Annotated in this window: 98 protein-coding genes, 1 tRNA gene and 1 other annotated feature (2 of these 100 cut by a window edge); of the genes, 57 read left to right on the top strand and 42 right to left on the bottom strand. The window is 44.1% G+C overall.

Annotated features, from left to right (window positions below; all coding sequences use genetic code 11):
- The 4 genes from ACE1CD_RS10255 to rfaE1 all read left to right on the top strand — a co-directional run.
- Positions 1 to 1,656: the 3' portion of a cation:proton antiporter gene (locus ACE1CD_RS10255; RefSeq protein ID WP_374796584.1), read on the top strand. It extends 231 nt beyond the left edge of the window; 1,656 of the gene's 1,887 nt are visible here — the last part of the coding sequence; the start codon falls outside the window, past its left edge; the stop codon is at positions 1,654 to 1,656.
- Positions 1,657 to 1,844: 188 nt separating this feature from the next.
- On the top strand, positions 1,845 to 2,561 hold the full coding sequence (locus tag ACE1CD_RS10250; protein WP_374796586.1) for a precorrin-2 C(20)-methyltransferase: 717 nt from the start codon (positions 1,845 to 1,847) through the stop codon (positions 2,559 to 2,561).
- 60 nt (positions 2,562 to 2,621) lie between these two features.
- A complete protein-coding gene (locus ACE1CD_RS10245) occupies positions 2,622 to 3,983 on the top strand; it encodes a hypothetical protein (RefSeq protein WP_374823701.1) in 1,362 nt (453 codons plus the stop codon).
- Between the two features lie 261 nt (positions 3,984 to 4,244).
- The gene (gene rfaE1, locus ACE1CD_RS10240) at positions 4,245 to 5,279 is read left to right on the top strand and encodes a D-glycero-beta-D-manno-heptose-7-phosphate kinase (RefSeq protein ID WP_374823698.1); all 1,035 of its coding nucleotides are present in this window, start codon (positions 4,245 to 4,247) and stop codon (positions 5,277 to 5,279) included.
- Positions 5,280 to 5,447: 168 nt separating this feature from the next.
- On the opposite strand, the gene ACE1CD_RS10235 is transcribed toward rfaE1, so the two are convergent.
- Positions 5,448 to 7,229, bottom strand: coding sequence for a CapA family protein (locus ACE1CD_RS10235; RefSeq protein WP_374823695.1), 1,782 nt, complete (start codon positions 7,227 to 7,229; stop codon positions 5,448 to 5,450).
- An 82-nt stretch (positions 7,230 to 7,311) separates the two neighbouring features.
- Here ACE1CD_RS10235 and rfbB point away from each other — a divergent pair, with 82 nt between their 5' ends.
- The 4 genes from rfbB (at position 7,312) to ACE1CD_RS10215 (ending at position 12,709) form a co-directional block, all read left to right on the top strand.
- Complete coding sequence (gene rfbB / locus ACE1CD_RS10230) at positions 7,312 to 8,430, top strand: dTDP-glucose 4,6-dehydratase (protein ID WP_374823692.1); 1,119 nt, start codon at positions 7,312 to 7,314, stop codon at positions 8,428 to 8,430.
- Between the two features lie 70 nt (positions 8,431 to 8,500).
- Entirely contained in the window at positions 8,501 to 8,950 is a 450-nt protein-coding gene (locus ACE1CD_RS10225) for a Panacea domain-containing protein (RefSeq protein ID WP_374823690.1), read from the top strand.
- Complete coding sequence (locus tag ACE1CD_RS10220) at positions 8,934 to 11,498, top strand: hypothetical protein (RefSeq protein WP_374823687.1); 2,565 nt, start codon at positions 8,934 to 8,936, stop codon at positions 11,496 to 11,498. The genes ACE1CD_RS10225 and ACE1CD_RS10220 overlap by 17 nt, the downstream gene beginning before the upstream one ends.
- 269 nt (positions 11,499 to 11,767) lie before the next feature.
- A complete protein-coding gene (locus ACE1CD_RS10215) occupies positions 11,768 to 12,709 on the top strand; it encodes a pentapeptide repeat-containing protein (protein WP_374823684.1) in 942 nt (313 codons plus the stop codon).
- A gap of 34 nt (positions 12,710 to 12,743) precedes the next feature.
- Here ACE1CD_RS10215 and ACE1CD_RS10210 read toward each other — a convergent pair whose 3' ends face one another.
- The 3 genes from ACE1CD_RS10210 to rpaB form a co-directional block, all read right to left on the bottom strand.
- Entirely contained in the window at positions 12,744 to 13,283 is a 540-nt protein-coding gene (locus tag ACE1CD_RS10210) for a DUF456 domain-containing protein (RefSeq protein WP_374823681.1), read from the bottom strand.
- A 6-nt stretch (positions 13,284 to 13,289) separates the two neighbouring features.
- Positions 13,290 to 13,958, bottom strand: a complete 669-nt coding sequence (locus ACE1CD_RS10205) for a cofactor assembly of complex C subunit B (RefSeq protein WP_374823679.1) — start codon at positions 13,956 to 13,958, stop codon at positions 13,290 to 13,292.
- Between the two features lie 94 nt (positions 13,959 to 14,052).
- Positions 14,053 to 14,787: a response regulator transcription factor RpaB gene (gene rpaB / locus ACE1CD_RS10200; RefSeq protein WP_374797059.1), complete on the bottom strand. Its 735-nt coding sequence runs from the start codon at positions 14,785 to 14,787 to the stop codon at positions 14,053 to 14,055.
- 175 nt (positions 14,788 to 14,962) lie between these two features.
- On the opposite strand from rpaB, the gene radA reads away from it, so the two are divergent.
- A complete protein-coding gene (radA, locus tag ACE1CD_RS10195; protein WP_374823677.1) occupies positions 14,963 to 16,567 on the top strand; it encodes a DNA repair protein RadA in 1,605 nt (534 codons plus the stop codon).
- 262 nt (positions 16,568 to 16,829) lie between these two features.
- Here radA and ACE1CD_RS10190 read toward each other — a convergent pair whose 3' ends face one another.
- Positions 16,830 to 18,311, bottom strand: a complete 1,482-nt coding sequence (locus ACE1CD_RS10190) for a cyclic nucleotide-binding domain-containing protein (protein ID WP_374823674.1) — start codon at positions 18,309 to 18,311, stop codon at positions 16,830 to 16,832.
- 81 nt (positions 18,312 to 18,392) lie between these two features.
- Entirely contained in the window at positions 18,393 to 19,139 is a 747-nt protein-coding gene (locus tag ACE1CD_RS10185; protein ID WP_374823671.1) for a creatininase family protein, read from the bottom strand.
- 216 nt (positions 19,140 to 19,355) lie between these two features.
- On the opposite strand from ACE1CD_RS10185, the gene ACE1CD_RS10180 reads away from it, so the two are divergent.
- Positions 19,356 to 20,108 carry a winged helix-turn-helix domain-containing protein gene (locus tag ACE1CD_RS10180; protein ID WP_374796614.1) on the top strand — a complete coding sequence of 251 codons (753 nt, stop codon included), beginning with the start codon at positions 19,356 to 19,358 and terminating at the stop codon, positions 20,106 to 20,108.
- 68 nt (positions 20,109 to 20,176) lie between these two features.
- Here ACE1CD_RS10180 and ACE1CD_RS10175 read toward each other — a convergent pair whose 3' ends face one another.
- The gene (locus tag ACE1CD_RS10175) at positions 20,177 to 21,367 is read right to left on the bottom strand and encodes an RNA-guided endonuclease InsQ/TnpB family protein (RefSeq protein WP_374796616.1); all 1,191 of its coding nucleotides are present in this window, start codon (positions 21,365 to 21,367) and stop codon (positions 20,177 to 20,179) included.
- A gap of 144 nt (positions 21,368 to 21,511) precedes the next feature.
- On the opposite strand from ACE1CD_RS10175, the gene ACE1CD_RS10170 reads away from it, so the two are divergent.
- The 13 genes from ACE1CD_RS10170 (at position 21,512) to rplL (ending at position 33,530) form a co-directional block, all read left to right on the top strand.
- Entirely contained in the window at positions 21,512 to 22,945 is a 1,434-nt protein-coding gene (locus ACE1CD_RS10170; protein ID WP_374796618.1) for a sensor histidine kinase, read from the top strand.
- A gap of 130 nt (positions 22,946 to 23,075) precedes the next feature.
- Positions 23,076 to 23,762 (top strand): phosphate signaling complex protein PhoU, encoded by a 687-nt coding sequence (gene phoU / locus ACE1CD_RS10165; RefSeq protein ID WP_374796620.1) that lies wholly within the window; start codon positions 23,076 to 23,078, stop codon positions 23,760 to 23,762.
- A 228-nt stretch (positions 23,763 to 23,990) separates the two neighbouring features.
- Positions 23,991 to 26,138 carry a PhoX family phosphatase gene (locus ACE1CD_RS10160; protein WP_374796622.1) on the top strand — a complete coding sequence of 716 codons (2,148 nt, stop codon included), beginning with the start codon at positions 23,991 to 23,993 and terminating at the stop codon, positions 26,136 to 26,138.
- Positions 26,139 to 26,212: 74 nt separating this feature from the next.
- Positions 26,213 to 26,788, top strand: coding sequence for a Crp/Fnr family transcriptional regulator (locus ACE1CD_RS10155; protein ID WP_374796624.1), 576 nt, complete (start codon positions 26,213 to 26,215; stop codon positions 26,786 to 26,788).
- 206 nt (positions 26,789 to 26,994) lie between these two features.
- Positions 26,995 to 28,734, top strand: a complete 1,740-nt coding sequence (locus ACE1CD_RS10150) for an iron uptake porin (protein WP_374796626.1) — start codon at positions 26,995 to 26,997, stop codon at positions 28,732 to 28,734.
- 238 nt (positions 28,735 to 28,972) lie between these two features.
- Positions 28,973 to 29,338, top strand: a complete 366-nt coding sequence (rplS, locus tag ACE1CD_RS10145) for a 50S ribosomal protein L19 (RefSeq protein WP_374796628.1) — start codon at positions 28,973 to 28,975, stop codon at positions 29,336 to 29,338.
- Between the two features lie 78 nt (positions 29,339 to 29,416).
- A tRNA-Trp gene (locus ACE1CD_RS10140) sits at positions 29,417 to 29,489 on the top strand.
- A gap of 411 nt (positions 29,490 to 29,900) precedes the next feature.
- Positions 29,901 to 30,125, top strand: a complete 225-nt coding sequence (gene secE / locus ACE1CD_RS10135; RefSeq protein WP_374796630.1) for a preprotein translocase subunit SecE — start codon at positions 29,901 to 29,903, stop codon at positions 30,123 to 30,125.
- A complete protein-coding gene (gene nusG / locus ACE1CD_RS10130) occupies positions 30,122 to 30,772 on the top strand; it encodes a transcription termination/antitermination protein NusG (RefSeq protein ID WP_374796632.1) in 651 nt (216 codons plus the stop codon). Before secE ends, nusG begins: the two co-directional genes overlap by 4 nt.
- A 7-nt stretch (positions 30,773 to 30,779) precedes the next feature.
- The gene (gene rplK, locus ACE1CD_RS10125; protein ID WP_374796634.1) at positions 30,780 to 31,205 is read left to right on the top strand and encodes a 50S ribosomal protein L11; all 426 of its coding nucleotides are present in this window, start codon (positions 30,780 to 30,782) and stop codon (positions 31,203 to 31,205) included.
- Between the two features lie 131 nt (positions 31,206 to 31,336).
- Positions 31,337 to 32,050 (top strand): 50S ribosomal protein L1, encoded by a 714-nt coding sequence (rplA, locus tag ACE1CD_RS10120; RefSeq protein WP_374796636.1) that lies wholly within the window; start codon positions 31,337 to 31,339, stop codon positions 32,048 to 32,050.
- A gap of 82 nt (positions 32,051 to 32,132) precedes the next feature.
- Positions 32,133 to 32,303: a sequence feature (ribosomal protein L10 leader region), on the top strand.
- Between the two features lie 158 nt (positions 32,304 to 32,461).
- Positions 32,462 to 33,019: a 50S ribosomal protein L10 gene (rplJ, locus tag ACE1CD_RS10115; protein ID WP_374796638.1), complete on the top strand. Its 558-nt coding sequence runs from the start codon at positions 32,462 to 32,464 to the stop codon at positions 33,017 to 33,019.
- A gap of 121 nt (positions 33,020 to 33,140) precedes the next feature.
- Positions 33,141 to 33,530 (top strand): 50S ribosomal protein L7/L12, encoded by a 390-nt coding sequence (gene rplL, locus ACE1CD_RS10110; protein WP_374796640.1) that lies wholly within the window; start codon positions 33,141 to 33,143, stop codon positions 33,528 to 33,530.
- A gap of 379 nt (positions 33,531 to 33,909) precedes the next feature.
- Here rplL and ACE1CD_RS10105 read toward each other — a convergent pair whose 3' ends face one another.
- The 5 genes from ACE1CD_RS10105 to ACE1CD_RS10085 all read right to left on the bottom strand — a co-directional run bounded on the left by ACE1CD_RS10105 (position 33,910) and on the right by ACE1CD_RS10085 (position 38,243).
- A complete protein-coding gene (locus tag ACE1CD_RS10105) occupies positions 33,910 to 35,568 on the bottom strand; it encodes a protein kinase (protein WP_374823668.1) in 1,659 nt (552 codons plus the stop codon).
- A 146-nt stretch (positions 35,569 to 35,714) separates the two neighbouring features.
- On the bottom strand, positions 35,715 to 36,260 hold the full coding sequence (locus ACE1CD_RS10100; protein WP_374823665.1) for a GIY-YIG nuclease family protein: 546 nt from the start codon (positions 36,258 to 36,260) through the stop codon (positions 35,715 to 35,717).
- Positions 36,261 to 36,280: 20 nt separating this feature from the next.
- Complete coding sequence (locus tag ACE1CD_RS10095) at positions 36,281 to 36,604, bottom strand: hypothetical protein (protein ID WP_374823663.1); 324 nt, start codon at positions 36,602 to 36,604, stop codon at positions 36,281 to 36,283.
- A gap of 227 nt (positions 36,605 to 36,831) precedes the next feature.
- Positions 36,832 to 37,689, bottom strand: coding sequence for a Uma2 family endonuclease (locus ACE1CD_RS10090; protein ID WP_374823660.1), 858 nt, complete (start codon positions 37,687 to 37,689; stop codon positions 36,832 to 36,834).
- Positions 37,690 to 37,703: 14 nt separating this feature from the next.
- Positions 37,704 to 38,243, bottom strand: a complete 540-nt coding sequence (locus ACE1CD_RS10085; protein ID WP_374823657.1) for a hypothetical protein — start codon at positions 38,241 to 38,243, stop codon at positions 37,704 to 37,706.
- Positions 38,244 to 38,414: 171 nt separating this feature from the next.
- Between ACE1CD_RS10085 and ACE1CD_RS10080 the strand changes: the two genes are divergently transcribed.
- Positions 38,415 to 39,044, top strand: coding sequence for a Uma2 family endonuclease (locus ACE1CD_RS10080; protein ID WP_374823654.1), 630 nt, complete (start codon positions 38,415 to 38,417; stop codon positions 39,042 to 39,044).
- A 368-nt stretch (positions 39,045 to 39,412) separates the two neighbouring features.
- Here ACE1CD_RS10080 and ACE1CD_RS10075 read toward each other — a convergent pair whose 3' ends face one another.
- Positions 39,413 to 41,788: a caspase family protein gene (locus ACE1CD_RS10075; RefSeq protein ID WP_374823651.1), complete on the bottom strand. Its 2,376-nt coding sequence runs from the start codon at positions 41,786 to 41,788 to the stop codon at positions 39,413 to 39,415.
- Positions 41,789 to 41,863: 75 nt separating this feature from the next.
- On the opposite strand from ACE1CD_RS10075, the gene ACE1CD_RS10070 reads away from it, so the two are divergent.
- The 18 genes from ACE1CD_RS10070 (at position 41,864) to ACE1CD_RS09985 (ending at position 59,251) form a co-directional block, all read left to right on the top strand.
- Positions 41,864 to 42,232 (top strand): CU044_2847 family protein, encoded by a 369-nt coding sequence (locus ACE1CD_RS10070; RefSeq protein WP_374796655.1) that lies wholly within the window; start codon positions 41,864 to 41,866, stop codon positions 42,230 to 42,232.
- Between the two features lie 361 nt (positions 42,233 to 42,593).
- The gene (locus tag ACE1CD_RS10065; protein WP_374796657.1) at positions 42,594 to 43,433 is read left to right on the top strand and encodes an ABC transporter permease; all 840 of its coding nucleotides are present in this window, start codon (positions 42,594 to 42,596) and stop codon (positions 43,431 to 43,433) included.
- Between the two features lie 104 nt (positions 43,434 to 43,537).
- Complete coding sequence (locus tag ACE1CD_RS10060) at positions 43,538 to 44,881, top strand: B12-binding domain-containing radical SAM protein (RefSeq protein ID WP_374796659.1); 1,344 nt, start codon at positions 43,538 to 43,540, stop codon at positions 44,879 to 44,881.
- 33 nt (positions 44,882 to 44,914) lie between these two features.
- Positions 44,915 to 45,775, top strand: a complete 861-nt coding sequence (locus tag ACE1CD_RS10055) for a glycosyltransferase family 2 protein (RefSeq protein WP_374796661.1) — start codon at positions 44,915 to 44,917, stop codon at positions 45,773 to 45,775.
- A gap of 137 nt (positions 45,776 to 45,912) precedes the next feature.
- Positions 45,913 to 47,202 carry an ABC transporter ATP-binding protein gene (locus ACE1CD_RS10050; RefSeq protein WP_374823648.1) on the top strand — a complete coding sequence of 430 codons (1,290 nt, stop codon included), beginning with the start codon at positions 45,913 to 45,915 and terminating at the stop codon, positions 47,200 to 47,202.
- A gap of 187 nt (positions 47,203 to 47,389) precedes the next feature.
- Complete coding sequence (locus ACE1CD_RS10045) at positions 47,390 to 48,118, top strand: hypothetical protein (RefSeq protein ID WP_374823645.1); 729 nt, start codon at positions 47,390 to 47,392, stop codon at positions 48,116 to 48,118.
- A 21-nt stretch (positions 48,119 to 48,139) separates the two neighbouring features.
- Entirely contained in the window at positions 48,140 to 49,645 is a 1,506-nt protein-coding gene (locus ACE1CD_RS10040; protein WP_374796667.1) for a hypothetical protein, read from the top strand.
- A 26-nt stretch (positions 49,646 to 49,671) separates the two neighbouring features.
- Positions 49,672 to 49,929 carry a hypothetical protein gene (locus ACE1CD_RS10035; protein WP_374796669.1) on the top strand — a complete coding sequence of 86 codons (258 nt, stop codon included), beginning with the start codon at positions 49,672 to 49,674 and terminating at the stop codon, positions 49,927 to 49,929.
- A gap of 25 nt (positions 49,930 to 49,954) precedes the next feature.
- On the top strand, positions 49,955 to 50,218 hold the full coding sequence (locus ACE1CD_RS10030; protein ID WP_374796671.1) for a dTDP-4-dehydrorhamnose 3,5-epimerase family protein: 264 nt from the start codon (positions 49,955 to 49,957) through the stop codon (positions 50,216 to 50,218).
- A complete protein-coding gene (locus tag ACE1CD_RS10025; RefSeq protein ID WP_374796673.1) occupies positions 50,208 to 51,125 on the top strand; it encodes an NAD-dependent epimerase/dehydratase family protein in 918 nt (305 codons plus the stop codon). The genes ACE1CD_RS10030 and ACE1CD_RS10025 overlap by 11 nt, the downstream gene beginning before the upstream one ends.
- A gap of 22 nt (positions 51,126 to 51,147) precedes the next feature.
- Entirely contained in the window at positions 51,148 to 52,095 is a 948-nt protein-coding gene (locus ACE1CD_RS10020; protein ID WP_374796676.1) for a glycosyltransferase family 2 protein, read from the top strand.
- Positions 52,086 to 52,892, top strand: a complete 807-nt coding sequence (locus tag ACE1CD_RS10015) for an FkbM family methyltransferase (protein WP_374796678.1) — start codon at positions 52,086 to 52,088, stop codon at positions 52,890 to 52,892. The genes ACE1CD_RS10020 and ACE1CD_RS10015 overlap by 10 nt, the downstream gene beginning before the upstream one ends.
- Before the next feature lie 10 nt (positions 52,893 to 52,902).
- Positions 52,903 to 53,829: an FkbM family methyltransferase gene (locus tag ACE1CD_RS10010; RefSeq protein ID WP_374796680.1), complete on the top strand. Its 927-nt coding sequence runs from the start codon at positions 52,903 to 52,905 to the stop codon at positions 53,827 to 53,829.
- 11 nt (positions 53,830 to 53,840) lie between these two features.
- A complete protein-coding gene (locus ACE1CD_RS10005; RefSeq protein ID WP_374823642.1) occupies positions 53,841 to 55,061 on the top strand; it encodes a glycosyltransferase family 4 protein in 1,221 nt (406 codons plus the stop codon).
- 41 nt (positions 55,062 to 55,102) lie between these two features.
- The gene (locus ACE1CD_RS10000) at positions 55,103 to 56,128 is read left to right on the top strand and encodes a glycosyltransferase family 2 protein (protein WP_374796684.1); all 1,026 of its coding nucleotides are present in this window, start codon (positions 55,103 to 55,105) and stop codon (positions 56,126 to 56,128) included.
- Positions 56,129 to 56,345: 217 nt separating this feature from the next.
- Complete coding sequence (locus ACE1CD_RS09995) at positions 56,346 to 57,212, top strand: hypothetical protein (protein WP_374796686.1); 867 nt, start codon at positions 56,346 to 56,348, stop codon at positions 57,210 to 57,212.
- A 10-nt stretch (positions 57,213 to 57,222) separates the two neighbouring features.
- Positions 57,223 to 58,386 carry a glycosyltransferase family 4 protein gene (locus ACE1CD_RS09990; protein WP_374796688.1) on the top strand — a complete coding sequence of 388 codons (1,164 nt, stop codon included), beginning with the start codon at positions 57,223 to 57,225 and terminating at the stop codon, positions 58,384 to 58,386.
- A gap of 22 nt (positions 58,387 to 58,408) precedes the next feature.
- Positions 58,409 to 59,251, top strand: coding sequence for an FkbM family methyltransferase (locus ACE1CD_RS09985; protein ID WP_374796690.1), 843 nt, complete (start codon positions 58,409 to 58,411; stop codon positions 59,249 to 59,251).
- Between the two features lie 29 nt (positions 59,252 to 59,280).
- Here the strand turns inward: ACE1CD_RS09985 and ACE1CD_RS09980 are convergent, their stop codons facing one another.
- The 26 genes from ACE1CD_RS09980 to ACE1CD_RS09855 all read right to left on the bottom strand — a co-directional run bounded on the left by ACE1CD_RS09980 (position 59,281) and on the right by ACE1CD_RS09855 (position 93,443).
- Complete coding sequence (locus ACE1CD_RS09980; RefSeq protein ID WP_374796692.1) at positions 59,281 to 59,946, bottom strand: HEAT repeat domain-containing protein; 666 nt, start codon at positions 59,944 to 59,946, stop codon at positions 59,281 to 59,283.
- Positions 59,947 to 59,994: 48 nt separating this feature from the next.
- Positions 59,995 to 60,777: a HEAT repeat domain-containing protein gene (locus ACE1CD_RS09975; protein WP_374796694.1), complete on the bottom strand. Its 783-nt coding sequence runs from the start codon at positions 60,775 to 60,777 to the stop codon at positions 59,995 to 59,997.
- 137 nt (positions 60,778 to 60,914) lie between these two features.
- Positions 60,915 to 61,757 (bottom strand): phycobilisome rod-core linker polypeptide, encoded by an 843-nt coding sequence (locus ACE1CD_RS09970; protein WP_374796696.1) that lies wholly within the window; start codon positions 61,755 to 61,757, stop codon positions 60,915 to 60,917.
- Positions 61,758 to 61,986: 229 nt separating this feature from the next.
- A complete protein-coding gene (locus ACE1CD_RS09965) occupies positions 61,987 to 62,475 on the bottom strand; it encodes a phycocyanin subunit alpha (RefSeq protein ID WP_190461273.1) in 489 nt (162 codons plus the stop codon).
- Positions 62,476 to 62,535: 60 nt separating this feature from the next.
- On the bottom strand, positions 62,536 to 63,054 hold the full coding sequence (locus ACE1CD_RS09960; protein ID WP_374796698.1) for a phycocyanin subunit beta: 519 nt from the start codon (positions 63,052 to 63,054) through the stop codon (positions 62,536 to 62,538).
- 272 nt (positions 63,055 to 63,326) lie between these two features.
- A complete protein-coding gene (locus tag ACE1CD_RS09955) occupies positions 63,327 to 65,699 on the bottom strand; it encodes a response regulator (protein ID WP_374823639.1) in 2,373 nt (790 codons plus the stop codon).
- A complete protein-coding gene (locus ACE1CD_RS09950; RefSeq protein ID WP_374796702.1) occupies positions 65,692 to 66,093 on the bottom strand; it encodes a response regulator in 402 nt (133 codons plus the stop codon). The genes ACE1CD_RS09955 and ACE1CD_RS09950 overlap by 8 nt, the downstream gene beginning before the upstream one ends.
- A gap of 20 nt (positions 66,094 to 66,113) precedes the next feature.
- Positions 66,114 to 68,291, bottom strand: a complete 2,178-nt coding sequence (locus ACE1CD_RS09945; protein WP_374823637.1) for a CBS domain-containing protein — start codon at positions 68,289 to 68,291, stop codon at positions 66,114 to 66,116.
- A 49-nt stretch (positions 68,292 to 68,340) separates the two neighbouring features.
- A complete protein-coding gene (locus tag ACE1CD_RS09940; protein WP_374796706.1) occupies positions 68,341 to 69,588 on the bottom strand; it encodes an RNA-guided endonuclease InsQ/TnpB family protein in 1,248 nt (415 codons plus the stop codon).
- Between the two features lie 182 nt (positions 69,589 to 69,770).
- Positions 69,771 to 71,237 (bottom strand): PP2C family protein-serine/threonine phosphatase, encoded by a 1,467-nt coding sequence (locus ACE1CD_RS09935; protein ID WP_374823634.1) that lies wholly within the window; start codon positions 71,235 to 71,237, stop codon positions 69,771 to 69,773.
- A gap of 4 nt (positions 71,238 to 71,241) precedes the next feature.
- Entirely contained in the window at positions 71,242 to 73,071 is a 1,830-nt protein-coding gene (locus tag ACE1CD_RS09930) for a SpoIIE family protein phosphatase (RefSeq protein WP_374823631.1), read from the bottom strand.
- 108 nt (positions 73,072 to 73,179) lie between these two features.
- Positions 73,180 to 73,614: an ATP-binding protein gene (locus tag ACE1CD_RS09925; protein ID WP_374823628.1), complete on the bottom strand. Its 435-nt coding sequence runs from the start codon at positions 73,612 to 73,614 to the stop codon at positions 73,180 to 73,182.
- A gap of 154 nt (positions 73,615 to 73,768) precedes the next feature.
- Positions 73,769 to 74,119 (bottom strand): anti-sigma factor antagonist, encoded by a 351-nt coding sequence (locus ACE1CD_RS09920; protein ID WP_374823625.1) that lies wholly within the window; start codon positions 74,117 to 74,119, stop codon positions 73,769 to 73,771.
- A gap of 120 nt (positions 74,120 to 74,239) precedes the next feature.
- A complete protein-coding gene (gene glgX / locus ACE1CD_RS09915; protein ID WP_374823622.1) occupies positions 74,240 to 76,357 on the bottom strand; it encodes a glycogen debranching protein GlgX in 2,118 nt (705 codons plus the stop codon).
- Positions 76,358 to 76,360: 3 nt separating this feature from the next.
- Positions 76,361 to 76,699 (bottom strand): STAS domain-containing protein, encoded by a 339-nt coding sequence (locus ACE1CD_RS09910; RefSeq protein ID WP_374823619.1) that lies wholly within the window; start codon positions 76,697 to 76,699, stop codon positions 76,361 to 76,363.
- A 167-nt stretch (positions 76,700 to 76,866) separates the two neighbouring features.
- Entirely contained in the window at positions 76,867 to 78,690 is a 1,824-nt protein-coding gene (locus tag ACE1CD_RS09905) for an AGE family epimerase/isomerase (RefSeq protein ID WP_374823616.1), read from the bottom strand.
- Positions 78,691 to 78,751: 61 nt separating this feature from the next.
- The gene (locus tag ACE1CD_RS09900) at positions 78,752 to 79,381 is read right to left on the bottom strand and encodes a DJ-1/PfpI family protein (RefSeq protein WP_374823613.1); all 630 of its coding nucleotides are present in this window, start codon (positions 79,379 to 79,381) and stop codon (positions 78,752 to 78,754) included.
- 614 nt (positions 79,382 to 79,995) lie between these two features.
- Positions 79,996 to 82,110, bottom strand: coding sequence for an iron uptake porin (locus ACE1CD_RS09895; RefSeq protein WP_374823610.1), 2,115 nt, complete (start codon positions 82,108 to 82,110; stop codon positions 79,996 to 79,998).
- A gap of 152 nt (positions 82,111 to 82,262) precedes the next feature.
- Entirely contained in the window at positions 82,263 to 82,706 is a 444-nt protein-coding gene (locus ACE1CD_RS09890; protein ID WP_199315079.1) for a nuclear transport factor 2 family protein, read from the bottom strand.
- A 108-nt stretch (positions 82,707 to 82,814) separates the two neighbouring features.
- Positions 82,815 to 85,274 carry a nuclear transport factor 2 family protein gene (locus ACE1CD_RS09885; protein WP_374796727.1) on the bottom strand — a complete coding sequence of 820 codons (2,460 nt, stop codon included), beginning with the start codon at positions 85,272 to 85,274 and terminating at the stop codon, positions 82,815 to 82,817.
- Position 85,275: 1 nt separating this feature from the next.
- Positions 85,276 to 86,793 carry an EthD domain-containing protein gene (locus tag ACE1CD_RS09880; protein ID WP_374823607.1) on the bottom strand — a complete coding sequence of 506 codons (1,518 nt, stop codon included), beginning with the start codon at positions 86,791 to 86,793 and terminating at the stop codon, positions 85,276 to 85,278.
- A 38-nt stretch (positions 86,794 to 86,831) separates the two neighbouring features.
- On the bottom strand, positions 86,832 to 87,563 hold the full coding sequence (locus ACE1CD_RS09875) for a carboxymuconolactone decarboxylase family protein (protein WP_374823604.1): 732 nt from the start codon (positions 87,561 to 87,563) through the stop codon (positions 86,832 to 86,834).
- Between the two features lie 263 nt (positions 87,564 to 87,826).
- The gene (locus ACE1CD_RS09870) at positions 87,827 to 88,489 is read right to left on the bottom strand and encodes a nitroreductase family protein (protein ID WP_374823601.1); all 663 of its coding nucleotides are present in this window, start codon (positions 88,487 to 88,489) and stop codon (positions 87,827 to 87,829) included.
- A gap of 1,569 nt (positions 88,490 to 90,058) precedes the next feature.
- Positions 90,059 to 91,972 (bottom strand): ABC-F family ATP-binding cassette domain-containing protein, encoded by a 1,914-nt coding sequence (locus ACE1CD_RS09865; protein ID WP_374823598.1) that lies wholly within the window; start codon positions 91,970 to 91,972, stop codon positions 90,059 to 90,061.
- A gap of 4 nt (positions 91,973 to 91,976) precedes the next feature.
- On the bottom strand, positions 91,977 to 92,372 hold the full coding sequence (locus ACE1CD_RS09860) for a glyoxalase superfamily protein (protein ID WP_374823595.1): 396 nt from the start codon (positions 92,370 to 92,372) through the stop codon (positions 91,977 to 91,979).
- Between the two features lie 15 nt (positions 92,373 to 92,387).
- The gene (locus ACE1CD_RS09855; protein ID WP_374823592.1) at positions 92,388 to 93,443 is read right to left on the bottom strand and encodes a saccharopine dehydrogenase family protein; all 1,056 of its coding nucleotides are present in this window, start codon (positions 93,441 to 93,443) and stop codon (positions 92,388 to 92,390) included.
- Positions 93,444 to 93,559: 116 nt separating this feature from the next.
- Between ACE1CD_RS09855 and ACE1CD_RS09850 the strand changes: the two genes are divergently transcribed.
- The 4 genes from ACE1CD_RS09850 (at position 93,560) to ACE1CD_RS09835 (ending at position 96,614) form a co-directional block, all read left to right on the top strand.
- Positions 93,560 to 95,374 (top strand): ABC transporter ATP-binding protein, encoded by a 1,815-nt coding sequence (locus ACE1CD_RS09850; RefSeq protein ID WP_374823589.1) that lies wholly within the window; start codon positions 93,560 to 93,562, stop codon positions 95,372 to 95,374.
- Positions 95,375 to 95,399: 25 nt separating this feature from the next.
- Positions 95,400 to 95,834: a hypothetical protein gene (locus ACE1CD_RS09845; RefSeq protein WP_374796743.1), complete on the top strand. Its 435-nt coding sequence runs from the start codon at positions 95,400 to 95,402 to the stop codon at positions 95,832 to 95,834.
- A 74-nt stretch (positions 95,835 to 95,908) separates the two neighbouring features.
- Positions 95,909 to 96,067, top strand: a complete 159-nt coding sequence (locus ACE1CD_RS09840) for a hypothetical protein (protein ID WP_374796745.1) — start codon at positions 95,909 to 95,911, stop codon at positions 96,065 to 96,067.
- 13 nt (positions 96,068 to 96,080) lie between these two features.
- Positions 96,081 to 96,614 carry an NlpC/P60 family protein gene (locus ACE1CD_RS09835; RefSeq protein WP_374823586.1) on the top strand — a complete coding sequence of 178 codons (534 nt, stop codon included), beginning with the start codon at positions 96,081 to 96,083 and terminating at the stop codon, positions 96,612 to 96,614.
- A 26-nt stretch (positions 96,615 to 96,640) separates the two neighbouring features.
- On the opposite strand, the gene ACE1CD_RS09830 is transcribed toward ACE1CD_RS09835, so the two are convergent.
- The 3 genes from ACE1CD_RS09830 to ubiG all read right to left on the bottom strand — a co-directional run bounded on the left by ACE1CD_RS09830 (position 96,641) and on the right by ubiG (position 99,225).
- On the bottom strand, positions 96,641 to 97,366 hold the full coding sequence (locus tag ACE1CD_RS09830; protein WP_374796749.1) for a PleD family two-component system response regulator: 726 nt from the start codon (positions 97,364 to 97,366) through the stop codon (positions 96,641 to 96,643).
- Between the two features lie 179 nt (positions 97,367 to 97,545).
- Positions 97,546 to 98,430 carry an alpha/beta fold hydrolase gene (locus tag ACE1CD_RS09825; protein WP_374823583.1) on the bottom strand — a complete coding sequence of 295 codons (885 nt, stop codon included), beginning with the start codon at positions 98,428 to 98,430 and terminating at the stop codon, positions 97,546 to 97,548.
- Between the two features lie 57 nt (positions 98,431 to 98,487).
- Positions 98,488 to 99,225: a bifunctional 2-polyprenyl-6-hydroxyphenol methylase/3-demethylubiquinol 3-O-methyltransferase UbiG gene (gene ubiG, locus ACE1CD_RS09820; RefSeq protein ID WP_374796753.1), complete on the bottom strand. Its 738-nt coding sequence runs from the start codon at positions 99,223 to 99,225 to the stop codon at positions 98,488 to 98,490.
- A gap of 179 nt (positions 99,226 to 99,404) precedes the next feature.
- Here ubiG and ACE1CD_RS09815 point away from each other — a divergent pair, with 179 nt between their 5' ends.
- The 11 genes from ACE1CD_RS09815 to ACE1CD_RS09765 all read left to right on the top strand — a co-directional run.
- Positions 99,405 to 102,893 (top strand): filamentous hemagglutinin N-terminal domain-containing protein, encoded by a 3,489-nt coding sequence (locus ACE1CD_RS09815; protein WP_374823580.1) that lies wholly within the window; start codon positions 99,405 to 99,407, stop codon positions 102,891 to 102,893.
- 104 nt (positions 102,894 to 102,997) lie between these two features.
- Positions 102,998 to 105,622 carry a CHAT domain-containing protein gene (locus ACE1CD_RS09810; RefSeq protein ID WP_374823577.1) on the top strand — a complete coding sequence of 875 codons (2,625 nt, stop codon included), beginning with the start codon at positions 102,998 to 103,000 and terminating at the stop codon, positions 105,620 to 105,622.
- A gap of 271 nt (positions 105,623 to 105,893) precedes the next feature.
- A complete protein-coding gene (locus ACE1CD_RS09805) occupies positions 105,894 to 106,679 on the top strand; it encodes a DUF928 domain-containing protein (protein WP_374823574.1) in 786 nt (261 codons plus the stop codon).
- Between the two features lie 67 nt (positions 106,680 to 106,746).
- Positions 106,747 to 108,990 (top strand): CHASE2 domain-containing protein, encoded by a 2,244-nt coding sequence (locus ACE1CD_RS09800; protein WP_374796761.1) that lies wholly within the window; start codon positions 106,747 to 106,749, stop codon positions 108,988 to 108,990.
- Positions 108,974 to 110,152 (top strand): glycosyltransferase family 4 protein, encoded by a 1,179-nt coding sequence (locus tag ACE1CD_RS09795; RefSeq protein WP_374823571.1) that lies wholly within the window; start codon positions 108,974 to 108,976, stop codon positions 110,150 to 110,152. Before ACE1CD_RS09800 ends, ACE1CD_RS09795 begins: the two co-directional genes overlap by 17 nt.
- Positions 110,153 to 110,159: 7 nt before the next feature.
- Positions 110,160 to 110,969 (top strand): methyltransferase domain-containing protein, encoded by an 810-nt coding sequence (locus ACE1CD_RS09790; protein WP_374796765.1) that lies wholly within the window; start codon positions 110,160 to 110,162, stop codon positions 110,967 to 110,969.
- 28 nt (positions 110,970 to 110,997) lie between these two features.
- Positions 110,998 to 111,846, top strand: coding sequence for a glycosyltransferase family 2 protein (locus ACE1CD_RS09785; protein ID WP_374823569.1), 849 nt, complete (start codon positions 110,998 to 111,000; stop codon positions 111,844 to 111,846).
- 51 nt (positions 111,847 to 111,897) lie between these two features.
- Positions 111,898 to 112,635: an FkbM family methyltransferase gene (locus ACE1CD_RS09780; protein WP_374796769.1), complete on the top strand. Its 738-nt coding sequence runs from the start codon at positions 111,898 to 111,900 to the stop codon at positions 112,633 to 112,635.
- Positions 112,636 to 112,704: 69 nt separating this feature from the next.
- Entirely contained in the window at positions 112,705 to 113,760 is a 1,056-nt protein-coding gene (locus ACE1CD_RS09775) for a glycosyltransferase family 9 protein (RefSeq protein WP_374796771.1), read from the top strand.
- A 201-nt stretch (positions 113,761 to 113,961) separates the two neighbouring features.
- On the top strand, positions 113,962 to 115,026 hold the full coding sequence (locus ACE1CD_RS09770; protein ID WP_374823566.1) for an NAD-dependent epimerase/dehydratase family protein: 1,065 nt from the start codon (positions 113,962 to 113,964) through the stop codon (positions 115,024 to 115,026).
- A gap of 91 nt (positions 115,027 to 115,117) precedes the next feature.
- Positions 115,118 to 115,343 carry the start of a glycosyltransferase gene (locus ACE1CD_RS09765; protein ID WP_374823563.1) on the top strand. Its footprint extends 1,076 nt past the window's final position, so the window shows 226 of its 1,302 coding nt (coding positions 1–226); it begins with the start codon at positions 115,118 to 115,120; its stop codon lies off the right edge, out of view.

Genomic DNA, 115,343 nt, shown 5'->3' with positions numbered 1-115,343 from the left:
AATTTGGAACTGCGAGATTTGGGTAAGGTTTCCGGTAGCCTGCGAAATTTAGTCACCTTGGGGACTCTGATTACCCTAATAGGAGGCGGGATGGCGGCACACTGGTTGGGTGAGTTCCCTTGGCCGATCGCATTTCTTTATGCTTCTCTGGTAGTAGTAACCGGCCCCACCGTCGTCAGTCCCCTCCTCAAACACGTCAAAGTCGATCGACAAGTTGCTGCTCTGCTGGAAGGAGAAGGAGTTCTCATCGATCCTGTGGGCGCAATTCTGGCAGTGGTCGTGCTGGACACGATTTTAAACGCACACGCCAATCCTTCGATCGCCATCAGCGGCTTATTTCTGCGTCTGGGTATTGGGGGTGCTATTGGTGCTGCTGGTGGCTGGCTACTAGGTTTTATTCTCAAACGCGGCAATTTTTTATCAGAAGATTTGAAAAATTTGGTAGTTTTAGCCGGTTTGTGGAGCTTATTTGGATTAGCGCAATCGATTCGCAGCGAATCGGGGCTGATGGCAACCGTAGTCGCAGGAATTGTCCTCAACGCTTCTTCTGTTCCTGAAGAAAGGTTGTTGCGACGGTTTAAAGGTCAGCTGACAATCCTCAGCGTCTCGGTTTTGTTTATCCTTCTTTCAGCAGATCTTTCACTCGATAGCGTGCTTGCCCTTGGCTGGGGCAGCTTATATACTGTCTTGGTACTGATGTTTGTGGTGCGTCCCCTGAGCATCAGCTTGTGTACCTTGAATAGCGACTTGAATTGGCGACAAAAACTATTTGTCAGCTGGATTGCTCCGAGAGGAATTGTCTCGGCTTCTGTTGCTTCTCTGTTTTCCATTCTGTTAACCCAACGGGGAATAAATGGTGGAGATTCTATCAAAGCTCTTGTCTTCCTCACTATTATGATGACTGTATTTCTGCAAGGGCTGACGGCTAGTTGGGTAGCGAGAGCGCTGCAAATCACCTCACAGGAAGCAACGGGGGTTGTCATCATCGGTTGTAATTCTTTAAGTCGATTGATTGCCCATTTATTTCAAGATCGGGGTGAGTCAGTTGTACTGATCGATACCGATCCGGAAGCTTGCCGAATCGCCGAAGAGCAAGGTCTGCGCGTTTTTTTAAGCAGCGGTCTCGATACCCGCGTTTTGGAAGAGGCAGGGCTGACATCAGTGGGAACTTTTCTAGCTATGACCAGCAATGGAGAGGTAAATTTAGTCTTAGCTCAACGAGCGGCAGAAGAGTTCGCACCCCCCAGAGTTTTGGCAGTATTTCCTCGCGATCCTCAAGCCAGTACGGCTAACAATAAAGCGAAAGTACAGCAAGCTTTTGTCTCGCATTTACAAATTAAGACTTGGAATGAGTACCTGAGTGAAGGTAAAGTAAGGCTGGGCAAAACTGCTCTCAAAGAAGATGGATTTGCGTTTCAGCAGGCACATCTTCAGGTGCTGATTAGTTCTGGAGATTTGATGCCATTGTTAATGGAAAGAGACGATCGCTTTTTGGTAGTTCCGGCAACAGAAGAATGGCAGACGGGCGATCGCATTATTTATCTGTTGCACGACCCCAGACCCAACTTACTCAAACGTTTATCCGGCGCGAGTCCTTCTTCTCGCCTCAGTCTGGAAAAGTTACCTGAAGTTGAAGAAGTGCCAATTAGGGGTTAGGGACTAGGGAAAGTCAAAAGTCAAAAGTCAAAAGTCAAAAGTCAAAAGTCAAAAGTCAAAAGTCAAAAAGAAAAGGGAAAATATTAATTCTTTCGCTCCCCTGCTCCCCCACTCTCCCACTCCCTCACTCCCCCCCTCCCCCACTCCCCCGCTCCCCCGCTCCCCCACTCTCCCACTCCATTTTTATTGTGCAATTAGGAACTCTATACGGAATTAGCGTTGCCACGGGCGATCCAGAATTGATTACCCTCAAGGCACTGCGATTGCTCAAACAGGTACCCGTAGTCGCCTTCCCCTTGGGGGTAGGAGGCAAACCGGGTATGGCTGAGCAGATTGTAGCTCAATGGCTGACGAGCGATCGCGTACAGTTGGCGTTGACTTTTCCCTACGTTCAGGATGAAGCTGTTCTCACTTCAGCATGGCAGCTAGCGGCAGAACAAGTCTGGCAATATCTTGAGAAAGGTATGGATGTGGCTTTTGCCTGCGAAGGTGATGTCAGTTTTTACAGCACTTTTACGTATTTAGCTCAAACTCTCCAACAGCTACATCCGGAAGCGATAGTGGAAACTGTACCGGGAGTTTGCTCGCCGATGGCAGCGGCGGCAATGTTAGGATTGCCTTTGACAGTTCGCGACCAACGGCTGGTTGTATTACCTGCCCTTTATCGGGTAGAAGAACTAGAAGCAGTTTTAGAGTGGGCGGATGTGGTGGTTTTGCTGAAAGTAAGTTCGGTTTACGAACAAGTTTGGCAGGTGTTGCAGAGGCGTCAGCTACTCAGCAGCAGCTACGTTGTCGAACGGGCGACATTACCTGATATGAAAATATACAGAGATTTGCGCGATCGCCCTCATCTCAAATTACCCTACTTTTCTTTGCTGATTGTTCAAGTCACTCGCTGGGATTAAAATTGCAGATTGTTTGTCAAAATTCAATTCTTCAATTAAAGTCTAAAATCAAAAATTCCCATGTCGTACTCCTCAAGAGTTCCAACATCTTCGGAAAAAACATTTAATTTGCCGACTCTGTTGGCAACCCTAATTTCTCTGGGAGCGCACGGATTGCTTTGGGTCGTCGGACCGGCATTATCCTCCTCCAATTTGGCACAATCCGATCCGCGAACAATTGTCGGATTTGTGCAGTTGACTCCAGATGAAATGAGTCGTCTACCGGAATATTCTTTGCCACAACCGAAGTTGCCATCTTTGCCAGCAGCGCCGCCGAAAAATCTGTTGCCGCCGTTGCCTCCTTTGCAATCTTATACTCCTTTGCCGCCGCCTCCGAGTGTACCGATTTACGAACCTCCTACTATTCCGCCGTCGCCACCGTCGGTGACTTCTTCCGAGCGACCATCTCATAAGCGCAGCACTTCTAATCGCGAAGATGCAAAGCTAAATGAGCGATCGTCTGTTTCCGAGCCTGATATTAAAATAGAGTCGCGTCAAACTCCACAAGGAACGATCGCACCAGACCCAACTCCTACTCCGGAAAGTGCTACCATCCCCAGACGCTCTACTACTGCAAGACGCACGGCGACTCCCTCACCGACGAGAACGCCAGAATCAAGTATTACTCCACAACCGAGTCTCAGTCCCAAAGCTGCCATCACTCCCGAAGTAACTCTCACTCCACAGCCGAGTATCAGTCCAGAAACTGCCACTACTCCGCAAGCAACTCCCACTCCACAACCGACTAATACTCCGGAAGGTCAAAATATTACCAAAAATACGGAGACTGGTGTGCGACCTAATGACACTTTACCCGCTACGGTTTCCCCTTCTGTATTACCCTCTCCTTCGTCTCCTCCTGCGATCGAAACATTGCCTAAAAAAGGTGCCGAATCAGTTGCTCCAAACCTACAAGCTCGTTTACCTAATTTCTATCCCAAGTCTGCTCCCACGCCGCCAAGTCAAGAGTATCTCGATTCGGTGACTAAGGCTCGCTATAACTACAATCCTGCTGGTACAACAGAGAATGAGGGCCGGGAAAAGTATCAGAAGTGGTGGGCGGAGAAAGTTAGCCGATATACAAACAAAATTAATGGTGCTAGATCGCCAAAATCTCTCTCCATAAAGTCTCCTTATGAAGAGAAAGTACCTGATGTAGCCGAAGGTTGGGTACTGGTTTTGTTTGGCCCTGATGGGAAAATTGTGGGTCAGCCGGATTTGATTCGCAGTACTGGATACCCCGAAATGAATCAGAAAGCTTTAGAGGAAGTGAAAAAGATTTCGATCGAGCGAACTGGCAAATATGAAATTTACCAGTATGTCATCAGTGTTGAGCAAAACGATTTACCTTCTGGAGGTCAGGAAACAGGGCGTCGGGACTAGGGGTTAGAAAAAGTCAAAAGTCAAAAGTCAAAAGTCAAAAGTCAAAAGTCAAAAGTCAAAAGTCAAAAGTCAAAAAAGGGACTAGGGGTTAGGGCGTCGGGCGTCGGGAAGAGGGAGAGAAAAGAGGGAAGAAAATTTCAGATTTTAGATTTCAAATTTCAAATATTGATAAATCTGAAATCTGAAACAAAGAAATTTGAAATCTCCCACACCCCCACACCCCCACACCCCCACTCCCCTGTTCTTCCTCTCAACATAGATATGACGCCAAATTCTTCTTTTCTAGAACAGTTGCGCTCGTCTTCTGAGCGATTGATGTATTTATTGGATTGTTTCGCTCGCTCGCGGGTGCTGGTGGTGGGAGACTTGACTCTCGACGAGTTTCTCACCGGTCAGGTGGAGCGGATTTCTCGCGAAGCGCCTGTGTTGATTATTCGTCACGAAAATACTCAACAGGTGCCTGGGGGTGGAGCCAATGCAGTCTATAATCTGGCCAAACTGGGGGCTAAGGTGAAGGTTGCCGGACTGGTAGGTAAGGATGACCAGGGACAAGCGTTGCGACGCATCTTTGAGACGGCTGGGATAGATACGACGGGAATTGGGATCGATCCGGTGCGCCCAACGGTGACTAAAACTCGCATTTCCGCACACGCTCGCCAGTCGGTAACGCAGCAAATTGTGCGGGTCGATCGCAAATCTGACGATCTGCCGGATGTCGATTTGCAACTGCAACTGGCCGATTATATCCGCTCTGTGTTGGATACGGTCGATGCAGTGGTTTGTTCGGATTACGGGGATGGGGTTTTTACTGAGCCGGTCATTGAAGCGGCGCTCTCTCACTCGCGGACGATCGTCGATGCACAAACAAGTTTAAAAAGATACCAATATGCAACCGTATTTACACCGAATTTGCCAGAGGCGGAACAGGCGGTGGGGTATGCGATCGCTTCTCCCCACGCACTGTCTGAAGCTGGACGCGATCTCCTAAATATGACAGGCGCAGAGCTAATTTTGATTACTCGTGGCGAACAGGGAATGAGCTTGTTCGATCGCTCTGGCAACGAGCAGCACATTCCGGCATTCAATCGCACGGAGGTGTTTGATGTTACAGGCGCTGGCGATACGGTAGTGGCAGCCCTAACTTTAGCTTTGAATGCGGGCGCTTCGTTTTGGGAAGCAGCAGTTTTAGGCAATTTGGCGGCTAGCATTGTCGTGCGCCAATTCGGTACGGCGACAACAACACCGGATGAGATGAAAGCCGCTTTGCAAGCGCTACTGGATGAATCGACTAAGTGAGTGGGAGAGTGGGGGAGTGGGGGAGTGGGGGAGTGGGAGATTTCAAATTTCAGATTTCAGATTTATCAATATTTGAAATTTGAAATCTAAAATCTGAAATTTTCTTCCCTCTTCCTTCTCCCTCTTATTTTTGACTTTTGACTTTTGACTTTTGACTTTTAAGAGCCCCTAATCCCGACGCCCTAGCTTAGAAATTTTGCCGTTACTATCAATTTTCAGGGGTGTGTTGGGAAAATCCATTTTGGTGAGATTGCGGATTAACTGTACGCTGCGAAACTGCTTATCGGGGTAAGGAATGCCTCTGCGATCGAGCTGAACTGGAATAATTCTGCCTGAAACAAAATCACCTTCCGGGTTAACTTGTACCTCTAAAATTAGAGATTGTCCTAACGCTCCCCAGGTAGATAAAGATTTGTATCCGACAAAATTACCGAGAGAATAGGCAATCAATTTTCCCTTATATAATTCCATCGCTCTGGTTACGTGAGGGCCATGTCCTAGCACCAAATCTGCGCCATTATCGATCATCGTGCGAGAAAAAAGAACCACATTACCTCGATTCTCCCCGTAGAAGTTCTCCTGGCTGTTCTTGACGTGCATAGCGCCCGTACCTTCCGCACCAGCATGAAACGATATCACCACAACATCGGCATTTTTCTTTGCTTCTAACACCAGTGCTTTTGCTGAGGCAATATCGTTGACAGAGTTGTGTACTGGCATATGGCTAAAACCGATAAAACCAATGCGAATGTTTTTTACATTCATATAAGCAATTTGATTTTTCTTGCCTACAGGTGTCATACCTGCATTTTGGAGGTTTTTCATCGTGTCGGCAAAGCCAACGGTCGAGAAATCTAGAGAATGATTGTTGGCGACACTTAAAACATCAAAACCAGTTTCTTTCAAAATATTGGCATAGTTTGGTGGTGTGCGAAAAGCATGAACCATTGCACGGCTGGTATCTTTGCTGGTTTTAGGATAATTAGTCAGTGTACTTTCAAAATTGCCAAATAAAATATCCGCTCCTTGGAGGTAGGGTTTGACATTTTGAAATAGCTGTTTGACATTACTGGGCAACCGATTGTTGGGAAAGTTGCTTCCAGGAACAATATCGCCAACAGCTTTAATGGTGATAGTTGTTGCCGCATTTACCGAGGGAGGCTCTGAAGTGGGAATGGCTGGTAAATTCTGAATGGGGGCGGCAACAGGATTAGGTTGGACAGAAGGTTTTGGCTGGGTTTTTATGGGAAGCGATGGAAGTTTTGGAGATGTGTTGACAGCTGCTTTGTTTGCTGCTATTGAGGTAACGGGAGATGCGATCGGCGGCGGCGGAACGAGACCTATTTTTTGGGTGGTGTTGGAAAGGGGTTGAGGTTTTGCAGAAGTTTCAAGTGCTTGTTCCGGTGCAGATGTTGTTGGCTGGGGGGTCGTGGGAGCTTGGGAGTCCATTTTGGCTCTGACGACAAAACCCACTGCTGCAACTAGAACCCAACAGATACTACCCAACAAAAGCAAAGGAATCTTTTTTCTATATTTTGTTTTTATCTTTACCGGTTTATGCTTTGGGTGCGGGTCGGCAGTGGGGGGTAGAGGTACAGTGGGAGAAGTAGTTGAGGTGGAATCTGGTTGCTGTAACTCTAGCAACTCTGTCCAAGTAGGCCATTTTTGGTCGGTGCGTCGCCCATAGATCCGCACAGAATCAATATACTTGGGGTTGAGGCGGGCAATGCCGTCGTATACGAAACGGACGCAGGAGGCTTGATTGGGTACTCGATCGGCTACCAACACGATATGCAGGCAAGTTCCTTTGGTTTTTGCGATCGCTGTCACGCCTTTTTTGGATACAACTTGGTTGATTAAGGTGGCGATCGCATCGGGGTCGCCCTGTTTCGCTAAGGATAAAACGCTTTGTTGAGTCACCTGAGTCACCTGTTTCACCTGAGTCACCATAAGTCTCCTCACACCAACTGATAGACTTCCTTATAATACGGCTGACAAAAGTTTAAACCGGAGCAGGTAAAAATTTCAGAAAATGACAAACTCTAGTCAACAAAATAATGTTCGAGTACCCCGACGATTGCTGGTAACCGGTGGTGCTGGGTTTATCGGCTCGAATTTCGTGCATTACTGGTGCGAAAATTATCCCGACGATCGGGTGGTAGTTCTCGACGCACTTACTTATGCAGGAAATCGTCACACTTTGGCAGCTTTGGAAAAACGACCAAATTTCCGGTTTGTGGAGGGGAATATATGCGATCGCGCCCTCGCAGATCGATTATTACAAGCAGAAAAGATCGATACTGTTGCCCATTTTGCGGCTGAATCTCATGTCGATCGATCTATTTTAGGCCCTGGTGCTTTTGTTCAAACCAATGTAGTCGGCACTTTCACCCTGCTGGAAGCTTTTCGACAACATTGTAATACCTTATCTTTCATCCCCCCTGTAGACGAGGGGGACAGAGGGGGAGTTTTTCTCCACGTTTCTACAGATGAAGTTTACGGTAGCCTTGGCCCTAACGATCCGGCCTTTACAGAAACGACACCTTATGCTCCCAACAGCCCTTATTCGGCATCCAAAGCAGGTAGCGACCATTTAGTTCGCGCCTATCACCACACCTACGGTTTGCCGACAATTATCACTAATTGCTCTAACAATTACGGCCCCTATCAGTTTCCCGAAAAGCTAATTCCGCTGATGTGTATTAATGCTTTAATCGGCAAAAACCTACCTGTTTATGGAGATGGACAAAATGTGCGCGATTGGCTTTTTGTCATAGACCATTGTCGTGCTTTAGATGTTGTTATTCATCGCGGTAAACCGGGTGAAACTTACAATATCGGTGGAAATAACGAAGTTAAAAATATCGATTTAGTGAAAACTTTATGTCAGTTAATGGATGAATTGGCTCCCGATTTGCCTGTGCGTCCTTGCAGTAATTTGATTAGCTTTGTGAAGGATAGACCGGGACACGATCGCAGATATGCGATTAATTCTACTAAGCTGAAAACTCAGTTGGGTTGGACTCCTTCTGTCACGGTTGAAGAGGGATTGCGAAAAACTGTTGCATGGTATTTAACTCATCGCGATTGGTGGGAACCATTGCTTTCAGAAGAATATCAGGCTTATTATCGACAGGTTTATGTTTCTTAGCAGAATATCCTCAGTTAGGAAGAGGCGAGCGATGCTAAAATTGAAAAGTAATAACGGCTGAAAAAACCCTATGCTGAGTTGTTATGATGTAGCTAAATACTTTCTGGCGCAGGTAGATGAAGATGCTGGCGATCTAATATCTAACCTCAAACTTCAGAAATTAGTCTATTATGCTCAGGGATTTCATTTAGCTCTTTACGATGAACCGCTCTTTCCTGAACCTATAGAAGCTTGGACGCATGGCCCAGTTGTCCCTGCTCTGTATTACTACTACAAAGAGTATGGAGTCGGTGCAATTCCCTACCCAAAAGATGTTGATTTTTCCATTTATGATGAACGAACAAAGAGCTTACTTGATGAAGTTTACTCTGTCTTTGGCCAATTTTCTGCCTGGAAGTTGCGTAAAATGACACAAGAAGAAGAACCCTGGAGATTGGCGGCTCAAACGAGCAGCCAAATTTCTCATCAGTCCATGAAAGAATATTTCAAGACGCAGCTTAATTGTGAAGAAGCGGTTTAATGCTAATAAGCGCAAAGAAAAAGGGGAAAGGTTTTCTGTTAGAGAAACGAGTGATGTACCGCCAGAACAAAGCAATTGTTTAGTTTTTGCGATTGAATTCAAGAGTGTGAGGAGTATGAACGCAGAAGTCACAGTGAAGAGAGAAACTTATGCAGGGTTATTTGCGATCGCACTCGCAACTTTGATGTTTGAAATCCTGCTCACGCGCATTTTCAGCGTGACAATGTGGTATCATTTTGCTTTTATGGCTACCTCGGTAGCGATGTTCGGAATGACGTTAGGCGCAGTTTTGGTATATTTGTTGCCCAACTTTTTCACCCAAGAACGAGCAAAGTTTCATTTAGCTAGCACTTCTTTACTTTTTGCTATCTCGATTGTTATTAGCTTTTTGGCACATATAAACATTCCGTTCGTTCCCAGCTTAGCGATTCAGGGAATAGCTTCTATTACTTTAACATATTTAGTTATATCTATACCGTTCTTATTCAGTGGAATTTGTATATGTTTGGCTTTGACAAAATTTCCTCATCAAGTTAGTAAACTTTACGCTTACGACCTCGCTGGCGCATCGCTTGGCTGCATCCTCCTCGTATACATTATCGGCATTACTGATGGGCCAACAGCAGTAATTATAGTTGCTTTTCTTGCTAGTATCGGTGCTATTTTATTTGCATCTGATGCGGCATCAAAAAAACTCATCCAAATTGCTCTGATATCTACAGTTTTACTCGGTTCGTTTGCCGTAATTAATACTATTTTTGTAAATCAGCAATCTCCTTTACTGCGGCTAATGTGGGTGAAAGGAAAATTTGAATCAGCGCCAATTTACGAAAAGTGGAATTCTTTTTCTAGAATTACTGTCAGCGAAGATAGAGACCCGGAACATCCCTTTGGTTGGGGGTTTAGTCCGGTTGTTCCTTTTAAGGATAAAATCGAAGAGCGCGTATTAAAAATAGATGCTAGCGCTGCTACAGTTATCACCAAATTTGATGGAAATTTTGGTAAATTGGCATATCTGAAATACGATATTACTAATTTAGCTCATTATCTTCGTAAAGATGCCAAAGTTTTGGCGATCGGCAGTGGCGGCGGTAGGGATATACTTTCGGCTTTATTGTTTGGACAGAAGTCGGTTTTGGGAGTGGAAATTAATCACGATATCATCAATGCGATAACTAAAAAGTTTGGTGATTTTACCGGACATTTAGATAAAAATCCTAAAGTTACTTTTGTAGCTGATGAAGCACGCAGCTATATTGCTCGATCGCCAGATAAATTCGATCTAATTCAGGTTTCCTTAATTGACACTTGGGCTGCAACTGCATCGGGTGCATTTGTACTATCAGAAAATTCACTTTACACGATAGAAGGTTGGAAAGTTTTCTTAGAACATCTCACCGATAAGGGCATTTTAACTCTATCTCGTTGGTATGTCGGAAATAATCCGGGTGAGATGTATAGGTTGACTGCTTTAGCAACTGCTTCGCTGAAGAAATTGGGGATTGAAAATACACGCGATCGCATCATCATTGTCAGACGAATGTTTGGCGGAAACGAGAATGAGGCGACTGGTGTGGGCACAATGCTGGTAAGCAAACAACCATTTTCCAAACAAGATTTGGATACCCTGCAAAAAGTTGCTAAGCAAATGCAATTTGAAATCGCACTCAGTCCGCAATTTGCTATAGATAATAACTTTAAAACAATTGCCGATGGCAAAAAACTCGATGAATTTGTAGCTAAATTTCCTCTCAATATTTCACCCCCAACGGATGACAGCCCGTTTTTCTTTAATATGCTGCGCCTGCGAGATGCTTTTAATCCAAAAGTTTGGTATGAGGAAGCTTGGAGTTCTAACCTGAAAGCAGTTGTAATTTTGGGCGCTTTACTGATAATTGTGGTATTGCTGACATTTCTCTGCATTATTGTGCCGCTGCTTCTTAGCACAAAAAAGGCAATTTTAAAAGATGCTTTGCCGCTTTCTCTATTTTTTGCTGGCATAGGTTTGGGCTTTATGTTAGTAGAAATTTCCCAAATGCAGCGATTGATTGTGTTTTTGGGACATCCGACTTACGGACTATCTGTGGTGTTGTTTTCCTTATTGCTTTCCAGCGGTTTGGGAAGTTATTCCACCCAAAAAGTAAGCACTAAAGGTATGGTAAGTGCGGCAACTTTACGGCTATTTTTGCTGCTATTTATTCTGTACGTATTTGGAAAATTTACTCCTCATGCGATCGCACTATTCGAGGATGCGATAACAACCGTTCGCATTCTGGTAGCAACAGGCATACTTTTGCCTTTGGGTTTCTTTATGGGAATGGCATTTCCCCTGGGAATGCAAATAGCATCTAAAAAGTCTACTGAGTTAACACCTTGGTTGTGGGGAATTAACGGGGCTACTTCAGTTTGCGCCTCTGTATTGGCAGTTGCGATCGCCATTAACTCTAGCATATCTGCATCGTTTTGGACTGGTTTTGCTTGTTACGTAATGGCTGTTATTGCTTTTGTTTGGGCAAGTCGAGATAAGGGTGTAATTGAAAAATTTTGAGTCCGGGTTTCTTAAGGATACTCTTGACAAATGTCAAAATATTTGCTCATATCTAGTTCAGCTAGTTATATTGTGTCCGGTTGCATCCGTAGTTTAAAGCCGATCCGAAGGATTATTGGGAGATCGGCGGTTAATTTTTTACCGCAGATGAAGGCAGATGAACGCAGATAAACGCAGATAAGAAGTCAGATAAGAGGTATTTTTTTGGGAACCGATGCAAGCGGTATGATATTAATCAATACCCTAGAAACTCTAAGTTCTGATTAGCGATGAAAAGATGGAAAGATTGTTTAAAAGTGCAAATTATCGGCAGTGCAATCCTGCTAAATTTTGTGCCTTCACTGTCTCCGGTAAATGCTTTTAATGCTTCGCAGGTTAGACAACTGCTGCAAACAAAAGAATGTTCGAGATGCGACCTTACTGGAGCGAATTTGAGCGGTGCTGATTTGAGTTTTGCCATTCTTACGGATGCTAATTTAACGGCAGCTAATCTGCAAAATGCTAATCTCAGTCAAGCGGATCTCAGTCGCGCTAATTTAAGTAAAGCTAATTTGAGTCGGTCGAATTTGAATCGCGCTTATTTAATGAATGCGAATTTAGATGGCACTAATTTGTTAGGTGCTTCTGTGCAGGGAACAAGAGGTTTGCCAATATTTCCCATCGCAAACATTCCAACTCTCAACTTACCACCTCTGAGGTTATCACAAAGACGATCGCCACCTCTCCCATCTTTAAGATTACGTCCTATACCACTTCCACCACCTCCCCCATCTTTAAGATTACCTCCTATACCACCTGCACCAGTTCTCCCACCTCCTCTGCGGCTTCCTACAGCAACACCAGTTCGCATAGCACCATCTCCTGTATCGAGACAACCGACAAGCGCTCAAATATCCCCAAATTGGCGGTTACCAGCTCAGGATGTGTCGCAATTACCGTCGCACGTAGCGGAAGTTAATAGATATTTCGTCAACCGTTGGAAATCACCTGCTAATTTGACGACTAGCTTGGTGTACACTTTGCTATTGAATAACGATGGATCGATAAAACAAATTATTCCGCACGGAAAAGTAGACGAAACTTATTTAGACAGAACGGAAATGCCACTTCTAGGAGAACGATTTGTGTCGCCTTTTCCGTCAGGACAAACTAATAAAATTCGACTCATTTTGATGCCAGGAGGTAGAGTATTTACCTTCCCGGAACCTTAGATTATCAATGAGTACTTTTTCGCGATCGCTTCCGTTAGTATCCTGCGATAAGCTGAGGCAAAGTTTGCCACACGAAGACGATGACAGCTGCGATCGCTAACACTCCCTGAATCAAACGGCCCACGACCGAACCCACAACAATTCCGATACCGGCTCGAAATGCTTGTCTGAGTCTCAGGCTTGTCTCCAATTCGCGCTGATAGAGAAACTCCCCAATTATCGCTCCCAGTAGGGGCCCAAACAAGATACCTATAATTGGCCCCCCAAATGGCAGCGCTGGTAAAAGACCTAAAGTGGCTAATATTAAGCCGACGATCGCACCAATCTGCGCCCAATTACTCGCGCCGGCGCGTTTGGCTCCCAAGTAGGCGGCTAAATAATCAATGCCGATGCTGAGCAAGAAAACTACTAAGGAAACTCCTAACGCCCAATAGACTCCTGTCGTAAAGCCATTCACAAGTCCCCAAATTACAACGCCAATTACAATCAAACTGGAACCTGGAATACCGGGTACGACAGCACCGATGACGCCAACAACCATCACAAGAACGAGCAGCCAATACAGAATTTGCATAGTCTTTTAAATCTCAGCTGGTGCAACATGATTACTTAAATTAGAGCTGAGGCTTACTTCTAGTTTGTCAGCAATTCCAGCAATCCAGGTTTCATCTTGTTTGGTATAACTGCGGGGCGCATTAGCTCCTAAAATTAAAGCACCCTGTTTACCTATTGGCTGGCAGATGACACCTTGAGTATTTTCTGGTAAGTAATCAAACTCAATTCTGCCGGGATAAAGCTTCAGTTCCACCAAATAAATCGGTTTTTGCTTTTCCAGCACGCGCTGTAAAATTGCTCCCGGCTTTACTTGTGAGTTTGGGCCCAAAATTCCCCGTCGCAGCAGCACTTTACCTGCATACCAAACGACGAGCGATCGCGTTGCCGTATTGGTAAGTAACAAATGTGACGCCCAAGCCAACTCAGTTTTCACCGTTTCTGGCAAAGAAGGTGCCAGTTCCAAACCCTCTTCGCCAATTAGTCGGACAGCATCGGGCGATCGCGGTTGCACTTGCTGCCATAATAACCCTGTCAGGATCAGCAGGGCGCATAAAATTACGCCCAGTACATCCGAACGAGCTTGAGAAGCGGTCAATTCTGGCGTCATCAAGCGGTTCAGCACCAGCAAAGCGCTTGCCAATACACCCACAACGATCGGCAACCGCCGCAATACCTGATTATTGTCCTTTGTCATGTGTCAGTTGTCAGTTGTTAGCTGTCAATTGTCAGTTGTCAGTTGTCAGTTGTCATAAATACTTCCCTGATGACAAATGACAAATGACCGAGAACTACTTGCCATCCTCACCGGGCTCAATTATCCGCTGAAACAGATAACCTGTACCCCGCGCCGTCAAAATCAGCTCTGGATTGCTGGGGTCATCTTCCAACTTAGCTCGCAGTCGCGAAATGTGAACATCAACGACTCGCGTATCTACATGGCGTTCGGGAGTATAACCCCAGACTTCTTGCAAAATTTCCGATCGCGAAAACGCTTCTCCAGAACGACTGACTAACAGTTCCAGCAAGCTGAATTCCATCCCGGTGAGGCGAATGCGCTCATCGCCTTTGTAGACTTGTCGCTTGTTGGTATCAATTTTGATATTCGCCACATGGATAACACCAGAGCTGGGAATACCGGAACCCCCGGTTTTGTCCACCCGCCGCAGCACAGAACGGATACGAGCTTCCAACTCCTTGGGAGAAAAGGGTTTGACAACGTAATCATCTGCTCCCAGTTCCAGACCGGTGATGCGATCGGCCACATCTCCCAAAGCTGTTAGCATTATGATTGGCACGTCGGATTCTTTTCGCAACTCTTGACAAACGCCATAGCCATCTAGCTTAGGCATCATCACATCCAGAACTACCAAGTCGGGAATGGCGTTGCGAAATGTTTCTAAGGCTTCTTCGCCGTCGGCAGCTGTAACGACATCGTAGCCAATCATTGACAGACGAGTTTCCAAAATTCTGCGAATGCTGGCTTCATCGTCCACCACCAGAATTTTTTCTTTATGGCTTTCCAAGTTTCTCAATGCTCCTTAATTTGTAGCGTTTCCGAACATTAATTTTTAGTACCATTACATTAAAATATTACCCCATCTCAGTCGGTTATTTAAGGCCGAAGCTCTGACAGCGATTGGATTTCAAGCTTTTTTAAGATTTACGAGCCTTGTTTTAGATTCTTTAACAATATATACAATGGCAAAATCACGAACTCTATACATTTGCAGCCAATGTGGGGCAGAGACTTCCCAGTGGTTCGGCAAGTGTCCGGAATGTGGCACTTACAACTGTCTGGAAGAGCAATTTTCGTCCTCCGCACCAGCCACAGGCCCGGTGAGGGTAAATTGGCAAAGTGCTGGCCGCGCCAATGCCAAATCCGCTCCAAAACCAGCTAAACCAAGAGCTTCTCTCACTTTCCCGGAGATTGTTGACGGGCAGGAGGAGCGCTGGTTCTCCGGCTACGGGGAACTCGATCGCGTGCTGGGTGGCGGTATTGTCCCAGGTTCGTTGGTGCTGATTGGCGGCGATCCGGGAATTGGCAAGTCCACGCTGCTGCTTCAGGTAGCCAATCGTCTGTCTTGTCAATATCGCATTCTCTATGTTTGCGGCGAAGAGTCGGGCCGACAGGTGAAATTGCGGGCTTCTCGGTTGGGGGTTAGCGTGAGCGACGAGGAAAATGAGGGAGCGGGAGAGGGGCAACCCCACCCCCAACCCCTCCCCGTGGGACGGGGAGGGGAGAAGGGGGGAGCCGGAGAGCAGGAGAATATTGCTGCGGAAAATATCCAGACAGAAAAATTTGATGGTGCTAATTTATACGTATTAGCAGAAACGGATCTGGAAGAGATTCTCAAGGAATTGGAATCGCTCAAGCCTCATGTGGCAGTGATTGACAGCGTTCAGACTATCTATTTACCCAATTTGACTTCCGCAGCAGGCTCAGTAACGCAGGTGCGGGAATGTACTTCGGCGCTGATGCAATTGGCGAAGCGGGAGGATATTACGCTGTTAATTGTGGGTCACGTTACGAAGGAAGGCGCGATCGCAGGGCCGAAAGTTTTGGAACATTTAGTAGATACGGTACTGTATTTTGAGGGCGATCGCTTTGCCTCTCACCGTTTGCTTCGTTCTGTGAAAAACCGCTTTGGCGCTACGCACGAAATCGGCGTGTTTGAAATGGTAGACCGAGGACTGCGAGAAGTTTCCAACCCTTCGGAATTATTTTTGGGGAATCGCGATGAAGTGGTTCCCGGAACTTCTCTTGTTGTTGCTTGTGAAGGAACGCGCCCGATTGTGGTAGAATTACAAGCTTTGGTAAGTCCTACCAGTTACGCTTCTCCCCGTCGATCGACTACTGGTGTTGACTATAACCGACTGCTGCAAATTCTCGCAGTATTGGAAAAACGGGTGGGAATTCCTCTATCTAAATTAGATGCTTATGTTGCTTCTGCGGGTGGTTTGAATGTGGGAGAACCGGCGGTAGATTTGGGGATGGCGATCGCAATTGTCGCATCCTTCCGCGATCGCATTGTCGATCCCAGTACTGTTTTAATTGGCGAAGTGGGATTGGGCGGACAAGTTCGCGCCGTTTCCCAGATGGAATTGCGCTTGAAAGAAGCGGCAAAACTGGGTTTTAAACGTGCGATCGTTCCTAAAGGCCAAAAGTTTGGCGAATTGGGGTTAGAAATTATACCCGTGGGAAAAGTGATCGATGCGATCGTGGCTGCTATGCCCCCTCAAAGCCCTGGGGATGGTGATTATGACGATGAGGATGAGGATGAAGATAAAGATATGCAGGAGTAATTTTTAACCGCAGATGCACGCAGATAAACGCAGATAAGAGTAGATTTATCTGCGTTTATTTTTTTGTTGCAAAATAAAAATTTTGTCGATCGCACGGGAAATTTTTCTTTTTTGGTATTATTATGTATTTGTGGGAAAATGTGCGCTCATATAAACCCCTTCTCAGAATATGTAGATATTGAGGACATCCTGGTGCTAAAGCTGATGGGGATGTCCGTTAAATGAAATCAAGCTGACTGTGAAACAGCTTGTTAAGCATAAACTATTGCAGATTAAACAGATTTTTCAGACGTTTCCGCATCCAATCAATCGGATTTTTATCATCTTCGTCCTCATTTACCAATCCCATTTCCCGCAGCTGCTTTTGTCGTTGCGCCAACTCTTCTTTATGTTTGCCTAACTCCTGCACAATCACATCGTACAATTCCGGCTGAGACTGCAATGTTTTTTCAAAACCCTTCTTAGTAATGGCAAACAAAATAGTATCTTCAACAGCCCGAACTGTAGCCGTGCGGGGAATCCCCAACATCAGGGCAAGTTCTCCCAAAAATTGTCCCGTAGTAAGCGTAGTGAGATGTTTGTTAATCTTGGCAACAAAAACTTCTACGGAACCGGAAAGTACAATATAAAACGCATCCCCCGGATCGCCTTCTCGAAACAAAATTTCCCCAGCAGCCAATCGTTTTCTATAGCCGACCTCAATCAATTGACGCAATTCTAAATCTGTAAAATTTTGGAAATAAGTCACTTGGCGCAGCAAATCTTTAATAGCTAATGGCCTAGCAATTTGCGTCGCTAATTGTGGCTTAGCAAATTGTGGAACATCTCCCCCATCTTCTTGTTGTTTTTCCGGAGCTCTGAATGCTACCGCTCCCATCCCATTTAATACTTCAGGATTGCGGAGCCACAAATCCCTCTGAGGAAAGGGAATATGAATACCTTGCTGGCGAAAATTATAATCAATGATAAAATTCAAAGAACTTTTAATCGTAATTCTGTCATCAATTCTACCTACCCACACCCACAGGAGAAAATCTAAACTATTATCGCCAAATCCCAGAAACAGAACTCTGGGAGGCGGCTCCCGTAAGACTGCCGGTTCCATATAAGCAGACTTTAAAAGCGTTTCTGTCACTAATACAGGGTCGCTTGCATAGGCTACCCCAATCGGGATATCAATACGACCAATAAAGTTTTCATAACTCCAGTTGAGAATCCGGTTATTAACCAGTTCGCTGTTAGGAACTACCACATCTCCACCTGGAAATGTGCGGATAATCGTAGAGCGAATCGAAATCTCTTTAATATATCCTGACATTCCATCAAATTCAATAAAATCTCCCAGCTTTAGTTTGCGTTCTACCAGTAAAGTTAGACCAGACACAAAGTTTTTCGTAATATCCTGCAAACCGAAGCCAATACCAACACCCAAACCGCCGGCAATGACTGCCAAAGAAGCGATGTTAAAACCACTGGTTTGCAGTACGACTATAAAGCCTAACGTCGCCATACCATAGCTGATAATTGTGGAGATTGCCTCTCGATTTCCCTCATCAATCCCCATTCTGGTCAGCACATATTTTTTGAGGAAATTCTTGAGAGCCCGAGTTAGGAAAATGACCGCCAGTACGCAAAGTATCAGTTTAACGATCGAACTGAGCGATACAGAAGTTTCGCCTATTTCTATAGGCGCTGTAACTATGTTATATATGTAGGTAAATAATTGCTTTAAGAATGTATCCATGATATCGCTCTCGCCATAGGTGGTTATCTACAGGTTAGCCGTAACTTTGTTAATTGCCATATAGCCGATCGCATTCACTTTTCAATCAGCACTCAAAAATTCCAGACACCCATTACTTAAATCTTTTACCGCCAAATCATAAAACTGCTTCCCATGTTCGGGAGTTGCCAAAGCAGGATTAGAACCCATGCGTCCGTCTGGGTAGTGGCGACGAAAGTCAGCCGCACCGTAAATTGGGTATCCACGTCCTACTTCCGCTGACAGAGGCGCTTGTTTAATAGCTTCCGGATAAACATACTGAGTCAAAGCTACCTCGCTGGGAGTCGCGTGATTGCCTTCCTCGTTACCGTATAACTCTTTTGCCAACTTGTAAACGCTGGCACACATATACCAATTGCTCACCTGACAGCGTACCAGGTGGGCATTAGGAAAATTTAAATCTGCCAAATAAGCATAAGTCTCGGAAAAAGCCGCCTTAAGAGTGGCAACATTTCCTCCGTGACCGTTGATAAAGAAAAATTTAGTAAACCCAGCCTTAGCCAAACTGCTGATGTAGTCGCGAATCATCAGAATCATCGTACTGGGTCGCAGAGAAATCGTACCGGGAAAAGAAGTGTGATGCAGTGCCATCCCCACATTAATTGTAGGGCCGACCATAACCTCGATCGCATTCCCCACCCCACGGGCGACAGCTTCCGCACAAATCGCATCCGTGCCGATCGACCCAGTTGGGCCGTGCTGTTCCGTCGAACCAATGGGAATAATAATACCCTGCGATCGCTCCAGATAAGCTTCCACTTCAGGCCAAGTAGATAAATGCAGCAGCATTGCCCGATCGAACTAAAGTATAAACTTCATAGTAACGAGGTTAGCCAGTCAGACGCCAGTCTGGAATCGCCATCTTACATATTGGAATATGCCGCTTTTTTTTCTATAACTTCGCATCGTTTAAGTTTAATGCGATTTCGCCACATAACCATCAACAATAGGCCCGTATCGCGTTATCTTTTTGGTGGACTTAGACACATACAAAGTTCCTAAATCATGTTTTCACTTGAGTTAACTCAGACTCCTTCTAGGGCAGAAATCGGGCAAAAAAGCCGTGTTCTCGTGGTTGAGGACGAGGATCTGATCCGAGAAATGATCGTAATGGCCCTGGAAGAGCAAGATTACGAAGTTACAACTGCTACAGACGGACAAAAAGCGATCGCCTTGTTGCAGACTATCTACACCGAACCGGCAGAGTCCCCCATAGATCTAGTCGTCCTAGATTTAATGCTGCCCCAAGTTAACGGTTTGGATATCTGCCGCTTGCTGCGGCGACAAGGCAACCCAGTACCGATTTTGATTCTTTCCGCCAAAGGAAGTGAAACAGACCGCGTGTTGGGTTTAGAAGTGGGAGCCGATGACTACCTCACCAAACCCTTCAGTATGCGGGAATTTGTCGCTCGCTGTCGAGCATTGCTGCGCCGTCAGCGCTTGAGCGGTTTAACTCAACCACCTGTTTTGCAGTTTAAGGAAATTCTCCTTTATCCCCAAGAGTGTCGCGTCATGCTGCGCGGCGAGGAAGTTAACCTCGCGCCCAAAGAATTTCGTCTCTTAGAATTATTTATGAGTTACCCCCGCCGCGTATGGTCGCGGGAGCAATTGCTCGACCACGTTTGGGGGCCGGATTTTGTGGGGGACAGCAAAACGGTAGACGTTCACATTCGCTGGCTGCGAGAAAAAATGGAAAAAGACCCCAGCCATCCAGACTATATTGTGACAATTCGCGGTTTTGGTTATCGGTTTGGCTAATGGCAACATTGGTTAATGGGTAATGGTTGACATCCTCACCGTCCTTGAAGGACGGTGATTCCTAAGACTCACGACTCAGGTTTCTGCTTCTTTCCCTTGCGGGTATTTCGCAACTGCCCTTTAGACTTATGCCCATCAGGTCTGACGTTCGCTCCACAGACTATCACCGCAAGCCCTGCGGCGAGAATATTTTGTGCGGCATTGATATCTCGGTCGTGGCGCGTTCCACAGTTGGGGCAATCCCACTCTCTGATATCAAGCGGCAATTTATCGACAACATGACCGCAGTTTCCACAGCGTCTAGAACTGGGAAACCATCGGTCAATTTTTACCAATGTTCGACCACACCAATGGCTCTTGTATTCCAACTGACGAACCAACTCAGCCCAACTTGCATCAGCAATAGCTGGGCTGAGCCTACGGTTCTTCATCATATTCTTCACAACCAAGTCTTCGACCGCAATCGTTTGGTTTTCGCGTACCAGTCGAGTCGTCAGTTTGTGCAGAAAATCGGCTCTAGAATCGGCAATTGCGGCATGAATTCGAGCCACCTGATGTCTTGCCTTCTCTCGATTGTGAGAGCCTTTAACTTTCCGAGACAATGCTTTTTGAGCCTGTCTCAACTTGGATCTCAAACGCTTGAAATGCTTGGGGTTGGCAATCTTCTCTCCATCGCTAGTAACAATCAACGAGGTGATGCCTGCGTCAATACCTACAGCTTTATCAATCTGAGGGAGCGGTTTAACTGTATGGTCATCGACCAACAAAGAAACGAACCAACGCCCTGCGGCTTCCAACTGCACTGTCACCGTAGAAGGTTCGCAGTTTTCTGGAATAGTACGACTCCAACGAATTGGCAGCGCCTCGGAACACTTTGCCAGCCACAACTGACCATCCTTCCATCTGAAGGCCGCACGAGTAAACTCAGCAGTGCCACCGCTCCGCTTCTTCTTAAATTTGGGGTACTTGGTGCGGCCTGCCCAAAAGTTAACAAAGGCTTTTTGCAGGTTCCTCAATACTTGTTGCAATGGAACAGAACTGACTTCGTTGAGAAACTGGAAATCTTTCTGCTTTTTCCACTCCGTCAGCAATGCAGATGTCTGTTTGTAGTCAATTCGCTCTTGTTTTTCGTACCAGCCTTCGGTACGGGTGTGCAAGGCTTTGTTGTAAACCAACCGAACACAACCCAACGTCCGGCGCAAGAGTTGTTCTTGTTCCTGTGTTGGGTAAAAGCGGTAGCGGTAGGCTTTTTCTGTCATGCCTTACATTCTACTAGATTCCTTGTAAAGCCTTCCTAGAAGGACGGGGTTTTCAACCCAAATTTTTCTATAACCGGTAGTGGCAAAAAAACCAATTACCAATTAGCGATTACCTTTTTCCCAATCACCTTTTAACCGATTAGCATGAGCGTAGTTGCCTTTTTTCTCGGTCTAGCGATAGGGCTTGGGTTTTGGCTCTGCTGGCAGGCTTGGCTTTACAAACAGCTGGGGCAATTGTTGCGATCGCTCCCCGCAGATACAAAGTTTAGTCCTCTGACATCCTCGCGCAACGAAGCACAAATGAATCGCAACTTGAGAGCGCAGGTCGATCGGGGGGGTATGGCACAACCTGCCTTACCCCTGATTTCCCGCCTGCGACGAGGAATTTTGTTAGCCGATCGATATCGACAAAACCTGGAAATCGAGCTGGAAACTTGGCAGGAATTTCTCCAAGTCGCACCCTGCGGTTTCTTGATCGTCGATGAAGAAAACCAGCTGCTTTGGTGCAACGAACAAGCGCGACAGCTTTTAAACTTAGACCGATGGGAACCCGGACAAGTTCGCTTGCTGCTGGAGTTAGTGCGCTCTTACGAACTCGACCAGTCGATCGAACAAACTCGTCAAAAACAGCAACCCTGTCAGCAAGAATGGGTTTTTCATCCAACTTACCCAAACGCACAGGCTGTCGGTGGAGCTAGATCCTTCACCCTGCGGGCGTCTAGTTGGCCTTTACCGGAGGGAGAAGTAGCCGTTTTTCTGGAAAACCGACAAGCTTTGGTGGAACTTTCGCAAGCGCAAGATCGGTGGGTTTCCGATTTGGCCCACGAACTGAGAACCCCACTAACTTCGATCCGTTTAGTGGCGGAAGCTTTGCAAGACCGTTTGCAACCGCCTATGAGCCGATGGGTTGAGCGTCTGCTCCCAGAAGTTAACAGACTGATCGATCTAGTACAAGACTGGTTGGAACTCAGCCAGCTGGAAGTTGACTCCAGCAACAAACTACGTCGCAAACCTTTGGAGTTGCGCTCTCTGATAATTTCCGTCTGGCATAGCTTGGAACCGCTCGTCGTCCGAAAGCAGCTCGGTCTGAGTTATTCTGGCCCAGATTCTTTGTGGTTAGAAGCCGATGAGTCTAGACTGCACCGAGTTTTTTTGAACTTACTTGACAACAGTATTAAATACAGTCCCCCTTTGGGTGAAATTCGAGTCGAAGTTAATTTACTTCCAGAGAATGATGTCGCCAAGCTTGTGGAAATAAATATCATCGATTCAGGTGCTGGATTTCCTGAGTCAGACTTACCTCATGTTTTTGAGAGATTGTATCGCGGCGATGCTTCTCGGACGCGACAAACGGCTTCTCCCCTTCCCGAAGACGAAATGCCACGTTCGTCCTCCCAAGCTTCCGGAATACTCAGCACAACCGGTAGCGGCTTAGGTTTAGCAATTGTCCGACAAATTGTGCTCGCTCATGGCGGTTCCGTACAAGCTAAAAATCACCCTCAAACCGGTGGCGCTTGGCTGAAAATTGAATTACCTTATGGACAGGCGATCGCTCCTCAAATTAATACTGAGGGCTGAATGAGTCGGTCTGGCTAAGTAGCCGAAATTTTTTGTAATTTAAAATACTTTTTTTGATCGGGACGAAGTATAAAAACGAGGAATTCAGCACTTGGAAATTAAATTCGGAGCTAGCTGGTACCGCAATCATATGGTTTTTCCACAAGTTAGGGTGAATACTTCTCGTTTCAACCCGCATCCAGAACGACACCACTTCGAGCGCAGCCTCAAGCGCTTGGAAGGTGATGTTCTGCGGATGGGAGCATTGGTAGAACAATCGTTTCGCCTGTCCCATCAATCCTTGTTCGATCGCAATCTAGCAGCAGCAGAGGAAATTCCCGCACTCGATAAACAAATCGATCGGTTTTATCGCAAAATCGAGTTGGATAGCGCTACTTTGATGACTTTGCAAGCTCCAGTTGCTAGAGATATGCGTATCCTAAGTGCTTATATGCAATTGGTGCGAGATTTAGAGCGTATAGGAGATTACGCCAAGGACTTAGCAGAAATTGCGATTAAATTGTTTCCCTACCCCCCTCATGCTTGTTTGCCAGAAATAGCCGCTATGTCCCATCAAGCGCAAGCTATGCTGGCCATGAGTTTGGTAGCTTTGGCAGATTTGGATGCAGAAGGTGGACGACAGGTGAAGCAGCAAGATGATGTTGTGGACACTGCTTACGAAACTCTTTACCAGCGCTTAGCTAGCGCACGGGATGTCAAAGGAGTTGTAGAACCAATTCTTTTGCTGGCTCTGGTGATTCGTCATCTGGAACGCATGGCCGATCATGCCACCAATATAGGTCAAAGAGTAGCTTATATTGTCACGGGACACCGGTAGTTAAAGTCAAAAGTCAAAAGTCAAAAAAATAATAGTGCTGAGAGAAAATGGCGACTGACAACTGACAACTGACCGCTGACAGTTTCCTGCTGACCGTAAGAGAAATTTATTTAACCTAAAGATTACCTAAGTCTTACCAGATCCTAAACTTACAATAGTAAGGTTGGGTACAAAGCCGTGGCTTTTTCCCAGCCTATTCTTTGCTTATCTTCCAAAACGAAAGCTTTTATGAAGCTCAAAAGACGGGAACTCTTGTTATTGTTAGGAGCGAGTGCAGGCGCGATCGCAGCGGTAACGCTCTTAACAAACAGGAAAAAATTTGCTCTTAACAACCTTATCTTCCAGCCAGTCAAAGGCCCAATGCCTCTGGAAATCGATACAATTCCATATGCCGAACAAGTGCCGAATTATAGCACTTACGAAGTGGTGGATGACCTCGTGCTACCAGAAAACTTCACCTATGACATTATTGGTGCGTGGGGAGATAAAATAGGTAACTCTCGTTTTGGCTATAATAATGACTATTTGTCTTTCATAGAAACTGGAAAAGATGAAGGTTATTTGAGCATCAATTTTGAGTACATCAGCCCTATACCTTGGGTTCAAAATTATCAGCAGGTGATGCAAAAAGCTTTGCCTTTTGCAGAGGTAAAAGCTGCTGTAAAAGCTGCTGGTAAAAATGGAATTAATGCTTTTGGTTTACCTCCGGAAGATAAGGATCTGAAAGCCAAAATCCAAGCAATTTGTCAAGAAGCTTTGATCGATCAGGGAATCGGCGTCATCTCGATTCGCAAAAATGCAGATGGTAAATGGGTGCGAACAAATTCTCAAGTCGATCGCCGCATCAGCGGTATATCTGGTTTAGAAGACGATCGCTATTTAAAGACTACCGGGCCGGCGGCATTTGTGTTTCGCAAAACCCAAGGCGAAGGGTATATCGATAAATTGGGAGATCGTATTATCGGCACATTTGGCAACTGCGCTGGCGGGACAACACCTTGGGGAACCGTCCTCAGCGGCGAAGAAAACTTCCAAATTCAAGTACCGGAACCAGTATATGCCGATGGCACTTCTTTCGACCCCAGCCAGCTACCTTTCACGATCGGCGAAGCAGAATTGTTCGGTCAAGGTAACGTACTGGGATTGGCAGGTAACAAATATGGCTGGATTGTAGAATTAGACCCAGCCAACCCAAACGACTACGGCACCAAACATAGCTGGCTGGGACGCTACAGGCACGAAGCTGTAGGCATTCGCGTTGTATCTGGCAAACCGCTGGCATTTTATTCCGGGTGCGATCGCCGTGGCGGACACTTGTATAAATTTGTCAGCAAAGGCATCGTCAGCAATCCCCAAGATAAAGCCAATTCCCGTTTGCTCGCGGATGGAATGCTCTATGCCGCCGTTTTTAACCCAGATGGCACCGGACGCTGGATTGCCCTCCAACCCAGCACCCCAATAAATCCCGTCCCGCCCAGCAACCTTGAGGGAAAATTGCTCCCCCTCCCCAAACGTCCGGAAGGAGGCATTTTTGATGCCAAAACAGACGCAGAAGTCAACAGTTTTAAACAAAAATTTAAGACTCTGGGTGACCTCTACATAGGTAACGCCCAAGAAAAACAAGGAGCCATTCTCATCGATGCACACTTTGCTGCCAATGCGGCTGGAGCAACCGCCACGGCGCGTCCCGAAGACACGGAAGTAGCAGGCGATGGCTCACTTTATATCACCTTCACTTCCGGTTCGCCTGGGGGTGAGGGTGGCCCAGACAAACGCATTTTCAAGGGGCCGAAAGGAGAAAGCCCTTGGGAATTTGGCTGGATTATGCGTCTGACGGAAGATAACAACGACCCAGCAGCAATGACCTTTCGTTGGCAGATGTTAGCGATGGGTGGCGAACCCGCAGACGGTGGGGCTGGCTTTTCCAATCCCGACAACCTGCTGATCGATCGCGATAACAACGTCTGGATGGTTACCGATATGTCCTCAGCAGCACTTAACGATGCGGGCGACCCTTTCAGACGAGGTTGCTTCGGCAACAACTCGATTTGGTATATCCCCACTTCTGGGCCAAACGCAGGTAACGCCTACCTGTTCGGTATGGGCCCGATGGATTGCGAAACCACAGGGCCTTTCTTTACTCAAGACCGACAAACTTTATTTTTATCGGTACAGCATCCTGGAGAAATTAAAGGAATTCGCCAAAATGCAGCTAGCGAAACTCGCGAGTTTGAGATGAGAACAGCTGACGGTCAGAAGTTCAAGCAAACTCGCACTGTTCCGATTGGCTCCAATTGGCCTGGAAAAAGTAAAAATGACCCACCAAAACCAGCCGTTGTAGCGATTCGACGCCTCGACGCCAAACCAATTGCTTAGTAGCTGATGACTGATGGTAATAAGCATCACCCATTAGCCGCTATCCACTACCCACTACCAAACCCCAAAATTTTATGGCGCTCTCTGCTCCCGCTCCTCTAAACCTTACCAATCTCAAGCAGCTGACATTTAGCTGTAGCGATTTACTCCCCCTACACTCCGAAAATTTATGGAAAATAGAGCGCGGCATTGTCCGGACTTTAACTTGGAGCGAAGATGGAAGACCGATAACTCTCGGATTCTGGGGAGCGGGGGATGTGGTTGGCAAACCTTTATCTAAACTAGAACCATATCAGATCGAATGTTTAACAAGTGTGGAAGTCTGTTTGGTACCCTCTAATCTTTGGTATCAAATTATGGATGCTTGCATATTGCATATTCAACAGAACGAAGAAATTCTTTGTATCATCCACAACAGACCAATTCAGGTACGCTTGCTACAATTACTATACTGGTTAGCTTGTAAGTTCGGTCGCGAAGTAGAGGCAGGAAAATTAATCGAACTGCCGTTAACCCATCAAGCGCTCTCGGAAGTTATCTGTACAACGCGAGTAACTGTAACTCGGTTACTCAACCAGTTTGAACAAGAAGGTATTCTTAGCCGACGGGGGCGCTTTTTGATTCTTGGCAAACAAAAACAGACTGTTTGACCTCAAAAGTAAAGTGAGAGATCGCCTTCTCATCGTAGCTTTTTTGAGTATATGCCAGTAAGTTTACTTACACATATCTTGTTCAGTGGAGATGCAGGTGGTTATAAAATAACCTGAGAAGGTATATGGAATACTCTGCGACCTGTTTGAGTCGATTTTGAGGCTTTATCGTACAGTCAAATTTGGTGTGAGGCAACAAAGATAAGATGTCAAAAACGCTTTGGAACGCGCTAAGACTCAGCCCCGTTCTTCTGGGTGCAACAATTCTGGTAGCTAACGGTACTCTGGCAGCAGAGGAATCTTCGACGACAATCGCTAACCAACCCTCTAGCAATGCCCAGCAAGAAGCTGGCACTATGCTAGACCAAATCGATCGCTACAATCAGCCACCGGCCATTGTCGAGCCAAGCTCGAACAACACTTCTAACGGAACTATAGACCAAATCAATCAGTACACCGAGCAAACCAACGGTCTGGAACAAGTTACTTCCGTGTCCCAATTGCGGGACGTGCAACCGACAGACTGGGCATTCCAAGCTCTGCAATCTCTGGTAGAGCGCTATGGCTGTATTGAAGGATATCCCGATCGCACTTATCGCGGCAACCGTGCTTTGACTCGCTACGAATTTGCCGCCGGTTTAAATTCTTGCTTGAATCGCATTCAAGAACTGATCGGTACCATACGTCCGGATGTAAGTGCAGAGGACTTGGAGCGGCTCAGGCGTTTGCAAGAGGAATTTAGAGCCGAACTCACCACCCTGCGGGGTCGTGTAGACACATTGGAAGCTCGCACGGCGAAATTGGAAGCGCAGCAGTTCTCTACCACTACCAAGCTGAGGGGAGAAGCTATTTTCGCTCTATCTAGTGTGTTTGGCGATAAAGCAGCCGATCGGGATGATAATGAAAATAATAATCCTGACTTGCAGGATAATGCCATTTTCGCTGACCGAGTACGTCTGAATTTCGATACCAGCTTTACTGGCAAAGACCGTTTGAGAACTCGTTTGCAAGCCCGAAATATCACTCCTTTTAGTGGCAGTGTCACGGGTACGAATATGACCCGTTTGGGGGTTGACGGCAACGATGACAATAACAATGTCACTCTATCCCAGTTAATTTATCGTTTCCCCTTGGGCTCTCGGACAACAGTCCATTTGATCGCTAACGGGGGTGAGTATAACGACTTTTTCTATAACTTCAACCCGCTGTTTGAATCTTCTGGAACTGGTTCTATATCTCGATTTGGACGCTTTAACCCGATTTATCGACAAGCTGAAGGTGGTGCGGGCGCAGCAATCGAACATAGATTCAGCAAAGCTATCAGTCTAGGTTTGGGCTATATGGCGGGTGCTGGCATTGCTAATAATCCCACCGATAGCTTTGGGCTTTTCGACGGTAACTATGCTGCAATGGCTCAGTTATCTTTCCGGCCAAGCAACACTTTTGGTTTGGGTCTGACTTACGTCCGCTCTTTCAATAACCACCCAGGTAATGTTAACCTGTCCGGAAGCACTGGTAGCTCTATAGCTGCCCAGCCGTTTGGTCGCGTTGCTACTTCCGCAGACCATTTCGGGCTAGAAGCAACTTTGCGATTGAGCCCCAAATTTGTTCTTTCTGCTTGGGGAGGTTATACAGATGCTCACCGGGAAGACGGAGTTGCCGATCAAGATGCAACTATCATCAACTATGCCGTAACTCTCGGTTTACCTGACTTTGGCAGAAAGGGTAACCTGCTGGGTTTTGTCGCGGGTCAGCCACCCAGAGTTACCGATAGCGATGCTGCTGAAGATCCCGATACTTCCTATCACTTGGAGGCTTTCTACCGTATCCGCGTCAACGACAATATCTCAATTACCCCCGGTGCTTTTGTGATTCTCAATCCAGAACATAACGACAACAACGACACCATTTATGTGGGTACAGTGCGGACGACATTTACGTTCTAAGCACTGCAAGGGAATTGGCGATATCGGAGCGAACGACAATACCTATACGAGCGGGGTGGGCATTGCCCACCCTACTTGCTTTTCTGGTATACTCTGGACTTTTATACTTATATCGATGTATGATAAAAAATTGTGAGTTTTTTAGAAATATTGTCAACGACCCCGGTTATAATCGGGGACTTCCAACCGGAAACCCTAGTTGACCAGACACACGGTTTACACATTCCCGGAGATTTTTATGAATGCACAAGAAATAATTCGATCGATAGAAGGGGAACAGCTAAAAAAAGATCTACCCGAAATCCATATAGGCGATACTGTTAAGGTTGGGGTCGTAATTCAAGAAGGCGGTAAAGAGCGGGTACAGCCTTATGAAGGTGTTGTGATTGCCAAGCGCAATACGGGTATTAACCAAACAATCACCGTGCGCCGTATCTTTCAAGGCGTTGGGGTGGAACGGGTGTTTTTAGTTCACTCTCCCAGAATTTCTAGCATCAAGGTGCTGCGGAGAAGCCAAGTTCGTCGTGCTAAATTGTACTACTTGCGCGATCGCGTCGGTAAGGCCACTCGTCTGAAGCAACGCTTTGACCGTCCCATGTCCTAGTTTTGGTAAAAATATGGGAGTCTCTTGCACAGACTCTCATAATGTTGTTATAATCAAATTCGGCACATAAATCAGCGAGCGCTCTTAGTTCAGTTGGTAGAACGCAGGTCTCCAAAACCTGATGTCGGGGGTTCAAGTCCTCCAGGGCGCGTAGGAAAAGTCAAAAGTCAAAAAAAGGGCGTCGGGCGTCCGGATTAGGGAAGAGGGAGAGGGAAGAGGGAAAATCTTAATTACCCCACTCCCCCACTCCCCCGCTCCGCTGCTCTTTCAAATGTTGTACATTATCCACTCGCAAGCTGCGGTATTTTGGACGATCGCTTTCTGTTTGACTATCAAATGAATATCAAATATAGCGCTATAATAATTTAAGAATAAACCGCCTCCAGACAAATGCCTGGGGGTGGTTTTGAGTCTGATTATCCTAAAGAGAAACAATTTTAGGGTATAATTGTTTTTTTGGGTGGTTAGCGATCGCCTTCTAGTGTGTGGCAACCAAACTTAAAGTTTGGCAAGCATTGTTGTGCAGTCAAAAGTAGAGGGAAGAAAGGGGGAATAAGGGAGCGTGGCAAAAAAAGGCGAAGCAGAGACTGAGGAAACGAAAGCAGGGTTTAGTGTCGGCAAGTTTGTGCAGGGAACCAAGGAAGAGCTGGATAAAGTAGTCTGGCCTAGCAGGCAGCAGTTAATCAGCGAATCGGCTGCGGTCATTCTGATGGTGATTCTTTCTGCACTTCTGATCTATTTAGTAGATAACTTTTTTAGTTGGGCATCAACAAAGGTGTTCGGATGAGTTCCGCAACAGACGAACAACGCGATCGAGATCGGCACTTAGCATCCCTGGACGTAGAACAATTATCTCCAGACGAGGTGCAAGAAGGCTCCCGTTGGTATGCCGTGCAGGTAGCTTCAGGCTGTGAAAAGCGCGTAAAAACAAACCTGGAGCAACGCATCCAAACTCTGGATGTGGCCGATCGCATTTTACAAGTAGAAATTCCGCAAACACCTGCCGTAAAAATTCGCAAAGACGGCAGCAGACAACATGGCGAAGAAAAAGTTTTCCCCGGCTACGTACTTGTCCAGATGATCATGGACGATGAAAGTTGGCAGGTTGTCAAAAATACGCCAAATGTGATTAATTTTGTAGGGGCTGAACAAAAACGCCGCTACGGACGTGGCCGGGGTCACGTCAAACCAGTGCCGCTGAGTCAAGCAGAAGTAGAAAGAATCTTTAAGCAAACTCGCGAGCAAGAGCCAGTCGTCAAAATCGATATGGCTGTGGGTGACAGAATCCTCGTGCTTTCAGGGCCCTTCAAAGACTTTGAAGGAGAGGTGATTGAAGTAAGTCCCGAACGTAGCAAGCTCAAGGCATTACTTTCGATCTTTGGGCGCGATACGCCAGTGGAATTGGAATTCAATCAGGTTCAAAAACAGAGCTAAAGAATAAATGGCCAAAAAAGTTGTTGCAATAATTAAGTTGGCCTTGCCAGCAGGAAAGGCCAACCCAGCCCCGCCTGTCGGCCCAGCACTGGGTCAGCATGGGGTGAATATTATGGCGTTTTGTAAGGAATACAACGCCAGAACTGCGGATCAAGCTGGAATGGTGGTTCCCGTAGAAATTTCCGTCTACGAGGATCGCAGTTTCACGTTTGTGCTGAAAACTCCTCCAGCTTCGGTTTTGATTACCAAGGCGGCTGGAGTTGAGAAAGGTTCGGATCAACCCAACCGCAAGAAAGTTGGTTCGATTACGCGGTCGCAATTGAGAGAAATTGCCCAAACTAAATTGCCTGACCTCAATGCTAATGACATTGATGCAGCGATGAAGATTGTGGAAGGAACCGCTCGCAATATGGGTGTCACAGTTACAGATTAGTTGTAGCTGAGGCAAGATAACTCTGAATTGACTTCAAAGTTCAGAATAAATCCAAAATCCAAAATCCAAAATCCAAAATTGATCGGGGGAGAAGCGATTGGCTTCGCCATCAACCCCAGGAGAGATAAAGAATGAAGAAAGAATCGCGCAGAATGCAAGAACTGCGTAAGAAAGTGGAAGAGCGGCCTTACGAGCCGTTAGAAGCGTTAAATTTGTTAAAGGAAACCGCCACGGCTAAGTTTCCCGAATCGGCAGAAGCTCACATCCGGTTGGGAATTGACCCGAAGTACGCCGATCAACAATTGCGGACAACGGTAGTGCTGCCCAAAGGAACTGGACAGACAGTACGGGTGGCAGTAATTGCTCGCGGGGAAAAAGTAACCGAAGCAAGTAATGCAGGTGCAGATGTGGTTGGCTCAGAGGAGCTGATCGACGAAATCCAAAAAGGCAGAATGGATTTTGATAAGCTGATCGCAACGCCAGATGTGATGCCGCAGGTGGCAAAGCTGGGTAAGTTGCTAGGCCCACGCGGTTTGATGCCGTCGCCCAAGGGGGGTACGGTAACTAACGATCTGGGGGCAGCGATCGCAGAGTTCAAAGCTGGTAAACTAGAATTCCGGGCAGACCGAACAGGGATTGTTCACATTCTGTTCGGCAAGGCATCTTTCTCCGCCCAAGATTTGCTGGTGAATCTGAAGGCATTGCAAGAAACAATCGATCGCAACCGTCCTTCTGGTGCTAAAGGCCGCTACTGGCGCACTATCTATGTGTCTGCTACAATGGGGCCCTCGATTGAGGTTGATATTAGCGGCCTGCGCGATTTGAAGCTGACAGAAGCAGCTTAAAAATTTTAGATTTTAGATTTTAGATTTTAGATTGAAATTAAATAAGCAATCCAAAATCTCAAATCCAAAATCCAAAATCAACTAACTGAATACGCTTGCGCCAATGACAGCAGGAGCTAATGGCTTAATTTCCTGCCGAGGTAGACACCAAAGTTCGCATTCTTACCACTTACTCGTTTGAGTTTTAGCGGTCGATCGAAAAGAATGCGATCTCGTCACCCCGGCTCGAAGGCTGGGGTTTTTGATTGTGTCAAAAACGGCGAGATGTGGGAGGGGGAGGGGGAGTTAAAAGTCAAAAGTCAAAAGTCAAAAGTCAGAAGTCAGAATTCCTCCCTCTCCCTCTTCCCAACGCCCTAGCCCCTAATCCCGACGCCCTAACCCCAGTTCCCAAAGTAAGGAGGTGAAATAAGTATGGGTAGAACGCGAGAAAACAAAGACGCAATTATTGCTGACCTCAAGGAAACCTTGAGCCAGTCTCAGCTGGTAGTCGCGATCGACTACCAAGGACTATCTGTTGCTGAGATCACCGATTTGCGGCGACGGCTGCGTCCCACCGGTACTGTTTGCAAGGTGACTAAAAACACGCTGATGGGAATTGCCGTTCAAGACGATGAGAAATGGCAGCCAATGCAGGAATTCCTCAAAGGTTCTTCTGCTTTTCTCCTCGTCAAGGAAGACATCGGCGGCGCGATTAAGGCTTATCAAGATTTCCAAAAAGCTACCAAGAAGTCGGAACTTCGCGGTGGCGTCATGGAAGGTCGGGCCTTAAATCAAGATGCTGTCAAGGCGATCGCTGACCTGCCATCCAAGGAACAGCTCATGGCTCAGATTGCTGGTGCTTTGAATTCTGTGACTGCCAAAATTGCGATCGCGATCAACGAAGTTCCTTCTTCTCTGGCTCGTGGCCTTCAAGCTGTGGCCGACAAGGACAAGGAAAACAATGGTGCCGCCGAAAGCGAAGCCGCTTAGTTTGTCAGCTATCAGTTGTCAATAGTTAGTAGTTAATTTCCAAAACCGCTAACTTTTGACCGACGGCTAATGACTAATGACCGATGACCAAATTATCTAAACAATTCTCAGGAGTTTATCAATGTCTGCTACTACCGATCAAATTCTCGAACAACTCAAAACTTTGACTCTGTTGGAAGCTGCCGAACTGGTTAAGCAAATTGAAGAAGCCTTCGGCGTTAGCGCTGCTGCTCCTACTGGTGGCATGATGATGATGGCTCCTGCTGCTGCTGCTGCTGCTGAACCAGTAGAAGAACAAACCGAATTCACCGTCACTCTGGAAGAAGTTCCTGCTGACAAGAAAATTGGCGTTCTCAAGGTTGTACGTAGCATTACCGGTTTGGGTCTGAAAGAAGCCAAAGATTTGGTGGAAGCTACTCCTAAAGCGATTAAGGAAGCCATTAAGAAGGAAGAAGCCGAAGATATCAAGAAGCAAATTGAAGAAGCGGGCGGTAAAGCTTCTATTAAGTAATCGCTGGCATTATTACCTTGCATTTGCATTTAAAGAGTCCCAAATGGGACTTTTTTTTATTGCTGATTAGTAATAATAAAAACTTATTGATATCGTGTCCGGTTGCATTGATAGTACATGGCGAAAGATTATCTGTGGGAGATCGGGGGTTAAATTTTTACCGCAGATGAAGACAGATAAACGCAGATGAACGCAGATAAGAACGCATTTTTTATGCAACCGATGCTACCGGACATGATATTAATCGTAGGGTGGGTTAGGCACGGGCGATAAGTTAACCACTTTCTATCGATAATTAAGTTCCCGTGCCGTCACCCACCATAGAAATATCTGTGACAGACACAAACATTTTTCACGCTCGACTCAAAAGACCCCATATTTAGTGTAAATCTTCATCCCAAATACCGATGTAAATGCGATCGCGATCGTTTCGTTCAATTACTCCTTTTAGATCGCCTACAGCAAACGAATATCTATTTTTTTCTCTTTTATACACTCTTTCTAGCTGTAGTTTTATCTCCCGTGATGCTGGACTGCCTAACATTTCATTGAGAGTTTTAAACATCGATTCCGAGTCTACCGAGGGATCGAATGCTACTTCGGTTTGGCGCAAAAGTTGGGTATTGCGATCGAATAAATAACCTAAGCTAACTTCACCTGGGACAAAATCTTCATAGAGTACGGCGCGGGTATTTTTCCAGACGCCTTTAGTAATTTTGCTGGGATTACCCAAAGTATTTCTGACTGTAGATTCTGGCGTACCAACAGGAAAACCGGGTACGAATCCGCGAGTCGAAATCCGCGTCGATCTATTTTGGTTAATAGATTCTTGAGTTGGTGATGGGGAAGGGGTTTTTTCTGCTACTGGATTTGGGGTTGATCCTGTGGAAGTGGGAGAGTTCTCAATCGCGGGGGAAGAGGTTTTTTCTGGTATTGGATTTGAGGTTGATGGGGTGGAAGTGGGAGAGTTCTGAGTCGGGGATGAAGTATCTTTTTTTACCACTGGTTGCGGTGCGATCGGTTGGCGAGATTTGGCGATCGCAATCCCAATAATAAACGCAGCACCAACGATTCCACCTGCAATTATCGCGGCTTTTTTCCACTCCCTGGAACGATTGGAGGGATGAGGAATTTTAACTGCTTGGGTGGATGCGCCACCTGGGGATACGGCGATCGTTTCCTGCTGGGAAAGGGGGACACCACCAACAGGGGTAGGAGAAGTTTGTAAGGCGTCTAGCATTTGTCTGGCGGTAGAAAAGCGATCGCGTGGATGCGATCGAATCGCCTTATCCAATACCGCCGCCAAGTTACGGTTAATATTGGGGGCATTTTGACGCCAAATCAACTCACCCGTTTGGGAATCAACCTGTAATTCTTGAGGCAATTTTCCCGTCAGCAGATAGATGGCAGTTAGACCCAAACTGTATAAATCGCTAGAAAATATTGGTCTACCTGCTGCTTGTTCCGAAGGCATAAACCCAGGCGTTCCAATTACCATTGAGTTAGTAGGATTGCCTTGGGAATTCATCACCGTGGTCATGGTTTCTTTGACTGCGCCAAAGTCAATTAAAATCGGTTTGTTATCGCGTTGCCGCAAAATGATATTGTCAGGTTTGATATCTCGATGGATGATACCCTGAGTGTGAACGTAATCGATAACGGGCAAAATATTTATGAGGATATCGCGGACGCTAGATTCGCTTAATTTTACTTCTCGCTGTAACTTTTCTGTTAAAGTTTGACCTTCAATCCATTCCTGAACTAAATAAAATTGTCCGCCTTCTTCAAAATAGGCGTATAAATCGGGAATTTGGTCGTGAGAATTGCCGAGTTTTTCCAGAATAGCTGCTTCTCGCGCAAAACGCTCTTGAATTAGTTGATATGCTTGCGGATTATGGGCAACTGGTTTAAGCTGTTTGAGCAGACAACGACGGCGGGAAGGCAGATGAGTGTCTTCGGCGAGGAAAGTTTGACCGAATCCACCAGTTGCGATCGCTTGTACGAGTTGATAGCGATTGTTCAAGAGCTTCAGCGACATGAGATACTATTCACTCTGGTTCTAGTATAAAGATTGAAAACCGCAGATGCACGCAGCTTGTAGGTTGGGTTGAGGAACGAAACCCAACTTAGTATTATTAAATACTTGGGTTTCGCTTTATTTAACCCAACCTACAACTTGATTCCCTATTTCAAATCCAACAAACCGCTATCTTTCAATTTCGGGTTAAAGCGAATATCCTCTTGGCAACCGCGAGATTTTAACGCTGCTAAAATTTCAGTTTCTACTCGACGAGCCACATTTTTGAGCAGTTTAGATTGCGCCAACTCTTCTCCTGCTGCCTTTTCATAATTCGCCTTTTCTTCATCCGTCATCAGCGGTTTGACATCAATAGATTCTGTCCATTTCACTTTATCAACTCCATTGCCAACCGGGGTAGCGCCATTTTCGGAAATCCAAGCATTCATCGTATTTTCTAGAATTGTCCGATTAGGCTTTTCAATTGTTTGTACTTTCAGCCAGTAGCATTTTTGCGGCTGACGGACGAAGTGCTGTTTGATACTGAGATAAACATCGCGAGAATAACCGACAAATTCGAGCGCTTTCTCTTCATCAAAAATTGCGTAGACACCTATTTTACCTTGCAAACTCTCAGGTAATTTGCCAGCTTCATCGAGATAGGAGATTTCTGCTAAACTGGCAAGAGAGGGAATATCTGTTTGAGTTGTCATTGGTTTGATTCAGAGTTTTGTTATCCGATTTTGCGATAAATCGCACAGAGGCGACTGGGGTTAAAAATCTTGGCTTTGAACATAAAATTAGGCGGTACATTGATAATAGCGTGTTCCGGAGATTGGTAATATGGCTCAAATTCCGCTGGCATTCCTTTGGGGGTGGCGGCGCTGTATGGTACTGGTTGAAATAGTAATTCGGTAAATTCAACTTGCTGGCATTTTACCTGTTCGGCAACTTGCTGGAGAAAGGCTTCATTTTTTAGTAAACCAAACAGGCTTTCTTTTGCTTCTGGGTCAAGGGTGAAGCTGCTATCAAAATTTTCGATGATTTTGAGAGGCATTCGATTCAAATTTCATATAGGGACTTTTACTAGATTATGAGATTGTGTGACTCATGTCAGCTAAATGAGGACAGGAATAAAATTAAAAATTGTGAAGTTTACTCGCTGGGTCGGTTTTGTTGCAAAATAGTTTATGGAAGGTGTCTTAGAATCGCTCGATCGAAGCTAGGCGATCGCATTTTGCAGAAGTCAGAAAAAGTGCGATCGCACTTGACAGTCAAGGTTGCTCAGAACTGTTCTGGGTTAATTCCTTGTTCTCGCAATTTTTCTATCAAAGCTTGATAGCGTTGTTGTGACTCTTGACGCAACCTTTTCTCTTGTTCGAGTTGCGCGATCGCATTTTCTGCCCTTTCTCGTTCCTGTTCCGCCCGTTGACGTTCCTCTTCTCTCAGCCTATCCAATTCCACCGGAGTGAGAAACTTTTGTCCATCCGGGCGATAAATTTCTAAGGTATCTTCTTTAAGTTCAAATCGAATACCCAAACGAGGACTTACCCACCCATTCATTTGTTCAATTGGTTCTAACCAATCGCCAGAACGGAGCAAGCCTGTTAATTCTACATCGTCTGGATCGTAAATGTAATATTCTTCTACGCCATAGCGTTGATAAAATATCGTTTTTTGCAACATTTTACCAGTGCGATTACCAGGGGATAGGATTTCAAAAACAACTTGGGGAGGAATATTATTTTCTGACCATTGTCTGTAGGAACCTCGATCGCCTTTCGGTCTACCAAATACTACCATCGCATCAGGTGCTTGCCGAATGGTATTATTTCCTTGAACAGGATACCAAAGTAGATCGCCAGCGACAAAGACATCATCGTTGTTGGCAAACAAAATTTCGAGGTTTTCTTTGATAATAACGATCCAGCGAAATTGTTTAGTGTTGTCTGCAATTGGTTGTCCGTCGCTGTCTGGGTAAATGATTTCTGAGGTTGTTTCAGCGGGCAATATTTCTGAGTTTTCATCATCCTCATCAAATAATTCTGGAGATGATTTTTTCAGATTTTCAAGGAACTGCTCGGTGGTAATTTCTGCAAAATGTTTGTAAAGTATTTCAGCGCATCTTTTTGGATCGGCCATTAGTTAATTCCTCCTTATGGTTCTATTAAACAAGATTCTTCAATCAGAGAAGTATCTCTGACTGCGATCTGAATGTGGGCGCGATCGAAAATAGCTGAATTGGGAAACACACGCTCACCCTCTAAGAATACGGCTCGAATAATACGAATGCTCTCGCCGGAATTCTGGAGAATATCAACTATATAGTTAAAGTAAGCACAGTCTAGCCTATGCGCTTTCGATCGCTCAGGATTTTGCCGAGGTAAAGGTCTATTTGTTTGTCTGTACTCCTCCACAAATGAATTGTATATATTTCTCAGCAGTGGAAACCACTTGATATCCAGTAAATCCATGCTATCTTCCAAACGGATAACTGAACGGATAACAGCCGGATTTGTGGGATGTTGTTGATTTGCCCATTCCCAAGCGCGTAAAGGTGCATCTTGGAAGAAGTAAACGCCTGTTCCTAGCCAGTCGTAGTCATTGGAACTGATGTTAAAACCTCGCTGAATAATTGCTGCTGCTGCGTCTGCGCTTGTGCCATGATAGCCATAGACTCGGATTGTTTCAGCCACTAAAAACCTCCTCGCCACCCATTTATTTTAGCTATAAATTAAGTAGAGTTTTTGATATTTTATCATTTGTGATATTATACTATATATTAGTGGTTAATAAATAGTTATTTGAAATTTTAGACATTGTGATGCGGGACAAATTAGAACTGTTTGCTGCTCACCAAAACTAATATGACTCAACCCCAAACTGAACCCAAACTATACAGCTTTGATGAATTTATCAACTGGTATCCCGAAAACTCAGAAGTCCGGTACGAACTGCATGAGGGAGTAATTATCGAAATACCTAAGCCAAAGGGAAAACATTCAAATCTAACAGGTTCCCTCATCGAGCAACTATTGATAATTATTAGGCAGATGGGAAAAGGGGGTATTTGGACTATTCCTAGAGAATCAATTGTTAAACCTAAACGGGAACAATCTGGTTATGAGCCGGATATCATTGTTTTGAACCAAGAAGTTTTGGGGGATGAACCACGATGGGAAAGCGAATCGATTATCCAAAATCCTGATTCAGTTAAATTAATTGTTGAAGTTTTTTCAACTAATTGGCGTGACGATTACTATAATAAACTGCGAGATTATGAGGAGATGGGAATTCAGGAATATTGGATTGTTGATTATGCAGCATTGGGGCCGAAAAAGTTCATCGGCGACCCTAAGCGACCTACATTTTTTGTTTGTAATTTGGAGGATGGGGAATATCAGATGAATCCATTTACGGAAAACACTCCGATTAGTTCTCCGACTTTTCCTCAGTTCAATTTATCGCCACAGCAGGTTTTTGCGATCGCCCTGTAGATATTATTTCTCATTGGTGAGTTTCAAAGACTCGCAAGAGAGGAGTTACTTCTTATTGGCAAGATTGAAAAACTCATTGATGAGGTTTCAAGGCTCATCGACAAGAGTCCAATAAGTGTTTGAGATTATTATATTTATAGCAAATTTATGCAGTGTTTTAAGCAGATTACGAAACGGATAAAAACCGAATTTGTAGATACTTCAATCCATATTACAAGCGGATAATCGTACATATTGTAAGAAGTAAACTCCAGTCCATAGATAGATTTGGCCATTGGCACTGAGTTAAAGATATCCCGAATAATCTTTGCTGAGTTTGCATCCATCTAGGTAAGGAAAGCTACCTAAATTTAGAAATTATAAAAATTTTAGTTTGGCTCAGTTGGCTCAGTTTTAGTCGAGCGGAGCGTGATAGTATTCTCGAATAGCTCAATGGTGTTAAGAATACTAATGGCTGAACTGTAAGATTCCTCTAATAATTCTACCTGTTCTTCCGGAGTATCAATCAGATCGTCCGCTAGCAAACGTAGGGAACCAATCATACTATTCATACGAGTACGAATTTCATAAGATAAGCGGTTTTGAATTCCCTTTATGCCGCTAGTGTTGTTAATAGCTAAGATTTCTTGTCCCTGCCAATAAATCTGACTAATTTTACAAAAAGAAATGGCGTCTGCTGTCAAGTATGGTTCTAAATATGACCATTTTTCTTGGACTTGACGTAGCAATCCCCTCGACATTAAATCGTCATCATTTTCTTGCTTATGCCATTCTCTTAAAGCATATTCTACCCGGCTAATCAGTATTAAGATTTCCCGACTCTCCTGCCGCCACTTGGCAAAACTATCCCAGCCTTCAATCAAAGCTTCATGGCCTAAATCAACCCAAACTTCTTCTTGTTGATTTTCTTTGCCAGTGACTAACAAACGTCCGTGAATCAACCGATCTAAAACATCATTAATAACTTGCCCATCCGCTAAATTATCCCTAGCAATACCCAACAATTTAGCTTTCGGTTGCCTTTGTCTAGTATCCTTCTCCCCCTCACCCGTTCGCACCAACCTTAAAAATATCAGCTTTATCCATTCCTGTTCTTCCGCTGTTCTCTTTTCCTGCGGCAAATCTTTCTGAAAATCCTTATATCTATAAACCTTTTCCGCGTGACGGTTCAGCGCCCCAGTTACTCCCCCCAGCGCTTGATACTCTCCTAAAGTTAGCTGATGCTTTTGGTTGTCGCATTTTTCCCAAAGTTCCGTCAGCGCAAACTGCAACAAAGGTAAACAGTCTTTCTCTTTACCCACATCATCCAAAATCGCTCCCAGCAAACCAGTTTCCAGATGATAACCTTGAAGATGAGCAGGTTTTGCTATTGCCTCCTCTAATTCTGCTCCCAACAAAGGCGGCATATACACCGCTTGATTTTGAATCAACTCAGTCAGCGACTCATAACTCAAACAATATTCCATAAAATCCGCCCGCATTGTCGTCACAATTGCCAACCGGGAGTCGGGAATTTCTGCTACTTTGGTCAGCAATTCAATAAATCGCCGCGTCTGTTCATCTTTATCCAGAGAACGAAGGGTAAACACTTCCTCAAATTGATCCACGACTAACAACAACCGCTGGAAACCGGGTAATTTTTCAATTACCGCAGGTAAACCAGCCGTTTCCATGAGAGAATAGATTTCTGGCAATTGCGATCGCTCAAACCAACCGTTAAAAGCACGCTTCAATTCCGCCAATGGTTCCACCCCAGGCAAAATCGGTTCTTTGGCTAACAATTCCCAGCCATTTTCCTCTAACTTAGGAATCAAACCTGCCCGAACTACGGAAGATTTGCCACTCCCCGACGCGCCAATAATCGGCACAAAATTTGCTTGTCCCAGCTTTTGCCATAGCAGCTGGATGACTTTCTCCCGTCCAAAAAAGAAATCCTTATGTTCTTTGTCAAAATACCTTAATCCTCGATAGGGACAATCTTCCTTAACAACTTTTACCTTCTGTTTTGGCGGATATTGAACTAAAGTAATCGAACGTCCCCACCCCATACGAATCGGTTCTTGACCGCTACCCTTGAGTTCTGATGTGATAAAGTCGAAAAGGCGATCGCCACTAACTCGCCCATCCTCATCAGCATTATCATCCCCCAATCCCTTCAGAACTGCCCCAGTAAAAACCCCGTGTTCCTTAGCTTCCAGCGCTTTTTCAAACCCACGACAGGCAGTAATCAAATAGTAATCGGTCTTTTTCCCAAAAGCTGTCAAGCTATCATCCAGCAGTTTTCGTTCTAGCGCATATCCAGCATGACAGCAATCCAGCAACATCACCAAATTGCTAACTTCCGACTTACCAATCAATTTATTCAAATCATCCAACCAAATCCCATTGCGTCCGTCGCTGCTACAATCAGAAGTTGCCAAAAATCCTTTCTTCTCATCCGTCCAACTGGCAACCTCTAAACCATGTCCGGCAAAATAAATTAGCGCCTCTTGGTGTTTCGCCTTCTCCAACAAAAACTTTTTCAGCGCCTCACCCAAATCTTTCGCCGTCAGTTTCTTATCCAGCGCCACTTCCCAACGGTTTTCCTCCTTTATCCACCGTCTCGGTAAGCGTTCCACATCCTGAAAATTGCCCTTTTTTTCGAGAATTTGGGCAATTGCCTCCGCATCAGTCACAGCTTTGGGTAAATTTGGGGAAATCTTCTCATAATTAGCAATCCCAATCACCAGCGCATATCGAACCATACAACCTGATCTGGCATACGGACGTTTTAGAGTATCCTTACCAACATAGCAGTCAGCAAATTACCAAACCTACTCATGTCAGAAGTAGAACGCCTACTCGTCAAAGAAGAAGACGGTACGGAGTACGAACTTTTCATCGAACCGTCAGACAATGAATACGATGTCCCCGATGCAGAAGATGATGGCCCAGTAACCCGCGCTGGCATACCCACCGTTAACATCAAGGACGTTCACAAAAAGATTCGCGGCTATACCAAATTTGTGCTAGGCGCATTCAAGAATTTTACTGATGCAGAAGTAGAAGAAGTCACAATCAAATTTGGCATCAAGCTAAATGGCAAAACTGGGATTCCCTTTCTAACCGAGAGTTCGGCAGAGGGCAATTTTGAAATCGAAGTTAAGTGTAAGTATCCCAACAGCCAAAAAACCCAAACTAATCCTTAAGGTAGATGTGCAAAAACTATAAGTAAGGTGTGAAATAGGCCAGGATGCTTAGTGCAAAAGCTGAGAAACCGGGTTTCTCGACGAAAAATATAGACTTCCAAGTTCGATCGCTGACAAGAAACCCGGTTTCTGACCCTGCTGGAGGATTTGGGTTTAACTGAGTCGATCGCCTTGACAAGGATGTTATCTTAGTCTGGGATATGGGAACCTTATGAGTAAAGAAACACTCAAACACTGACAAACTTTGACGAATTGCCGATCGGAATGGAAGGCATGAACCTTGTAGGTACTCAAGACCTCTGGGTGCTAAGCACCTCTCGCCTCTGACCTAAAAAATTGTTACCTGCCATACATTGCATATATGAGTTACTCCAGTCAACCAGAATTAATCATCGAGGCGGGTCGCACCGAAAAGCAATATTGGAAAGACCTGTGGCGCTACCGGGAGTTATTCTACTTCCTGGCATGGCGGGATATTCTGGTACGGTATAAACAAACTGCGATCGGCATCGCCTGGGCCTTGATTCGACCTTTTATGACAATGGTTGTTTTCACTGTTGTGTTTGGCAAATTGGCAGGATTAGCATATAAGACTCCCACTGTCAACTATCCCATACTGGTTTTTGCCGCTATGCTACCTTGGCAATTCTTTGCCAACGCGCTAACAGAGTGCAGCAACAGTTTGATTAGTAACGCCAATTTGATTTCAAAAGTCTACTTTCCCCGCTTAATAGTACCTGCTTCCGCCGTAATCGTTAGTTTTGTAGACTTTATGGTTTCCGGCATAATTTTGCTAGCGCTGATGGCTTGGTACAATTTTGTACCCGATTGGCGTATACTCACGCTACCCCTGTTTATTTTGATTGCCTTTGCAGCAGCAATGGGCGCAGGGTTATGGTTAGCAGCACTTAACGTCAAATATCGCGATTTCCGATATATCGTGCCATTTATCGTGCAGTTTGGTCTTTACATATCGCCAGTCGGTTTTAGCAGTAGCATTGTACCGCAACAGTGGCGTTTGCTTTACTCTTTGAATCCGATCGTAGGAGTGATTGACGGCTTTCGTTGGGCTATATTGGGTGGAGAATTTAAACTTTATTGGCCGGGGTTTAGTTTATCTTTAGCATTGGTAGCCTTGTTATTTGCCAGCGGTATATGGTACTTTCGCAAAACCGAACGCACTTTTGCTGATGTAATATAAGTAGGATTAAGAGGGAAAATAAGCTATGACAAAATCCCAGTAATACGGGATAACCTGTAAAATAAAAAATGTTTATTTAATGATAAAAAAAAGGAGAAGATAGGATGAAAGTTTTATTTAGCAATCCACCGTGGTGGGAAAAAAAAGAAGGCCGATACTGGTTCTGGAAAAGACACTGGCGTGTTGGCGTCAGAGCAGGTTCCCGATGGCCTTTTACCTATGTCAGTAACTGTAGCCCAGATAATTTTAAGTTTGGCGAATACCTACCTTACCCGTTCTTCATGGGCTATGCCACAACTTATGCCAAAAAAGAGACGGGATACGATGTAAGGTTCCGTGACAGTATTGCTTTACGGGAATCTTACAAGAGTTACTTTAGGCATTTAGAAGAAGAAAAGTACGACTACATATTCATTGAAATTGCCACACCCAGTTGGGAACACGATCGCTCTTTGCTCGAACAAATCCACAAACGTCTGCCAGACACTAAAATCGTAGTAACAGGGCCGATTACAACCATTAAGTCAGAAGAAATTTTAAATAATTATCCCGTTCACGCCTGCATTAGAGGTGAATACGAAAAAGGCAGCGTCCGCGTCCTCAAAGGAGAATCTGGCATTATTGACTTTGACCTGCTAACTGTAGCAGAAATGAACGCAGCGCCCTTTCCTTATTTTGATGAACTTCACGCTCACCGTTACTGGGACGGCAATCCAGTTGGGCAAGTAGCGCCTCACGCCCAGATTTGGAGCAGTCGCGGTTGTCCGTTCAAGTGTATCTTTTGCGTATGGCCTGCCGCTATGACCGGTAACGACCCGGACGGTACAAAAACGCGCACTGTACGCCAGTATTCGCCGGAGTATATGGAAGCTTTTATCCGAGAATTAATCGATCGCTTCCAATTCAAGTGTATTTACTTCGACGACGATACATTCAACTTGGGCAACAACCATGTCGTGAAAATGTGCGAAGTGATGTCTCGAATTGGCATTCCTTGGTCAGCCATGTGTCGAGCTGATACCATCCAAATGGGAACCTGGCAGCTGATGAAGGAAAGCGGTTGTTTTGGTGTCAAGTTAGGGTTTGAGAGCGGCAACCAAAGAGTGGTAGACAAGATCGTCAATAAGCACTTAGATCTGGAGTATGCCGCGCAGATCGTGCGCGAGTTAAAGCGCATCGGGATGACTGTTCACGGCACTTTCACTTATGGTTTACCAGGAGAAACCAAGGAGGAAATGTTAGACACAAAACGCTTCATAGCTTCTCTGCCTTTTGATAGCTTCCAAGAATCGGGAACTGCCGAAATAGAGGGGACTCCACTCCATACACTCCGCAAACAAGGCAAACTAGAAAAGTATGAGGGAGCGGCCATCGATTCAAATTACAAACGAGAAGTAGACGGCAGCAAAAAAATGCAGATTTTAGTAGAGGATTTGAGACAAAATTAGTCTGTTCTATATCGTTTAGTGGGAAAAGCTCCGATGCCAAAAATTTCGCTATACATTCCCTGCTTCAATGTCGAAAAGTATATTGCTCGTTGTATAGAGGGAATATTAAATCAGACCTATGCGGTAGATGAAATTTTGGTTATCGATGATGGTAGTCGCGATCGCACTGTGGAAATTGCTTCCCAATACCCGGTGCGGATCGTCAAACATGAAGTTAATAAAGGACTTTCCGCCGCCCGCAATACCGGATTTCGGAATGCAAGCAATGAATGGGTGGCGTCTTTAGACGCCGATTGTGTCGCCGATTCTCATTGGCTGGAGAAATTAGTAGCTTCCTTAGAAGAAGACGAAAAAATTGCCGTTGCAGGTGGTAGATTAGTGGAAATTGTACAGGAGTCATGGGCCGATCGCTGGCGCAAAGTACATATGACTCAAGATTGGGGAGATAATCGCTTGTCCGATCCTCCATTTATGTATGGTAACAACAGTCTGATCCGCAAATCTGTAATAGAAGAGGTGGGCTGGTTTAACGAGAAGTTAAGAACGAATGGAGAAGATGTGGATATGTCAAAGCGAATTTACGAGAAAGGTTATCACATTGTATACGAACCCGCTGCAATTGTTAACCATCTTCGCCATGACAGCATTCCTTCTATTTTGGATACATTCTGGAGATACTTAAGATTCAGCTATCCCACCTATAAAGAAATTACATTTAAATGGTTTTTGCATAATGCTTACAACGTGCATTTAAAAGGAGTGATGATAGACCTGCTATATCGAGATTTAAAGCGGAATAAAAATTACCACTTTATTCCGTTGGATCTGTTCGTACCTTGGTATTTAACGTACCGCAATTTGAAGTTACTTTTAGAAAACAGAAAGCAAGGATAAGAAACAAAGGAAGGGTAAATCTTCTGTAATAATACAAAAACGTAGGTAAGTTAAAGCATTGCTTGAAAACAGCAAAAATGGAAATGGGGTCTATAGAAAGTAGGTTAGTCAGTGTAATTTAGGTGGGAATTGAGGGCGTGTCTGATACTGTAATCCGCGTAGAAAATCTGAGTAAAAAGTACTTAATTGGGCATCAAGAACGATTGCCTTACAGAACTTTGCGCGAGTCAATGGTACGAGGAGCAAAGAATTTAAGTCGAAATTTACTCAACCCTTTCGGCAAAAAAGTTTCCAATCCAGCTTATGAAGAATTTTGGGCTTTGAAGGATGTATCCTTTGAGATTAAGCAGGGCGACGTAGTAGGTATCATCGGTCGCAATGGTGCAGGGAAATCGACACTATTAAAAATTTTGAGTCGCATTACAGAACCAAGCATAGGTCGCATTTTTATCAAAGGTCGCGTAGCAAGTTTGTTGGAAGTAGGAACAGGTTTTCACCCAGAGTTGACTGGCAGAGAAAATATCTATCTTAACGGTGCTATCCTGGGTATGAGTAAAGCAGAAATTAAACAAAAGTTTGATGAGATTGTCGCCTTTGCTGAAGTAGAGAAATTTTTAGATACACCGGTTAAAAGATATTCTTCTGGAATGTATGTTAGGCTAGCCTTTGCAGTAGCAGCACACCTAGAACCAGAAATTTTAGTAGTTGATGAAGTGCTGGCGGTTGGAGATGCTGCTTTTCAAAAGAAGTGTTTGGGAAAAATGGGAGATGTCGCGACCAAGGAAGGTCGCACAGTTTTGTTTGTCAGCCACAATATGGCAGCAGTAGAAAAGCTATGTCGGTGTGGTATTGTCTTGCATCAGGGGAAACTTCAATATGTGGGTAACCAGACCGATTCAATAAGCAAGTATCTCACAAATTTTTCGGCAAGTGTCATTTCTCTAAAAGAGCGCACTGACAGGCAAGGTTCGGGCGAAATCAGGGTAGTGGCGATTGAAATTAGAGATGAGGAAGATAATATTTTAGACGCAGCAGCTTCCGGTCAGAATATCAACATTTATTTTTATTTTGAGCTTAAACCAGGAAATCAGCTTAAAAAAACTGTTGCAAGTTTAATGGTAAAAACTGAGTGGGATACACCAGTTTTTATCCAACACAGCAGGCTTACTCAAAGCGATTTTGGTGCGATCGACAAAAGTGGGTTATTTATTTGTAAAATAAAGCGTTTACCTTTGCCACCAGCTAATTATAGAATAGCCTACAGTATTATGCCTAATAATGGCATGGAGGCGACTTACTATGACTATGTGGAAGACGCTGTAACTCTAACGGTAGTTGATGGAGATTTCTATGGTTATGGGGAGGTTCCACCCATATCTCATGGTGTTTGTCTCGTTGATTCAACATGGGAAATAAAACTAAATTGATAGTTAGAGATATTCCTATAGAATTACTAACAAAAAAATAAATATAAAAATCAAACAAATAATAAATTCCCAGATAAACTGTGCTAAAATAGATAGAGATATTATTAAATGTTTTTGAGTTTCACCCAGACAATTATTACGGTTTTTGGTCAATTGAGATTTCACCTGTGATTTCAAGGAGGCTATATTGGGTATAGTAAGAATGGGGCCACCTAATGATTTAGTAGCTCAGTTAGGGGCAGAGTTTCGTATTATAAACTTTGTCGAAACGGGTACCGCTTACGGAGGTACGGCACTTTGGGCATCGCAACAATTTAAAAATGTCTTTACGGTTGAATATTGTCAGGAGATTTACGAACAAACAGTTAAAAATTTTCACCATATTGAGAATATAGAATTCCGCTTTGGAGACTCAAGGACGGAACTAACGAAAATAGTAACTCGACTGGAAAGTGCAAGTTTTTTTTGGTTAGATGCACATTGGAGTGGCGGCATAACTTATGGAGAAAACGATGAATGTCCTCTACTTGAAGAGATCGATATTATTAATAAGTCAGAATTTGAAAATTTTATCTTGATTGATGATGCGAGGTTATTTACATCTCCTCCAATGCCTCCTCACAGGATAGAACAATGGCCGGATATTACTGCGGTACTTAATGCTCTCCACTCAGGACGCAGCGATAGATACATTATAATAATCGAAGATGTGATTATTGCAGTACCTCAATCTGCTAAGCCAACTGTCTCTCACTATTGTCAGGAAGTGAATGCAAAAGCCTGGGTAGAGTTCGATAAACAAGTCAACACTCCCAATTATATCAAAGGTATAAATTTAATTTACCTGGATATAAAGCAGAGGCTAAGACTCATAGAAAGAATTAAGAGACGAGTTTCTCAAATTATAAAAAATTAGTCTGGCAAGTAGCGAGGTAAGATGGATAGCAAGCTAAGAGAAGTGATAGGACAGGTCTGTCCTGAAATAGATTTAAACGGTTGGTCACCTTTATGTCCCATCTGTGCAAGTCCTTTAAAAATAGATGTTAAAAGCTATTTTGTATTTGCCCAAAGACATTGGGCTTACGGCTGTTGTAGTTCATGCGACAAGAAGTTCTTATTAGATGTGCCTGCTTTACTGTACAATCTCTGGTATCCGCAAATTATGGATATAAGTACAGGAGAAGTCTATGGCACGGACAGTTGGTGGAAAGCAGATATGTATAATATCTATTTCACATTTTTTGGGCAGAAGCCTGTTGTTGGTGACAAGAAAAATTTTAGAAATCTATATACAAGATTTAGAACGCTGGTAAACATCATCAAAATGGGAGATATCAATGTATTATACAGTGCAATTAAGAAAAATTTTCCGATTTTAGAAAAAAAATGGCTGACCGGAAACAAAACATCTAACGTTACAAACAAAGTCAAACCTACACTCAAAATAATTTCTAAAGAGGCGAGGAATTCCGATTCAGTACTGCTATTTAATTGCCTTGATGAGTACTACGGTCACACTACCTGTTTTATAGAGTTTGTCTATATGATTTACGATCGCATTGCAGACAAGCTCAAACAGGAAGGGATAGCTACAGCGATTTTAATTCCTGAGTACTTGCAATTTTACGTTCCTGACTTTATTGACGAAGTATGGGTGGCTACACATTTACCGTCTCCCTTCGGTCGAACTACATTCAGAGATGTGGATTTCAACAATCAACTTAATGAGGCAATTAAGCAGAAAAAGGTATTTATACCAAATCAATGGATAAATCGCAGTTCAGGTGTAGATGTTCGTCGATATTTCCATATGGATATTGTAGAACAGCGGGCTAAAATATCAGTCGATCGGTATTCTCACATTTTTGTTTTTTACAATCGGGAAGATTATCGTTGTTGGGGCGGTCATCCTAAAAAAGAACTAAGGAACTATTCTAAATTAGCGAATATTATCAAAAATAAATATCCATCAGCAGGTATATTTATTGTGGGGATGAAACGGAATTATCTGTTAAACAATCCAAATCTTATTGACTTGCGAACAAATGGAATAACGGAGAACTATACTGAAAAGCAAATCGACTATCTATACTTGCTTTCTAAAACAGATTGTGCGGTAGGTATTCATGGTTCTCATATGACAGAAATTTCAGCATTAGCAAGAGCGGTCATCACTTTACAACCAGAATCTAGATATAAAAACTACACTGACGATATGTTCTTGATTAAATCATCCAATTTTATTGCTGAGCTAAATAGGTTTTATTCAATTTTTGGCAAGAACAATCTTGTTGATATATCACCTGAAAAGGTGTTCAATATTATAGAAGCTGCTTTGCATAGAGTAAACCATGCCTATCCAAGTTTAAAGGGTTATCCGAGTATGGAAGCTCTTTACGAGCAAAACAACCAAGACTTCCGCAACCATTGGAAAGCTGAGTAATGTAACAAGTAATTAGGAGTAACACTTTGAAAGTGATTAACCTCGTAGGTAACTTCGGCATTCGTCTATCTGAAGAGACAAGCATCAAGCCGAAATTGATGGTTGAAATCGGCAAAGAGCCTATTTTATGGCACACTATGAACACTGACGCGGCTTTTGGCCCCCAAAAATTTACGATCGCCTTGGGGCGCAAACTATCGTTGACGCAGCTTACCGGAGTTCATGGCCTACTTTTGAGGCGAATATCCGGGGAACTTACAACCTGCTGTCAGCCTGTCGCGTAAATTCGGTGCTAGTGAAGCGGATGCTGTGAGCGCCCAAAAAGCAAATGTACTATACATCGCTCCTGGTTTGGCACACGGCTTCTACGTGCGAAGTGACACCATTATCTTAATATATAAAGTGAAGACTATATATTATCGCGAACATGATAGCGGCATTCTTTGGAACTCAGTGGGAACACCCTGGCCAGATTCAGAGCCAACTGTTTCGCCACGGGACGCTGGTTTCGTAGCCTTTGCCGATTTTTTCAGTCCCTTTCGTTGCAAAGAGGAAGCTACTGATGGTTGCTAAGCAGTCATCCAATACTGCCCTGGTAACTGGTGCTACTGGCTTTGTAGGGTCGCACTTAACGCATCGGCTAGTTGCAGATGGCTGGCAGGTACATATAATTATGCGTCCAAACTCGATGCTGCAACAGCTTGAGCGCCTACAAGACAAGATTGTTATTCATACTCATGACGGTACGACTGAGGGATTGTTTGACATTTTTAAATCCTTCAAGCCAAAAGTTGTTTTTCATTTAGCATCGTTATTATTGGCGCAACACAAACCAGAGGACATCGCGCCTATGTTGGAGAGCAATATCACTTTTGGTACGCAGCTAATTGAGGCGATGGTGGCTCATAAAGTTTATCATTTGATAAACACAGGTACGTCATGGCAGCATTACGAAAACAAAAACTATAGTCCAGTTTGTTTGTATGCTGCCACTAAACAAGCTTTTGAAGCGATAGTTCAGTTTTATGTGGAAACTACACCATTGCAGGTAATAAGCCTCAAACTATTTGACACTTATGGGCCTCAAGATACCAGAAATAACCTATTTACATTGATAGAGAAAATTGCTAGACAAAAAGAACTGCTGCCAATGTCTCCGGGGGAGCAGTTAATTGAACTTGTCTATATAGATGATGTTGTAGATGCCTACTTGGTAGCAGCAGAGCGGTTGGAAAATAAGGAGGTCAAGGGGCATGAAACATACGAAGTATCGACAGGTTCTCCGTTAAAATTAAAGGAAATTATTGAAGTTTATGAGCAAGAAACAGGTGTGAATCTACCCATTCAATGGGGGGGGAAACCCTACCCTCCTCGCGAGGTGATGGTGCCTTGGAACAAAGGTGCCCTCTTACCGGGATGGAGAGCAAAGGTAGGCATAAGGGAGGGCATAAGAAGAATACACGAAGAAAATAATTTATAAAGAGGAATAGGTAAAATAAGTTATGAATTTATTATCCATTTCTACACCTATTGCCTTTTTCATCTTCAATCGTCCTCATCTAACAAAGATTGTTTTTGATGCGATCGCTAAGGCAAAGCCCAAAAAGTTATTAGTAGTTGCAGATGGCCCCCGCTTTCCGGAAGAAGATGAAAAGTGTCAAAATGCTAGGGCAGCAGTTATGAATAATATAGATTGGGAATGCGAGGTGCTTACCAATTTTTCAGAACCTAATCTGGGATGCAAAGATCGCGTTTCTAGTGGCTTAGACTGGGTTTTTGCAGAAGAAGAGGAAGCAATTATTTTAGAAGATGATTGTTTGCCACATCCATCATTTTTCCGTTTTTGCGAAACTCTCCTAGAGCGCTATCGTTATGATGAAAGAGTTATGATGATTAGCGGCGATAATTTTCAGTTAGGCAAAAGCAGGACAGAGTACAGTTATTATTATTCAAAATATACTCATATTTGGGGTTGGGCTTCTTGGAAAAGAGCTTGGCAATACTATGATGTTAATATGAAATCTTGGCCGGAATACAAAAATCTCAACCTTATAAGTTCAGTTTGCGAAGACCAGTTGGAACAGAAATACTGGACGGATATATTTGATATTGTATTTAATGGTGGTATGAATACTTGGGATTACCAATGGCTTTATGGCTGTTGGTGTCAAAATGGTCTATCAATACTTCCTGACTGCAATCTTGTTTCTAATATTGGCTTTGGAAATGAAGGAACGCATACGTCTTATGAGAGTCCGTGGGCAGAATTACCAACAAGTGATGTCGGCAATATCGAACATCCCCCATTTATGGTTAGGCATCGAGATGCTGACAATTACACATTTGACTATCTATTTGGGGGTAAAAATTTGAGAGAAAACAACACGCTTACTAGAAAATTGCGCCGACGCTTGTCGTTAATTAAAGGAAAATTAATATCATGTTTTTAAGCGAAATTAAGCATTTAGGTAAGCTAGTGTTGCGGCCCGACTACAGAAGATCCTATTTTGCCACAAAAAAACTGTTAAATACCCCTCGCTATACTCGGACTTTTACTAATATTTTTGGGACAGAAATAGAATTAGTAGATAGTGCTTCTTTTCTGTTTATGTACAAAGAAATATTTGAACAGCAAATATATAAGTTTAAATCGAAAGAAGCACAGCCATTAATTATAGATTGCGGCGCAAATATAGGTTTAAGTATTTTATATTTTAAACGTCTTTATCCAAATAGTCATGTTGTTGCTTTTGAACCCGATCTTAATGTTTTTAATGTTTTAAAGAATAATGTGCAGAGACTTAGCTTATCTGACATTGAGTTAATTGATAAAGCAGTTTGGACGTCAGAAACTACGCTTGAGTTTATGGCTGAAGGTGCTGATGGTGGCAGAGTAATGCAGCATGAACCAGACAAAGAAAAATACCAAGTATCAACAATTCGCTTACGTGATTACTTGAGTAAAAGAGTAGATTTCTTAAAACTAGATATTGAAGGTGCTGAAACGGAGGTAATTAAAGATTGCCAAGATTTATTGGTGAATGTAGACAACTTGTTTGTTGAATATCATTCATTTGCTAATCAACCCCAAACTCTACATATTATAATAAATATACTCACCCAAGCAGGTTATAGACTTCATATTCACCAAATGCGCCCTTCTCTTCAGCCTTTTTATCAGTGCGATGTTTACTCAGGGATGGATATGATATTGAATATTTTTGCTTTTCGTGAGGATAATTTTTAGGATAAATACCATGCGAAATCCTTTTCAAAAAGTGCAATCAATCGATTTTGTAGATATAGGCTGTAGTGGTTCGTTAGAGGAAAAGTGGGAGCAACTATTTCCTCTACTATCCTATATTGGATTCGATCCGAATGGGGAAGAATGCCAACGTTTGAGTAGCCTTCCTCACCCGTACAAGAGTGCGAAATATTTTCCCTACGCTATTGCTGGCGAAGAGGGAACAAAAACAATTTACTTGACGGAAAGGGTTGGCTGTTCGTCGCTACTACGCCCAAATCACCAGTGGCTGAACCGTTTTTCATATCACGATTTATTTAAAGAAACGGGAACAAGTTCTGTAGTGTGTACGACTCTGAACGCATTAGCGAACAAGGAAGGTTTGAAAGCCGATATTATCAAGATTGACACTCAAGGACTGGAATTGCCAATCTTACAGTCTGGCGATTTACTTTTGAAAAATGCTTTTTGCGTAGAAACTGAAACGGGATTTTTAGAAAATTACATAGGGGAAACGACTTATGCCCAAATAGATGAATTTATGCGATCGCAAGGTTTTCTTATGTTTGACATCAAAATTTATAAGGTTGGACGGAAGAATTCTCTAATTGAATATGGTAAACAACAACCGCTTTGGTGTGAAGCTTTGTGGCTGTTAGATATCATCGGCCAAGGGAAAAAGCCTTGTTTGGAGTCAGCCCTTAAATATTTAACTATTTGTAGGGCAATGAAGTGCTTTGATTATGGCTTAGAACTAAGTCGGTATTTTAACGATTTAGGAATTATAGATGGCGATATACTAGCTTATCTGGAGAAGCCGGAAAACTGGATAATAAAGCCCAAAATACCCACATCAACATTCGGAAAAATTTTGAAATTGCTTCCAAAAGATATAAATAAGAGACTGATGTTTGGATTAAAACAAATTATTGAGGAATAACTAAGTAAGATATGAATGTACTTCAGATCAATCAGTCTGATACTATAGGGGGAGCGGCGATCGCGGCTTACCGACTGCACGAAGGGTTGTTAGCTCAAGGTATTGACTCGCGGTTGCTGGTGGGAGAAGTCAAAACAAGCAGCGATCGCGTGGCTGTTGTCACCCGCAAACCACCGCTCGAAAACCAAATTTATCGCTTTAGTTGGCGTCTTGGCTTTAATCATATTCACCTTGTTAGCAGCTTTGATATTCCCAAACACCCGTTTTATCAAAAAGCAGATATTCTCAACTTTCACAATCTTCATACTGGCTACTTTAATTATCTAGCAATTCCCTCATTAACCGCTACAAAACCAGCGGTTTTTACTCTTCACGATATGTGGAGCTTTACAGGTCATTGCAGTTATAGTTATGACTGCGATCGCTGGAAAATAGGCTGTGGAAAATGTCCTTACCCAGATATACATCCAGGGATTAATGTAGATAATACCAAAATAGAATGGAAGCTGAAAGATTGGGTATACAGCCGCTCTAATATCGCCATTGTAGCTTTGAGTAAATGGCTTTACGACCAAGCCAAGCAGAGTATGCTCAACCGCTTTCCTATTCATCACATACCCAACGGCATCGACACGGAAGTTTACCGACCGCTCGATCGCAAACAGTGTCGTTCCCTGCTGGGTATACCAACAAACAAAAAAGTTATTATGTTCTCTGCGGCGAGTCTCAAAGATCCGCGCAAAGGCAACGACCTGGTATTGAAAGCGCTACAAAGCCTACCTGCATCGCTAAAAGCCGAAGCCGTACTTTCGATTCTCGGTGATGGCGGTGAAGCTATGGCTGAAGCTGCCGATTTGCCTACTGTGAATCTTGGCTTTGCTAGTGGCGATCGACTCAAGGCAATTGCCTATTCTGCTGCTGACTTGTTTGTTTTTCCCACCCGCGCTGATAATTTACCGCTGGTGCTGCAAGAAAGTATGGCTTGTGGTACGCCTATGGTTTCGTTTAAAATAGGTGGCGTTCCGGATCTGGTACGTCCAGGTATCACTGGCTACTTAGCAGCACCGGACGATATCGAAGACTTTCGTAACGGTATTGTCCAACTATTAGAAGATGAAAATTTACGCGATCGTATGAGCCAGCAGTGTCGGACGATCGCTGTTCAAGAATACTCTCTGGAACTACAGGCTCATCGATATATTGAATTGTATCGTCAATTGTTGGACAATTAAACTAAATTTTAGTTGCTAGGACTTGCTTTATTCATATTATCATGCCACCCATCGCTAAAGTTCTAACTCTCAAAGACTTACCCGCTCCACCGCCCGATCGAACCGGATGGCCTTGGACTGAAGAAAGTCAGCCATTGCCACAGCAAATGCCTGATGGTTCTGAATGGCCCCGAATCAGTATAGTCACTCCTAGTTATAACTATGGCCACTTTATTGAGGAAACTATACGTTCTGTACTGCTCCAAGGATATCCAAATTTAGAGTACATTATCATTGACGGTGGTTCTACCGATCATACAGTTGAAATTATCAAAAAGTATGAAAAGTATGTCACGTACTGGGTAAGCGAACCAGATGAAGGGCAGACAGATGCTATCAATAAAGGCTTTCAACTGTGTACGGGCCAAATTTTTGCTTGGTTGAATGCAGATTGCTCTTACACTATTTCAGCACTACAAAAAGTTGCCAACTATTATTTAAACGGCTACAAATTGATTGCTGGAGGATGCGTTGTTGTCTACAATGATGGGCGCGAAGAAGCAGTATACTCCGTCCCCACAGATTTTGAACGTTATCTTAAGTTTTGGATTGCGGGTTGCGGTTTCACTCAAGCTGATGTTTTTCTTGACAAAGAGCTAGCAAATGATTGTTTCCCCTTAGACAAAAAACTTTATATGGTCATGGATTATCAATACTTTCTGAGAGCCCTTAGCAAAAACCCCAAACAAATTTATGTACAGCAAACTTGGTCAAAAGACAAGCTACATGGAAATAACAAAACATTGATCCCTTATGAAGGGGGAATGGCAGAGTTTAGTCGAGTAGCTTTAGCCGAATCGACACAACTACCTTTGATTCAGCACATGATTTATACAATGGACGTAAAAGATTACTTAGTTATCCATTCTTTGACAGATGGTAAACATCCAGATGGGAAAGCGGGTTTATTGACGGCTTTATTTGCCAGACCAACTCTGCTACGGTGGCCAGTTTTTTGGAAAATGGTTATCAAAGCAATTTGGGGGGAAAAAATATACTCTTGGCTTATGAAATCAATAGGGCGCTAGTGCTTCGTCCAGGAACCACCAAGATAATTAAGTCTGGAAAATAATTAATGTCCATAGGAATCAGGATAGACTGTATGAAAGCAAGTTTATTAAATTATTATAGAGATTGGTTCCCACTAACTATCAGGGAGCGATTACGCCCACTCAAGCATACTGTCAAAACTTTGATAATCTCAGCTATTTCTAACAGTTACATACTTATTAAAGCCAAGCCAATATGGTGTTACTAAAAAACCCTATACGACTAATAAATGTTCAGTACCGTGCAGCTAGGATGCAGGGAAATACTTTTTGTTCTGTATATCGTGCAGCACTTCCTTGGATAGTAAAGCGTCCCATCGCCCAATCTCGAAAAGTTCCCGTGAAGGTCTACTCTTTTTCGTGCGATCGCGATTTACCGGAACAGGTAGCTAGCATTCGCTCCTTCATACGTTATGTAGGTATTCCTGACAAGTTTACTGTCGTTTCTGACGGTACTTATTCTCCCGATAGCTGTCAGTTGCTTCGCCAAATCAGTCCTTGTGTGGACGTAGTACATATGGACAGCTTGGTCAAAAAAGATTTAATTGAATGTTTGCGTAAATATGCAAATATTCATCCATTGGGTAAAAAGCTTTCTGTCTTAATATCTATCCCTATTAACCAAACAACTATCTACGCCGATTCAGATATTCTATTTTTTCCGGGTGCTGATGAATTAATTAGTTTGGCAGAAATGGGCGATGGCCAACCCCGCTATTTGCTTGATTGTGCTACCGCCTTAGATGAGCGCTTGCTTGACAATGAATCAGAAAAAGCCAATCCCGTTAATAGTGGCTTTATGTTACTAAACAAGCCATTAGACTGGGAGATACCTGTAAATCGCTTAGCTCAAATTCAGGAATTACCTAACTACTTCACAGAGCAAACTATGGTGCATTTAACAATGCACTCGAACAAAGCATTGCCTCTTGATTCCACCCGATTTATAGTGCGTCGTGACGATGAGTTCATTTATGCAGATAAATATGCAGGTAAAACAATAGTGTTAAGGCATTATATTAATCCGGTTAGACATAAGTTTTGGTTGAGTACTAAAATATAATATTTGAACAATGGCTCGAACTTTAAAAATTCTGATGATACTCCATATGCCTTGGCATCGCGACTTGGGAGGTTCGCGAGTTCAACTGGAGTTGGCAGATGAATTTCGGACGATGGGACATGAAGTGGAGAAATTTGACTATAAGGATGCTTTTCCGGAAAAAAATTCATCTTTGCTGCAAAGGTTAACTCGCCCTAGCTTTTCGGTTAAGGCAAAAGCTTTTGTGCAAGCAAATGCCCATCGCTTTGATATTATCGACGCTCACCAAGGCAATTTACCTTTTTCTAAGCAAGAATTAGGAATTAAAGGTTTACTTGTTGCCCGTTCCGTGGGGTTATATGCCTTTTATGAGGAATTTGCCAAGCAAGAAAAAAGTAAATGGCCGCCAAAAAGAAAGAGAACTTTGATTGGAAACTGGCTGCGATCTTGGCTGTCTAGAAAGGATACCCCTGACTGTTTACCCAGTTTGCAAAACTGCGACGTTATTAACGTGCCCAATCAGGACGAACAAGCCTATGTCCGCGATGTACTGGGTATGGGCGAGAAGTGTTTTGTCTTTCCCTTCGGACTCTCCCAGCAGCGACAACAAGCATTTGCCGAAGCCGTTCAACCTGCGGCGGTGCGGTTAGCTTCTAAGCAGGTTGTTTTCATCGGCACCTGGGGAACGCGGAAGGGGGCTAGAGATTTTGCAGAAATTATGATGCGTACAAAGGCTAAAGTTCCAGACGCACGCTTTCTATTTTTAGGTACAGCTTTTAGCGCCGAAACAATTTTAGCCGATCTCGATATGCCAGCTTATGATTGGATTGAGATCGTACCGCGTTTTGATGGCGAGGAACTGCCAAAATTTTTGAGTAAAGCAACGGTGGGAGCTTTTCCCAGTTACATTGAAGGATTTGGTTTTGCCGTATTGGAAAAACTGGCTTGCGGTCTTCCGACTGTGGCATATAATGTTCCTGGCCCGCGAGAAATGTTACGTTATTTTGATGATGACTTGATGGTGACTGCTGGTGATTCCGAACAGTTTAGCAAGCAGATAATCAAGCTGTTGACTTTGGATGAAGTGAGTTATTCTCAGCTTTCTCAACAGTGTATTGAAGTTGCACGTATTTTTTCTTGGAGTCAAATTGCTAAGGATACATTGGATGTTTATACAAAGTTTTTAGGTGTGTAAAAAATCAATTGGAGAGAGTTTTATGAATTCCAAACAAAAAGCGGTTCAAATTATTTGGCAATTGTTAAAATCTTATTTGGGTGAGGCTAATTCTTTAAAAGTTATTAAGTTTTGGCTGCATTTACTACCTTCTAAATACGCATTCCCTTTAACATGGCTGACTCTATCTGAATTTCCAGTAAATTCTCAATCAGAATTTGAATATACCTACGGAACGGCTCGGCAATTCCCGCAAAGAATGGTAAAGGTTAATCCAAATTGTTTGCACGCTCGCTTTTTTGTGGTTAGCGGGTACTATGAGGAATATCTGACAAAAGAAATTATGTCGCCGCAAAGGAAAGGATTATTTGTTGATATTGGCGCTAATTTTGGTTATTACTCGGTTTTGTGGCTGCAAAAGGATGAAACGCGAGCGATCGCTATTGAACCAGTTCAAGAATATGTGGAAATTTTGCATGAAAATCTCAAGGATTACGATTCTAGACATTTAATTTTTGATGGCTGTATAGGCGATCGCGATGGGGTAGCATTTTTGGATACCTTGGGAGAGCCCACGATGTTGAGTAAAGTAGTAGCTGATGCCGATCGACCAAACACCCGTAGCGTTCCTATGCTGACTTTAAGCTCTTTGTTAAAGAAATACAATGAAGAAAAAATAGATGTACTTAAGGTTGACGCCGAAGGTTATGACATTAATATTTTAGAGAGTTGTAAGCCTTTGTTTGAAGCGAAAGCTATCAAAACCGTGTTCTGGGAAACTGCAAACTCTCCAGAAGAAAAAAATATCATTGAGTTTTTGGAAAAGTTGGGATATTCCAAAATATTGGATAAAGCATCGACAGGCTATGAGTTAGTTTATCGCTGATAGGATGATGGTAGGCGAGTGGAAAAATATTAACTCAGCGGTGAATTGGACAAGGCTGTTTCGATCCGCACCTGCACGACCCCATCTTGTTCTTGGGCTAACGCTTGTTGTAAAGATGCGATCGCCTCAAGTGTAGCAATTTCTTGCAGGGAAACCGCCGCTGCATAACGCAGCGCCCAATCTTCCGTTTTCAGTAAAGCCCAAGTTAGTTTTTCGATCGTCCCCTTAATGATTTCAGGGTCGCCAGATTTACTGCCGATGCGTCCCAAACCTCGCGCCGCAACTCGTCGGACATTACCTTGGCAGTGATTTGCTACTTCCACACCCACCACTTCCAGCAACAGATCCAAAGCTCTACCGTCGCCAATTTTAGCTAAAGCTTGAACGATATAAGCTTGCAGTCCGTGATCCGCAGAAGCGCGGAAAGCAGCGATTAATGGTTCTACAGAGTGTGGCGCAAGTTTCACCAATCCTTCCACCGCCGCAGCTGGTACAGCAGGATGATGATGGCTCAAAATTTCTATGAAAGCAGCGATAATTTCTTCTGTATTCTCTACAGTGGTTTTCCTAGCAGATAAAGTTTGAATTAAACTCAGTGCATCAATTGGAGTTGAGGCACGACGTAACTGCTGAATTAACCAAGCAATATCTAAATCTCTTGACTCTTCGCTATCGTTTATGTTAAGTGCGTTCATACTTTAAATGGAATTTTTTCAAACAAGTTTGGCAAAAACTTGATTAGATCAAAGCTGAATCAACAAATCGTCGATCGCTCTCAGCAGTAAATCGGTTGTTTTTCGTTTTTCTGCTTCATCCGAGCGATCGTTACTTAATACAGATTCTAAAATTCGCTTCAAATTCAACAGTTTCAGACTGTTACCTACTTTAGCATTAATAATTGCTTCTGCTGCTTCTATGTGACCGATCGATCCCAAATCAAATGCTGCTGCCCACCGCAAATACATATTTGGGTGAGTCAAATTTTTAATAATTCGTTCGATGTACTGAGGCTCTTTAGTAAAAATATATAAATATCGAGCGGCAGCACATTGAACGCGCTCAGAATTGTGTTCCAGAAATGCCTCGATTTGCTTTTGTGCTGACCAAACTTGTAAAGTTCCCAGCGCTTCAATCAAAGCTTCCAACGGTTGCTCACCTTCCGATCCTAAGAGTTCCAGCAAAGGTTTTTCTGCTCTTGAGTCGCCAATAGCTGCTAATGCTTGAATCGCTGCTTCTCGCAGTTGTAAATCTTCGCAGTTCAATACCGACAACAATGCAGGCACTGCTTGCGTATTTTTCAATTGACCGAGAGCCCTTGCTGCTTGACGCCGCAGGGGATATCCGCCTTGGGGAGTGCGATAGCGATCGTCTTTTAGCGCCTCGCAAAGTACGCCCCAAGCTTCTTGAACTTGATGCTTGCCTAACCACCAAGCAGCATAATAGCGAATTTGATTATCGTCTCCTGACAAGCCTGCGATCGCAGCTTCTTTAGAAAGGATTAACTCTGGGGGTGAAGTAGCAGTCATTGCCAAATTTTTATATAAACATTAGGGACTAGAGACAAAGAAAATTCAAAAGTAAAAAGTTAAACTATATTACTTATTTTAACTTTTGACTTTTGACTTTTAAATTTTTCTTTTCCCAGTTCCCAGTCCCTATTTACTCACGCTTGCTCAATTTTGACTATCTTACCACCACGACGGTGAATTTCTTGGTAAGTCGTCGAAAGTTGGTCGTAAGACACGGTATAAACCCGTTTGCTCTGACGCACTGCTACCTTAGAGCCTACGCCACCGACAACCGCTTCAATTCTGTACACTCTGGCATCTCCACGTACAGCCGCGTTGGTTAAAGTTCCACCGATCCCCGCAGAAGATCTGCCTAATACTGACAGCGGTCCCCTAATTGAATTAGGCAAATTCATCGACACTTTTTGCCGCAGTCGGGAATTTTTGCCGCCAAACTGAGCGTTATCGCTGTTAGCGCTACCCCGGAAAAGCTCAAATATCCGGTTGTATCCAACGGTTTTCATTCCAGGCAGCGACTGAAAACCACGGTAAAAGGGAACCACATAATTCCCAAAAGCATTGTCGTATTCTGCGCTGTAGAGATAAGAATCGATCTCTGCTTCGTAGCCTTGAGAATTGTACAAGTCTACATGGTAGGCAATTTCCGACTGGTCGTAGGGAGCGCGTCCCAACAAATGCTTGTAGTTGAGCTCGATAAAACGAACTTGGGAGCTATTGTAGAAAAAGCGCTCTTTGTAAAGTTCGGATTTAGCCAAAATCTGGATAAATTGCCGCACGTTGATTGTGCCGTTATTCAACAAAGCTTCGGCACTGATGAATGATTCGCTGGCATAAACCCCTTGGCGACCAAATACTTGATCGTAGGCAGCCCGTACTATTGCTCGCAAATCATCTGGAGTCCAATTTGGGCGAAGTTCAACTCTTCTGCCCGTTTCCGAACTAATTCCCAGCCGCTCTTCGACCGCTAAACTGCTCATTTTTTAAGCTCCCTTGCAAATTTTTGGCTTTCCATCCACTTTTTATGAATCAGGGTCTGGAAAACAGACAATTGCTGCTATCAGGTATTAGTTATCAGTCATTAATTATTATTTAGTGTTCGCGTTAATTGCTGATTCTCTTAACAATGAACAGCGAACAATTACTAATGACCGATTACCAATAACCGACCGCTCGACGATTGCCTATATCTCAGACCCAAAAGCCTTCTTAGCTTAAAGCGTTGATGGCATAGTTGATGTAGTTGTTGGCTTCACCAGCCGCATCACCCGATAGACCGTGATTGTCGCGGACGAATTCCAGAGCCGCAACATACCAGCTGGGAGACAGACCAAGGGCAGCGTTGAGTTCTTTAACACCGGCTACTACGTACTCATCCAAGGGGCCTGTACCGCCTACTACACAGCAGTAGCTGATAGTACGCAGGTAGTGGTCGATATCGCGCACGCACTTGTTTTTGCCTTCTTGGGTAGAGGCATATTGCGGGCCTTGCATTTGAGTAGTGTAAGGGAATTTTTGATAAACGTGATTGGCTGCTGCTTCAGCCCATTTTTTGCCATTAGCGGCGAATGCACGAGATGCTTCCAAACCAGCTTTAGCGCGGTTGAAACGACCAAAAATCGCTTGCAATTCGGTGTTGCTAACGTATGCGCCACGAGAATCTGCTGCTGCAATTGCTTCGGTCAAGGGGGTTTTCATGATGCTTTTATACTCCTATGTTGTGTGAAACGATTTCAAAAGGTGTAAGTCGGTGACTTTTTAGGCAACAGCCGCAGCAGCGCGATCGAAGTAGCCAGCTACTTCAGACATCAAAGAGCTGCAATCGCCTTTGCTGATACCGTTGGGATTGTTAGCGATCGCGATCGCTGCATCTTTCATCTTTTGAATGCCAGAAGCAACAACATTTCCAGGAGTGCCGAGAGCTTGATAGGTTTCGCGCAGACCGTTCAAGCAGCGATCGTCCATCACGCTGGCATCGCCTGCTAGAACTGAATAGGTAACGTAGCGCAAAATAAAGCCCATATCGCGAATACAAGCAGCTTGGTTGCGGTTGTGGAAGCAAGCACCGCCAGCATTAAAAACTTGAGCATTTTCGGCTACCAAAGCGCGATAAGCGTTGGCAACAATCGTGGAAGAGTTGCCGGTCAGGCGGTTGACTATATCTAAACGCTTATTGCTGTCGGAAACCATTGCCGAAAGAGCATTAATTTCGTCGTCGCTCAGGTAAGCGCCCTTTCTGTCAGCTTGTTCTACAACTCTGGAAAAAGCGTCAAGCATTTTGTCAAGCTCTCCTAAAATTAATTTACTTTTATCGCTTCAGACAGCTATTTAACTGCCTTGAGTTGAGACATTACAGCTTAAAAGTAAAAAAATTGGGGTAGAAATCGAGTAAAAAGCGAGAAGATGTTTTAATGAGTATTAATTCCTAAGTAATTATTCTCAAACCAACACAATCACACTTTAGGCAAATTTGTCAATAGCACGATCGAACAATCCCAGAAACCCCGTTTTTGAGAAAAAGAGGGTTTCTGAACTCTGTCGAACTTACCCTAACGATTAATTCGTTCAATTAAATCGATAATTGCATCGCAACGAAATTTTTTGACTAAATCCGTCAAATATTGGGCTAAAAAGGCTTCTTCTGCTGGAATTTCGGCAATCAGTTCCAAAATACGGTCATTATCGATAGAATCAGCCGCCTCATATAGCTGTGTTATCCACTCAGAAGGCATTACAGTCATAGATTCCGGTTCTAGCTGCTTTTGACTTTCTCTAGATTGGGTGGAAGTAGTAGATTGCACTTCCGAGTAAACGTAACGCACCCCCAAGTAAGTAGCGATCTTTTCCAAAAGTACTTCTTCTCGAAAAGGCTTCCGCACAAAATCATCGCAACCTGCTGATAAAACGGTGATTCGATTTTCTTCAAAAACACTGGCAGTCAAGGCAATAATTACGGTAGCTTGACCTTTTAAATGCGCTTTAATATATTTAGTCGCTTCGTACCCATCCATCACAGGCATTTGCATATCCATTAATATTAGATGTGGTTCCCAACTTTGCCACTCTTCAATAGCTTGTTGACCGTTTTCTGCTGCACGCATATCGAAGCCAAGAGGGGAGAGCAGATGAATCAAAAGTTGGCGGCTTTCCCAGCGATCGTCTACTGCTAAAATCCGATATTTTGGTTGATTGGGAGCTAATGCGATCGCTCTTTTACTTGACTGGTAAGTTTGAACTTCTTTCGCTTCTACCAGCTCAACTTTAACATCAAATTTAAAAAGAGTTCCCTCACCCAACACACTGTTAACAGTAATATCCCCTCCCATCAATTGTACGAATTGTCGGCTAATCGGCAAACCCAAACCAGTACCTTGCTCCGAATTTCTTCCCGTTTCTGTTTGCACAAAAGGCTCAAATAAATTATCAAGCTCGTGGGGCGCTATACCAGGGCCGGTATCTTCTACTTCAAACAAAAGCTTGCGGGATTTTGTGGAATTTTTGCTTAGAATTTCTGCTAAATCATTTCCTGGCATCACGCGCAATACCACACCTCCAGACGAAGTAAATTTGATGGCGTTGCCAATGAGGTTAATTAAAACCTGACGCAATTTATTTTCATCTGTTCGCAGGTATTGCGGAGTATTGGGATCGCAATCGAAAATCAGCTGCAATCTTTTAGATTCGGCTTTGAGTTGCAGCATTTCTTTGATCGAGTTGAGCGTAGAAATTAAATCAAAGTTATTCTCATTGAAAGCGATTCTGCCAGCCTCAATTTTGGACATTTCCAGTACATCATTAATCAGCTGCAATAAATGCTCTCCGCTGCGTTCAACTATTCCCAATTGTTCCCGTTGCACTTGATTGAGGCTATTGTCGCGGGCAAGCAGTTGCGTAAAACCCAGGATAGCATTGAGTGGGGTTCGCAATTCGTGGCTCATCTTCGAGAGGAATTCGCTTTTAGCTTGATTGGCGCGTAAAGCAGCTTCTTTAGCTTTCTCCCAAGCTGCTTCGGCTTGTTTGCGATCGCTAATGTCGCGGGCCACCCATGTAACCGAATTATTTGGTAGCGGGGAAATGCTCGCTGCAAACCAAATTTCCCGTTCGCCGACGGGCAGATTGTAATCAAAGTTGATTGTTTCTTGGCTGTCTAATGCTTGGCGAACTTTACCAAACCAAGTATTGTTTTTGTCTTGAAAAAATTGTTCGATGGTTAAATTAACAAGGTCAGTTTCAAGTTTATAAAAACGACCGGGATTTGTTGGTACTGCGGTGATTTCTTCACGGTCGTTTACAATTAATACAATCTCAGACATTGCCTCAAATATTGTCCGAATTTGCCTTTCAGAAGTGCTGAGCTTTTGTTCTAGTAACTTGCGCTCGTTAATTTCCTGTTGCAGTTGGGCATTGGCTTTTGCTAGTTCCGTTGTACGTTCGATCACCTTCTGTTCTAGAGATGCGTTTAACTCTTCCAATTCCGTTCTAATTTTTTGTAAAACCTGATTTTTATAAATTAATTCTTTATCCTGAAAATAACTGCGAATTGCTTCTGTAACTGTCAAACAAAGGTCGGTTTCGTCCCAAGGTTTAGCAATGTAACGATAAAGATTGGCACGATTCAGTGCATTGCCCACTGCTTCGGTACTAGCTTGTCCAGTCAACATAATCTTCAATATTTTCGGGTAGAGGGAATGAATTTTGATTAGCAGTTCATCCCCTTTTATACCCGGCATTATTTGGTCGCAAATAATTAGAGGTATCTCTATATCATCTGCTTGTAATTCCGCCAAAATTTCTAAAGCTTCTTCGCCGTTTTCAGCCAGTTCAATATCAAACTCGTTTGACAGATGATTATTTAGCTGATCTCTCAGACTGACGAGTACAACTCTTTCATCGTCAATGCAGATAATCGCGCCTTTACTCATTGCTTTCCTCCAACCCGGATTTAAGGATTTGGATTAAATTTTCTTCATCCCAAGGTTTGGGTATGTAGCTATGCAGGTTTGCGTACTTTCGAGTTCGTTCTATGGCTTCCTCATCCGCTTGTCCAGTCAATAATACCGTCACAATGTTGGGGAATTGTTCGTGAACTTTAATAAGAAATTCATCTCCTTTCATATTGGGCATGAGCCAATCAGAGACAATGATGAGAATTTTGACATCTTCTTGGTTTAATTCTTCAATAATTTCCCAAGCTTCGTCAGCACTTTCTGCGAATTCGCACAAATAGCGATCGCCTAAATAATTAGTTAATTGATCTCGCAGACTTAACAGTACAATTCTTTCGTCATCTACACATAAAATCGCTTTTTTGACCATAACACTACCTCAGCTTAAATTTATTTAATAGGTAGCCACACCGTAAAGGTTGTTCGACCTCGTTCGCTCTCTAACTCAATTTTACCGTGATGCTCATCAATAATCTTACGGGCAATATGTAACCCCAATCCGCTGCCTTCTCCATGAGGCTTCGTTGTAAAGAAAGGTGTAAATACTTTATCTTTTATTTCTGGTGTAATGCCACAACCAGAATCAGTAAATTGCACTACAATATGATTATCCCGTTCGGACACATCTATTTTCAACTTACCCTTGCCATTCATGGCTTGGATAGCATTATGAATCAAATTTGTCCAAATTTGATTTATCCCTTCTGGATAACATAGTATGGTTGGTACGTCTTGATAATTTTTGATTACTTCAATTCCTTGTTTTAACTGATTGCGATAAAGAGTTAGAGCGAGATCGATTCCTTCTGTGACCTTAGCCTCGGTCATTTGCCCAAAATTTTCCTGACGGGCGTAACTCTTAAGAGCTAAAACAATTTTTGAGGCTCGCTCGCTCGCCATTATAATATTCTGAACGTTATTTTGTTGCACTGACCAATAAGAAGCTGCTTCTAAAATTAACTTGTAATTGGAAGAGCGCAAAAGAGGAATAATAATCTCGATATTTTGAGTAATACCTATTTTAATCAGAGTAGAAGCAATCGCATCAGCTTCTTCAATACCTTGGGCTTGTAATTCTTTTTTCAGAGCGCGTTTAAATTGCCGTTCTTCTTTGAAAGAAAGGTCTTGAGGGTTTTGGCGAACAGTTTCTAATAAGGCAAACAATTGAATGCGATCGTTGTTATCTAGCTGCTCGAAAAGTTGGGGCAATTGGCGAATTGATTTTTCTAATGCAGTGGAAATATTACTAATTGAAGCTCGAATAGCTCCTAGCGGAGTGTTAATTTCGTGAGCTATACCTGCAATTAGCTGTCCTAATGCTGCCATTTTTTCTGCTTGAATCAATTCTTCTTGCGTAGATTTTAGATTGCTGAGAGCTTGTTGCAATTCTTGGTTACTCGCTTGTAATTGAGCCGTGCGTTCTTGTACTCGTTGTTCCAGGAAGGCGTTGAGACGGCGCACTTCCGCTTCGGCTTCAATGCGCTCGTTAAGAGCTTGCTGAAGTTGAGCGTTAGCAAGAGTTAATTCCAGAGTTCGCTTTAAAACTTCTGCTTTTAAATATTTCTTGGCATCTCGCAAGGCTTCCTCTACTTGTTTGCGTTGCGCGACTTGCTGTTTCAACTCCTGGGTTGTTTCAGTGATAGTTTGTTGTAAAATTTGCACGGTAGAGTACATTTCCACAGGATCTAAAGCTTGCAATAGAGTACTTTGGGTGATGATTCCAGCTAAATATCCGCGCTCGTCAACTACTACCAAGCGCCGGATGTTGTGCTGCTGCATGATTTGATTGGCTTGCCACAATGTAAAATTGAGCTGCGCGAGAACCAGAGGGGAACTCATAACTGCTGTGGCTGGTGTTTCAACGATATCCAGCCCTTTGGCTTTAAATTTAACAATGTCTCGTTCGGTAATAATGCCAATCGGTTTTTGAGGTTGGTTAGCTGTATTTACCTTAAACTTTTTTTCCAATAACAAATTTTCTTCTGTTTCTTCATCCCTTTCTGTACACGGGGAGGAATGGCGAGTGGCTTGTTCGCAAATGACAATGCAGCTTTTGCGGTGGGTCGCCATCTGCTGCGCTACCTCAAAAACCGAAACCTCGGTAGTAACAGAGATTGCTTCCGTTGTCATAATTTCCCTGACGCGCCGCATTTGCAGCAAATCGCTGGGTTTGAGGATTGCCCTTAAACTTTGTGGAGTGATAACGCCTACCACCTTTTCGTCTTCGTCTGTGATGGGCAAATGACGAATTTGGGATGAACGTAGCAAAGCTAATATCGAGAAAATATCGTTGGCTTCTGCAATATTGAGGGTAATCAATTGCCGAGTCATCACCTGAGAGATCGGGACGCCCTCTAAGGAGATTTTGTTGGCGGTGATTTTGACAACATCCCGTTCTGTGAAAATACCGATTACTTTATGTTGTGTGGCGATTAAGACATAACTGGAGCGAGAGTTGCTCATAGCAGCGATCGCTTCCAGGGCGGAAGTGTTGGGAGGTACGATCGGGGGATGGCGATCGATCGCCCGTTCTATAAAAGTTTTCGGCTCGGAAAAATCTTGTTCCATCGATGAGTGGGGATAACAGCTAATTGCCAATGTGACATCCTCCCGACGCTCACCCGCTTCGGGTAGAGCGCGGGCTTCCCTTCCTCACGGTTGGTTTTTCCTGCTTCATCGGGGTTCTGTCGCAACCTTCCTCCACAGGCAGTATCACCGTCTGTCCAACGGCTACAAGACCTCGTTGCTCCACCACTTGAGCGGCAGCAACATCTCGGTCAGTTGTATATCCACATTCATCGCAATGATGCACCCGTTCACTGAGTTCCTTTTTCCCAGTATGCGCTCCACACTGAGGACAGGTTTGGCTTGTTCCATTGGGGTCAACCTTGGCAAAGTAGACCCCACGCTTCCACGAAACCCACTTGAGGATTTCTAGGAAACTACCCCAAGCAGCGTCCAGACAATGCTTTGCCAGCATCCCGCGACTGGTTGCTTTGAGGTTCAAGTCCTCAGCAAAAATCATCCCAGCATTGTTACAAAGTTTGTGAGCTACTAGGAAATGGAACTCACGACGAACGTTGTAGATATGTTCATGCAGTTTGCGAATCTTGGCTTGAATCTTCCGGTAGTTAGCAGAACCTTTTTTCTTGTTTCTCAATTTGCGTTGCAGCCATCCAAGCTTGCTTTGCAAATCCACGAAAAAGCGAGGGCGTTCTACCAGTTCCCCAGTCGATACAGCCAAGAACTTCTCCAATCCCAAATCTATGCCAATCGGTTCACCGTGGGGCATCACATCAGGAACGGAAATATCCGCTTGCAAAATCAATTGCGCGTACCATCCAGACGACTTGAACACCACACGCACCTGTTTGACCTCAAACCCTTCAGGGATGGGTCGATGCAAGTTAATGGGCATCGCTCCAACTTTCGGCAGTTTGATTTCAAATCCGTTGACTGGATTCGATTTGAACTGCGGAAAGACAAACGAACGGTACTGACCAAACTTTTTGAAGCGAGGAAAGCCAAACCCTCGTTCCTGCATGAACTTGAACGACTTATCCAGCCGTTTCAAAGCATCTTGCAGAACCTGAGAGTGAACTGCTTTGAGTTCTGGGATCTCCTCTTTTGCCTTGGTCAGCGCATTTTGCTGTTTGTAGTAGTCGGGGTATGGCGCTTCAGCAGGGATAATGTATTCCTGCTTGATACTGCAAGCGTTGACCGGACACTTACGCGAACCCGTCCAGTCTTTTCGCTCTGCCAAAGCGTAGTTATACACGCGACGGCATTGCTCCAACCACTCAAGCATTTGAGCTTCCTGGTCAAGACTTGGATAAATTCGGTAGCTGTAGGTCAAGTTCAACATGACTATATTCTAACAGATTTACATCTTCTGTTAGAACCGATAGATAATGTGTAGGCTCTCTCGTCAGCCTACTAATTATCAATAAGCCTGTCATAATCGCTGAAATTTTTGGGTAGGGTACTTTTTGGAAGTTGTGCTGGCCCGCTTTTAGATGCGATTACCCTGTATTCTTCCCCGACGCTCTAGCTAGAATTTTTTGCCCAACGCAAAGCCAGCATAGTGATATCGTCAAATTGAACTGTATCGGCGATGTGGTCGCGCAAACTTTTTTCAATGGTGTCCAGTAAAGCATTTGCACTATTTGTAGGCTCTTGGGCTAAAGTTAGCAACCTTTGCTCGGTGAAAAATTTACCTTCGGGATTGTGAGCTTCCGGTACCCCATCGGTGTAAGTTAATAAAATATCACCAGGTTCTAGCTGAACTTGTTGAGTTTTAAACTTCGCGTTAGGCATTATGCCCACTGCGGGGCCAGTCGGCTTCAAGCGGTGCTTGACACCAGAAGAACCAATAATAATTGGTAGCTCGTGCCCACCATTAACGTAAGTGAGCAAACCGGTGGCAGGGTTTAGCACACCAAAAAACATTGTGGCAAACATACTCATCTGCCAGTGAGTTTTGGCGATGTAATTGTTGGTAAGGGAAACAGCTTTAAGAGCGTCGATTTCTGCGGAGTAGTCAGCTTTATGGGGTGCGATCGCATCGTCTGGTGTGATAGAGGGCTCTCTCTTTAGCACATCCGATTCTTCCAAGCGAATTTGACCGGAAAACAGCCGCATTAAGCTGCGGAACAACGCCATAAACAAAGCTGCACCCACACCTTTGTCGCATACATCCGCAATGACCAGACCCACATAGTCCCCAGGCAGTGTGAAAGCGTCATAGAAATCCCCAGCCACTTCGCGGGCGGGGTAGAAGCAAGCCGCAATTTCCCACCCAGAAGGCTGGATCAATCGATCGGGTAAAAAATCTCTTTGTAGAAGCCGACCTTTTTCCAGTTCGTTTTGCAAAGCTAGTTTAGTCTTTTCTAACGAACTGTAAGATTCATCCAGTTTGGCATAGAGTTGAGCATTTTCTAGCGCTAAGGCGATCTGTTCCGCTGTTAAGAGCATTTGCAAAGCTTGTTCCGAGGTAAAATGACCGACCTCGCTGTCAAGCAGAGTGAGAATGCCCAGCAAAGCTTCGCCTCTGAGGATAGGAACAGCTAGCGCCGAGCCAACCTTGTAAGGCTGATTGGGAAACTCAAACCAACGGTCATCGAGTCTGGTATCAGCGATCAATCCTACTTGACGGTTGCGGATCGTCCAACCTGCCAGACCCTTATCCAGAACAGCTCCGATTAGTTGAGTACTTTCCTCCGCAGTGGCGTCTTTGCGCGTTAGGATACTGGCGGTGACAGCACCATCGCGATCGAGCAAAAACAAACTGCCTCTCTCTGCATCCGTCAACCTGGTGGCAACCTCCAGGGTCTTTTTCAAAATCCCCGTCAGCAGATGCTTTTCGGCTGAACTTCGCGCCATTTCCACCAAATTCTCCAGCAGCTCGCTTTGCGCCTTAAAAGCAGCTTCAGCGCTTTTTAGCTTTGCTACCTCTTGGCGCAGCGATTCCAATTCTGCCAGCAGTTCTTCTTTTGAATTATCGCGATCGCTCATAGAACTATTTTTCTTGTGACCGTCTCACAGCCAACATGGTAATGTCGTCAAACTGATCCGCTTTGCCAATATGTTGCTTTACCTTTGCCTCAATAGTTTCCAGTAAAGAGAGTGCAGAGGCTATGGGCTGCTCCAGGAGCGAGAGCAGTTGCTTTTCTGTAAAGAATTGCGCTTCTGTATCTTTAGCTTCTGGAACACCATCAGTGTAGCTAACCAAAATGTCTCCCGGTTTTAATTGGGCTTGTTCCACCTTAAATTTTAGGTTAGGCAGCATTCCCACCGCTGGCCCTGTTGGTTTGAGGCGTATTTTTGTACCATCCGGACTCATGATAATTGGCGGTTCGTGACCGCCATTGACGTAGTTCAATTCTCCAGTTTTGGGATCGAATACGCCAAAAAACATAGTGGCGAACATATTTGTCCGGCTGTGGTTGGTGGCAATGTAGTTATTGGTAAACTCCATCGCATTTTTTAAAGCTGTGCGATCGTCAGAATAGTCTTGCTGAGCGATCGCCCGAATCAAACTGCGGAACAAAGCCATAAACAGAGCCGAACCCACTCCCTTGTCGCAGACATCGGCAATTACCACACCTATTTTGCCATCAACAAGAGGGAAAGAATCGTAGAAATCGCCTGCTACCTGACGAGCTGGTTCAAAAACTGCGGCAATTTCCCAACCTTCCGGCTGCGGTAGCGTTTCTGGCAGAAAATCTTTCTGAATCTGCCGTCCTTTTTCTATTTCGCTTCTCGCCATTGCCGACTTGACTTGTACGTCAATGAGTTCTTGCAATTGCTCTGCCATTTTATTGAAAGCAACGCCAAGAGTTCCCAGTTCATCTTCTCGGTCAATCTTGACTCGGCGGTCTAAATTACCCGTGGATATCGCTTTCGCTTCCACAGTCAGATCCTTAATCGGACGCACCAGAGTGCTAGCCAACCACCAAGTTATACCCCCAACTGCCAAAGCTCCAAATACCGCCAAAACCGAGGCAAGTTGTCCAAAGCGCGTTGCTTCCTCCAACACTTCGCTCTCTTGCTGTTTGACTACCACACCCCAGCCATTTTGTAAAGGAATGATATAGGAGAGCCAATTTGTGCCTTGATCGGTGAAGGAAAAATTACCTCTTTTACCATCTAACAAAGCTTTTACTGCTGGTTGGGTACTGACGTTGAGAAGTTTAGCGGTAATTGATGGGTCGGGATGAGCTATTACTGTACCTTTGTTATCTACCAGAAAGGCATAACCGGTTTTTCCCAAACTAACTGTACCGACTTCTTTAGCTACTTCTGTCAAATCCGTACACGACACTACTACCCCCTGTATGGGTCGCGGTGCTTTGTCCCCCCGAACCGGGGTGGACAAACACAAACGCGGTTTATTGGTTGTGCGGCTGATCAGGGTCTGGCGAGTGATTGTCTTGCCGGCTATTGCACCCTTGAACCATTCGCGATCTCTATAGTTAGATGTATCCAGCTTGTCGCTGGTAGATATAACTTTGCCCGTTGTGTCAGTAGCGGTCAGCGTAGAATTTTTATACACGCTCAGCATCTTAGTTAGAATTGCTTTCTGCTTCGCTGGGTCCATACCGATAACGTCGGGTTGCTGACTTAGGTTACGCAGTGCCAGGGTTTTGCTTTCTTCCCATTTGCCCACAAATTTAGCTAAATTTTTGCCTTTATCGGCCAATTCTTTCTTTGCGTCTTTACGCAATATCTCGCCCGCGTACCAACTCGTCACTAATATGCCTATCAGCATAGGAGGAATTACCGCAGCCAGTAGTAGGACTGTCATGCGGAATTGCAAAGACCCGGAGAATAATTTTTTTATGTCCATAGTTTATTTTTAATTGTGTTTTTGCAAATTTGGTATGTGAAAGTTTAGTATACAGTTTTCAGCGGTCAGCAGTTGTGATTTTTTTTACTGCTAACCGCTGAGCTTTTACTACTGAGCATTAGCCGTGGTTCGCTTGACTACAAAGGTGTTGCGATTGCGATCGCCCACTCTTTCATAGAAGAACTTATCGACGCCTTGAATAGCTAGATAAACTCCCAATCCCCCGATCGGCCTCTGTTCCATTGGCAGACCGATCTTTTCTTCCTCCAAGGATAACTTAGGGAAAGGATCGAAAGCCATTGCGGTATCCTCGACGGTAATAGTCAGGCTGCTATCGTCGAGATCGGCCATCATACAAACATCTCCTTGGAGATTGTTTTCTTCGTAGCCGTGGATAATAATGTTGGTGGCGATTTCATCAACCGCCAAACGCAGTTTATAAGATGCTTTTTTATCTAACCCAGCTGCATCCGCAGCTGCCATAACGTATTGAGCGATCGCGCTCAAAGAGTCTAGATTTCCAGGTACAGTTAAAGATTCCATAGACAACAGTCAGGCTTCAATCTTTCAGGATTAATTGGTAATTTCTGATTTCGGATTTTATATTTCAAATTTCCATCAAGAAAAATTTTGGATTTTAGATTTTAGATTTGCATCTAAAATCTAAAATCTAAAATCTGAAATCTGAAATCTCTAATTATTGTTCGTACTTTTCTGGCTCGTCTTCTTCCAACAAAATCACACCCTGAATGAAACCGGTCTTGTCCAAAGTATCCAGCACACCTTCTTGAGGAGCGACAACGTAGATGTCAGCATCTGTACCCATCTTTTGCTTTGAAAAGATCAGCACCCGCAAACCTGCGCTGGCCATATAATTCAGCCCGGACAACATCAAAACGAGACGTTTTGCACCCTCATTAGCCGCTTTTTCCACTTCCGCTTTGAACGCTGGTGCGGTACTCGCATCCAAATCTCCAGACAAAGTGATTATGCCAATTTTGACATTCGAGGCAGATGTTTTTGTTTCCAACTTTACGTCCAAAGCCATTATTTTCTCCTGATTTTAGTGAATAGATTGGAAATTTCAAATTTCAGATTTCAAATTTGAAATTTGAAATCTTTCTTGATTTTAGATTTACAATCTAAAATCAGAAATCTTTTGTTTGTTTTACTTACCGACGAGAATAAGCACAGAGCGCGAGCCCAGCAACAATCCCGACTGATTTTCCAGCATCGGTTCGGAGCCTGGTTCCCAGATATCATCGGGTGTAGGAGCTCCCGTGTTGGCAAAAACGTGCCACTTCATACCATCTCGCAAACCTGGGATTCCAAACCAAAGAGCTTCCCAGTGCATATTCATGGCGACGTAGACATAGTTATCCTCAACCGTTCCCGCTTTCGCGTGTTTGCCGCAGAGCAGAAAAGCGAGAGCGCGACCCGACCAATCTGCATTCCACGCCTGAGTGCCGTGCCAAGTAATATCGGCATAGCCGCTGCCCATATAATCCCTGTTGCTGAAGTGGTATTTACTTCTCAACACCGGATGAGCGTGACGGAAGGCAATGCAGTTCTTGAAAAAGCGGAACAGGTCGGCGTTTTTCTCCAAAAGCGTCCAATCCTGCCAATTTAGCTCGTTGTCGTGGCAATAAGTATTGTTGTTGCCGTACTGAGTGCGTCCCACCTCATCGCCCATGAGAATCATCGGCACACCAGTGGAAACCATCAGCATAGCCACAGCATTTTTGACCTGCCGCTTCCGCAGAGCGTTAATGCCAGGATCGTCCGTTGGCCCTTCCCAACCGCAGTTCCAACTATCGTTATCGTTGCTACCGTCGTTGTTGTTTTCGCCGTTGGCTTCGTTGTGCTTATAGTTATACGAAACCATATCCATCAGCGTAAAACCGTCGTGGGCCGTGATGAAATTAATCGATGTGGCTGGCCCGCGACCTTCCCAGGCATAGAGGTCTGGCGAACCGCTCAGTCTGGGTGCCATTTCCCCTGCGGACGCATCCCCCTTGAGGAACTTACGCGCAGTGTCCCGATATTTACCGTTCCACTCCGCCCAACGTCCGAATGCGGGGAAAGAACCTACCTGGTAGAGCCCACCAGCGTCCCAAGCTTCGGCAATCAGTTTGCACTTAGCCAAAATCGGGTCGAAGGCTAGGGTTTCTAACAGAGGTGGATTGGGGAGAGGATAGCCCCTGGGGTCGCGCCCCAAAATCGAGGCCAAGTCAAACCGGAAGCCATCAATGTGATATTCTGCTGCCCAGTAACGCAAACAATCCAGCACAATGTTACGGACGATCGGATTGTTGCAGTTGAGCGTGTTGCCGCAGCCGCTGAAGTTATAGTAATAACCATCCGGCGTTAGCATATAGTACGTTTTGTTGTCAATACCCCGAAATGAAATGTAAGGGCCGTACTCGTTGCCTTCTGCCGTATGGTTGAACACCACATCGAGAATTACTTCGATGCCGTTTTTGTGCAGTTCTTTGACTAAAGTTTTTAACTCATCAACCTGCATCCCCAGTTTGCCGGTAGCTGCGTAACCGGCCTTGGGTGCAAAAAACCCCACCGTACTGTAACCCCAGTAATTGAGCAGTGTTTCACCGGGTCTGACGGGATTGGGGCGCGAATTCTCAAATTCATCGAATTCGTAGACTGGCATCAATTCGATCGCATTGATGCCCAACTCTTTGATGTAAGGGATTTTTTCCCTAATGCCGGCAAAAGTGCCGGGATGCTTCACTTGAGACGAAGGATGCTTGGTAAAACTGCGGACGTGCATCTCATAGACAACCAAGTCTTCTGGCGGTATTTCCAGGGGACGGTCATCGCCCCAGTCAAAGTCATCTAAAGCGATACGAGCGCGATGGTGATAAATATCGCTCCAGTCTGGCGTTTCTCCCCAAACATCCCGACCGCCAATCAGCTTGGCGTAGGGATCCATCAGAATTTTACTGGAGTCAAACCAGTGGCCTTCCTTCGGATTAAAAGGCCCATCCATGCGGTAGCCGTATTCGATATTTTCGTAATCCAAGTCGAATACGATCATGGAAAAAACATTGCCAATCCTGAACTCGTCTGGAAACGGAATTTCCGCCATCGGTTCCTTGGCGTGCTTTTGGAATAGCACCAAAACACAGGATTTGGCGTAAGAGGAAAAAATTGAGAAATTGACACCACCGGGCACTAGAGTAGCCCCGAAAGGAGATGGACGCCCCCGACGCAGCTTGAAGTCGCCGTATGTATGGGTGGGATGAATATCAATACGTCCGTAATCCATTGCCTACCCCTTGAGGATTTCTAGCCCCGAATCAACTGTGTCGCATCTAGTGAAATACTCCAAGAAGCCAGTAACGGACATGGTGTCCTGAATTTGCTCGGAAATCCCCACCAGCACCAGTTTCCCTTTGTTAGCATCTATCTGCCGATACAGTGAAAGCAGCATTCGCAAGCCTGCACTGGAGGTATAGGGAACCTTGGTCATATCTAGCAGAATTTTGCTTCCAGCCACGGCTAACGGTAAAATTTCCGCTTGGGCTTTCGGTGCGGTGCTGGCATCAATGTCACCGACCATTTCCACCACAGTTACTTCATCTGGAAGCGTCTTTATATTGATGTCCATCTTTTGATTTGGGATTTGCAATCTTGGATTTTCGATTTTCTTCGGAATAGGGAATAGGGAATTGCCAATCTCAAATTTTAGATTTTAGATTCAAGAAATATTTCAATTTGAAATCTCAAATCTAAAATCTGAAATTGCGATTCCCCAATTCCCAATCCTATCCTCACCTATTTAGGAACGATTTGCACTTTAACTTTGACTCGTTCTTGGGTGTCTGGCAGCTTGACTGTCAGGCCATCGGCATCAAAATTGGTGTACTCTTCATCGTTAATCCAAACTTTACCAATTGCGATGCTGCCAGGAGGCAGAATATCTGGCGATACGCGCAGGGTATTGTCTTTAAACCCTCCCGGTATCGGCTTGAAGTAGAAGTCCATCGGGTGCTTGAAGATCAGCAAGTTTTGGTAAATTGCTGCCAAGTAGCACAATTCCGTCGAGTGGTAACCGCTCATAGAGTGGCTGCCCTTATACCGTTCCGTGCCCATCAGGAAAGGCAGACCGTTTGCCAGGACGTTGAAGTAAACGGCACCGTCGTCATGATCGAGGAAGTGAGCGTTGTAGAAGGCACAAGCTTCGCGAGCGTGACGCAAGTACTCTGGGTCTTTCTCAATACCGTGCAGGATCAAATAAGCTAGAATAGCTTGTTCTTGTTGCCACCAAGCTTTGCGATCGTGCCAAACAAAGCGGTGCTGTTCTTCGCCCTCACCTAAGACGCGCTCTACCACATCGTACCAACCGCCGCGCTGTTGGTCGCTGCCCACTGCTGGCATGATAGCAGCAATCTTTTTGGCAAAGTCCACGTATTTATCTTTGGGTTTGAGGCTTTGCATCCGCATCAAGTTCCAGGCAATCTTGAGGTTGTGCCCAACAACAGCGCGGTTTTGTTGCCAACCCCAAGTTTTATCGTGGCTCCAGTCTTCGTAGAATTTTTCTTGAACAAAGGGGCTGTTATCGTAGTCAGGGAAGTGGGCTTCGATCGTATCGAAGGTGTACTCCAACATATCGGCGTATTTTTGTTCGCCGGTAGCCAAATACAAGTTGATCAGGTAAGCCGGAGCGTGGTCGCCCACTGAGTTCCAGTTCTTCCGACCTTGGTTGCGGCCCAGCGACTCCGCACGCGGGTCGAGGGTGATGGGGTCGAGGTGGGAGAAATATCCACCCTTCTCTTTATCTAAATAGAATTTGTCAAACAAATCTATAGTCATGTCCGCATCTTTGAGGATGCGCGGGTCGCCACTAGCCCGGTAAGTTTGCATCGGGCCAGCTAAGGCGTAAATTTGTTCGTAAGCCGGGATACAATCGTAGTCGTCGCTAAACTCTGATGTCAGCAGTTTTTGCTCGCGGTTGCCCGTTACCTTAACGCCGTGATACCAGTAAATCAGGTTTTCGTCCGGGTCGTAAAACCGCATATGATCCCGCAGGTATTCGGTGCCTTTTTCAGCGGCTTCTAGGAAGCGGTCATGCCCCGTCAGCATAAAAGCTGAAGCAAAACCGTAAACCAGTCGGGAAACAGTATCGGTTTCTTGGAGAAAGTCTTCCTGCTTTTTGGCACCAGCGAGGTTGAGCATAGTGCGGTATTCGCGATAATTGATTTCCTTGTTGGGATAATCAAATTGCCACTTCAGGTAAGAGTCAGCAATGGAGCGAACTTGTTTTACCCACCAATCCGGTTCTTCGTGGCGATATTTATCGGGCGCTTCGCCGGGAAACACAAAAGATTTCACATCAAATTTGTGACCGTCGCCCTGGGGATAGAAGACACCGTATGCGAATACGTGCTGACCGGGAGTTAATAATTCGCCCAGTCGTTGAGTAGCATCAATGTAACCTTCTTCCAAGTTCTGAGCAATCCGACCCCAGGCAGTTGGAGTTAAATGAGCCGTGTATTCCCGCCCATCTGATGTTTTGATGCCAAAAGATTTTTCTTGGCGGTTAAAGTGGGTGACATACCCACCGATCGTATCGGAAAACGAAAAACTCATGTGATCCATTGGAATCGCCTCCTGGATGAGTAAATTAACTTGTGGAAACTTTTATGCGATCGCCAGTGGGTTAACCAGCTGCTACCGTCTGCTTTTGTTCCGCTTTCTCAATTTCTGCTACGAAAGCTTCCATAAATTCGTCTACAACGCCTGGATGCTTACCCGTAATCAGATTGCCATCTATAACTAGATCGGCGGTCACATCACCGTCATATACTACATCGCCACCTGCATTTTCAACATCGCAGATGATGTTGTGGGCACAGGTAACTTTGCGACCTTCCAGTAAGTCGCGATCGGCGCAGAAAAGCCACAAACTATGACAAATTGTACCTAGTTTCACATTCTCCTCACTGATAGCTTTCCGAAGAAACGCTACTGCTGGAGCTTGATTTTTTTGGCCTTTCTTTACGGAAACTTGATATCTCAGACGATCCATTGCATAGGCACCTATACAAATGATGCCTTTGTACTCAGATGGCTCGACATCGTTAATTTCTTTGGTGACCGTGACATGAAACTCAATTTGGTCATTTTCTGGGTTAGAGCCGAATTTTAGTGATTCGTTTCCCCACAAGTGGGAAATGTACTCTACCTCATAACCTCGTTCTGGAAAAAACTCATTGAAGCGCCGATATTCTGTGGCATCGAAATGTTCTTCAATGATTACGCCGATTTTGCCTTTACTCTCAGATGTCATGCTTTTCTGACTCCTTGTTTGTTTGCATATTTGTGTAATCATTTTGCTGGCTGGTGCTAACCCATTTTGTTAAACAGCTTTCTTGCTGATAAAGGAAAGCTTTACTATTTACGGGTTGGCTACTACTTCGCTATTTCTGTTGTCCTGTTTCCAGCAAAAACACTTATTTGCTTTACAAACTACTCCCCACGTCGCAAGCAAACTTTTAACTACTATCAATCAACCGTATTCTCCTATGAAAACATCATTTTTTGCAGCGCTCTCCATTCTTAACATAAATTAAATATTTCTTGAAATGGAAAGTTTTTTTTGGATTTGAAGTATTGACGTAAAGAAATTATCTTCTGGATGGTAAAAATTTCCAGATGTTGAGGTTGTTTAACTTAATTTTATGGTTCCCTTTATCTTGGCATCTGCACTAGACTGCCAACAACTAAGCAAGATGTTAGTTGAAAACCAAAATTAAGTTTACCGCTTGTCAAATAGGGCAAAATCTGATAGCGATCGCCAAGTAGTTGTAATAGTTGACTATCCAGTGACCGCCTATCTATCTTTGCCTTAAAAGTAGAAAAGTAAGACGCCTTAGTAGGGATAAGTGAAACTAAGTTTGACAACTAGAAGTTGAACGTAGTTCTAACCCCACCGATAACAATGTCTTCATTATCAGCATCTTGGTTAGGAGCTGTAATCCAAATCACTGATGGAGTAACGGAGATATTATTGTTGACCTGATACCTGTAGTAAGCCTCGATATGCAGGGATGTATCGTTGTCGAATGTACCGACATAGCGATCTCCCTTTTTGAAACCGGTGAGAGTTGGTTCCATACCCACAACTAAACCGCCCAAATTTCCCTGCTTAAATAAATCCGGAAATGCAGCTTGAACTGAATAAGTCCAAATATCAGCATCACCTTTGCCGATTAGTCTGGCTTTGATATAGTCAACCCAGCCACCGAGCACGAATTTAGGGCTAATTTCGTAGTACCCTCCCACATGATAAGCATTGGTAGAAACAGCAGATGCTTCATCGAACAACACACCTGGATCGTCAAAGCGATTTGCCAAGGCACTACCTATAAAACCATTGCCTCGGAAGAATTGACCGTTATTAAAGCCGAAATTGCCAATCTGACCGTCAGGAAATGTGCGAGTACCAAAGTAACCGTTCTGATATACACCTTGCAAGAAAAACTTACGAACGGGATTGTAATTTAGTTGAGCGGATGCTACATAATCTCCGTTAAACAAGCCAGCTTTAGAACCAGGTTCGTTAGCAAATGTCGATATGTAAGTTAAGGTTAGCACCGTTCCTTTAAACATCTCGTAATCTATGGCTAACCCAGCTCCACCGCCGAGCAAATAAATAGGAGGTGCCTCAGCAAAAGTACTGGCAGGGCCATTACCAACCTGATAGTATGGCAGGAACCGACGAGCTGTGAGCGGATCGAAGCGATACCGATTACCCGCAATCACGTTGACATTTATTTTATCCGTGAGTGGGAATTGATACTGTAAAGTGATGATTCTAGCAGCATCTCCGGTATCGCCGGAAGCCGAAGCATCCGCAGCACCTTCGCGTGTCGAGCCGACAAATTTCCCCGCATTAGTTGTTGCTAAATCGGGGAAAACAGTGTTTGTAATTCCAATCCCAGTTAGCAACAAATCGCGACCGGTGAAGCTAGTTAAAAGGCCCAAATAGGCAATATGTTGAAAGATTGTTTCCGTATCACCTTCGCCCGAAAAATAAGCGTTTGTTTGAAATCTGATATTGCCAAATAATCTGGTAGTAGTGCTGAATTGGGTTGCTTCCAGTTTCGCCGTGCGAGCTTCTAGGGAGTCCACACGACCTCGCAGTGTTGCCAGTTCGGCGGCAAATTCTTGCTGTAATCGTCGCAGACTGTTTAAGTCAGCCTCGGAAACGGAAGGTTTCACAGAGGAGATCAGTTCCTGAATCTTTTCCAAACAGGCATTTAACCCGGCGGCAAATTCGTAGCGGGTCATTGCTCTATTACCGCGAAAAGTGCGATCGGGATACCCTTCAATACAACCGTAGCGCTCAACCAAGCTCTGCAAGGCTTGGAAAGCCCAGTCTGTAGGTTGTACGTCAGAAAGCTGGGAAACTGAGGTAACTTGAGCTAAAGGGTTTTTTGGTTTGGATCTGTTCGTTCCATTTTGGAGTCTGGTATCGCTTTCGACGGCGGAACTTCTTGTCTGGGGGTTTTGAGGAGCAGCCGTGTTTTGTGCAGTAACGGTTTCCTTGGGGTTAGGCTCAATCTCAGCTACCCTTAGCTGCTTTGTCTGAGTTGGCAATATGGATTGTTTGGTTTCGACGACATCAGGCAGCTGGGAAAGAGAATTTTTGCGATCGAAAGCAGTACTTTTTAATAAGCTAGTGTTGTTAAATGGCTCTAAAAAACTAGAATTAGTTTGAATTGGAAAAGTTTTTGCCTGGATTGAGGCAACAGAAGCGGCATTTTCGCGAGGAAAAACAGCTACATTTGGATTAGCGTTAATCTCCGCTACCGCTGGCAACTGTAGTTCGGTTAGGATTAAAGTTTCCGCGTTAATTTCAGGCTCAACAACTTCAGCATTTGCTGGCGTTTCTACCTTCTGTGACGAGGTTTCTGCCGCAGGCATTGCAGCAGCAGCAGATGCGATACTAGCTGCTGAAACTACAGAGATTAAAGAGGTACGCAAAAAATTCGTGTTTTTCCTAACTGCGGTCATTATTTTGGCTCTTTCTGAGTAATTTCCAGGCATTCAGCTAACTACTGAGTTCCAGAACAGAAAACCTACTCAACTTCTCTGACTGTGAACTTTGCGGCTTTTAACCCCAACTTTTTAGTTGGCAGTTGGGGCTAACTTATTCAAACACAACCTCAGTCGGCAAACACCGGACTGATATCCATGTATATCCGCAATTCTTGGACTTTATCGCCCTTAAAGCGAACTGTGTCGCAGCAGGGAAGGGTAAATATTTTGCCGTCGTGGCGGAAGTAAGTGACTTCCATTTCAACGACTACGGTATCTTCTCCAATTTCCCAAATATTTTTAATGTGGTGGTGTACACCTTCGCACTTTTCTAGAAAACCGGTAGAAGCATTTTTAATACCCTCGTGTCCGTAGACAACCGGAAAGTTACTGAACTGGTACAGGGCGTCTTCGGTGTAGAACTTAACGAAATTATTGACGTTGATCGCTTCACCAGCCAGAAACATCTGTTTAATTATGTCTATCCTTTTTCCGGAAAATTTTGGCCACTTTTTCGTATGAGGCCAATCCCATTTTTGTTCGGTTAGGTAGTCGGTCTTAACTTCTGGCATAGATTTGCTATCCTTTGCGATTTAGGGAACTCAACTTAGCTTTGTTTGTTCAATCAAGCCCGATTTAGATTAGCTGGGCAGTTTGAACCCCAATTTTATTTTCTCTTTTCAGGAGAAAACAGGATTGATATCCATATACACCCACATTTCTTGAATCTTGCCGTTCTTAATGCGGATGGTGTCGCAGCAGGGAAGTTTAAAAACCTTGCCGTCGTAACGGATGTATTCTACTTGCATTTCGCAAATTACTGTATCGCCCACTTCCCACATTGCCTGGATCTCGTGGTGAACGGCTTTCACCTTGGAAACGAGCGTTGCTGAAGCTTCTTTAATACCTTTTGGGCCGTACACTACAGGGAAATTGCTGAACTTGTAGAGAGCATCATCGGCAAAGAATGTCACGAAGCCATCCACATTCATCGGTTCGCCGACGATGAAGAGATTCCTCACCAGATCGGACATTGTACCGCCGACACTTTTGCTTGTCGCAGCTTGCTCTTTGAAGGGGCTTGATGGCCAAACGAAATTTGTGCCGTGGGCGTTGTTATATTCCTGCTGTGCTCTGATAAAGTTTTGTTTGGCTGTCCGAGTTACTTGATTGAACTCAAGTTGTTCCCCGTTTGGCCCTTTACAGTAAAACAATGACCAGCCGTAAAAATCTCCGAAATCTGAATCTGAGTAACCCTCGATAAAATATTCTGGATCGTTCCAAAACTTGTTGGCGTAATATTTAAGGGCTACTTTTTTTCTTTCTTCGTGAGATTTAACGTGAATAACGCGGTTGCAAACAACTTCAGTCAAACCTCGCCTTTGACATTCCTCTTCCAGTATCCTGGCAAAATCATTGAGATTTACGTCATCTTTGACGTGAAAAGAAATATGGGGTACGTTTGCATAGCCGACGCAGCTAGGAACTTTTTGGAATACATTAGGGGCGTTCGGGGTTAATTTGGCATCGCGGAAATGGATCACCTCTAACACCGTGTTACCGAAGGAAATGAACCTCACATCGAGCGATTCCTTGGAACCGTCAACCAAATCGGGTACGCCCAAACTTCTGGGATCGACATTTCTTTCGATCGCCTCAATTTGTTCTTTTTGAAAGAGATTATTTTGCAACACCGGGCCGATAAATCCATTGCCAAGAAGAGCGACTTTACCGCCTAACACGTCGATGTAAAATTCCATCGTTTTGGCCATGTCATCGACTGTGATGCCGAAGTGTTGCACGCCTTGCAAATAATGACCTAAACCAGACTTACCATCGATCTGAGGATTGGGAGTAGAAAGCTTACCAGTCATTAGAAAAGCTACGTCCTCCTTTAATTGATTGGTGGCTCCGATCTTGGTAATCAGTTCCGCGACCCTAGAACTCCGCTGTCCTGCTAAAGTCATTTTGCCGTCGTAGACAAAAGTGTAAGCAGTTCGTTGGGGAAATGGATACAGACCTTTGACATATTTTGCCATCTCTTTCGTAGCAGTAGCGTACTCAGATGAGGCAAAGAACTTTTCCATTTCCAGAGAATTCGAGAAAGCAATTTCAAAAGCTGCTTGATATTGCTTTTCTGGAGATTCAGAATGAACCACACCGGCGGCATCCGGGCGGGAATTATCTACTTCCTCAAACAGGTGCATTCGGAACTTGAGTACCGCATCGCTGCTGGCAACAGCTGGAGCAAAGCTGTTTTGCATATACTGGCGAAAGGCATCCACGCTCGCGGTATCGGATTTTTTGACCTGAACGTGGAATTTGAGCAGCCCTTGATCTCCGTTGGGATCTCCTGTTGGGATGCTGTCAACGTAGGTTTTGGAATTGCCGTAGCTGGTGTTGTATCCGATCGCCTTGCTAAATAAGTTATGCTCGTCATCCATGAGAATGGCAGCAGCTTTAAACCAAGTTTGGCGATCGGCATCTGTTTGGAAGGTCAGTTCGGCAATCCCATTGAACTGATCTTCGTTGGCACAAATCTGCTCTATCCCCTCAACAGTCGGCCACAAACCGCCTTCATTATTTGCCAGATGAAGCTGCCAGTATTGATTCTGACCAGGCAGTCGGGCGCAGACTGGGCCGTGAACGTCTTTCCAATAGTTATCGAAAAGTTCTAAAGTAATCCCTTTGCGTTTCCACAGGAGAACGTAGAAGGTTACTTTTCCTTTTTCATCGCGGGCAGCAAAATCATTTTTCCTCATTGGCGCTGTCCTTTGTTGAAGGCTTCTTTGCTCAAAAAATTTGTTAAGTGCGCCGAAGCCGCTTGCGACCTTGTTAAAACCAGTATAAACACACAAAAACAACAACAGTTCTTCGATTTCCTCGCGGGTGACTCCTTGCTGGAGCGCCATGTTTATGTGGGCTCCAAAAGGATTGCCTGGGCCTTCTAAATTTTGGTTGGCGACATCAACTGCGATCGTAATTAATGCCTTAGTTTTTTGACTGATTAACGGTAAGCCCCAAGCTTCACCCGCTACGCGAGTAACAAAATCACCGAACTTTGGATTGAGGGTTTTTAAACCCTCTTGAAGTTCTAGATCGTCGAGAACTGCATTTTTATATCGCCTGTTCTCTGCCATCTCATGTGGTGATCAACTTGAGCAAGTACTCAGGTGCATAGACATCGCGGTAGAAGGTCAATTGTTCAGTTTTCAGGTAGCACGCACCTCGGTGTCCGCGCCGCACCCAGGTGACATTTCCTTTCGCAAGTGTTTCGTTGGTTTCGTCGTCCACACACTTCCATTCAAAGTAGGTTACTTCTCCGTTGAACATGACGATCGGCCAGCACATAGTTACTCCTGGCTGGGCAATCAAAGCCCACCAGTGTTTTTCCCGTTCTTTCTGCTGTTCCAAGCCAAAAAACGGCCCATCTTGGCATAGATAAACTAAATCTTCACGATATTCACCTGTTAAAATATCGCCGCGTCCTTGTCTCAATGCTTCGCAGTGAGTAGGCCACCAATCTTTATTTTCTTTTTCAATTTGTGCGAGAGTATAGTTAGGGCCAATTTCGGGTAGAGTCTTTTCTTTCATCGCGACGATCTTTTCGGCATCTTCGATGAGTTTTTGAGCTACATACGGGGTAACGAGTCCCGGACGAGAATAATCCGCTGACAAATCTTTGTAGTAATTAATGCGTTTTTTGTCAGTGCTAGCGGTCATATTTTTAGCTCCGTTTGGTTGTGAAACAATAAGTTTTTGATCGAGCATGAGAGCAACTACATCTTCTTTGAGTTGATTTGTTGCTCCTATGTTTACAATTAGCTCGGCAACGGTAGAACTGCGTTGACCGGCCAAAGTCATCTGACTGTTGTAAACAAAAGTGTAAGCAGTTCGCTCTGGAAAGGGGCAAATTTGTTGAATGTACTTTGCCTGATCTTTTACCGCTGCTGCGTACTCTTTGGAAGCAAAGAATGTTTCCATTTCCAAAGGATTCGCGAAGGCAATTTCAAAAGATGCTTGATACTGCTTCTCTGCTGGTTCGTAATGCGATACTCCAGCAGCATCCGGACGGGAATTATCTACTTCCTCAAACAGGTGCAGCCGGAATTTCAGCACTGAATCGCTCTTGATAACAGCGGGAGCGAAACTGTTTTTCATGTAGTCCCGAAAGGCTTGCACGCTTATGCCATCTGCTTTCTTGACGGGAACGTGGAACTTTAAAATTCCGAGCGCTCCGTTTGGATCTCCTGTGGGAATACTATCAACATACGTGATGGAATTGCCGGGGCTGGAGTTGTAACCGATCGCTTTACTGAACAAGTTGTGTTCGTCATCCATCAGAATGGCAGCAGCTTTGAACCATGTCTGACGGTCTTGTTCTGTTTCAAAAGTTAATTCGGCAATGCCATCGAATTGATCTTCTGAGGGTGTTGTGTAATTTATACCATTAATTTCCGGCCAAATACCACCTTGATTGTGAGCTAGATGAAATTGCCAGTATTGATATTGACCTGGCAGTCTCGCACAAACAGGACCATGAACGTCTCTCCAGTAGTCATCGAAAAGTTCTAAACTTATTCCTTTTCTTTTCCACAAGAGAACGTAGAACGCTACTTTTCCTTTTCGATCGCGGGCGGCGTAATCAGCCTTACTCATTTTTCCTTTCCTTCGTCCAATTCTAGTGCTAAATTTTTTTAAGCTCTCCTTTGTGACAAATACTCGTTGAGTGCCCCAAAGCCTACTGCGGCTTTGTTGAAGCCGGTGTAAACGCACAAAAACAAAAGTAGTTCTTCAATTTCTTCCGCAGTAGATCCATTATCAAAAGCAATATCTAAATGCAGTCCAAAAGGATTATTGTCACCTACATGATCTTGGTTAGCAATATCAACTGCAATTGCTATGAGAGCCTTAGTTTTTGTATCAATTAACGGCAGGTTCCAAGCTTCACCTGCTACTTTAATGCTAAATTCCCCCAACTGTTGGTTGACAGTTTTCAAATTTTCTTGAAGTGCCGGGTTGTCCAAAATTGGGTTTGATATTTTTCCCATTTCCGAATTTGTTGGTGTTGGATACTGTTGCAGATTGGCTCTTTCAAAAAACTCGTTCAGTGCGCCGAAGCAACTGGCAACTTTATTGAATCCAGTATAAACGCATAAAAACAAAAGGATTTCTTCGATTTCTGCCCGGGTGGCTCCTTGTTTGAGCGCCATATCTATATGGGCTCCGAAAGGATTGCCGGGGCCTTTGTGATTTTGGTTGGCAACATCAACTGCGATCGTAATTAAAGCTTTTGTTTTTTGTGGTATTAATGTCCCACCCCAAGCTTCTCCCGCTACACGAGTAACGAAATCGCCAAATCTTGGGTTAAGACGCTTTAAATTATTTTGCAGGTCTTTGTCATCCAGAACTGCATTTTTATATGGCATCATCATCCTACAGTTATTAGAATTTACAGTTTTTACCAAATTTTTACAGTCCAGATAGGCTTGTGTTTACCCTTGGCTGTTACTATCATCGCCGCATTTTTTTAACTATGCCAGATTTCTTTTTTTAGTGCAAGGATGATAAACAATATTTAACTTAACTTCAAAAAAAATTGTTTTTTTAAGCCATTGAAAACAATTGTTCACCTTGCTGCAAAGAAACTAAATTTTGAAGTATTCCGGCTCAATCGAAACACGCTCTAATTTTAGAGCCTTAATGTTTGCCCATAGGTTTCACTGTAGCATACTTGCTCGCTGGGAAAACGTCCACCATAATGTTTGAATGGTTCGGTTGCATAGCCAAGAGGTAGCAAACAGCAAACATCAATTTCTGTCGGAATTTGGAATATTTCTTTTACTTGAGCGGCAACAAATCCTTCCATAGGACAGCTATCGACGCCCAAACTTTTGGCAACAATCATGATGTGCGCGACGGCTAACATTGTGTGACGGTTTGTCCAGGCTTCTATTGACTCAAAGCTGGGATGGTACTCGAACAATTGGGGAATAGATTGACGCATTACGTCAGCGTAGCCATCGTTTACCGCTCCTGTTTCTTTGCCCATGTTAATTATAGTTTCAATATATTCGGGTTTGGCTACAGTCCGATCGCCACAACAAATTAAAACTACTGGCGCTTCGGTAATCTGACGTTGGTTAAAAGCACAAGCTTTTAATTTCTCTTTATTTTCTTGCTCTCGGACAACAATAAAGCGCCAAGGCTGTAAATTAAAGCCTGATGGAGCCATTAGTCCAAGGCGTAAAATTTCTGACAAAGTTGCTTCGGGAATTGGTTCGGATCTGAAACTACGAGCGGCTCGACGCTGTTCGATCGCGTCTTTTAAGTCGAGTATAGTTTGCTGTTCCATTTTTTTCGTTAATTTTCTAAGTTTCTTTTTTTTGGGTATATTTCTTTTATCTTGTTTTTGAGCTTCTTATATTCACCCTCCCTTACATTTTTTTGTTTGTTCTCATAATAATTGCCTGGTTGTGGTTTTGACAAGAGCCCTCTCGTTCAATATTTTAAATCAAATCCGCCACATCATTATTTATATAATTTATGCTTATTTTGAGACTTTAATTTCTTTTGCATGAATTTATAAATTTACTCTTGAGATGCCGACTTAAGAGCTTTTCGTTGATAACTCTTAGTTTATATCGTCTCCAGAGAAATTCTAAAAAACTTAATCTTATTTAAATTTTTCCTCCTGGGGGCGCAACTGGTTGTCAAATATCTACCTACAGGCAAATATTTACGCCTATACATCAAAACCTCCATACTGTTTCTGTTCCTTTGGAAAGTGTTTGCTTCGCTTTAGTACGCGAACTTTGGCAAATTTCAAGAACCTCGTGGGTTGCTTAGCTTACTAACAGATACTTTTCCAGTATGGCATCGGTTTGCATTTGACTGGCTCAGTAAAGAGTAAATTTTCTAGGTTGTAATTATTACCGTTTTAGCAAAGCGAATATGGATGATTTTAGATTCGATCGGGCAACTTTTTCAGATTCATCCAGGTTTTCGATGAGCTGTTAAACTCAAGAGTCTCTTGAGCTTGACAAATGGATATGTGATGTGATATGGATTTTGATTTTCAATCCTCCTAGTTCGATTTGACTCCAAGGACAAGATAGCTTATTGTTCGGTCACTCTAACATAAAGAAATTATAAAATTTTTTATTTTACTCCTTAAGATAGATGATTTTGGGCCAAAAAGTCGCATATTTTCGCTTGCCATTCCAAAGCAGAGGTAAGCAAATCCAGAATCTGTAGCAAACTTTAGACAAACCAAACACAACGATCGGGCCAAGTGCCTGGTTAGATGCTTCCAGGCGATCGACCCTCCAAATAACTGTTGCTTTTTACCATAAATGTGTTATCATATAAGGTTTTTTTTTATAAACTCAGTATCAAAGTTAATACTGCTCTATCGCAGCAAGAAAATCAAAAATTGTATCGACTGGATGTTACGCCAAATTAGGGGTGCAATGCCCAAAATTGGTAAAAGAAGGGATAAAACTCACAGAAAATTTGATGGTTTTGTTCTCCAGTATAAATTTAAATTACAGTTTATTGTTTTTGTAAAGGTTCGGTCTAACTTTTTTAAATATCTTAATTATTAGACTTTTCCTACTTTTCCTACTTTTCCTACTTTTCCAGCTTTTTGCTACAAAATAAATAAGGCAAGTTGCTACTTACTAGCCTTGAATACCTAAGAAACTTAGTTTTTCTAGTTTCTTCGCTAAAAAAACCATTCGATCGACTTTTCCGTAGTTAGTGTGAAAAACTCGGTTTTTGGGGAATCGAGCAATGGGACATAGAGCCACAGAAAAGCCTTATAAAGTCAGCTATCTATTCAAATCATGAGCTTTACCCGCACTATTTACCGGAGAGCGAACAAAACAAGATTTTCACCCCAAACAAGCAGAGCCAAGTTAGATTAAGACTGAATATCAGCCAATTCTAACCAGCGCTCAGTTGCAAGATCGATAGCCTTAGTCAAAGCTTCCACTTTTTCGTACAACTCTCGCACCTTAGTGACTTCTCCAGGAGGAGCATTGTAAAGTGCTTTTTCCACTTCAGCTTTTTCAGCTTCCATCTGAGCTATCTTACTTTCCAACATTTCAAATTCTCGTTTTTCTTTAGATGAAAGCTTACGCGGCTTGTTGCGATCGAATGACTCTTCCTTAACTTTCGAGCGAGGTTCTTTGGGTTTTTCTTCCACTTTGGGAGAAGCTTCTTCCTCTGCCTTTTTGAAATCCAGATAAATTGAGTAATTACCGGGATATTGACGGATATTACCAGCAGATTCAAAAGCAAAGATCGTATCCACAGTGCGATCGAGAAAATAGCGATCGTGCGAAACTGCTATCACACAACCATTAAAATCTTCCAGATAATCTTCCAGCACCGCCAAAGTCTGCACATCCAAATCGTTTGTCGGTTCGTCCAAAATCAACACATTCGGCGCACCCATCAAAACTCTTAACAGAAACAACCGCCGCTTTTCACCACCAGAAAGTTTGTATATCGGTGCATATTGCTGGTTACCGGGAAACAGAAACCGCTCCAACATTTGCGAAGCGCTAATCTGAGTACCGTCGGCAATTTTGACAAATTCTCCTTCTTCTTTAATGTAATCAATTACCCGCTGACTTTCGTTCATAGCAGCAAGTAACTCATCAGAATGCTGGTCAAAATAGCCGATATGAATTGTAGAACCAATTTCAACACTACCCGAATCAGGGATATCCCGGCCTGTAATAATATTAAGCAGAGTAGACTTTCCAGCGCCATTACCGCCAACGATTCCAATCCGGTCTTCTGGATTAAAATTGTAAGTGAAATTGTCAATTAAAGTGCGTTCGTTGTAGGCTTTGGAAATATTTGTAAGTTCGATAACTTTTTTACCGATGCGACGTCCAGGCGTAGCGATATCAACTTTTCCTTGAACTTGTTTAAACTCCTGCGCCTGCATATCGCGGATACGTTCAATGCGGGCTTTTTGTTTGGTGCTGCGAGCTTTCGGCCCACGCTTGAGCCATTCTAATTCGCGACGCAATACGCCCTGATGTTTGCGTTGACTGCTGGCGGCTGATTCTTCGGCTAAAGCCTTCTTGTCTAAATAATAAGAATAGTTACCGTCGTATGTGTAGAGATCCCCTCTGTCGATTTCTAGAATACGGTTGGTGACGCGATCGAGAAAATAGCGATCGTGTGTAATTAACAGAATCGCACCTCGGAAGCGATTCAAATAACTCTGCAACCACTCTACCGATAGAGCATCCAGATGGTTTGTTGGCTCATCCATCAACAATACATCAGGATCGGAAAGCAACGCAGCTGCCAAAGCAATGCGCTTGCGGTATCCTCCCGACAAAGTTGCTATTTTAGCATTGAAATCTTCTATTCCCAACTTAGTGAGAATAATTTTGGCATTAGTTTCTAATTCCCAAGCATTCGTTGCTTCCATACGCTGCATAACAGCAGATAGACGCGCCATGATTTGGCTATCTTCGGGAAAATGAGCTAATTTATCCGAAAGTTCTTCATACTCGCGCACCAAAACCATGCGCTCCCCGCTATCGGCAAAAACTTGCTCCAAAACCGTATGATTTTCATCTAAATCCGGTTGCTGAGGCAAATAGACAATGCGAGTGCCGGAGTTAACTATAATTTGACCGCCGTCGATCGGCTCCAAACCGGCAATCATTTTTAATAGAGTCGATTTGCCAGAACCGTTAGTACCAATCAATCCAACCTTATCAGTAGCACCCAGACTAAAGCTGGCATCTTTGAGAATTTCCTTAATGCCAAAGTCTTTTTTGACTGATTGCAGTGTAAAAATACTCATCTTATTAGTTATTTGAGCGCTCTAGCTCGTAGAATGTAATGCACACACCTGCCGGATCGACTATTGTAAACTCTTTCATGCCCCAAGGTTTGCTTTCCAGCTTACCGTTGGGATGAATTATCCCTCCATCCTGAGCCAGAAACTCCTCGTAAAGTTTTGCGATCCCATCGACTTGGATGAGAAAGGTCGTCGATTCTGCCAGATGTCGATCGTCATTTTTTTGCAGAATGATTTCTGCTGAGTCGCGTTTGACAATTGCCATCCTGACGGGATTGCCTTCTTGATGGATTTTACTAAACCCAAGCTGTTTTTCGTAGAAGGCGATGGCTTTTTCCATATCGCCACCAGCCGGAATAATCGGGGTAACTTTTCCCAGTAGGGGTGGTTTATTCGCGCTCATAAATTTCTTGGCAAATTAATTAACATCTTCTCGAAAAACCCCCTCAATTTCTAGGATAAAATCTGCTCCATAAACTTTTGATGGCGTTTGAAAACCTACAGCCACCTGTCCCGCCAACACTTTTTGGACGATCGCCAAAGCAGTCATCCCCGTGAGAGTATAAGCTTCGGGGCATTGCAGGCGAGAAACCAACTTTTTACCGCTATCGTCTTCCACTTCTCCCCACAGCAGACTGCTTCCCTGTGTACGTTGGGCATCAGTTGGCCCAGGCGCTTGTTTCTGAATCTGACCTTTCAAGTATTCTTGCACGGGAGCTAAAGCCAACAACCAACCAATATAGCGACTGGCAAGCATCGCCCTGCGCCGAGATGCCGGTACTGGCATATACAATTCGATGTTAGGAATTCCCGTACTGTAGAAAGCGGTGGACACATCGCCCCACGGTACTGTTGTAGCTTCCACCAGCCCTTGTCCGAAATCGATTTGACGGGTTTTCCAAGCAGCGGGAACGGGGGTAATCACTCCATCGCGCCTGACTAAACCGCCTTTATGCTGATTTTCGATGACTGTGGTGGCAGTTCCTCGCGACACTCCACCCTGTATTTGAAAAGCGAGGGAGAGTCGCGCCGCTGTAGGGAGTCGTCTTTTGAGGTGGGCCGCTAGGCAGTCGGAGGGGACGACATCGAAACCCACGCCTGGGAGAAGCATGACTCCGGCGGTTTTGGCTTCGGCGTCGCGGGATGCGATCGCCTCAAATACGCTCACTTCTCCGGTAATATCTAAATAGTGCCTTTTTGTCCGCAGACATCCATCAACCATTGGTTTGGCAGTGCGCTCAAAAGGGCCAGCACAGTGCAGCACTAACGGTACATCGGCCAAAGCTTCGTCTGTGGCAGCTGTATCGTCGAGCGAGAAGGCGCGATATTCCAAACTCAGTTCTGTTGCCAAAGGTGCTAATTTTTCGGCATTGCGTGCGGCCAAAATCGGGCGAAGTCCGCGCTGGACTGCCAGTCGAGCAATCAGCGTCCCCGTATAGCCGTTTGCACCGTATAACATGAAAGTTGATGACATAAGAAATATATTAAGCGCTAACTTCTATGATGAGGTTTTATCGCCAATTAATAATTAATTAGTTAAACTGTGCAAGGGCAGTATTTATGTGCATTCAAGATTAAGCGATCGGGCAAGTGACCAAAGCTATTACTCCTCGTAAATCTTCCTTTAGAAGGAAGCACCTCGGTTCGGTGCATCCCCTCAAGCGCCTGATTGATTACGGAAAAGATTATCGCCAGCAAATTTGGCTGGCAACTGGCTGCTCAATTCTCAACAAAATCTTTGATTTAGCACCACCCGCCCTGATTGGGATCGCTGTTGATGTGGTGGTGAAACAAAAGGATTCGATCGTTGCACAGTGGGGCGTCAAAGATATTTTTTGGCAATTCGCGATTCTTTCCATCCTCACTGTCATTATTTGGATACTGGAATCTTTATTTGAGTACGCCTACGCGAGGTTATGGCGCAATTTGGCGCAGAAAATTCAACACGAGTTGCGCCTAGATGCTTACAAACATATCCAAGAACTGGAAGTTGCCTATTTTGAAGACCGCAGCATCGGCGGTTTGATGTCTGTACTCAGCGATGATATCAACCAATTAGAACGCTTTTTGGATGTGGGAGCGAATGACCTGATCCAAGTTTCCACGACGGCGATCGTTATTGGCAGCGCTTTCTTTATCTTGGCTCCCAGCGTGGCGTGGATGGCAATGTTACCCATACCGTTTATTATCTGGGGCTCGGTATTTTATCAGCGTCTGCTTGCGCCTCGCTATGCCGACGTGCGGGAAAAGGTTGGTTTCCTCAACAGTCGGTTAGCGAATAATCTGTCGGGTATCGTGACGATTAAAAGCTATACGGCAGAGGAATACGAAGCAAGGCGTCTGGAGGTGGAAAGCGAGGCTTATCGGCAAAGCAACCGCCGTGCGATCGCACTTTCGGCAGCGTTTGTCCCCTTAATCCGTATGATTATTCTGGCTGGCTTCACTGCACTGCTGCTGTATGGCGGCGTAGAAGCTGCCAACGGCAAAATGTCGGTAGGTACTTATAGCGTATTAGTTTTCCTCATCCAAAGATTGCTATGGCCTTTAACGAGATTGGGAGATACTTTCGACCAATATCAACGCGCAATGGCATCTACTAATAGAGTAATGAATCTGTTGGATACCCCGATCGCCATTCATACCGGCGATATCCCTTTGCCAGTCAATTCGGTGCGTGGCGAGTTGGCGCTGCGGGATGTCACCTTTGCCTACAACGGACGCCGCCCAGTAATTGAGCATCTTTACCTAGATATACCAGCTGGGAAAACGATCGCCATAGTCGGTTCTACTGGCTCTGGCAAAAGTACTTTGGTAAAATTGCTCTTGCGCTTGTACGAAGTTCAAGCAGGAACAATTACCCTCGATGGCATTGAATTGCGCCAGCTGAACCTTAAAGATTTGCGATCGTGTATTGGCTTAGTCAGCCAGGATGTATTCTTATTTCATGGCACTGTTGCCGAGAATATTTCTTACGGTAGTTTTGATGCTACTTTTGAAGATATAGTATCGTCAGCTAAGATTGCAGAAGCCCACGACTTTATCATGCAGCTACCACAAGGTTACGAAACCATTGTGGGTGAGCGGGGGCAAAAGTTATCGGGTGGACAGCGACAGCGGATTGCGATCGCACGGGCTGTGTTGAAAAATCCACCTATATTGATTCTCGATGAAGCTACATCGGCAGTGGACAACGAAACAGAAGCGGCTATTCAGCGTTCGCTGGAAAGAATAACTCAAAACCGGACAACGATCGCCATCGCCCATCGCCTTTCGACTGTCCGCAATGCCGATTGCATCTATGTTATGGAACATGGCAAATTAGTGGAATCGGGAAGACATGAAGAACTGCTCGATCGACAGGGTATTTATGCCAGCCTCTGGCGAGTGCAGTCCGGTTTGAAATAACATTGGCAACTACGGAATTCAGAAAATGGTGATGTTCGATAGTATCCAGACCGATCGGGGTGAAAACAACTGGCGACATCAGTTAAATGATTTCGTCAAAGCAAATCAGCAAGAATTGGCTGCTTTAGCTTGGGGACTATTTGTGGAAAGGGGAGAAAACTACGAAAATACTTTAGGGATAGACCTGGAACCAACCCCTCATTTTGTCTATTGTCCCAGACAGGCTATTGAAGCCCTCAACGACAAAGTTGAGAACAGACTGCAAGAGATTCTGGGCATTTTAGACGCTCACAATCCCAAACAGGAAGTTTTGCTGATCGGCATAGGTAACGCCCAATTAAAGCTAGTTCAGTTTGAACCGGAACCCTCGCCACCTATTTGTTTTGAACAAGCTGCCGCAGATGTCGATACTTTACTAGAACGTTTAGAGCAGCGGATGTGCGAGCAGATCAAGTTATAAACATCCAGCTCGTAGAGTTTCAGAGCAGCCCTAATTCTAGGAGCGATCGAAATGCGATTCCCAAAAATCAAGCGATGGCTCTTATTCCTGTGGTGGAGTTGGGCTTGGTTTCTGTTGATAGTTTTACTTATTTACCCCATCAGCTATGGCATATTCCGCTTAATTACTGTTCTGCTTTGTTTGTACCTTTGGCTGGGAGCGCTATTTTTATTCTGGAACAAAAAGAGCATTAGATATTTGTGTTTTTTGTTCGCTTTAATAGTCAGCAGCATAATTATCCTGCCTGGTTATCAAGTAGATGGAAGCATCCTCCGCCAAAAATATGTACAAGAACTCAGTTACTACGAAGGATCGGTATATCTGTGGGGTGGCGAAAACAAATTTGGAATCGACTGCTCCGGTTTGGTACGCCGTGGGTTAATAAACGCTAATTTAAAAATGGGATTGCTACCTTTTAATCCTAAATTAATCCGAGAAGCATTTTTGCTGTGGTGGTACGATGCTTCCGCCGAAGCTTTAGGAAAAGAATACAGAAACTGGACAAAATTTCTGTATCAAGCTCCCAGTATTAACGAGTTAGATAATTCCAAAATCCAAACAGGAGATATGGCGGTTACAACAGACGGCGTACATATCTTAGCTTACATAGGGAATAACGTTTGGATCGAGGCAGACCCCAACTATCGAAAAGTAATTAAGGTCAAAGTACCCGATCCCAGCAATATCTGGTTTAGAATTCCTGTTAATATATTACAGTGGCGACAGTTTGAGACAGGCTGAACAGAACAGCCTTCGCTTGCTATTAATCACCGATAGTTCCAGTCGCGACACAGTTCTTCCGGACGACCGCAAGGGTACACAGCGCAGTTTATGCCATCCTTTCCATAGTAATACTGGCATACTTGGCAGGGCTTAGTTTCCTCTAACTTTTGCCGCAAAATAGCCCAGTCTTTTGCCAAAGTAGCTTTGTATTTAGTCGCCTTAGAATGATGGATATCCATTTCTAACGCTTGTTTAAAAGCAGAAAGGGCATCCTCATAAAACCTGGTTATTTGCAAACCGTATTTCGTCCAAGCATCAGCGCGACATTCGTATAGTTTAATCAAGTTTAAATTTAAAATGCCGTATTCTGTCCAAGCATCGGCAGAAACACTCTCAACCCAACTTTGGGTGTCTAACAAAACTCGTTTTACCGTACCAATGAGTTCTCTCGGTTGCCAAGGTTTACTAATATATGCCTCTGCAAGTTCTATAGCACCATCAAGAGCCAGTTGTTGTACCTTTACTGTTAAAAATACAACAGGTATGTTGCGGGTTTCCGGGTTAGCTTTGAGCAAACGGCAAACATTGTAACCATCAATTCGGGGCATTACCACATCCAGCAACACCAAATCGGGACTATTTTGCTGAATTTTCTCTAATGCTTCGACGCCATCGGACGCTTGAATAACGTTCAGTCCCCACCACGCTAGCTGGTGCGAGATGCACTCCCGCTGGCTGCGAGAGTCTTCTACAACGAGAACTGTACTCATAATTCTTAGTTAGGGGGAATTTGGGTAATATCCGCAGATTTATCTGCCGGTTTTTAGATTAAATTTACCCACTTTGAGGAAATTTCTTATCACTACCTCAGTAATTTCCCGGAAATGGCACTACTGCAAGGGATACTTCTCCTTCAGCCCCTCTCCTGCAAGGAGAGGGGTGTGATACCCTAACTGCGGAAGTCCAAAATGTGCTTTGCAGTGAGTTGCGGCTTTTCCAAGTGTGGAACGTGTCCGCAATCTTCGATCCAAATGAGTTTGCTGTGGGGGATGGCTTTGGCAAATTTTTCGGCATCGCGAGTACCCAAAATGCGATCGCACTTTCCCCATAAAATCAGAGTTGGCTGCTGAATTTGCGAAACTTTATCGCCAAAAAATCCGTAACCGCCACTTTTCGTAAAAGCGATCAAAGCTGCATCCCAAGCGGGCATTTCTAAATGCAATGCCGCACACAGTTGGGCGTCGGGAGAAGCTAAATTTTCATCTCGATAAGCATTTTTGCTAATTTTTTCCCGCACTTTCGGGTTCCGCAAAAACGAAGTAGCCAGATAACCTAAAGGTGGAAATAAATACTTACCAATAGCCGGCCCTTTTGTCAAGCCAGCGCTATCAATTAGCACCAGTTTTTTCACTAATTGGGGGTAAGTGAGGGTAAAATCAATTGCCGCCGCGCCTCCCATTGAAGCGCCCACCAAAATTATAGGTTGCTCGATCGCACTTTTCCAAAAGTAGTATAGATGAGTAGCGATCGCACTCGGACTAAACGGCAAACCAGTAACTCTTTCCGTAAACCCAAAACCCAGCAAATCCACCGTCCAAGTTTCATTTTCCGCCGCCAGCAACGGTAGCAAGCGACGAAACTCGAACACCGAACTATCGAAACCATGCAATAAGACGATCGGCGTCCCACCGCTACCCTGGCGAACGTAGGTTGTTGGGATTGGCAGTTCGCTTAAAGGGGTAGAAATCGCCATACTCTCAATATTTTGAGCGAGGGCGATCGAGGCGGACTCTGTTAGCTGCGCGACGGACTGAGGGAGAAGATTGGCAAACATGAATCTGAGCGTACCTTGAAATAATCCTGCTAATTGGAATTATGTATTCCTAATATTTTAGGTCACTTTTTCTGCTTTCCCGATATACATAATTGAGGTATCATCATTTATTTTTACTTTCACCATACCCGTTTCTTTATATTCTCTATAACTAGCCATGTTTAGCTTTAATGCTTCTCCGAAAAGATCGAAACCCTTAATATCGATGTTTCCGAACCCTTGCTCGCTCATTATTTCTGTCACTTCTTCTGGCTTAATAAACTTATTCCAATCATGAATCCCTCGTTTAATCTCGCCCAAAATATTTTCCATCAGCCAAATCATCACAAATTTAGATTTAAAATTTCTGTTGATTGTATCGAAGAAAAATAACCCTTTTGGCTTCAAGACCCGATGAATTTCAGCAATTACTTTATTGACATCCGCTACGTGTTCCAAAACATCAACACATATGACTGCATCAAATGTGTTAGCTTCATAAGGCATTGCTTCTGCCAATCCAGACTTATAGTCAATCGCAAATCCTTTACTATCTGCGTGTTTTTGAGCGATTTCAACACATTTTGCCGATTGGTCTAACCCCGATACTACTGCACCTCTTTCTGCCATAAACTCGCAGGAAAATCCCCCACCGCAACCGACATCCAGCACTTTCAACCCCTGCCAATTTGAAATGTAGCGATCGAAGAACTCAAAACGCGGCTTATTCAAATGATAGAGTGCGTATATCTTTGACTCTTCCTGCCACCAAGCATCCGCACTTTCATCGTAAAATTCCAAGTTATTCCTTTTCATCTTTCCAGAATTGTAGAAAACAAGCGTTTGCTCTGCCAGACTATTGCAAGCGCTTCCTTACTAAGCGATATTCACGATAGAAATCGCTAGTGAAAAGCTGGTTTGCTTTGACTGAATTGTAAAATATCTTAACCTTAATTTGAGATAAACTAAAGCATCCCCCCAAAGAAAGATTTATTATGCCAGAGCAGCAAAGGAAAAACGGAACAAATTGCGCCTTATTTTCCCTAATTGCTCGTCCCATTACCTGGATGTTGCCTTGGACGTTCTTACTTTTCCCTGCGGTGACAATGGCGCAGATTGTCCCCGATAGCAGCCTGCCAGTCAACTCCGTAGTTACCCCTAACGGCGATACTAACACCATTACTGGCGGAACCAGAGCGGGAGAGAACCTGTTCCACAGCTTTCAGCAATTTTCTATACCCACTAACGGTACAGCTTTTTTCGATAACCCTGTAGATATCCGCAACATCATCACCAGGGTGACGGGTAGTTCAATTTCCCGAATTGACGGCTTGCTGCAAACTAATCCCAACGGCGTCGCCAACTTCTTCTTCCTCAATCCCAACGGCATTATTTTTGGGCCAAATGCACGTCTGGACATCAATGGCTCATTTTTGGCGAGTGTTGCGCGTAGCATCAAATTTGCTGACGGTAGCGAGTTAGGCACTAACGTGGGACAAACGCCAGCTTTGCTGACAGTCAGCGTACCGATCGGCTTGCAATTCGGTCAAAACTCAGGCAGCATTACCGTACAGGGGAAAGGTGGAGCTCCGGATGTGGCATTCAAAAGTTTTGAGAGCGACCTGAATCCCTTAGAAGTAAAACCGGGGAATACCCTCGCGCTGGTCGGCGGACAGGTACAGTTAGATGGAGGGATTTTACAAGCGCCGGGGGGTCGAGTAGAATTAGGTGCGATCGCCTCCGGAACAGTCACATTAAATCCTGATTTCAGCTTGAGTTTCCCCGACCCTACAACAAGCGAAACACCCATAGAGTTTAGCGATATTTTAATAACTAATGGTTCGGGAATTAATGTAATTTCCAATCAAGGCGGCAGCATTACCATCAACGCTCGCAATATAGATATTCTAGGCAATAGTGCAGCCGGGAATCTCCTCACCGGTGGAACAACCGGAAATTCAGGTGTCGCCAAAGATCGATCGGGAGATATTTCCCTGAATGCGACCGGGACAATCACGATATCTGCTAGCCGAATTGAAAACAACATCAACTTCGGTAGCACAGGAGATGGCGGTAGCATTAACATCAAAGGGAGCGGTTCCCTGATTATGAAAGACCTTGCACAAATCGATGCTAGCAACAATGGAGAAGGAGATGCCGGAAATATAATTGTACAGGTTGATAATGTCAATATCGATAAGTCTAGGATATCGAGCAGTAACTACGGTGGTGGGAAGGCTGGATTCGTAGAGATTTATGCTGGCGAGCGCATAAATATTGCAGATACTAATATTTCTAGCGATGCCTATGCAAACGATAATGCCAACAATACTTCTGTTCGTGGCGGAGAATCCGGATATATTTTTATCATTGCCAGAAATTCAATGGCAATTGCAAACACCAAGATTAAAGCAGAAAATTACTCTGGAATTGCCGAGACTAATCCATCTTCAAGCAATAATCATGAGGAAAATTTTGAACAGCCAGGTTTTATTTATATGTTTGCTGGCTCAATCTCCCTATCAAATGAAGTTCTCCTCAGTACTCAAACTTTTGGCAAGGGTACTGGCGGTAACATTGTGATTTTTTCGGACTCATTTTCCCTCACAGGTGGCTCGCGATTGGAAGCGACAACTTCTGGTTCTGGAAACGCAGGCAATATTTTTGTAGTGTCCAATGATAGTCTCACAATTTCTGGCATCAGTCCATTCCAAGTAATTGAGAATAGTGTTCAAGGTGGAAAATCTAGCGGTTTGTTTACCGATACCAATGAATCGATCGAAGGAAACAGCGGTAATGGCGGTAATATTGAAATCCAAACTGGCAACTTAACAATATCAGATGGAGGAGTTTTGAGTTCCCGCTCCAAAAGTAATGGCAATGGAGGGAATATAAACATCTTTGCTAATAATTCTGTCACGATAACAGGTGGCGGACAAATTCTGACCATAACCTACAACACTGGTACTGCCGGTAACATCAATATTAATGCTGATGACAGCGTTAATATTTCTGGCTTCGATCCGAGTTATTTCGATCGAGTTAACAAAGCACAGGAAATATTGCAGGATCGAAAAGCAGCCAAAAACAGTTTTGATACCAATGGCGAAGCTAGCAGCTTGCAAGCCAGTACCTTTGGAGAAGGAGAAGCCGGAAACGTGATAGTTGACGCTGGCAATACAGTCACGCTTGCAGATAGCAGCAGCATCAACAGCTCTAGTTCTGGAAAAGGAGAAGCTGGAAGCGTATCTGTAAAAGCAAGCGACACGATTTCGATCGCAAATAGCTCCATTTACACCGGCTCCAGCCCTCAAGAAGTAAAAGAAGGAAAGGGCGCTGGCAATGGTGGTACAATTACAATCGAAGGCAGCGCGGTGACTTTGAGCAACACTCGGCTGGCAAGCTACACCTTTGGAGAAGGAAAAGCTGGAAATATAGAGATTAAAGCTCAAACTTTTTCCTTGACAGATAGTTCACTTGATGCTGGCAGCCTGGGAAAGGGAGATGCCGGCGACATCATCATAAATGTTGATGGCCCTGTCGAAATCGCAGGTAATAGCACGAGAATTTATAGCGATTCAAATTATGAGGGTAATGGCGGCATCATCGATATTACAGCTCAATCTCTTTCCTTAACGGATGGTGCAAGATTGACAACTGAATCCAATGAGCTTGGAAAAGCTGGGGACACAATAGTAAAAGTCAGCAATCTTCAGCTTGACAGCGCAACTATCTCCGCTGAGACCAAATCGGGTAATGGTGGAAGCATTACCTTACAAGTAGAAGACTTATTGCTGATGCAAAACAGCAGCAAAATCACCGCCACCGCCACCGGTAGCCAAGATATCCGTGGTGATGGTGGCAATATCACAATTAACACCAGCAACCTCGTCGGCTTGGCAAACAGCGATATTTCAGCCAACTCTAACAACGGCAGCGGCGGTTATATTCAAATTAACGCTAAGGGAGTTTTTGGCATAGCGCGACGCGAGGTACAAAGCGACACTACCAGCGATATCACCGCCATATCGCAACAAGACCCCTCGTTGAACGGAGAAGTGACGATTAATACCCCCGATGTCGATCCCAGTCAAGGTTTAGTCGAGTTGTCAACCGATGTTGTCAATACGGAAAATCAAGTTGCCCAAAGTTGTCCGCGCCGTGAAGGAAATCAATTTGTCGTTACCGGACGGGGAGGTTTACCCCCAAATCCTAAGAGTTATCTTAACAGTGAGGGCGTTTGGGTAGATCTGCGAACTGGGGAGAGACAGAGTGGGAGAGTGGGAGAGCGGGGAAATGGGGTAGCGGGGGAGTGGAGAAGCGGAAGTATTCATATTTTTCCTCTTTCCTCTACCTCTCTCTCTTCCCAAATTGTCGAAGCGCAAGGATGGAAGAGGAGTGCCGATGGCAAAATAGTACTGACTGCCCAAGTTCCTGTTGCCACAGCTAACAGTCCTGCGTTAACAACACCTGGCTGTAAATAATATGGTCTTTTGAGTTTTCAATTTTAAATATTTTTGCCAAACTTGTGAAAACTCAAAACAAATCGATATTTCAACTTCATCGTCAAATTACTTAAATAAAGTTTATGCTTAAACGTTTCCATTTTCTGTTGTTTGGTTTATTTATATTGTCGCTGTCTATCTGCGTATCTTTACCAGCAATTTCAACTGAAAATAGTGGTTATTTAAATCAGCAAAACCAATCAGTAGAGACTTTGGTTAAATCTGCCAATGATAGCGGCAAAGCAGAGAATTTGCTGGAACAAGGCAAACAATTTTACCAAGCCGGACAATTTAGCGACGCTGCCCAAGCTTGGCAATCAGCAGCATCAAATTTTGAAGCTCAAAAGGATACGCTGAATCAAGCAAGGGCATCGACAATGCTGTCGTTAGCTCTTCAGCAACTCGGACAGTGGAAAGAAGCAAAAGAAGCTATATCAAAAAGTCTCAATCTCCTCAATAATTCACAAGCCAAAAATCAAAACTCAGCACTGATTTTGGCACAAGCATTAAACGCCAAAGGTAATTTGGAATTGGCGCAGGGAAATGCGGAAGAAGCTTTGGCTATTTGGCAACAAGCTGCTGCAACATACACAAAAGCAGGCGATCGCGCAGGTGCGATCGGTAGCCTGATTAACCAAACTCAAGCAATGCAAACCTTGGGCTTGTATCGTCGCGCTTCCGCTACCTTACAAGAGGTGGAGCAAACCCTCCAAAAAGAGCCAGACTCCCTGCTCAAATCTATAGGATTGCGGAGTTTGGGTAACGCCCTCAGACAAGTGGGAGATTTAAAACGCTCCCGCGAAATATTGCAACAAAGTTTGGAGATTGCCAAGAGATTGCAATCCACGCCAGACATCGGCGAAACGCTGCTAAGTTTGGGCAATACATCTCGCATCCAGCAAGACGCGGCAGCAGCGCTAAAGTTTTATCAAGAAGCTGCTAGCACATCTACTTCCGAGCTTACGCAAGTCCAGGCGACGCTGAATCAACTAAGCCTATTGCTAGAACAAAAGCATTTAGAAGATGCCAAAAGTTTGTTAGGGCAAATTCAGTCCCAGGTGAATAATTTACCGGCGACGCGAGCGGGTATCTATGCCAGGATTAACTTAGCTCAAAGCATGAAAAATTTGTTAAAGAAAAATGCTTTGCCGGATGCGATCGACAAGGTAAAACTGACCAAAGATATGGCACAGTTGTTAGTAACATCTGTCCAACAAGCGGAAAGCCTCAAAGACGCACGAGCAAAAAGTTACTCTCTCGGCAATCTTGGCAGTTTGTATAGAGAAAATCAACAATGGTCGGATGCAAAAGAATTAACCGAGCAAGCTTTGTCGATCGCGCAGGCGATTAATGCTGGGGATATTGCTTACCAGTGGCAATGGCAATTGGGACAACTGCTGCAAAAGGAAGGAAAAATAAAAGATGCGATCGCCGCCTATACCGAAGCAGTCAACACCTTACAATCCTTACGTAGCGACTTAGTAGCGATCAATCAAGACGTACAATTCTCCTTCCGGGATAGCGTCGAACCAGTTTACCGAGAGTTAGTGGGACTGCTTTTACAACCGGAAAACCAAAGCCAGGAAGCTACAAGTCAAAATCCCATCGACAAAGCCCGTAAGGTTATCGAATCTCTGCAACTGGCAGAATTAGACAACTTCTTTCGGGAATCCTGTTTAGACGCCAAACCAGTGGCGATCGATCGAATTGACCCCACCGCCGCCGTCATTTATCCGATTATTTTGGCAGACAGATTAGAGGTAATTCTCAACATACCTGGGCAACCCTTGCGCCACTACGCAACAGCGATGCCAAATGACAAAGTGGAAAGCTCTATAGACCAACTGCGCCAATCCCTCAGCCCGGTTGCTTCTACCTCCCAGCGTTTGCGCCTTTCCCAACAATTTTACGATTGGTTGATTCGTCCGGCGGAGGCAGATTTAGCTAAAAACGGAATTCAAACTCTAGTATTCATACCCGATGGCTCGATGCGGAATCTGCCGATGGCAGTCCTCTACGACGGTAATCAGTTTTTGGTGGAGAAATACCGCATCGCCGTCACTCCAGGTCTGCAACTGCTAGAGCCCAGAACTTTGAAACAGCGATCGTTCCGGGTACTAACTGCGGGACTGACAGAAGCTCGTCAAAACTTTTCGGCACTACCTGCGGTAAAAACGGAATTGAGCCAAATCAGTGCAGAAGTGCCAACTACCGTACTCTTGAATGGGCAGTTTACCAGCAACACCCTCCAAAAAGAGATTAAGGAAACTGCTTTCCCAGTCGTTCACCTGGCAACTCACGGTCAGTTTAGTTCCAATGCTGAGGAAACTTTTATTCTCACCTGGGATAATAAAATTAACGTCAAAGAGTTTGATGAATTACTGGAAGTAAGATTGAAAGGCGAATCGAAACCGATCGAGTTGTTGGTTCTGAGTGCCTGCCAAACGGCGACCGGAGATAAACGAGCTGCCTTGGGACTGGCAGGAATGGCGGTGCGATCTGGAGCAAGGAGTACGATCGCCTCTTTGTGGTCGGTCAACGATGCCGCCACATCCGAGTTGATGACTCAATTCTACCGAGAGCTATCTCAAGCAGGAATCAGTAAAGCCGAAGCTCTCCGCCGCGCTCAGCTAAATCTGCTCAACAATCCCACTTACAAGCATCCCTATTACTGGGCACCCTTCGTGCTGGTGGGAAATTGGCTTTGAAGAAAAGGGAGTCAAAAGTCAAAAGTCAAAAGTCAAAAGTCAAAATTTGTCCCGACCCCCTAAATATTACTTTCCCCCTCTCCGTGGCGGAGAGGGGGGTTGGGGGGGTGAGGTCGCTCCTGTCAATAGTGAAAAACCGACAAATTTTCACAAAATTGCAGATTCTGCTTGGTAGCTAGGTTTGATGTAACTTTAAAAACAGATAGCCAAAATATGTGAAACCAGAGTCTAGCTTTTAAAGTCAAATGAGTGGGATGCAATTTTACCTAATATGAATGTGATTAAGTTACCCTTAACTCTCAGCACCCTGCTGGTGGCTGTAGGTTTACAAAGTGCGATCGTTCCAACTTCGCTAGCGAGGTTAGAGGCGCAGTACGATCGAGCCACCACAACCCAAACATCCCCCAACAGCTGGGTAGTCAGTCAGACATATGTACCTCCCAACCGACAGGCACCGAGTACAACTGCGGGAGGGGCAACGCGGGGAGAATGCGTGGAGTCGGCAGAGTCTCTGAGAGCTTTGATGCCTTCTAATAACTTGTCATTGACGACCGCAGAGTATCCGACACTATATTGGTATATTCCTCAATCCACGGCAAAGGCATTGCAGTTCGAGCTGCGAGATGCCAATGAAAAGACGTTGTGGATAAAAACTTTTAGAATTCCTGCTACTTCCGGTATTATCAGTTTTACTTTACCGAGCGAGTTAGCACCTTTAGCAGTGAATCAATCGTATCATTGGTATCTGATCATGGTTTGTCCTGGCGGAAAACCAGATGATAAAAGTGGGAATGTTTTTGTAGACGGATGGATCGAGCGAACCGAACCCAGCCCAACTTTGGTGAAGGATCTGGAGAAGGCGACACCGAGCGATCGACCCGGCTTATATGCAGCAGCAGGCATTTGGCAGGACTCGCTCACCACCTTAGTTGAGCTACGCCGCGACAATCCTGAAGACTCTACGCTGGCACGTCAGTGGCAAAAACTCCTCAAATCAGTCGGACTAGATCCCGTAGTCGAAAAGCCCCTGGTTGACTGCTGCACTGCCAACAGGTGATTGGTAAGTGTCAAAAGTCAATTGTACGAGCCGATTGCCAATTACCGATTAGCAAAGTGGTAGGTTTATGTGGTCTAAGCTGAAACGGCAAATTTGGGAATGGCGCGGAGTATTTATTACAGCTCCCAGTGTGGCTGGATTAATCATACTTTTGCGCTTTGCCGGACTTTTGCAGCTGTTGGAATGGTCAGCTTACGATCGATTTATTGGCCTGCGTCCCCAGGAGCAACCGGACGATCGCATTGTGATTGTCGGCATTACCGAGACAGACCTAAAAACATTAAAGCAGTGGCCAATTCACGATGACGTATTGGCCAAATTACTCAATAAAATTAAACAACAGCGACCCATAGCAATTGGTTTGGACATCTATCGCGATTTGCCTGTTGAGCCTGGAAATAAAGAATTGGTACAGGTGTATAATTCCACACCCAACTTGATTGGCATCAAGAAAATGGTTGGAGGTTCCAGTGGCCCTGCTGTAGACCCACCGCAGGCGCTGCAAGCGAAGAATCAAATTGGGGCTAACGATATACCATTGGATACGGATAGCAAGATCCGTCGGCATTTCCTGTACATTTCAAAACGTGACGAAACCATAGAGAGTTTGGCGCTGAGATTGGCTCTCATTTATCTTGAGAGAAAAGGCATTAAACCTCAAGGTGCGGCGCTAAATCCAGCGAATTTGCAATTGGGTCAAACTGTGTTTGTTCCTTTTGAAGCGAATGATGGCGGCTATGTAAGCGCTGATGCCAGAGGATATCAGATTCTGCTAAACTTTCGCGGGCCGGCTGACACTTTCAAGAGCGTGTCTTTGATGGATGTACTGGAGAATCGCATCCCGTCCGACTTGATGCGCGATCGCATCGTGATGATCGGCTCAACAGCAGACAGCCTCAACGATCTCCTCTACACTCCTTACAGCAGCAGTATCATCGGCATTCCCAAGCGAACTTCTGGAGTAGAAGTTCATGCCAATCTCACAAGCGCGATTTTGAGCGCCGCACTAGAAGGTCGTCCCTTAATCAAAAGTTGGCCAGAGTGGTTGGAGTGGCTGTGGATTTTTGCTGCTGCCAGTGTTGGTGCTATTTTAAGTTGGATACGCCGATATAAGGGAGGAGTTGCCAAATTTTCCATTAGAAGAACGGCTAGTATGCTGTTGGCAGTCGGAAGTATAGTGTCGATCGCATACTTGGCATTCCTGCGAGGTTGGTGGATTCCTGTCGTTCCTCCAGTACTGGCTTTTGCAGGATCTACGATCGCCATTACCGGTTATATTGCCCGTACAGCAGGAGAAATTCGCAACACTTTTAGTCGCTACCTCACCGATGAAGTAGTAGCCAGTTTGCTTGAGTCGCCCGAAGGATTGAAGTTGGGCGGCGAGAGACGTAAAATTACGATTTTAATGTCAGATTTAAGAGGATTCTCCGCCGTATCCGAACGTTTGCCACCGGAAACAGTCGTTTCGATGTTAAACATCTACTTGGGGGATATGGCTGATGTGATTGTCAAGTACCAGGGAACCATTGACGAGTTCATCGGCGATGCCATTTTGATTCTTTTTGGAGCCCCAACACAGAGAGAAGATGATGCTGAAAGAGCAGTTGCTTGCGCCATAGCCATGCAACTGGCTATGGATACTGTTAACCAAAAAAACGATCGCTTGGGCTTGCCCAAAATAGAAATGGGTATAGGCATCAACACAGGTGAAGTGGTAGTAGGAAATATCGGTTCATCGAAACGCGCTAAGTATGGTGTAGTCGGTAGCCATGTCAACCTAACTGCTCGTATAGAATCTTACACACTGGGGGGCGAAATTTTGATTTCCGAGGATACCCTTAAAGATATAGGTGACATCCTACAAGTAGATGGGGATTTCCCAGCACAGCCAAAAGGTTTTAACGAGCCTATCACCATTTATGAAGTAGGAGGTATCGGTGGTAAGTACAACCTCAAACTGCCCAAGCAAGAAGATTTACTTATCAAACTAAAAGATGAATTACCCGTACAGTATGGCGTTCTGAAAGATAAGCATTTGGATGGCAGTACGTCCAAAGGAAGCTTAGTTAAACTGTCAACCAAAGGTGCTGAACTGCGTTCAGATATTATGCTGAAAGCACGAGAAGATAATATTAAGATGAGCTTCTTAATCGGCTCGGATCGAACAACAATAGTTGGAGATATTTATGGCAAAGTTTTGAGAAAAATTAGATATGAAGAAAATAATTATTACATTGTGTTTACTAATATTTCGCCGGAGGCAAAAGCGATAATCAACCAAATTTATAACAGCTATGGAAATGCAAACTGAAAAAATAATTAAAGTCTTGAGCCTGAATCATTACATAATGGGGCACGCTACTTATCAGAATATATTGGAAAAAACATTTCAAGAACATATTCAAGAAATTGAGTTTAACTCATTGCATTTACCAGATTACTTCAAGGGAGATTTTTTGGGTAGATTGCTTTACTGGTTGCTCAGCAAACAGCTACCTGGCGCTCACAAAGTAGATTATGACTTTCACAGATTTCGGACTGAGCTAGCCACATCATTTTTTGCACGTCGCTGTTTAGAACGCGCTTTAAAAAATTACCAGCCAGATGTTCTTCACCTTCATACCCAAGCAATTGCCTACCTTGCCGCTCCCCTATTAAAAAAGTTTCCCTCTGTAGTTTCAATAGACAACACCGCAGCTTTACTCTCAAGGGATCGACCATTTCCATCTCCTATTACTTGTAGACCGATCGTAGAAGTTGAGCGTCAATGTTTTAGAGCAGCAGACCATATCATTACTTGGTCAGAACGAGCGCGACGCTCTGTAATTGATGATTATGGTATTTCACCAACAAAAGTTACTCACATTCATCCAGGTGTGCCTTTAGAGCTTTTCTTTGGCATAAGCCCTCAAGAAAAATCTACTCATAGTAAGCCTCGCCTGCTATTTGTCGGCAATGACTTTGTACGTAAAGGCGGAGAAGATGTCCTGGCAGTCTTTATGGAATCTCTCAGCGATATATGCGAACTTGATATTGTTACGAATGCCTCTTTCAACTTAAATAGTACAACGAATGTCAGAATCCATCGAGGTATTGGTGCATTTTCTCCAGAAATTATAAAGTTATATACAGCATCTGATATATTTGTTATGCCTACTCATGAGGAAGTGTATGGAATAGTGTTTACAGAAGCGATGGCAGCAGGTTTGCCTTGTATTGGTACTACAGTTATGGCAGTGCCAGAATTAGTCCAGGATGGGGTGAATGGGTTTACAGTGAAACCGCGCGATCGCACAGCCTTGCGAGAAGCGATCCTTAAATTAATTAACGATCCCAATCTCAGATTATCAATGGGTCAAGCAGGTAGAGAAATTGCCAAAAAACAATTTGATGCTATTATGAATTGCCAGCAAATTGCCAAAATATTTGCTGAATTATCAGCCCAAAATAAAAACATTGATTTAAAGGAATAAATCTACAATGAGCAATCCTGTATGTATTTGCGGCTCGGAAAAGTTTGATATAGTTATTGAAGGTAATTATTCTTATTTTACCGCCAATGGAAAAGTCGTGCCATTTCAAGCACTCAAATGCTTGTCATGTGGATTGGTAATGACAAACCCAGCACCTGTAGAAGTTGATAAAGATAGCGAAGTAGAGATACATGAGGACGACTACATCAATTATCTGGAAGAGAGCGCCTATAGAATTAACCAATTAAAGCCGTATTTAAACGACTCCACAAAGATACTAGAAATTGGTTGTTACACCGGGAAGCTAGTGGAAATGGCTGCACAATTTGGAGTCAAAGAATCTATTGGAATAGAACTATTAAGTAAAGCCGCAGCTTATGGCAAGAGCTTAGGTAGAGATATCAGAGATATGCTTCTGGAAGAGTGCAACTTTCCATCTAACTACTTTGATGTCATACAAGCTCATCACGTACTTGAACACATACCCAATTTGCCAGAAACATTAGATGAAATTTGGAGAGTGCTTAAGCCAAATGGTATATTTTATGTAACAGTACCGCGATACAACTCTGTTTTTGTCAGGTCTGTCAATTGGGCAGGATGGTATCCTCAAGAACATTTTTGGCATTTTACAGAAAAGACTTTAATTGAGTTATTCGCTAAGCATGAATTTGAAATATCTAAATTTTGCTGTCCGATACATCATGCTACCAAAAAAGATAAATTTTACGGAGTCAAAAAAATGCTGAAATGGGGAGTAAAAAATTTAAATATGGGGGATACGCTAGAGGCTTTTTTTATAAAAAAAATTAAATAAGGCAGGGATTAACTAATCTTCTAATTTTATGGTGCATAAATCGGCTGAAATAAACTTAAGCGTAGCATTAGTAACTCGAAACAGACCGGAGAGTTTGGAGCGTTGTTTAAAAAGTTTGCGATCGCAAAGTATTCAACCTTTTGAAGTAGTAGTTTCCGATGATTCCGATCCTGAATTAGCACCCAAAACAGAAGCAGTAGCAAAGCATTGGAACTGCCGCTATATTATTGGGCCGCGTCGCGGTCTTTATGCCAATCGAAATTATACTGCTTTAGCTTGTCAGGGTACGCATATTCGCACGATGGATGACGATCACGTCTTGCCAGATGGACATATGGAGCGGTGTATGGTAGCTGTTTGCTCCGATCCCAAATCTATCTGGACAACTGGAGAAATAGGTTTTATCAATGGGGAGTATTGTGGGATTTCTCAAACAGCAAGCCAATTATACCCATCTGGAGTGGCTGGTGAAGTGACAGATGTTGATGATAATTGGGCGATCGCTGATGGCGCTACAATTTATCCCAGAGAAGTTTTTGACCGAGGACATAGAATGGTGGAATGGTTTCCCTTTGGATCTAGCTACTTAGAGTTTGGAGCCTACCTCTACTACCACGGCTTTCGCAGTCGTTGCGTTCTCGGTGCATTAATTAAACACTATGCTGATGAAACTACTGTGAAGCGACAAGACAACATCAATGTCATTGAAAGCCAGCTTTATGCTAGTCTTTGTTTTAACCTGTTCTTTAAACCTAATCCAGCACTTGCTGTCAGATATAGTTTTGCATCGCTACGCTACTCGAATTTTAACCTAGATTTATTGTGGAAGTTACCTAAAATTATAGGCAAAGCCAAAAAGCGCTGGCAGAAAAATTAAAGCTAAAGTTGCGAAGCTGTATATTCTAATAAACACCTGAAAGGAGTAACAATGAAGACCGTAAAAAAGATAAACTACTTTAAAAACCTCCTGTTGCGCTCCAACTTTAACTACTATAGAATGGCGATGGCTCGTCCGCCTTATTGGATTGCAGCGAACGGCAAAACTTGTCAGGTATTTGCTGGTAACGATTTGGGGTCGGCAACTTGTTACGGAGAGGTAATTGTTCAGGATTGCTATGATATTTTTCAATGGTCAAAACAATTAAAGCCATCAGTAATAGTAGATATTGGTGCGAATGTAGGGATGTTTAGCAAGCTTTGCAGCTTACTGTTTCCCGATGCTGATATATATGCCTACGAACCAAATCCAATAGCATTAAGTTGGCTCGAACAAAATGCAAAGATGACTAATATAAAAGTGTTTCCTTATGCGGTTACCGATCGCACAGGAGTGGTAATGCTGGATACGAAATCTGACTCTACAAATGGGCAGATCGGTGCAGAAGGTAACTTACCTGTCAATTGTATAAGTGCCTCTGAGGTAGCTGAAGGGCGTCAAATCGATTTGTTGAAGATGGATTGTGAGGGGTCGGAGTGGTCAATATTCCAGAATACCGAACTACTCAAACGTACTCAAAACTTTTGTATGGAGTATCATTTGTTTGATAAACAAACTATTCAAGAGCTACAAGAGTTAATTGAAAGATCGGGTCATCGGATCGTCCGCATATCTCCCCAAGAAAATTGGCAGAGTACGGTAGGTATTCTTTGGTCAACACATATGTAAAAATATTTTTTCCGTTTTATGTCATTGAAAAGAAGTGTAGCAGATGGAATAGTATGGTTGGTAAGCAAGATGATAACCAACCATAAAAATACACCGAAAAAAATCAAGTCTATTTTTGTTTTACGAAACAACGATATTGGCGATCTATTAGTAATAACTCCGCTTTTTGAGGCTTTAAAGCTGCGGTTCCCGGAATCTGAGATTGTGGCTGGGGTAGGCGAGTGGAACGTCGAAATTCTGAAGCTAAATCCGTATATTTCAGAAGTAATGACAGTTAACGCTCCCTGGAACAATAAAGTGATTCCTAACCAAAGTTTATGGGATGCAGTCAACTATATTGCTTTTTCATCTGAGAGTGAGGAGTTGACAAAACGGCGTTTTGATGTGGGTATTGATATTTTAGGAAGCTATTTTGGTTCGTTGCTGATGATGAGGGCGGGTATCCCCTATCGTTTGGGGGTACGGGGATATGCAGGCGGACACACAGCAACGCAAAAGTACGTGCAATTTGATGAGTGGCAAAACGTCGGTCGTGCAGCTCTGCGTTTTGCCGAACTGTTGGGTGCGACTCAATTGCCAGAGTGCAGACCGCAAATATTCCTGAGCGAGAGCGAACTCCAGGCGGGCGAGCATCGGTGGTCACCCAAAGGCGATCGAACAGATCGACCATTACAGCGCATCGTTATTGGGCCAGGGGGAGGTTTTGTCGAGAAGTGCTGGCCTTTGGAAAACTACGTAGCTCTGGTAAAAATGCTGACGCTGCGAGACAATCTAGAAGTTATTATCGTTGGGGGAAAGCACGATCGCTCTGCCGGTCAACAATTAGCCGCAATTTCACAGGAGGTGCGGAATTTAGCTGGAGATCTGACACTACGGGAAACTTTCGCTCTGGTAGCTGCTGCTGATTTTGTCGTCTGCAACTCCAGTATGTTGATGCACGCCGCTGCTGCTTTCTCCATACCTACGGTTGTTTTGCTTGGAGATTGTTTTCCTTCGACTAAACAGCACGCGGCATTGTGGGGTTACGATCGAATGTGCCATATATATGGTAAAGAGAGCGATCGTCAGGAACTTTATACGCCGCCGGAGGTTATGGAAATTATCGCCAAGTTGCTCCGAAATTAATTTATAGCAACTTGTAGTTTAATCGGGCAGTCTCTATTATAATCAGACCACAGCAATGGATGTAGTACAATTGAGTGTTTACATCTAGATCGTAAAATCGCCTACTACTTTCAGTTACGGAGGCAGAAATTTATGAATTAGCAAAAATTGCTAAAGGATTGAGTCGATTGAAGTTATTTTTAAGAGATAGGTAAAGCAAAAATGACTATAATTCTTGTAACGGGTTCAGCTGGGCTGATTGGTTCCGAATCAGTACGTTTCTTTTGCGAAAAGGGATATACAGTTGTCGGCATAGACAACAATATGCGGGAGACGTTTTTTGGGAAAGGTGCTTCCACAGAATGGAACCGCGATCGCCTCTCACAAGATTATGGGGAAAAATATATCCATCATTCCATAGATATTCGGGATCGAGAAGCGATCGAGAATCTATTTAAAACCTACAGTAAAGATATTAGTTTGATAATTCACACAGCCGCTCAACCATCTCACGATTGGGCTGCTCGCGATCCTTACACTGACTTTACAGTCAACGCCAATGGCACTCTTGTATTACTAGAAAGTACCCGTCAAATTTGCCCGGATGCAGTATTTATTTTTTGTTCCACCAACAAAGTATACGGAGATTCGCCAAATTATTTACCGTTGATTGAAAAAGAATTGCGTTGGGAGATAGAAGAAACCCACCCTTACAACAAGGGTATTGATGAAAACATGAGTATCGACCAATGCAAACACTCTTTGTTTGGAGCTTCTAAAGTAGCTGCCGATGTATTGGTTCAGGAATACGGTCGTTATTTTAGTATGAAAACAGCTAGTTTTAGAGGCGGCTGTTTAACCGGGCCTAGTCACTCTGGTGCTGAGCTACATGGCTTTCTTTCTTATTTAATGAAATGCACTATGACCGGAACAGCATACAAAGTTTTCGGTTATAAAGGCAAGCAGGTTCGCGATAATATTCACAGCTACGATTTGGTCAACGCTTTTTATCATTTTTACCAAAATCCCCGCGTAGCAGAGGTATACAACATTGGTGGAGGTAGGTGTAGTAATTGCTCAATGTTAGAAGCGATTAAAGAGTGCGAAGCAATTACCGAAAAGAAGCTGAACTGGGTATATGAAGAATCAAACCGAATTGGCGACCATATCTGGTGGATAAGCGATATTGATAAATTCAAAAGTCACTACCCAGAATGGAATCTAACCTATGGTATTACAGAAATTTTGAAAGAGATATTTAACCAGAATGTCAGTCGATGGGTTTAACAGTCGATCGAGTTAACGATCTGAGAATTGACAATCATTGTTGTTTGGGGTATTTACAGCGATGTTATCAAAGCTACTTCGGAATCGGATATTGAAATTTATTATTGCAGGTGGTGTAGCAGCAACGTTCAATTTGTTGCTGATATATTGCTTGATCGACGTGCTGCGATTTGACACTCCTGTTTTACGAAATGTGGCAAATGTAGTCTCAATTGAGATGTCATTGCTGTTTAGTTTCTTCTTATACCGAATTTGGGTTTGGCCAGGAGGGAATTGGACAGTTCGAGAAGTGTGGTTGCGGCAACTTCCTCTTTATC

Source organism: Aerosakkonema sp. BLCC-F183 (assembly GCF_041929145.1).
GTDB lineage: Bacteria > Cyanobacteriota > Cyanobacteriia > Cyanobacteriales > Aerosakkonemataceae > Aerosakkonema.
This window is presented reverse-complemented; position numbering and strand designations above follow the sequence as displayed.

Bases quoted from the DNA above. Each gene is read 5' to 3' on its own strand.
- ACE1CD_RS10060 (WP_374796659.1), top strand. From the start codon at position 43,538: ATGAAAGTTTTATTTAGCAATCCACCGTGGTGGGAAAAAAAAGAAGGC.
- ACE1CD_RS10160 (WP_374796622.1), top strand. From the start codon at position 23,991: ATGAAGCTCAAAAGACGGGAACTCTTGTTATTGTTAGGAGCGAGTGCA.
- ACE1CD_RS09920 (WP_374823625.1), bottom strand. From the start codon at position 74,119: ATGGCTTTGGACGTAAAGTTGGAAACAAAAACATCTGCCTCGAATGTC.
- ACE1CD_RS09845 (WP_374796743.1), top strand. From the start codon at position 95,400: ATGGTGATGTTCGATAGTATCCAGACCGATCGGGGTGAAAACAACTGG.
- ACE1CD_RS09925 (WP_374823628.1), bottom strand. From the start codon at position 73,614: ATGGAATCTTTAACTGTACCTGGAAATCTAGACTCTTTGAGCGCGATC.
- ubiG (WP_374796753.1), bottom strand. From the start codon at position 99,225: ATGAAAAGGAATAACTTGGAATTTTACGATGAAAGTGCGGATGCTTGG.
- ACE1CD_RS10150 (WP_374796626.1), top strand. From the start codon at position 26,995: ATGTCAAAAACGCTTTGGAACGCGCTAAGACTCAGCCCCGTTCTTCTG.
- ACE1CD_RS09805 (WP_374823574.1), top strand. From the start codon at position 105,894: ATGAATGTGATTAAGTTACCCTTAACTCTCAGCACCCTGCTGGTGGCT.
- ACE1CD_RS09945 (WP_374823637.1), bottom strand. From the start codon at position 68,291: ATGGAACAAGATTTTTCCGAGCCGAAAACTTTTATAGAACGGGCGATC.
- ACE1CD_RS10245 (WP_374823701.1), top strand. From the start codon at position 2,622: ATGTCGTACTCCTCAAGAGTTCCAACATCTTCGGAAAAAACATTTAAT.
- rplJ (WP_374796638.1), top strand. From the start codon at position 32,462: ATGGGTAGAACGCGAGAAAACAAAGACGCAATTATTGCTGACCTCAAG.
- ACE1CD_RS09970 (WP_374796696.1), bottom strand. From the start codon at position 61,757: ATGAGCAGTTTAGCGGTCGAAGAGCGGCTGGGAATTAGTTCGGAAACG.
- ACE1CD_RS09900 (WP_374823613.1), bottom strand. From the start codon at position 79,381: ATGACATCTGAGAGTAAAGGCAAAATCGGCGTAATCATTGAAGAACAT.
- nusG (WP_374796632.1), top strand. From the start codon at position 30,122: ATGAGTTCCGCAACAGACGAACAACGCGATCGAGATCGGCACTTAGCA.
- ACE1CD_RS09875 (WP_374823604.1), bottom strand. From the start codon at position 87,563: ATGCCATATAAAAATGCAGTTCTGGATGACAAAGACCTGCAAAATAAT.
- ACE1CD_RS10190 (WP_374823674.1), bottom strand. From the start codon at position 18,311: ATGGATACATTCTTAAAGCAATTATTTACCTACATATATAACATAGTT.
- ACE1CD_RS10015 (WP_374796678.1), top strand. From the start codon at position 52,086: ATGTTTTTAAGCGAAATTAAGCATTTAGGTAAGCTAGTGTTGCGGCCC.
- ACE1CD_RS09790 (WP_374796765.1), top strand. From the start codon at position 110,160: ATGAGCAATCCTGTATGTATTTGCGGCTCGGAAAAGTTTGATATAGTT.
- ACE1CD_RS09965 (WP_190461273.1), bottom strand. From the start codon at position 62,475: ATGAAAACCCCCTTGACCGAAGCAATTGCAGCAGCAGATTCTCGTGGC.
- ACE1CD_RS10080 (WP_374823654.1), top strand. From the start codon at position 38,415: ATGACTCAACCCCAAACTGAACCCAAACTATACAGCTTTGATGAATTT.
- ACE1CD_RS10225 (WP_374823690.1), top strand. From the start codon at position 8,501: ATGCTGAGTTGTTATGATGTAGCTAAATACTTTCTGGCGCAGGTAGAT.
- ACE1CD_RS10090 (WP_374823660.1), bottom strand. From the start codon at position 37,689: ATGGCCGATCCAAAAAGATGCGCTGAAATACTTTACAAACATTTTGCA.
- glgX (WP_374823622.1), bottom strand. From the start codon at position 76,357: ATGGATTACGGACGTATTGATATTCATCCCACCCATACATACGGCGAC.
- ACE1CD_RS09935 (WP_374823634.1), bottom strand. From the start codon at position 71,237: ATGAGCGATCGCGATAATTCAAAAGAAGAACTGCTGGCAGAATTGGAA.
- ACE1CD_RS10075 (WP_374823651.1), bottom strand. From the start codon at position 41,788: ATGGTTCGATATGCGCTGGTGATTGGGATTGCTAATTATGAGAAGATT.
- ACE1CD_RS09880 (WP_374823607.1), bottom strand. From the start codon at position 86,793: ATGAGTAAGGCTGATTACGCCGCCCGCGATCGAAAAGGAAAAGTAGCG.
- ACE1CD_RS10025 (WP_374796673.1), top strand. From the start codon at position 50,208: ATGGTTGCTAAGCAGTCATCCAATACTGCCCTGGTAACTGGTGCTACT.
- rplK (WP_374796634.1), top strand. From the start codon at position 30,780: ATGGCCAAAAAAGTTGTTGCAATAATTAAGTTGGCCTTGCCAGCAGGA.
- ACE1CD_RS09980 (WP_374796692.1), bottom strand. From the start codon at position 59,946: ATGAACGCACTTAACATAAACGATAGCGAAGAGTCAAGAGATTTAGAT.
- ACE1CD_RS10180 (WP_374796614.1), top strand. From the start codon at position 19,356: ATGTTTTCACTTGAGTTAACTCAGACTCCTTCTAGGGCAGAAATCGGG.
- ACE1CD_RS10070 (WP_374796655.1), top strand. From the start codon at position 41,864: ATGTCAGAAGTAGAACGCCTACTCGTCAAAGAAGAAGACGGTACGGAG.
- ACE1CD_RS10095 (WP_374823663.1), bottom strand. From the start codon at position 36,604: ATGCCTCTCAAAATCATCGAAAATTTTGATAGCAGCTTCACCCTTGAC.
- ACE1CD_RS09785 (WP_374823569.1), top strand. From the start codon at position 110,998: ATGGTGCATAAATCGGCTGAAATAAACTTAAGCGTAGCATTAGTAACT.
- ACE1CD_RS09890 (WP_199315079.1), bottom strand. From the start codon at position 82,706: ATGCCAGAAGTTAAGACCGACTACCTAACCGAACAAAAATGGGATTGG.
- ACE1CD_RS10205 (WP_374823679.1), bottom strand. From the start codon at position 13,958: ATGACAAAGGACAATAATCAGGTATTGCGGCGGTTGCCGATCGTTGTG.
- ACE1CD_RS10175 (WP_374796616.1), bottom strand. From the start codon at position 21,367: ATGACAGAAAAAGCCTACCGCTACCGCTTTTACCCAACACAGGAACAA.
- ACE1CD_RS09775 (WP_374796771.1), top strand. From the start codon at position 112,705: ATGATAACCAACCATAAAAATACACCGAAAAAAATCAAGTCTATTTTT.
- ACE1CD_RS10170 (WP_374796618.1), top strand. From the start codon at position 21,512: ATGAGCGTAGTTGCCTTTTTTCTCGGTCTAGCGATAGGGCTTGGGTTT.
- ACE1CD_RS09905 (WP_374823616.1), bottom strand. From the start codon at position 78,690: ATGGATCACATGAGTTTTTCGTTTTCCGATACGATCGGTGGGTATGTC.
- rfaE1 (WP_374823698.1), top strand. From the start codon at position 4,245: ATGACGCCAAATTCTTCTTTTCTAGAACAGTTGCGCTCGTCTTCTGAG.
- ACE1CD_RS10065 (WP_374796657.1), top strand. From the start codon at position 42,594: ATGAGTTACTCCAGTCAACCAGAATTAATCATCGAGGCGGGTCGCACC.
- ACE1CD_RS09860 (WP_374823595.1), bottom strand. From the start codon at position 92,372: ATGAGCGCGAATAAACCACCCCTACTGGGAAAAGTTACCCCGATTATT.
- ACE1CD_RS10185 (WP_374823671.1), bottom strand. From the start codon at position 19,139: ATGCTGCTGCATTTATCTACTTGGCCTGAAGTGGAAGCTTATCTGGAG.
- ACE1CD_RS09910 (WP_374823619.1), bottom strand. From the start codon at position 76,699: ATGGACATCAATATAAAGACGCTTCCAGATGAAGTAACTGTGGTGGAA.
- ACE1CD_RS09795 (WP_374823571.1), top strand. From the start codon at position 108,974: ATGGAAATGCAAACTGAAAAAATAATTAAAGTCTTGAGCCTGAATCAT.
- ACE1CD_RS09895 (WP_374823610.1), bottom strand. From the start codon at position 82,110: ATGACCGCAGTTAGGAAAAACACGAATTTTTTGCGTACCTCTTTAATC.
- rfbB (WP_374823692.1), top strand. From the start codon at position 7,312: ATGACAAACTCTAGTCAACAAAATAATGTTCGAGTACCCCGACGATTG.
- ACE1CD_RS10055 (WP_374796661.1), top strand. From the start codon at position 44,915: ATGCCAAAAATTTCGCTATACATTCCCTGCTTCAATGTCGAAAAGTAT.
- ACE1CD_RS09830 (WP_374796749.1), bottom strand. From the start codon at position 97,366: ATGAGTACAGTTCTCGTTGTAGAAGACTCTCGCAGCCAGCGGGAGTGC.
- ACE1CD_RS09955 (WP_374823639.1), bottom strand. From the start codon at position 65,699: ATGAGTAAAGGCGCGATTATCTGCATTGACGATGAAAGAGTTGTACTC.
- ACE1CD_RS09870 (WP_374823601.1), bottom strand. From the start codon at position 88,489: ATGGAACAGCAAACTATACTCGACTTAAAAGACGCGATCGAACAGCGT.
- rplA (WP_374796636.1), top strand. From the start codon at position 31,337: ATGAAGAAAGAATCGCGCAGAATGCAAGAACTGCGTAAGAAAGTGGAA.
- ACE1CD_RS09960 (WP_374796698.1), bottom strand. From the start codon at position 63,054: ATGCTTGACGCTTTTTCCAGAGTTGTAGAACAAGCTGACAGAAAGGGC.
- rplL (WP_374796640.1), top strand. From the start codon at position 33,141: ATGTCTGCTACTACCGATCAAATTCTCGAACAACTCAAAACTTTGACT.
- ACE1CD_RS09855 (WP_374823592.1), bottom strand. From the start codon at position 93,443: ATGTCATCAACTTTCATGTTATACGGTGCAAACGGCTATACGGGGACG.
- ACE1CD_RS10210 (WP_374823681.1), bottom strand. From the start codon at position 13,283: ATGCAAATTCTGTATTGGCTGCTCGTTCTTGTGATGGTTGTTGGCGTC.
- phoU (WP_374796620.1), top strand. From the start codon at position 23,076: ATGGTTTTTCCACAAGTTAGGGTGAATACTTCTCGTTTCAACCCGCAT.
- radA (WP_374823677.1), top strand. From the start codon at position 14,963: ATGGCAAAATCACGAACTCTATACATTTGCAGCCAATGTGGGGCAGAG.
- ACE1CD_RS10000 (WP_374796684.1), top strand. From the start codon at position 55,103: ATGCCACCCATCGCTAAAGTTCTAACTCTCAAAGACTTACCCGCTCCA.
- ACE1CD_RS10010 (WP_374796680.1), top strand. From the start codon at position 52,903: ATGCGAAATCCTTTTCAAAAAGTGCAATCAATCGATTTTGTAGATATA.
- ACE1CD_RS10215 (WP_374823684.1), top strand. From the start codon at position 11,768: ATGAAAAGATGGAAAGATTGTTTAAAAGTGCAAATTATCGGCAGTGCA.
- ACE1CD_RS09810 (WP_374823577.1), top strand. From the start codon at position 102,998: ATGCTTAAACGTTTCCATTTTCTGTTGTTTGGTTTATTTATATTGTCG.
- ACE1CD_RS09885 (WP_374796727.1), bottom strand. From the start codon at position 85,274: ATGGCAGAGAACAGGCGATATAAAAATGCAGTTCTCGACGATCTAGAA.
- ACE1CD_RS09780 (WP_374796769.1), top strand. From the start codon at position 111,898: ATGAAGACCGTAAAAAAGATAAACTACTTTAAAAACCTCCTGTTGCGC.
- ACE1CD_RS09840 (WP_374796745.1), top strand. From the start codon at position 95,909: ATGGCTCTTATTCCTGTGGTGGAGTTGGGCTTGGTTTCTGTTGATAGT.
- ACE1CD_RS09770 (WP_374823566.1), top strand. From the start codon at position 113,962: ATGACTATAATTCTTGTAACGGGTTCAGCTGGGCTGATTGGTTCCGAA.
- ACE1CD_RS09990 (WP_374796688.1), top strand. From the start codon at position 57,223: ATGGCTCGAACTTTAAAAATTCTGATGATACTCCATATGCCTTGGCAT.
- ACE1CD_RS09995 (WP_374796686.1), top strand. From the start codon at position 56,346: ATGGTGTTACTAAAAAACCCTATACGACTAATAAATGTTCAGTACCGT.
- ACE1CD_RS09815 (WP_374823580.1), top strand. From the start codon at position 99,405: ATGCCAGAGCAGCAAAGGAAAAACGGAACAAATTGCGCCTTATTTTCC.
- ACE1CD_RS10005 (WP_374823642.1), top strand. From the start codon at position 53,841: ATGAATGTACTTCAGATCAATCAGTCTGATACTATAGGGGGAGCGGCG.
- ACE1CD_RS10105 (WP_374823668.1), bottom strand. From the start codon at position 35,568: ATGTCGCTGAAGCTCTTGAACAATCGCTATCAACTCGTACAAGCGATC.
- ACE1CD_RS09950 (WP_374796702.1), bottom strand. From the start codon at position 66,093: ATGGTCAAAAAAGCGATTTTATGTGTAGATGACGAAAGAATTGTACTG.
- ACE1CD_RS10040 (WP_374796667.1), top strand. From the start codon at position 48,140: ATGGATAGCAAGCTAAGAGAAGTGATAGGACAGGTCTGTCCTGAAATA.
- ACE1CD_RS10020 (WP_374796676.1), top strand. From the start codon at position 51,148: ATGAATTTATTATCCATTTCTACACCTATTGCCTTTTTCATCTTCAAT.
- ACE1CD_RS09985 (WP_374796690.1), top strand. From the start codon at position 58,409: ATGAATTCCAAACAAAAAGCGGTTCAAATTATTTGGCAATTGTTAAAA.
- ACE1CD_RS09930 (WP_374823631.1), bottom strand. From the start codon at position 73,071: ATGGACATAAAAAAATTATTCTCCGGGTCTTTGCAATTCCGCATGACA.
- ACE1CD_RS09825 (WP_374823583.1), bottom strand. From the start codon at position 98,430: ATGTTTGCCAATCTTCTCCCTCAGTCCGTCGCGCAGCTAACAGAGTCC.
- rplS (WP_374796628.1), top strand. From the start codon at position 28,973: ATGAATGCACAAGAAATAATTCGATCGATAGAAGGGGAACAGCTAAAA.
- ACE1CD_RS10235 (WP_374823695.1), bottom strand. From the start codon at position 7,229: ATGGTGACTCAGGTGAAACAGGTGACTCAGGTGACTCAACAAAGCGTT.
- ACE1CD_RS10155 (WP_374796624.1), top strand. From the start codon at position 26,213: ATGGCGCTCTCTGCTCCCGCTCCTCTAAACCTTACCAATCTCAAGCAG.
- ACE1CD_RS10100 (WP_374823665.1), bottom strand. From the start codon at position 36,260: ATGACAACTCAAACAGATATTCCCTCTCTTGCCAGTTTAGCAGAAATC.
- ACE1CD_RS09940 (WP_374796706.1), bottom strand. From the start codon at position 69,588: ATGTTGAACTTGACCTACAGCTACCGAATTTATCCAAGTCTTGACCAG.
- ACE1CD_RS09800 (WP_374796761.1), top strand. From the start codon at position 106,747: ATGTGGTCTAAGCTGAAACGGCAAATTTGGGAATGGCGCGGAGTATTT.
- ACE1CD_RS09975 (WP_374796694.1), bottom strand. From the start codon at position 60,777: ATGACTGCTACTTCACCCCCAGAGTTAATCCTTTCTAAAGAAGCTGCG.
- ACE1CD_RS09865 (WP_374823598.1), bottom strand. From the start codon at position 91,972: ATGAGTATTTTTACACTGCAATCAGTCAAAAAAGACTTTGGCATTAAG.